Raw genomic sequence first — 115,343 nt, 5'->3', positions numbered from 1 at the left:
CAGAACTTCACGCCATCCCTCCGGTTGACCGTAACACATTCGGTGTTGCGCCTTCCAATGTCTGGAATCGCTTTCATTCTTACGCTTATCAGTCCCCCTGTGTAGATTGGTTATAGTTTCTAAAGCATAGCCCGCTGTCCCACTGTTGCATATGTCTGTATTTTAATATTTTTGTGTTTTTAAATGGTGCTATAGGACTTACCCACTAGCAGGAATCATTATGCAAGATCCGAAGAGTCTATCATAGCATTCGCTGGATCGGGGAACGATATGAGGCTGCCCGTCGGCAGCCTCTTGTCTCGCTTCATTAATCTTCTTTGTATAGGTGAGCATCGATACTTCCAATTCAATCCATGATCTTCTCATGGAAGCTTACTCCCTTGGCAAAGCCGTTGATATCGAAATTCCCCTGTTCCGGATGCAAGATGAGCTCCCCATTAATCCGAAGGTTCTCGAATCGGATATTCTCTACAACCTTCTCCGCATCGTGGCCGTAGATACGGTTAGGATTCTTATTGGCGCCATCGTAACGGATGTTCCGAAACACGATATTCTCGATTCGTCTTCCGGGAGCCGGATTATACTTCTCGTTAAAGACGACACGAATGTCTACCAGTTGGCCCATCTCGAAATCCTCCACCCGGATATCCTCATAGACGACATTACGAACCGTATTCAGGTCCCCGGCATTAATGTTCATCGCTCCCCAGTAAAATTCCTGAGGTTCATGATGCTCCAATATGTCGATGTTCTCGAAATGAATATGCTCGAGCGTATCGCCGCCCTTATGGTGATTTCCATGCCCCCCGATGTTCATCGCATGGGCTACATCGGCCCAGAGCACGGCATTTCGCACTGTAATATGTCTTGAATCGCCCTGAAATTCCCATCGGGAACCGTATATGGCAATGCAATCATCGGAATTTCGCATGAATATATCGTCGATCTCGATATGCGAGCAAGCCATCATGTCAATGCCGTCCGACCATCCGCGAGTGCTGAAGGCTTTGAAGTTACGAATCTGCACATGTTCCGAGCTTCCTAAGTAAATGCTGTAATGCGGAGGATCCACTACGATAATGCCTTCCACCGCAATCCGCTTGGAAAATACGATACGCAGTCCGCGTAAAGCAGTGAATCGATTGAAGTCCGCCAAATAAATGATGCCTCTACCGCGGATCGTCACATCCTCCGCGTGTTCGCACACGAGCGAACCGACGACGACGGCTCCCCCCGCGATATACACGGTGGTTCCCGAAGGGATGCGGAGCACTGTCTCTACTATATAATGCATACCCGGTGCAAAATACACAACGCGAGGCGGCTTGCCTCCAGGTTCAAGCGGTGTCGTAAGCGCGCGTCCAATGTATTCGGAACCATGAGCCCCCGGCGGCAGCACCAAGGTCTCCTCGTCTTCAGGATCCACAGGATCCGACTCCAGCGGATTTGCAAACAAATGCAGAGCGGTGAACCGTTGCCCGTTGATCTCCACCACGATCTTACAGGGCTTATCGAGTGTAAACGTAATGGCATCGTCGCTTTGTTGAACCGGCAGCTTAAGCGAAAGCGGCCGAATGACAGCCTCCCGGATCGGCAGGTTGCGAGGTTCGACACGCACCTCGACCGAGCCCTCCATATCGAAATAAACCATGGAAGCTCTCCGCACCTCGTGCATATCCACCTTCACTTCATAAACAAATAGTTCCCGCCACTGCTCCCCCGGAACCCTTATACTCACTCGATAATCGTCATTCCCGGCCGCACTGACGGGAGTAATCCCGATCGAACTGACAGGAGCATCATATACTACGCATTGATTCATCGTCTTCTTCTCCATTCGTATGGTAGTAGGAGTGATAATTCAGAATTACCACAAATACAAATCGTTCCCTTTCAACTTAAACACAGCCTCGATGAAGTAATAATCGCCGTAAATAATAGAAATATGGCGATCCGACTGATGGTAAGCGCCGGAACCGTTGATTACGATATGGTCTGCTTCCGTTGACCAATCGCAGCGCGAGGCATCCAACGTCTTTAACAGCTTCAACGCGGCGCTAAGGTATACATCCTTCTCTAGATCTCTTACGGCCTTAGCGATCTCGATCAGTCCGCAGGCTGCGATCGCCGCCGCCGTAGAATCTTCGTACGCCATCCCCGGTTCCTCCGTGGCCCAGTACAATAGCGGGATGTTAATCATACAATCGATGATCGCCCAACCTCGGGTATCCAATCCCTCCAAGTCGTTCCATGCACGTATAAAACCGCCGGCGAGGTTGAACCGCCCGGCAAGCAAGTTCGCCGCATGCAACGCCCGTTTCCGCGATTCGGGGTTCTTCGTCACTTTGTAGTTGGCGACGCTGGTCGGGAGCCACATAAATCCGACGTCGTGGTGTAAACCATAGAAGACCTGGAAGCATTCATCGAGCAAGTCCTCTGTGTAAACGCCGATCTCCTTGTACTTCTCTTTCCCCGTCTCGTGGTGCAGCAACCACATCATGCCGCCCCAGAATCCGTTCGTCCACCAGCAGATTCCCTCCGCCGGGTCGCTGTCCGGCTTCTTGTCGGGACGATGGTCATGCCTGCCATTCACCGTCAGGGAAGGAATTTTTACTGCGACCTAACGCTTACTACATCCATCTTCTTCGTGATTTTGTCAATGACACCGTCGACCCAAATTTTTTCATCGACTTCTAACATGTATGAACCCTCCGTTAGCTGCTTTTGTCCATTATATTGCTAATATCCTTGGAATTGTGGCAGATAACGGTACAAAAATGTTCATATCTTGCTATAGTTACGGTATACTCAAATCACTTCAATCCAATCGGGGTGCCTTCATGCATTACTTGTTCGATCCCGTTCCATTGCACAGCAAACCGATGATATGGGAACACAAAATCAAAACTGTGGAGAATTTCTCAGGATTCTATCATTGGCATCAGTGCTGCGAAGTGCTAATCGCACATGAAGGCGCCGGCAATGTGATTGTAAATCAAAAATCATACGAACTTCGACGCGGTATGGTGTTTTTCTTTCAGCCCTTCCAGTTGCATAAGGTATTCGCTAATGTCAGCCCTGAACAGCCCTATGTTCGGTCCAAAACCCATTTCGATCCCTATGAGTTTCAAGAGAAATTGCACCTCTTCCCCTTGCTCCTTGAACGATTCCTGCTTCTCTGGCAAGGAAACCATACGTTTCAAGCTTTTGATATGGGGGATTCCTTCGCGTATGTCGAGCACATGTTAGCCGTACACGAACAAAATGCACGCTCGGTCGGCGATCATCGGGCAGCGGAATTCGAGCTCTCGTTCTTGTTGATTGTGCAGTTGTTAAACGCCGTCTCCTTACACTTACATCCGCATCTAGGCACGTCGACGTCGAGTCCGCGAACGTTCTCTTATGCCGAGAAGGTGATGCAGTGGATCGAGGAGCATTACCGAGACGACATCCAACTGGAGGATATAGCGGAGGCGATGCATCTGTCGAAATACTACGTTTCTCGGTTGTTTCAGAACGAGACCGGCAGCACGATTCCTCAATATGTAACGGCGAGAAGGATCAAGATCGCGTGCAGGTTATTGCAGACGACCTCCTACTCCATCGAGCGCATCGGAATCGAAGTGGGCATCCCGAACCCCTCGTACTTCATTCGCACGTTCAAGAAGACCGTAGGGACAACACCGCTGAAATATCGAAAAATGTATTAACCAACGCAACGAGAAAGGGCCTCCTCTTGTGGACGGCCCTTCCCTCTTACTGTTCCTTTTCTGTTAGATCACAATTTGCGCCCACCCCGGCTTGGTCTCTCACTCGACGGAACTCGCAAAGATCGTGCTGCAACTTGGGATATATAAGAAACGAACGTCGTAATCGCTATCCTTCGACGGGAAGCCCCATGCCCGACTCCCCGATTCACAAGCGTACAGGATCTTGACGCCTTCTTCCTGCTCGATCCGCTGCATTCCATTTCAATTTGTTGTCTTACGTCGGACATCGTGGTCCCCTCCCTTGTCATGGTTCTAGACGGATCGCTTCCACTCGCTCCGCGAGCGTTGCGTACCCTTGCACCGATTGGGCGATATAAGAAAGCACCGTGTCGCTCCAACCGTAGATGTAGAACGCCCGCGGATCCTGCACCGGAACCATAGCGTGACGATACGGAGCGATGTCTACGATGAAGGCTTTCACCTCGCTGTTCACCTTCGAGCGGTACTGGTTCAGCTGCCCATAGAACGGACTGCCGCTGTTCTGCTGCTCATCCGTGATCATGATGATCTGGTCTACGTTCTCCCGTTTCTGCAACAGTTTACGCACAGGCGCTCCCGTATCCGTTCCCCCGCGTGCCTGGATACGCTCCGCCTGCGTTAAGATGCTGTCCCTACGCGATGGCTTTGCGTCCGCGACCTCGGTATCGAACAGCCAGAACAGCGAGTTCCCCTGCGTCTTCTTGTACAAAGCCAGAGCGAATACCGATCCGATCTCCAAATACTGACCGCTCATCGAGCCGGAAATATCCAGGAAGATCGCGGTGCGTCCCCCGAACTCCGGCAAATTACCGAACGTGAGCTCAACAGCCTCCCGAAGCGCGTCCTGAAGCGCGGGTTGCTCCACTTGTCGAAACGCGGTCGCGAACCGGAACGGCAGGATTTTCGCTTTCTGGAGCGCCTCCTTATCGGTCAACCGGCTTACGACATAATCCAAATGCCGCCGATCTTCCAATACGCCAGCCCGCTGCAGCGCGTTCAGGTGCCGGAGCAGCGCGAATGTCGGCATCTGGTACAGCAATGCTTCCCACACCGCCTTCGACGGCTTGACCGCGCCGGTCACCGTTTCGTACGGAAGCTTACCGCGTTCGATCCACTCGATCTGCTCCACTTCCGTCGATGCACGCTTCAGGTTCTCCAGCGCCTCGACTTGCGGCAGCAACGCCAAGTTTGCCTCTTGTCCGCGCAGATAACGGAACAGTGCCTGCTGCTTCAGATCGGCCGGCTTCGGATGCGAGGTTGCGATCGCGTCCCCTAAGCTGTATCCCCGTCCGCGTCCGTTGTACTTGATCGCCCAATACTCGGACACGCCGGATAAGAAACGGTTCGCCTGCCGTTTGATCGCGCGTCCTCCCTCCCCGCGTCCGAGCCCCTTAACGATACTTAGGAAATCAGACAGGTCGGCAGGATACCGCACCACCTGTAGGAAAATCTTCGCGAACAAATCCGGACGGTAGAGCGATAAAATCGCGAGTCCGAACAACGGCTGCAGCCGCATGAAGCCTTCGTTTCGGGCGAACACGATCGCTTTGGCCATGAAGCTCGGATTGCTCTCTGCCATCTCGCGGTGAAGCTGCGCCGCGTCGCTTAACAGTTCATGTTGATCCGCATAGAAGGTATTCCCCATCGTATTGGTCATCAGCGTCTGGATATACTGCTCCTCCGCAGGGCGCGTGAACGCCGGATAGCTCTCTTTATTCCATGTATTCGGTCGAATCGAGCCGAACAGCTTCTTTGCCATACTCATAAGTACGTCACTCCTTCTTCATCATCACGGTGAGGAAAAGGCGGGATAGGTGTGCTGCAGGAGTCGAACCTGCCGTATTGCCCAGTCGAAGGAACCCATCCCAGCGCCTCACCGTATGTTCTATTTACATATCGAAGCGAGGAAAAAGTCGAAAAGGCCTCAGCGTCACCCGACGCTTTTCAATACGAACCCATTTAGTCGAAGGAACCCTTTCAAGCGCCTCGCTTCGCCATGCATAAGATTGAAATCATCGAGGAAGATGGGTCGGAAAGGTACAGTGCTGCTCTACCAACTGAGCTATTCCTCCTTCCGGAGGAAGTTGGACTCGAACCAACGACAAGCCGATTAAAAGTCGAAGTAACCCTTCCAAGCGCCTCGATGATCGTCCGCCGGCCGCGCGTCTCCACGCGTCGTCCGTCTTGTGTCTATATTCGCTTATTTTCGGAGCAACGAACATGGCGAAAGTATTACGACGGGTCATAAACTTTTCCATTTCCCCCATTTCCCTCCCCTGCTACAATATAAGGACCAAGCTTCACGAGAACGGGGGGATTCTTTTTTGGCTAAGGAAAGCTTCGATAAAGAGATCCAATTCCTGCGCATGCTCGTGCTCACCAGCGGGGCGTTTAGCAGGCAGCAGTTCGCGGAGCGTCTGGGGATTTCCGTACATACCTTTGACAAAACGATCCGCCGGCTCAAAGAAATCGTGAGCTCCGTACATCAGCAGGCAACCGAGGAACAGAGCAAACAACTGGCCGACACGCTGCGCTTCAGCTACTACGACTCCTCCGATCCGATGCTGCTGTTCTTGTTCCGTGCGAAATCCGTGAAGGAAACCGAAAGCCAGCGGATCTCGCTGCTGCTGGGAGCAATGAACGAGCAAGCGCTGACCGCGATGGAACTGCTGGATCTATGCTGCATCGGAATGTCCTCCGACCTTCCGATGGTGGACGAGAAGACCATTCGCTCGGATCTCAAGTATTTGGAAGAGGTTGGCGTCATCCAGCGGGAACCGGGACCGCGCCCCTACCGCTATCGCATTCGGAACGATCTCGTTCGGGACCTGACGGATGGGGAACTGATCGACCTGTATGATTTCGTGGACGTGATGGCCAACACGCAGATCCCTTCCGTTCAAGGGTATCTGCTGCGCGATGGCTTGAAGAAGCACTTGCTGCGCAATCAGGCCGAGACCCTAGTTATCGAGCCATTTCTATATAAATATCACTATTACTCACGGATTCTGGACGAAGCGCATCTGTTCACACTGCTGCACGCGATCCGGGGGCGGCGGAGAGTGAAGTTCGTCTACTTCTCGCCCAAATCCGAAACAAGCTACGCATCCAAGAATACGAATCCCCTTTTCGAAAAGGAGAAACAAGGTAAACCGCATAAGACCCTCCCGCTAAAGATCGTCTACGATCATCAATACGGGCGGTGGTATATGCTCGCCCACGGGCGGGAAGGCATTCGGAAATATCGGATGGAAGGCATCACGCAGATCGAAGAGGCTGAGTCCGTGGATGAGGAGTTGTTCGTGGAGAAGTCCCATGAGCTGCTCGAGAGCATTCGGTACAGTTGGCTCATCGATACGAGTCCGCCGGTGGCGGTGCGTGCACGCTTCTTTAAACCGGAAGGCCCCGAACCGGATTTCATCAAGGAGCGGGTATTGCTGCAAGGACAATGGGGGCAAATCGTGGAGGAAGGCGAGCATTCCTTTATCTATGAAATCACCGTCAATGGAACGACGGAAATCAAGCCGTGGCTGCGGAGCTTTGGGTCCAGCTGCGAGATCCTCGAGCCGCTCCGATTCCGACGTGAAATGATCGCTGAATGGAAGGAGATCCGGTCCTACTATGAATTTGTTTGAGAAAATCTTTAACCATCAGATCCTCTCCCGACTGGAGGACTCCGGTACGTTCATGGTCACCTCGCACGAGAGAGCCTGGCTTAAGATAATGCTTGAGCATCCCGCGGCGGCCGAAGCTTTCTCTGCGGACACCTTAGGGAAGCTGCGGTCGAGCCTCGCGTCCGATGAGGCGATGGATGTCTCCAACGATCTGATCGAGAAAGCCCGCAGCATGGAGAAGCAGGTGTACCACCCGCTCCTCCGCACCTTGCGTAGGCTCATCATAAATAAGAGCGGAATCCGATTGACCTATGAGGTGAAAGGCGGTCGAATCAACGCAGATCACTCCGGACTTCCATACAAGCTCGAATACTCCATGGTTAAACGGGAGTGGTATCTGCTCTGGTACCACCTCCGTCATCGCGCCTTCATGAGCACGAGACTGAAGAAGATCCATGCGATCGAGCCGGAGCCGATCGAGGCCTCTTTAGCGGACAGCGTCATCAAGAACGTCGACCGGCTCCTCGAATCGCGCAAAAGCGAAGCTGCGATCGAAGTCGTCCGTCAGTACAACGGAGAGTTGTCCCGCATTCTATACGCCTTCTCCAGCTTCGAGAAAGACGTCATATATGATACGGATAGCGATACATACAAAGTGAAGGTAATTCTGCCCGGAGACGAATTCGAGTATCTGCTTTCGAAGATTCGTTTTCTCGGGAAGCGGGTACGTGTGGTCGAAGGGGATTACTTGAAGCGGCGCATGCTGGAATCGTCGACTAAAGCGCTGGAGCGCTACGGGGTTGTTGGGGTGGATGAGGAGTTGAGTTCGTAGTCGGACTCCATGAAAGTGAACCAAACCACCCTATCTGTCATCAAAGGGGATATTGCTAAAAAGCATTCTTGGTTATATTCAGGGAGATATGGGCTTGACCGTACGATTCTCGGGGAATCCGATCGTGAGGATTAGAAGCAAGAGACCCGCCTCCCATCGCTTATCCTTGTAACAAACACGGGCTACCCGTTATCCTGTGATTCCCATACAGAAAAACTCGTCGGTGGTACACGTTCCGCTAACCAGACTTCATTTCCCGCATAATAGAATGTGACGCCCGCTTTTATTGCATGTACCGTGTCCACTCGGAGTATGACGAGTTCCCCTCTGCGACTTCCTGCCAATGTTGCAAAATGTGTCCCTTCCGATAAATGAACGTACTGCCGGCCCATCGGTTTTAAACCCTCGTCCAGAATCAATGGGAGAGCTTGTTTATTTGTCCCATGGTACAATACACCTGGCGGTTCGCCCGGAGCATATTGTACTTTATCGTGGCTGTGGCCATACCTCGCCCTTATGCGGTCATTATTGATTTCGAAGCGCTGCTTTTCGGAGTTTCGGACGACCTGCTCCAGGTCTTCCATTCCAATCCATGACCACTTCGACTGGGCCTTTATGGCTTCCAATAGAGTTTCAACCGAACATGACCCCTCCTTAGGGTCCAATACCACGCCGAATTCCTCCGGTGTATGTCGAAGGATCTTGGTCATTAATTTACTTAAACTTTTCTCCGTTGCTTGGGTTAACATTTTTCTCACTTCACTTTCTGAGCTTTAATTCCTTGCTTGCAATTATAACCATTTGACGCCGACATTGTTGGACATTTTTTAATATAGCCGAATGTTCCAGCATACCAAAAAAAGTGCCTAAATCCGCATCATGAAGGAGTTAGGCACTTTCTAAAACTATAATCTCGGATCGATCTCTCTCATCGAAAGGCACCTTCAGCAGTTGCATGCCAAGTTGGTACTCACTAAGCGAAGTGCGGAGTTTTTGGTTAATGTTCTTTTGCTTGAGCAGCTTTCGATACTTGTGCGGGAATTTGTAGTCATACCCGTAGACTAAAACCCCCTTTAAGCCCTTTTATATTTTTCCGTCCTAAATCAACATCAATGAGGCCGGACTCGCGATAAGGCATTGATTCAATCGTTTTGAATGGATTGAAGGTTCACTTCCATCTTTTCGCCAAAATGTACAATTTGATATAGATTGCCTTTCCGCTTCACTTTCATGCGATCGCCCTGAATGGATAAATCCAGGGGGGAATACAATTTTATCTCTTGCATCCCCTTAGCGGTGAGCAGCAAAGTCATTTGATCGCCGTTTTTACGGATTTCTACGGGGCTGTTCGTAGCAACGACTCGAATGTAATTGCTTTCCGCAGATTGTTCGGTGAACTCCACGGCCGTGATCTCGTCGAACAACCCGATGTAGCAGCCTTTCTGATCCTCGTAATGGAACGGACTGCTCGAATTCACCGCGAGGTGCCGATACTTGTCACCCAGTTCGATTTTTACTCCCAGCGTGTTCGCATATTCCTTCACGTTTGCCGGCACATGATCCATATTCGTACGAATCGCCAGCTTGCCATGCTCGAAACGGACTTCAACCTTACCGTAGAACGTATTTAGCAACGAACGGGCCATCTGGTCCTCGGTCATAAAGCTGTAATTATGGTCGGCTCTAAATACATCCATAAACTCGATCTCATCGATAAGCTTATCGTATACGGATGTGAAGGGCCTCAAGCCATGCTCGACATGCTCGAACATGGTCAGCGGAATATCGTACTCCGCTAGACCGTTCCAAGCCATTGGGTAGTTGAGCGGGTGCGGCGCAGGTGCGAACAGCAGAAACGGCTTGTATGGCTCTTCGCTCTCATGATTGTTGCTATTCGCCAGCATGAAAGGCGCTACCATTAAAAATTCTTTGCCGTCTCGGGGTGCGCTCGAAATATTGGGCGGATTGAAACCGAAATTCCACCAAATGCCGACGTTCATCTGATTGGTAAAGGTTTGCAAGGGATTGTTGTTGATCCGCCACGTGTGATGATTGACGCCCATATCGTTGTCCCAAGGCAACCCAAGATTTCGAAACGCCAGCTTGTGAAGCTTCATCTCCTGCAGCTCCTGCTCGCCGCTCATATATTCATGCAAGTACATATGAGGAATGAGCGGCAAGTAATGATCCCGAGCGTAAGACAGGCTGTCCCTCAAGTCTTGTTGATAAGGAAAATAAGGGCTGTCCACCGAGTACGTATTTCCGTACTCCAGATGGCCCGTGAGGAGGTCGTCGATACCGTCTTGATTCCAGTCCATAACGATCGGCACCGAATAGTGACCGGTTTTGATCGTGTTCGTTCCGAAGAAGTTCGATGTTTTTCCTTCTGCCTCTCCGACTTTCGTGAGCTGACCGTCACGAGTCTGCAAATATATCCGAACATCGCCTTCATAACTTCCTACGAGAAGATCGCTGAACCCATCCCGATTCCAATCGTAAACAAACGGGGCTGCATGTCGAACCACCGGCTTTTGATCCTTGAGAATCTCAAGATTGGTTTTTTGGTGAAATTGATATCCGGTTTCATCTCTAGCGATCCCCTTGTACCAATACACGTCGCCATTCGCATCGCCGACAAGCAGGTCCGTTAGACCGTCCCGATCCCAATCGGCTGCATGCGGAGATGACGGCCCCGAAACCGAGAGCACTTCGCCCTCGGACTCAACGAGGCCTGCATGTTTGAATGTTCCGGATGCCTCCTGTATATAGATGGACACGGTACCTTCCCCGCTGCCCACTAGCAGGTCGAATACGCCGTCTTGATTCCAATCGATGACGGTGGGTGATGCATAAGAAGCTACAAACTTTGTGTCTCCATGGGTATTCCTCAAGGGTTGCCGCTTAACGTTCTCCGGCTGCTTCGTTGTCGCCGCCCGTTCGAGACCATGCAGCGTACCGTCCGCAGATCCCACGATAAGATCGTATACCGTTTTCATTTTTTCGTTTACGATAGCCGGGTACGCTCGAAACGGTTCGGAAATCGGCGCCAGGAAGGAATGGTAGCCCGGATAGACGTCGAACCATACATAATTATTTCCCTGCGTTACTATTTTTCCTGCCGAGAAGAAAGAATCCGGATATACGTTCTGAAAAGCCGGATGCTCATTCGTCCCAAGATTTTCATGAATTCTTATCGCTTCATTCCACTGTCCGCCGTTATAAGCACCTCTAACTATGGAATAGGTAGGAATTTGATTGTACGTTTGCAGCAATTCATTCCATTTGATCAGGTCTCGAAGAACGTACGAATAAAGCGCTTCATAATGCGCTTGCCAAGCAAGCGACGGCCGTCCGTACGCCCCGTATGTCTTTTTTACGGAAAAACCATACTTTTCTTTCGATATATAGTTGACAATTTCACTGCGGAACAATAGATTTGCTGTGGTCCATCCCATATGGAAATATTTTTGCCCTTCTTCTAAAACCAAATCCAGTCTCGACCCAAATCGTTCCGAAGGCAAAAATTGATTAGACCACATGACTTGACCTTTGCCCCAATCGTTGATGGTGAGATAGGCTAGGCCATCCTTCTGAACGAGTGGTCTGGCCGTAGTTACGCGCGCCGCATGCTCGAACGTAATGTGATGATTTTCATTAAGTCCCCTATATGTCTTGTAAATCTCCGCGAACGTTTTCCAAGCTTTTTGCAAGCCGCTCACATTCGTTCCCAGTTCCGGATACTCAAAGTCCAAATTGGAATCACGTACCTCTACCATCTCTTGGATACCAAGAAATTCGTGAGGAAATGCATGGTTGTAATGGTGTTGCAGGAATAGGGATGATCCTTGTTCTACATAGCTCATGATCATGGGTTGAACGTATTCCCACATTGGGTTTTTATCAAGTCCTACGTCAAGATAAATCAAATCATAGTCTTGATCAAGCGCGGAAACTTCCTTGATGGACAGCGTGTCTATCGTTGTATTGGCGTATAGTGTTTGTTGCAGATGCTGTAAGGCGGCATCGGATTGGACCGCATGTTCGCCATGCACAAAAAGAACTTTCAGTTCATAGGCCTCAGCATATGAAGTCTGTACTGCGGGTTCTTTCCAATAGAGATGAATATTACCCCCGCTGGCGTTGCAGCCGGTTAAAGCGACGAGCAGGCTTAGCATCGCAAGCGCACTGGTGGTTTTAGAGCGTATAAAGAAATTAAATTTCGTTGAATACCCCAACTTGATAAAAAAAGCGAATGTGCACAAGAAATAAGGGATTAGAGACAGAATGAAGACGGAAGGGACGGATATGTCATTGAAGAACAAGGCAACAAAATCGAGAGGATAATGAAAGATGAGATAAAAATAAATTGCGTGAAGGACGTTCTTATTTATTGCATAAATCGGCAGCAAAAGGATCGGGGTAATCAAAAGGGATGCCGTCGAGAGCACGTTGCGGCTCATTCTGTCCTGGATCTTCAACACGAATCCGCAAGCAAAGGATAGGGCCGAACCAAGCAACGATAAGCCGGTAAGCCATACCGTTATCCGGCCTTCGTAATTCAAGACGGTATAAATCGAACCCAAAGCCAAAACGAGTATAAAATGGATGATCAAGGTGACAAGGTTGTTTTTAAGCACTGGTGGATTCCTCCGTAAATATCTGTAATTAAAATGATTTTAAGTCGGTTTATCTATTTAATTCTATTAAAAGATAAATTTTCCTTCTACCCCCAACGTCGCGGTATGGTTTTGCAGTCCTTCGAATGCTGGATCCAGGGGGCACGCTGAGGCGAAATTTTGGAGGCAGCAGCGAACAGCGAGCCGGTGAAAACCATTCCGACCGCAGCCGTCACAAAAAAAAGCGATCTTCAGGATGGCAGCAAAATGCCTTCACCTGAAGATCGCTTTTCGTTTAAAGTATGACGCAATAAATATAGAGGGCCAGCTAACCATGCCGGTCTACCGCTCTCGTAGATTGATAGTAAGCGTCAAACTTCCCCCCGGGCCAAACCGCTATGGGATAATTTTCCTTAGGGCGAGTGTGTCAGGCTCGCGGCAGCACCAGCCTCCGTAAATCGATCGACGGCTCAATTTCAATACTTTCTCGCAAGCAACAGACAGTCCACATGCCCCGTATGCGGGAACATGTGGGGGTTGGATCGGGTCATGTGGCTGAACCAAGTGGCACCCGTTCCAAAACCTATCGTGTTCATACCGTCGAAAAATCATGAATTTATTCTTGCTACCTTGCGTAACGGGAAAAGTAGTTGAAACTATTTTGGGGGTGAAACACCTGAATGAGGACGACGAGAATTAAACTATGAAGACGCCATGGAAAACTCTCCTTGGCGTCTTTTCATTTGTTACAGAGCAATTAAGTTCTTTGTTTCAGCCTACAGCCACCATCATCACACACTACACATACCAAATATGTGGGCCAAGCCCCCGTATATGCACCGCTCAGACGCCGACCAAAGCCGCCTTGATCGCCGCGTTGACCGACGCCCTAAGCTGCAGCAGCCAGGTTGCATCCCTTGGGTAACGGTAAAAGGTAAGCGGCTCCTCGAGCCCCTCCTCGATCAACTCCAGCACCCGCTCGCGCCCGACGAGGCCCTCGAGCAGCTGCAGCGCCCGAAGATCCTGCAACGCCTCGTTCAGCACCTCGAGCCGGATCGACTCGACCGGTCCCTCCTCGCCGGGGTACACCAGAAACGCGTCCCCGGACGGGAAGCTGCTGCCCGCATCCGTCACGCGATACGGGTCGATCGCCCGAAGCGAATATTGCGTATTCCAGAAGTTATAGCCCCAGTGCAAAAATCCGGCCATTCGAAACTTGTAGAGCTGAACGCCGAGGATGCGGTTGCGGGCGGAAGGCATATTGAAGAATCGGTTCGATTCTCCAAGGCGATACTGCGCGCAGGCATAATACGTCCACAGCTCCGGAATGCCCCGCTCCAAGAACGGCTCGATGTGATTGTTGGCCGGGATCGGGCGCCTTACCAGTCCTTGCTCGTAATATTCGAGATTCGAGAGCGCGTCGATGATCGGGAATTCCCCCAAGTGCGACTGCATCAACTCGCTAGCGCTGCGGTACCACGGTAGATGCTCAAGGAACGGTTCATCCGAAACATGAAAGTAGCTTCGGTTCTCGAGGCCATGCTCCCGAATGTAGGCCGTAAGCGCGGAAAGGAACTGACCAAGGAACGACTTGTAAGCCTCTCCGGTCGCATCGGTTTCCCACCCGAAAATCCGTCGGACTTCCCCGTTCTCCTCCGCCATGATTTTCGGCGCGTGCTTCGCCCCCCATTGGGTGAACAGGTGGGAGAATTCGAAGTAGCGCACCCCGACCCGGTCGCAGAGCTCGATCCAGCGCCCCAGCCGCTCGAAGCCGAACGAATACGCGTCGCCTTCCTTCTTCACGTCCACGAGCTGAACGGTAGGTCGCTCCCCGCCTTCCTGGGTATCCAGCGGAGGCGTGAACAACGGCGTAAGCACCATGTTGATCCCATGCCGAACCGCCGTCTTCAAATAGCGCTCGATGAGCCCCCAATGGGCCTCGCTGAACACTTCCACCCCGTAGTAATTCGCCAAGCAGTCGCTATGGAACCACTCAGTGTGGATCAGCGTTTGCGGAGGAAGGGCGGCTTCCAACACTTCCAGCTCGAAGCGCTCTTCCGCATGCCGCTCCCCGGCGGCGTCCGTGAACCGGACGACGATGGGGTGCACGCCCGCCGGCGCGTCGTCGCCCAGCTCCACCATCACCCAGACGGAACGCCATTGGTAATGAATCCCCGTCACCGTGCCCGGGATCGCGCCGATGCTTGCGTCCGGACCATCGATCGGGAACAGCGGGTCGGGATACAGACCCGCTGTCGTCCGAAGCACGTACTCGTCATGGGCGCGTTGACACGGCAGCTCCGACGGCACCAAGCCGACGGTTCGCAAGAGAATCGAGCCGCTTAGCGGCGATTCTACGCTCACCGTAATCAATCTGGTCTGCGCAGCCGCGCGGTAGGCGACCTGGAAAGCGTAGGTTTCCCCCCGCAGCGCGGAGCCCCGGTGATAGGGCTCAGCGCTTAATTCCTCGTCTGCAAACACCTTTTCCAAGGAACTGAGGCATCTTGTGATCAACCAGTCGTCTTGCTTCTCCATGCGAAATGCTCCTTCCCCTTGCGCTTACGTCCACGCCTCGATCAAGTACTCGGCGTCGGCCTGAAGCGCCGCCTTGGCCGCTGCGCCGATGTGAGCTTCAAGCGCAGGGTTCGACATATGCTTGATGAAGTCTTCCAAATGTTTGGCCGCCTGCTCCGCTCTCCCCTGATCCAGGTGATGCCGGGCCTGATCGAGACGGTTCGCCAGTTGAGCGGACAACGGGCCGGTCAGCTCGCCGCCTTGCTCGAAGCGAACGATCAACTCGCTCATGGAATCCAAGCTGGTCGTAACGGTAAAGGCAAACCAGATCTCCAGCGCATTGCCGGCGGCATCCTCAAGGGTAATCGTCGCCGTATGGCTGCCCGGCTTGCCGACCATATCGATCTCCGCGGCAGGTGCAACCGGGTCGATCGCGACTTGGGTTCCGTAGACCGCCAGCGTGACGGAGTCGAGACCGGACAGATCGTCCCAAGCTACGAAGCTAAGCGGCAGCAACTCCTCGAAGCTATCTCCCTCCGACAGGGTACGGTCGCCTGCGCTCAAACGAAACGCCGGGGCCGTCTTGTCGATCCGTACGACGATCGACTTCGCCGACTCCACATTGCCGGCTTTATCGCTAGACCGGTACCACACCTCATGAACGCCTTCCTCGGTCAATGCGATCGGCTGGGTATACTCCGTCCAGGCGCCGTCCGCTCCAAGCCGAACCTGCGTCTCTTCAACGCCAGACTCCGCGTCGACCGCCGCAAGCGTGACCGTTGCGTCCGAGCGGTGCCAGCCGTTCGTCGGCTCCGCATCGATCGTCGCGGTCGTGGCGGGAGCCGTCTCGTCGATCGGCGCGCCCCACGCTTCCACCTCGACGTAATGATGCGAAGCATTCCGGCTGCTCCCGTTCGTCCAGAGCTTGATATACCTTGCGGTCGTTGGCTCGAAATCGATCGTCTTGCCGTCCGCGGACTCGGCGTACTCGGCGTCGACGCCCGCGCCTTGGCCGGACGAATTGTCCGCATCGTTATTGAATACCGTCGTATGCATAGCGAAGCTCGGATCGCTCGACAGCTGCACGACGACGTCGCGATACGTTCGGCCGTCCGCGTAATAGTGCCACAGCTTGACGGCGTCGAGGCTGTAGCTCTGGCCCAGGTCGATGCGAACCCACTGCGGTCCTTCCGCATCCATGCCCGTGTAGGCCCCAGCCGCTTTGTCCCCGTCGGTCAGTCGGACGGGATTGATCGGCTTGCTGCTAGCGATCTCCGTCTTCCCGAGTGCCTGATTCGCATATCCCGGCGGCTTCGGCGCGGCGAGCGGCGATCCGTATACTTCCACCTCGACATAATGATGCGCGACGTTTTTATTGCTCCCGTTCGTCCACAGCCTGACATAGCGGGCGTCTACGGGTTCGAACGCGATGATCTTGCCGTCCGCCGTCTCGACATACTCGTCGTTCGCGCCCATCCCTTGACCGGCCGAATTGTCCTTATCGTTATTGAATACGGTCGTCTTCGTCGCGAAGGTCGGGTCATCCGACACCTGCGCGATGACGTCGCGATACACGCGGTTGTCGGCATAATAGTGCCACAGCTTGATCGCGTCGAGCTTGTAGCTTGCGCCCAAGTCGATGACCACCCATTGCGGGCCCGCCGTATCGATATTCGCGAAGCTCTCGAAGTCGCCGTCCGTCAATCGCACCGTATTGAGCGGCAAGGAGCTCGTAATCGACGTCCGGCCCTTCGCTACGTTCTTATAGCCCGGCGGCTTCGTCGTCGGATCCGTCGGGTCGGTCGGATCGGTCGGATCCTTCGGCGGCAGCGTCGTAATCGGGCCCATCGTGACCGACAGGTCGGAGATGACGGCCTTCGCCGGCGGTTTATCCTTGCCCGTATACATGCCGATGCCCGCCAAGAACGTGTTCCCGGTGAACTCTACAGTCGTCTTACCCATGTACATCCACGTCTGATTCTTGAAATAATACCCGGCGACGGTATTGCCCTGCTTCACCAGCTTCAGCTTGAAGGGCGCAATCATGCTCTTGCCGGCATAATCCATAAGCAAGCCCGACTGCGAACCCCAATACTTCTGCTGGGCTGGCGGCTTCTGCGCATCCAGGATACTCTCTTGATTTCGGAAAACGTACCGCATCACCTGTCCGTTCCCGTCCAGGCGGAAGTGCACATGCTTGGAATCGGCCGTATCCCGATCCCGGATCATCAGTCCGATCGAGGCCGGGTCGGCGGCGCTGAACGAATCGATCGTTGCGGTCAGCGTCACTTCAGGATTGTCCGCGTCCACCTCGAAGCTCTTGCTCAAATATACGAAGTCGTCCGATGCGTTCCAGGCGTTCTCCCCCATGCCGACTAGCGTTAGCTCGGAACCTTCGACGGTAACGAATCCGCGGCTAGCCGGGCCGTATTGCCGAACCGACCAGTCCGTGCCCACCGGCGGCGGAACGTCCGGGAATACCGTAACGACGGCCGTCGTCGCTCGCGTAATGCCGTCCATGGTCACCTTCGCCGTGACGATGACCTGACCTTCGGAGAGTGCCGTGAACGCCGCCGAGGAGCCGGTCGCCCCATCGAACCGCAAGACGCTGTCGTCGCTGGACGCGAATTCCAAGCTCGCAGCCGAGAAATCGGCAGCGGCGCCGTTGCGCAGCTTACCGGTCAAGGTCAGCGTCGCCTGCTCGCCTTCCGTATAGATCAAGGTCGGCGACGTGAGCTGCACCGTATCCAGCAGCGTCTGGCTGACGCCCGGATCGAACGGCGTCGCCTCGTACACCCCGATGTCGTCCGCGTACGAGAACCCGGTCGCCGGGCTGCCTTGAACGACCTGCACCAATGCGGTTGTGTCCGTAGCTCCCGTCCGGAACGTAAGAGTCTTACGGACATAATCCGTCTCGTTCGCCGTGACGACCATTTCGGTTCCGCCGTAATCCTTGACGCTCAGGGAGACGGTTTGGTTAGGATCGTTATACATCCAACCCGTGAGGATGTAGTCGGTATTCGGCTTGAGGCCTTCGATCAGCTGCTCCACGCCGCCGCCGCCGGAAAGCTGCAGCTTAGACTGGAATCCTCGCTTGCTGGCGGCCGAGCCCGAATTCGACACCTGCAGGATCGATGCCGAGCCCGTCGGTCGCAGCGTCCAATATTGATCCACGCCCCAGCCGAAGCCGCTGTTCCGAACTTTGTTCATATACGGCGTCTCGATCGGAGTTAATGCCGCGACGGGAGGGTTCGCGAAATTATGCCCCGCCGTCCAGTCCGCCCCGCCGAATTCGTAAGCGCCGACGTCCGGCGCGTTGCCTACGTACCCGTCCGTAATGCCCGGGATGACCGCGCCCGAATTGATCGCCGTCGAGCCCTCCGTCAGTCGGTAATCGTTGGCGGCGGGATCTACGAAGCCCACACCCGCCTCCGTCAGCGTGTTGTACCCGCTGGCCGTATCAGCCGTCAAGGATACCCGATCGGTGAAGATGTTGTTAAACACCCTCGTTCCGTACAGCTCCTTGTCGTAAGGGGCCGAGCCCCAGTAGCCGATGCCTCCGAGGTTGTCAGCGACGGTGTTGTTGTAGATCAAATGGTAGTTGCCCGGCGTGTTCAGTTGAATGCCCACGTCATTTTCAAAGATAACATTGTGATGCACGACAGAGTTCTGCGTGAAGTTGTCGAAGTAGAGCCCGACGCTCATGTCGGTGCCTTGGCTGTCGTGAATCCAGTTATGGTGAATTTCGGTGTTGCCCATATCGGTACCCCAGCTGTAAATCTGGGCGCCGTCCCGCGACAGCCACATGCCGTTGTAGATGTCGTTGTACGCGATCTCCCCGTTGCCCATTCGCCAGTACAGAATGAATCGGCCCGAATCGTGGAGCGAGTTGTGGCTGATCAGGTTGTCGTCGCCGCTCGACAGCTTGACCAGCGGATCGTAAGCCGCCATATAGCTACCGTCATGGATGTCGTTGTTCACAAGGCGGTTATGGCTGCCGTCCAGATTGACCAGCGTACCTGTAGAATAAGCGATCGTGCTGTTCTTAATCTCGTTATACGTGCCGGCTACATTGATGCCGCCGGTGAGCTGGTGCGGAATGGAGGTGCCCTGCGAGTAATTGGAGAAGTACGGGTAAAGCACCTTCAAGCCGTCCAACACGTTGTAATGGGCGTTGTTCATCGGAATGTTGGCCGCGAACACCTGAAGTCCGGCAAGGCGGATGTACGACTTGTCGTTCAGGTTGAAGGCGGTATGCCGCTTCTTGACCTCGACGTTCGACGGCACCCCGCCGTCCGGCGCCCACAGATACACCTTCTTCGCCGCCGCGTCCACATACCATTCGTGCGGAGCGTCCAACTCGCCGAGAATGCCCATGAGGTAATACGTGCTGCCGGCCTTGGGCCACATGTAGTCGTAATTCCCCGCCTGGGCTTCATACGTCAGCGTATGGGTAGCGCTGTTAAAGCCCGTCACCTTGCTGGTCTTCCCGACATACGCGTCGCCGCCCCGCTCCCAGATCGTGGCGCCCTTCCAGTAATCGTTCGGCTGCGTCAGATCGGGATCCGTAAGCGTGATCGCCGAACCGGCCGACGCGACCCCTACCCCCTGCTGCAACGCCGGCAGGCTGTACTCGCTAATATTCGGCCAACGCGCCTCCCACAGCGGGGTGACGTCAGCGCCGTCGACGACGAACAATTGGTTCTCGTGCCCGAGGCTCCACGCCAGATCGGCGACATAGATGTTGCCGCTGTGCTGCTGCCAGCCGCCGATCGGCTCGGAACCGCTTACAATTACGGTTGCGCCAGGAGCCGCTTGGAACGTGATCGGCTTGTCTGCCGAGCCGCTGATCGCCGGCGTGACCGTCTCCCGGTATGTACCCGATGCGATCAAGCAGGTGTCCCCGGGCAACACCGCTTCCGCGCACTTCTGGATCGTGCGGAAAGGGGCTTCGGACGTACCCGGATTGGCGTCTGCCCCTTCCGGCGATACGTGGTAGACCGCGGCGGGTTGCTCCGTCTCCGCGCTCGCGGGCGTCACGGGCACCACCCCGGCCAGCAGCGCCAGAACGGTCGACAGCGCCAGACCGAAGCGCAAAGTCCGCTTCTTGAACATCATACATCCCTCCTCATTTCCCTCATTGGGTTCACTTCCCTTTCAAAATATACGGAGACCTAAAACAATAAAAGTGCAAGATCTGCACTTTTGTCGCCTCCGAGGCTGATCGATTCGTATTTTTATGAACCTCGACAGGCCCGGCAACACGAACGAAGACCCCATGCTTCTTCTCGCATGGGGTCTTCGTCCGATTATTTAAGCCAGCGCGCCGCCGGCGAAGCCCGAGTATTCGTCCAGGAACCACTCGGCCGCCTTCAGCATATGTACCGATATTTTATCTTCTATGAAGGAAAAGGTCATTTTCGCCGAGCCCAGGTAGTCATCGGTAATGTATACGAGCAGGTTCAGTTTATGCTCCTCTACCCAAGCTCCGGAAACGAGGCATGTATAGCCTTCGCCCTTCGCCGTTCCGATGCGTTCGCCGAAGTACTTCGTCTCCGGGAAGATCCCTTCCTTCTGTTTCCCGATGCCGAAGTCGAGCCGGTGCAAGCCCGATTCATTTTCATATTCCCAACGTCCTTCTTCGCCTTCGAACGTGAACCGCAGCCGCGAGATCTTCATGGGATTTTCGTGTAATCGGTACCACTTCCCGTCGATTTTCTCGGCATAGGAAGAGGTTAGACTCCCCTGCTGCGGAATGATATGTAAGCTGTCGATCTTGAGTTCAAGCGCCTTCCTTGCGGCATCGTCGGCAGGCAGCGGCCCGTCATGGAGGTTCGCCAAGAGCTCTTCCCGGAACGCATTTCGAATGAGAATCGGTGCGATGTGTCCCATCATCTGGGTGTCCGAGGTACAGGCAAACACCAGCTCCTGATCCGGATAGACGATGGCGAATTGAGAGCCCATGCCGCGGAAGGAAAAGCCGTTATCCTCCTCGCACCAGATTTGGTAGCCGTAGCCGACATCCCCGGACAGCGAGTTATCGATTTGCTTCGAAGTGGCCTCGCGGATATACGCCTCCGAAATGAGCTGCGTTCCGTCCCAGCGACCGTCATTCATGCACACATACGCCAATTTCGCCATATCCCTCAACGTGCATATCACCCCGGAGCCGCCCCATGACGTGCCTTCCGGCGTTCGAATGCACCAAGCATCCTTGGAAAACCCGACGGGATCCAGCAGCTTGTCGCGCATATACGTTAGGAACGGAACTCCGCTCAGCCGCTCGACGATCGTCGTCAGAATCACGGTACCGGCCGTATCATAGAAGAACACGGACCCTGGCGGGTGGGAAGGCTTCTTCTGGAAAAAGGTCGCCGCGAAGTCGCGATCCTGCCGCGAATAAGAAACGGCGGAATGCGGCCCTGCCATCGTCAGAAGGTCTCGTACCGTCGTTTGCGCTACATAAGGATGGAGATGATCAGGAACCTTATCTTCGAAGAACGCCGCAACCCGATCTTCCAACCTTAGCTTCCCTTCGTCGACCAGCAACCCGATCGCCAAGGAGACGAACGATTTGCTGATCGAGTACATCCGATGTTTGCGGTCGCGCGAAAACGGAGCCCAATACCCTTCCGCGGCGATTCGGCCTTTGCGCAATACCAAAAAGCCATGCATGTTGATGCCTTCTCTTTCGATTTTTTCGATAAAACGCAAAATAGCCGAAGACGAAATTCCTAGGCTTTCCGGCGCCGCCGGCGTAAACAACTCCGTTGCATTCATGTTCATGTTTCACTCCCCCTTAAATAACAATCTATGCCGGTTCATATTCCGCTTGAATCATCATATCACGAACCGTTCTTTGGTCGGTTACCGGCAGCGAAAAAAAGCCCACAGCGCGAGGGCGAATCGCGTTGTGGGCTTATTTCGCAGTTAGAACATCCTCAGTTCCACCAAGCCGCCATGGCTTAAAATCCCCGGTCACGACAGCAAACCACTAATTTGACTGACTTTGTAATAGTTCAGGGAATAAATAATGTATGATATGCATAGTTAAACGTCGAGACTTTCCTTGATATGGATAGATATGCATATACATGGATGGATTAAAGTTTGCTTCAATAATTCCGTAAGCATTTTTATTATCTGCAGGAACTTCTGTATTTTCAATTATCAAATCGATACCACAAATTTTAACTCCAAGGGCAGCTACTGCATCCACTGCTATTTTTTTATAATCATCAGGAATTTGATCTGTTACATCAATTGAGTCTCCACCTGTACTAATATTAGAGTTTTCACGCAGATAGATGATTTCATCCTTTTTAGGAATCGAATCAACTTGATATCCTTGACCTTTAAGCATAAGTTTCTCCAATTCACCTAACTGGATACTTTCTAAAGGTGTCCGGTGGCCTCTTCCTCTTAACGGGTCACGATTCTTTTGCATGACTAACTCTTCGATTGTATGTTTACCGTCGCCTTTAACATTCGCAGGAATTCGTAATAAAACAGCATAAACTTGATCATTCAACACAAAAAATCGATATTCTGTTCCTTTAATAAACTCTTCTATTAATATAGAATTGTCTTCTTTAAATGCTAAAGCGATGGCTTTATGATAATCCTCTTCATTAGCGCCTTCTTTGAATATCGAAATTCCTAATCCAAAGTTTGTTGTTTTCGGCTTCACAACAAAAGGTTTGGTGGAAAAGCGATTATAAAAACGTAAAGCCTGTTCAATCGTCTGAAATTCCTCACCTTTCGGCACACGAAATCCATGTTGCTGAAGAATTTTCTTTGTGACTGTTTTATTTTCCATAATTAAAGTGGATACATAATTATCTTTACTTGTCATATTCGCATTTTTCACATATTCAACATGATCTTTTAATTTCAGCTTCAAAAATTGATCTTGTCGATCCAAAATTTCTACTTGGATTCCTTGTTGAATCGCATCAAACATTAAAATCTGAGTGGACAACTCCATATCAGTAAATCCTGCTAATTGATAAGGCTTATCCCATGATTTATTATAATTTTCTTTAGCAATCGACGTAGCCACTTGAACTTGACAGCTTTTTTCACTTTCCCTATAAAGTCTTCCCGCTAAAGTCTTACTTGGGTCCATCAACATTTCTCTCAGATGAACAAATAACGTTTCTGTAATAGGCAAATCTAAGATTTGCACCAATTGTTCCATCTCATCAATCATATTCTCGGCATCTTTTTCGAATTTTGTATGTTCTAATGGATGCTCAAGAGCCACTACATCATTGTAGGAATCCCCCATTTTTACCCACTCATCGCAATTTTCCCCTTCATCTTTCCATAGTAAATAAAGTAAGAAAAGATGGAGGAATTCTGCTTGCTCATAACCGATTCCATACGGTTCAAATGGATTTAAATCGATATTGCGTAATTCAATATACTTAATACCACGATTCGCAAGTTCTGAAACTTGTTGCCCGCCTCTTAAACGGACAGGTGAATAAAATTCTTTTTCTTTTGATAGAAGCCCTTTTTGAACCATAGAAGAAAGATCTGATAGATAGTTCTGTATACTGCTGTATGAGACTTGAACATCATCCGAATTGGTGTAACCATATTTGCTACTTCGAATGCTTCTTACAGCATCATGCAAAGAATCTTCCTTAAAAAAATTCTTTTCACTACTAGGAGAAGCTCCATAAAAATAAGTGAATAACCATCGATAATGTAAATAGTTTCTTGTGGCTTTTAGATAGATCTCTGTTTTAAAATCTCGATAATCTTTAATATCCGATTGAGCGTTAAATAACGCTTGAATGAACTCATCGCCAAATTCAAAGTTAAAATGAACACCACAAAGCATTTGTTTACGGCGGCCATAAGACTCAGATAAATATTGACGATATTGAACATCTTCAACACTTTTCAATTTTGCAATCACGATATTTTCTTCTTTTTCTGGTAACCCTGGCGGCATACTTAAGGGCCAAAGCATCTCATTCTTACCCATTGAACGATAAGCAACATCATGGATCGCTGCTAAGTAATTAAACAGTTCCTCTAATGTTTCCGTAACAGGTGTGATGATTTCCATCTGTAATTCTGAAAAATCCCGCTGAATATACGGATGATCATCTCGCTCCGAAATACTTTTAGGATGATCCGTATTCGCTAAATCCCCGGATAAGTCAACTCGTTTACTTTCTTTTTCAATTCCATAACGGGCTTTGAATAAGTATGGTTTAACCCGGTCATTGACTAACATGTTTTTAAAATCTGTTTTAACGGTAACTCCCAATTAGCTCGCCCCTTCTTCAAACCGTTTCTTATTTTTAGATAAACTTTAAAATACAACAACACGCAGTTATCAAAAAATATCCACATTCAATTACAATGTGGATATTTTCCGTAAAAAGAATTATCTTAAGTACTCCATATGAAAAGCGAAATGTTCCTCTAAGAAAGTAGAAATAAAGAAATAGCTGTGATCATACCCTTCAACCTTGTTGTAGTTAACTACTCCGTTATTTTCCTGAGCATTCTTTAAAAAACAAGCTTCATCTAATTGTTTTGGATAAAACTCGTCTTGAGTTCCCTGCGTAATGAGAATAGGCGGCATACCATCTTCTTTGACCAGTTCTGAAGCATCCCATTCTTTCCAGGAAGCTTTATCTTCACCTAAATAAGTTGAGAAAGCTTTTATTCCCCATGGGACTTCACTTGGACTTGAAATAGGAGAAAAGGCAGAAATCGCTTTGAATCTGTCAGCATTTTTCATACCAATCACTAAAGCGCCATGTCCTCCCATGGAGTGACCCATTATACTTTCTTCTCCTGAAAAATGAGGTACCAAAGTTGACGCAATGGCAGTTAATTCATCTACTATATACGTATACATGTGATAATGCTTTGCCCATGGATCTTGCGCGGCATTTAAATAAAAACCTGCACCTTGTCCAAGGTCCCATGCTTCATCATCAGCAACATGTTCTCCACGTGGTGAAGTATCTGGAATCATGACTGCCACTTGGTATTTTTCAGCCAATCTTTGGAATCCGCTTTTTTGACTAAAATTATCATCTGTACAAGTTAAACCAGATAACCACCAAATAAGAGGGATTTTTTTCATTTCTTTATTTGATGGCAAGTAGATACTAAATGTCATATCACATTGTAAGACTTCTGAATAATGGCGGTACTTACATTGTTCTCCGCCAAAAGAGCGATGTTTTTCAATAAGTTTAAGACTCACTTTCTCACTCTCCATATGATAAAATCGTACGGATCGACTTACCCTTATGAAGCAAATCAAACGCTTCATTGATGTCTTTAAAGTCTAAGTGATGTGTGATAAATGAATCTAAATCGATTTCACCATTCATATAATCTTTAACCATTCCAGGCAGTTGGGTTCTTCCTTTAACCCCTCCAAAGGCTGATCCGCGCCATACCCGCCCCGTTACTAATTGGAATGGACGAGTATGAATCTCTTTACCTGCGCCTGCTACACCGATAATCGTGCTTTCGCCCCAACCTTTATGACAACATTCAAGAGCAGACTTCATTACTTCAACATTTCCAATACACTCGAAGCTATAATCTACTCCTCCATCCGTCATTTCAATGATGACTTCTTGAATTGGTTTATCAAATTGAGAGGGATTTACAAAATCAGTTGCGCCCATTTTTTTAGCTAATTCAAACTTATCCTCATTTAAGTCTACAGCAATAATTCGGCTTGCTTTAGCTTGAACCAATCCTTGAATAACAGCTAATCCAATAGCTCCCAGACCAAATACGGCTGTCACTGCTCCTTCTTCCACTTTTGCTGTATTGTGTACAGCGCCAATCCCTGTAGTAACACCGCATCCAAATAGACAAACTTTATCAAGTGGCGCTTCAGGGTCAACTTTTGCTAAAGAGATTTCGGGAACGACTGTATATTCACTAAATGTACTTGTTCCCATGTAATGATAAATAGGCTCCCCATTATAAGAGAAACGAGTTGTTCCATCAGGCATTAAACCTTTACCTTGAGTTTCTCGTACGGCACTACATAAGTTTGTCTTACCAGAACGACAGAATTTACATTCTCCACATTCAGCCGTGTATAGTGGAATCACATGGTCCCCCGGTTTTACTGAAGTCACTTCATCCCCTACAGCAATGACAACACCAGCGCCTTCATGACCTAGTACAGCAGGAAATACGCCTTCCGGATCATCACCCGATAATGTAAAAGCATCTGTATGACAGACTGAAGTATATAGAATTTTTACTAATACCTCTTTTGCCTTTGGTTCTTCTACATCTATCTCTACAATTTGAAGTGGCTCCCCTGATTTAAATGCAACAGCAGCTCTACTTTTCAAATGAATCCCTTCTTTCTTTTGTTTTCTAATTTACTTTTTCATAATTACACACTATACTTTATCGAACAATACTGACGTTTTTGTCACTATAAACAAGATGTCAATATAAATTGGAGGTAATATATGGTGATTCATTATAAAGAAAAAACTTTTTTCACTAGCAAAGATTTGGCTCTATCAGTTATTGGTGGACGTTGGAAAATAGCGATTATATGGTGTTTGCTCCAACAGTCTCCATTAAGGTTAAGTGAAATACAAATATACCTTACCGATGTCAACCAACGTATGTTAATTAGACAATTAAGGGAATTAGAAGAAGATGGAATAATTACTAGAGTTGTATACCCGGTTGTCCCTCCTAAAGTGGAGTATCAACTAAGTGAAATTGGTTTACTCCTTGAACCTGTTGTAACTTCCATTTGTGATTGGGGAGATAATTTTAGAGAATTTTTAGGAAAAGATTCTAATAAGTAAAAAACGGAACTCGATAAGTTAGACTTAAAGAAAAATGAGCTGGTTTCTGAATTCAAACACGAAAATGTTGCAGATAACATCGAATTGAAGTTCGAGAAGACGGGATTCCGCGTTCATTACCGCTTCTCCGCTCCAAACAACTGAAAAGAAGCAGGCTGTCCCTTATCGGGAGCCTGCTTCTTCTTTTAAGACTAACTGCGAGACGCACTCCACATGCCCCGTATGCGGGAACATGTCCACCGGCTGCACCTCGACGGTACGGAAGCCGCCGGCCTCGAGCGCGGCGAGGTCGCGGGCCAGCGTGGCGGGATTGCACGACACGTAAACGATTCGCTCGGGGCGCATCGCGACGAGCGTGTCCAGCAGGGCAGAGTCGCAGCCCTTGCGCGGAGGGTCGACGACGATGACGTCGGCGTCGATGCCCTGCTCGCGCCACGCGGGCAGAACGACCTCGGCGCGGCCGACGGCGAAGTCGGCGTTGTCGATGTCGTTCAGCCGCGCATTGGCGCGGGCGTCGAGGACGGCGTCGGAGATGAGCTCGACGCCGTACACCTGGCGGGCGGACCGCGCCAGGAACAGCGAGATCGTGCCGATGCCGCAATAAGCGTCGATCACGGTCTCCCCGCCTTCGAGCGCCGCGTACTCCAGCGCTTTGCCGTACAGCCGCTCCGTCTGCACCGGGTTGACCTGATAGAACGAGCGCGCCGAGATGGCGAACCGGATCCCACCGATGCGATCGAAAATGACATCCGCCCCCCATAACGTCGCCGTCTCCCGTCCGAAGACGGCGCTCGTCTCATCGGGGTTCACGTTGAGGCAAATGCTGACGACATGCGGTAGCTCGTCCCGCAGCCGGGCGACGAGGGCGTCCAGCCCGTCGACGGACCGCGTCGTGCCGACGAGCACGAGCATCATCTCGCCCGTCGCGAACGACACCTTCGCGACGACGTGGCGCAGCCAGCCCGAGCGCGACTTCTCGTCGTACGCCTCGATGCCGATCTCGCGCGCGATGCGCTTCGCCGCCAGCACCGCATCGTCGTTGCGCTCGTGCTGGATAAGACAAGCGTCCGTCGAGACGATCCGATGCGAGCCCTGCTCGTAGAAGCCGCCGACGAGGCCGCCCTCCTCGAGATCGAACCCGATCGGCACCTGCGCCTTGTTGCGATACCGCCACGGGTCGTCCATGCCGAGGACGGGATGCACGAGAATTCTGCCGTTCCCGGCGACCGAAGAAGCGGCCGGCGACGGCGCGACCCGCAGCTTCCCGATCCGCTCCAAGGCGTCGACGACGAGCTGCCGCTTCCACCGCAGCTGCGCGCCGTACGCGAAGTGCTGCAGTTGGCAGCCGCCGCACCGCGCATACACCGCGCAGGGCGCCGCCACCCGATCGGGGCTCGCCGCAAGCACCTCGAGCAGCTCCGCCCGGCCGAAGTTCTTCCGCAGCTCCGTCGCCCGCGCGCGCACCCGCTCCCCGGGCAGCGCGCCCGGCACGAACAGCGTGAAGCCCTCGTGCCGGCCGACGCCCTCCCCTTCGTGCGCCAAGCCGACGATGTCCAGCTCGATGACGTCATGAAGCGCGACGGGAAGCTCCCGTCGCGCCGCGTCGCCCGTAGGCTTCGATGATGCGGTTGTTGTGTTCCGGCGATTCCCCGCCGGATATCGTTTCGTTCTCACGCGTTATCCTTCCACTCCATTGCTTGATTGTCCCAACGCTCCCGGCGTGCCCGTCGGGTGTACCGTGACGGCGCTGCCGCCGGAGCCGGCCTGCCGATGATAGCTCGAGCGCCCCGTCGGATCGACGAAGACGCCGACGTGCTTCGGCAGCACGGAGATGTCGCACGGCAGCGTGCCGCCGAACTCCCCGTCGAGGTTCAGCTGCACGTAGTCCGGCGACTCGATCGCGATCCGCTTCGATCGGAATTGGACGAGCAGCGGATCCTGCACCCGCTCCCCGCGCACGACCATCGTGGCGAGGCGGATGAAATCCGCCAGCGTACAACGCTTCAGGAAGAACGCGTCCATGTAGCCGTCGTCGATCGCCGCGTCCGGCGCCAGCTTTTCGAAGCCGCCGACGGAGTTCGAGTTGGCGATGAGGAAGATCATATACTCGTCCTCGAACGTCGCCTCGTCCGTCGTCACCTTCATCCGAATCGGACGAAGGCGGGGCAGCTTTTCGAATCCCTTCATATAATAAGCGAGCTGCCCGAGCATCGTCTTCATCTTGCTCGGCACCTCGTACGTCAATTCCGTCAGCGAGCCGCCGCCCGCGATATTGACGAAATACCGCTGATTGACCTGTCCGATATCGATCGGCTTCACATACCCTTCGGCGATCAAGTCGATCGCCGCCTCCCAGGACCGCGGAATGCCGAGCGCCCGCGCGAGATCGTTCGTCGTCCCGAGCGGCAGCACGCCGAGCGGCGGGCGGCGCTCCAGCTCCGCGAGGCCGCTGACGACCTCGTTGAGCGTGCCGTCGCCGCCGGCCGCGACGACGATGTCGAAGCCGCGGCGCGCCGCTTCGGCGGCAGCCAGCCGCGCGTCGCCCTCGCCGATCGTCGCATGCGTCGACGTCTCGAACCCATAGCCCTCGAGCCGCTGAAGCACGTCCGGCAGACGCCGCCGCATCTCTTCGCGCCCGGATGTCGGATTATAGATGAGTCTCGCTCGCTTGACCATCTGTTTCCAGCTCCTTCGCCTTCGCCTCGACGCGCCGCGCCATCCATCGCGACAGCAGCGGATGGGGCAGCAACGAACGACCGTTATACCGAACATCATACCCGTGGAATCGGGTCGGTATGACTTTATCTGTAAAATAACCTTCGCTTACGAACATCGGCGCGACGATCGGCTTCAACTCCGGACGACGACGGCGCCACCGCCGAAGCTTCCACTCGACTTGATCCGGCAGCAGCATGACGGCGTCCGCCGCCGCGAAGCCGCCGCGGACGCGAAGCCGCTCCGCCGCGCGCTCCAGACAATCGCGCCAGACGCGATGAAACCCCTTGAGCACGCTGCCGTGACCGACGACCAAGACGAGCTCGTCCGAAGGATGACGTGAAAGGGGTAACATTTTCTCATACAAAATCTCAATAACGTCTTCGTCCGCGTCGATCGGCGCGCACAGAGAAACACGGGCCGACACCCGGAACGGGGTCAGATCCGTCTCGAATCGGCACGTCGCCTTCGCGCCGAGCGCCCAAGAGATTTCTTCGATATGCGTGCTGCCCGACGAGACGAACAGCGGCAGCACGATCAGGTCGCGCACGCCGAGCGCTTCGAGCGCATCGATGCCGTCCTGAATGAGCCGGCCTTCGACCAGCTCCAAATACGACGCGTACACCGGATACGGAACGCGCGCGCGCAGCGGTTCGATCGCTTCGTCCACGAGCCGCACCCAATCCGCGCTTCGCGAGCCGTGACTGATCACCAATACTCCGATCATCGCGAATCTACCGTCCCAGCCGCTCCAGCGTCATCTTATAGCCGTCGTTGCCGTAGTTGAGGCATCGCTTCACCCGGGAGATCGTCGCCGTGCTCGCGCCGGTTTCCGTCTCGATCTGGTTGTACGTACTGCCCTTGCGAAGCATCCGCGCCACTTCTAACCGCTGGGACAACGACTGGATTTCGTTGATCGTGCACAGGTCGTCGAAGAACGTATAGCATTCCTCGAGGTTCTTCAAGGTCAACACCGCTTCGAACAGCTGGTCGATCGATTTATCGTTCAGCTTCTTTAATTGCATCGGATTGAGTCCCCCTCGGTCGGACATTAACGCTTTAACATTGTACAGTTCTATAGTAACACGCCCATAACCTTTTTGGAAACCGGGCACCCGTCTATACCAAACCGTAGGCGACTACATAGTGTGTAGTATGAAAGCCCAAACCCATTATGCGGAAAAAGGAATGTGAGCGCAGTGAACCATAATCCACACGTTAGCAACACTACGTACGGCGGGCATCTTCCGGCGCCCACGCCTTATGCGGGCGGCTTCCAGCCGCCCTACGGCGTAACGCCGGACCCGACCGGCTATCCGGGCGTGCCCGGACCCGTGCCCGGCCCGCAAGCCGGCGGCGGAGGCGGCCTCGGCGGACTGCTCGGCGGCGGCGGAGGCGGCGGGGCCGGTCTCGGCGGTCTGCTCGGCAACCTCGGCAATCTCCCGCAGCTGATCGAACGCATGGGCGGCATCGACGGCGTCCTCAACAACGTGACCAAAATTCAGAAGATCATGAGCTCGGTGCAGCAGATGGCGCCGATGCTGAAGCTCGTCATGGGCAGCATGGGCAAGTCGAAGAGCGCGTCCTCGAACGACGACGACACCTACTACGAGCTGCCGAGACGCCGCCGCCGGAGACGTCGCCGCAGCGGCTCGTCGCGCCGCCCGAGCGGCCGGGGCCGCCGCCGGTAACGCCGGATCGGTCCCAACGAACGAAGAAGCGCTTATCGACTGGGAACTCCCCCGCCGACAAGCGCTTCTTCGCGTTCAACCTATGATTCAATTCTCTAGCAACTTCGCGCGCAGCCGGGCGATATCCGCGGCAGCCAAGCCGATCGCCCGCAAGTACCCTTCCGCCCCGCCATGTTCCGCATCCAGATGCCGCAGCATGCGCAGCATGTACTCCGGCTCGCTCTCCAGGAACCGCTCGTACGCCTCCCCCGACATCCCCGCGGGACGGCCTTCGCGCAGCTCCTCCAGGATCGGCGCGATGCAGGTCGCCGTCAGCGCGTAATCGTCCGCGATAACCTCATGCGGCACGCCGGCGAGGTCGAGCAGCAGACCGGCGACGACGCCCGTGCGATCCTTGCCGGCGGCGCAGTGGAACAGCGACGCGCTTCCCGGCGCAGCGGCGAGCGTCTCGAACACCAACCGCAACTCGCCCTGCGCGCCGTCGAGCAGATTGAGGTACAGATCGCCGAGGTCTCGCACCTCCCGCACGCCGGGAGTCGCGGGATTCAACAAGCTGATATGGACGTATTCGACCGTCTCCGAATCGGCGAACGCGTTCCGCTTGGCTTCCAGCTCGCGCGCATGCCGCAGGTCGACCACGGTGCGAACGCCCCGGTCTTCCAATAGCCGCTTGTCGTCCTCGGACAACCGATGCAGCCCGTCGGCGCGGAACATCGCGCCCCAGCGCGTCGTCCGTCCGTCCTTCGTCGCGTACCCGCCCAAATCCCGTATATTGTAAGCGCCCGCCGCCGGGACGATGCGCTCCATATCCGTGTGCATGGTCACTGCCTCTCCGCCTCTCTCGAATTAGATGTCGAACACGCTGAATTGGTCGTACACGAATTGGTTTAGATCCAGCACCGCTTGCCTCGCCTCGGCGAGGTCGCCCTTCTCCAGCGCGGCGTAGATTCGCGCGTTGGCGCCTCTAGCGTGCGTCGGCTTCGGGAGCGAGCGGGCGTTCATTTTCCGGAAAGAAAGCATCTTGAACACGTATTTGCCCCGGATCGTCTCGAGCAGCTGCAGCATGCTCTGGTTGCCGCAGCTCGCTACCAGCGTGCCGACGAAGGCGAGCGAGCTTTCATAGTAAGCCGCGTTATCCCTCGACTCGGCGGCGGCCGCCTGCCGCTCCAGCTGCGCCCGCAGCGCCGGCAGGTCGAACGCGAGTCCGCGCGCGGCCGCGACGTCCAGCACGAACAGCTGCAAGGAGACGAGCATCTCGAACATCTCGCGAAATTCGCGGAACGAAATTTCTTTCACGAACACGCCGCGGCCCCGGACGGATTCGAGGAAGCCTTCCGTCTCGAGCAGCGAGATCGCCGCTCGGATCGGCGTGCGGCTCATGCCGAGGGAGGCGGCGAGTTCATTTTCCGATAACAACATGCCCGGAAGCAGCTCCGCGGCTACGATCTTCGCGCGGATCGCTTGATAAGCCATCTTCTCGAGGGACGGTTTCTGCGCCGCCCCTCTTGCCGTCAGTTCCATTAACGTAAACCGCCTTTGACGAAGGAGTCGATAATTTGTCGTTGCAGCAATAGGTAGATTAAGAGAATCGGCAGGCTGGCGATCGTCGTCGCGGCCATGAGCGGCCCCCACTGGTTCGCTTCCGTGGACATGAACGACTGCAAGCCGATTTGAAGCGTCGAATATTCGGGCTTGTTCGTGACGAGCAGCGGCCAGAAATAATCGTTCCAACTCGAGATGAACAACAAGACGCCGATCGAGGCGATCGCAGCACGCAAATTCGGGAAGATCACGCGCCATAGAATCCCCCAGCTCGATGCGCCGTCCAGCTGGGCCGCTTCGACGAGCGCCTTCGGGAACGAACGGAACGTCTGGTACAGCTGAAGCACCGCGAACGCCGACGCCACATTCGGAATGATGAGGCCGAGCAGCGAGTTGCGGAGGCCCCAATCGCTGATGACGACGTAGTTCGGGATCATGATGACCTGGAACGGAACGAGCCACGTCAAGGAAATGAGCGCGTACAGCGCGTGCCGGCCCCGAAACTCCCAACGCGTGAACGCGTAAGCGGCCAGTACGCTCGTCAGCAGCTGCGTAACGGTCTGGCCGACGGCGACGGTCAGCGAGTTCGAGAGCATCCGCGCCATCGGGATCGCCTGCCACGCCTGCACATAGTTGTCGAACGTCCAATCGGCGGGGAACAGCGAAGGACTATAGATTTCGCCCGGCGACTTGAACGACGTGTTCAGCGCCCAATAAAACGGGAAGATCGCGAGAAAGCTGAGACCGATGAGCAGCGCATGCTTGCCTGCCGCGCCGACGCTCGACTCGCGCAATGAAGCGTCTCTCACAAGGAAGCCTCCTTAGTTGTCGTAAAACGACAGTTTGCTCGACAGCTTCAACAATCCGAGCGCGACGAGGCCCGAGCCGACGAAGACGAGCACGGCCGCCGCGGAGCTCCACCCGACGGCGAACGTCTTAAACCCGTACGTCCACAGCACGTAATACAGATTCGTCGTCGAGCCGAGCGGTCCGCCCTGCGTCAGCACGTTCACATAGGAGAAGCTCCACTCCGAGGCGAACAGGACGCTGAGCATCGTCATGAACAAGATCGTCGGCGACAGCAGCGGAAGCAGCACGTACCGAAGAATTTGCCAGGGCCCCGCCCGGTCCATCCGCGCCGCTTCGACGTATTCCTTATTGATGCCGGCGAGCGCCGCCGAAAAAATCAAAGTGCTGAACCCGATCAGCTTCCAGCCGGTGATGAACGTGATCGACCAGATCGCCCAATTCGCGTCCGTGAAGAAGCGGATCGGCTCCTCCATCCCGAATCCCGTTCGCAGCGTCCGATTGACGATGCCGCCCATCGGATTCAGAATCCAGCTCCAGACCGAAGACACCGCGACCGGGGCCATGATCATCGGGACGAAAATGAGTGCGCGATACAAGTTCCGCGCCCGACCGCCGATCCGATCCGTGAGCACCGCGACGACGAGCGGAAGAAGCAGGGAGAACGGGAGCACGCCGACCGTATAGATGAGCGTGTTCAGCAGCGCCTTCCCCATCTCGGGCAGCGCGAACAGCTTCGCGAAGTTGCTCCACCCGACGAACGTCTTCGGCGACGTCGGCAGCATATTCCACTCATAGAAGCTGAGTTGGAACGTGCTGACGAGCGGCCGATAAATCCAATACCCGATCGACAGCAGCGCGGGCAGCAGGTACAAATAAGGGATCGCCTTCCCGAGCGCGCGCTTCTTGCCCGAGCGGGGCAGGCGGTTGCTCCTGCCGCGCGCGGACAACTTCGATGCAATGGCGCCGCCGTTCATCATGGCATCAACGACTGCGCCCGGCGCTGCGCCTCCTGCATCATCGCCGCGACGTCGCCCGTCCCCTGGATCGACTGCTGGACCGCCTCCAGCAGCGTCGTCTCGATCTGAAGCCAGTTCGGTCCCGGGTAAGAAATCCACGGACGCAGCCGCGTCAGCTGCTCCAAATTCGGCTTCACCAGCGGATTCGCTTCGACCCAATCCTTCAAGTACTTCGGGTCGTCGACGATCGCGGGACGAAGCGGCAAATACCCGATCTTGGACGTAATAATCGTGTAGCCGCGTTCGCTCGTCACGAACTTCAGGAACTCCCAAGCCGCCTTCTGCTTCGCTTCGTCGCCGGACAGGATGAACAGCGCGCTTCCCGAATTGACCGGCGTCGTCGGCTTGTCGCCGAAGGACGGCATCGCGGCCGCTTTAAGCTCCCAGCCTCCGGCCTGCGACGCTTGGATGAAGGCGCTCTGCAGCGCGCTCGTGTAAAGCAGCATCCCGAGCTTGCCTTCGCTGAACGCTTGAATGACTTCGCCGTCGTTCAGCTTGTCGTGCGCTCCGCTCAGTACCATGTCCTGCCACATCCGGATCGCTTCGACCGCCTCCGGCTCGCCGAAGCGGATCGTCGCGCGATCGTCGGACAGCACCTCGCCGCCGTTGCTGCCGATGAGCGCCTGCACGATCCAGTCGTTGCCCGCCGAGCCGCCGATATGTACGCCCTCCGCCTCCGTCTTGCCGGCGATCTGCAGCGCGGCCTCCTTCACCTCCGCCCACGTCGTCGGCGGCGCGTTCGGGTCGAGTCCCGCGTCCGCGAACAGCTTCGCGTTGTAGAACAAGACCGGCGTGCTGAAGGTGAACGGAAGCCCGTACGTCTTGCCGTTCAGTCTGCCGAGCTCCAGCCCGTTGGGCGAGAACCCCTCGAACGTCTGCGACAGCTCCTCGGCCGGCACCAGATCCTCCAGCGCCTTGGCATTGTAGTTGTGGACCGCGTAATCGAGCCCGTCGAACACGAGCTGCGCCACATCCGGGCTGGCCCCCGCAGCGATGTCCGCTTGCACCTTCGTGTTGATTTCCGTGGAAGCGACGGCGATCGGATCGATATCGATCTGCGGATGCGCGGCCTCGAACTCGTCGATCAGCTGCTGCGTGCCTTCTTTCTGGCTGGCGATCGCAAGATTGTAGGAGTAGAACGTGATTTTGACTTTCTCTCCTGCGTCCGTTCCGCCCGCGGCGGCGGCCGCCGCGCTTCCGTCGACCGTTCCGTTCGCATTGCCGCACGCCGACGCGAACAGCATCGTCAGCGCTAGTACACCGCCAAGCTTCGTTTTCGTATGGAACATCCTATTTTCCCTCCATCGGTAAAGGTTCTGTGCGCTCACTGCGCTGCGAACGTTGCCGTGAAGACATGTTCGTAGAGCAGGCGCTGCTCGCCCGGCAAGGTCATGGGTTGGACGGACATGCCGGTGTCCTTCACCGTCGCCAGGTTATACCCCGATCGCTCGAGGAAACGCATCGCTTGTTCCGCGGAGGCGTCCAAGCCGAAGGCGACGCCGTCCGCCGTCGCGCACAACGCGCCGTTCAGCGTACCGACGTTGTGGTAGTGGATATGTCCGGACAGCAAGCCGATGACGTCGCTTCCTTCGATGGCCCGCGCGAGGTCCTGCACGTTTTCCAAGAGATGATCGTCCATAAGCGTCGTAGGCGTGCGCACCGCCGGATGATGATGCACGAGAACGGTTCCTAGCGGCGCCGGCTGCTCTAGCAGCTCGCGCAGCCAGACGAGCTGAGCCTCGTCGATCCGTCCGGCATGCGAGTCCGGCACCTGCGTGTTCAGCATGACGACCCGGAGCCCGCCCGAGAGGAAGCTGTAATAATAGGACTGCTCCGTAGGCGATTCTCCTAAGAATCCTTCGCGGAAGGCCGGCCGACGGTCATGATTGCCGAGCGCGACATGGATCGGAATGCCGAGCTCCCGCTCCGCGTCGCCGATGAGCGACCGAAGGAAGCGGTAATCCTCGACGTCGCCGTCATGCGTCAGGTCCCCGCTGACGACGAGGAACGCCGGCTTCGTCCGCAGCGCGGCGATGCTTGCGATCGTCTTTCGAAACTTCTCGGTCGTATCGAGTCCGAACAGCGGCGTCTTCCCCGGCACGCTGATATGAATGTCCGTCAGGTGGATGAAGTAGATGGCTTCCGTCCTGCTCATCGTCTACACTCCTTCGCTCACGGCGGTCGGCTTCGGCGGCGCGTAAGCGGCGATCTCGGCGATTCCGTTCAGCGGCAGCACGCGATACGAAGGCTTCCCGTCGCGCACCGTGACCCACAGCATCATGTTCGCGTTGCAAGGGGCCGCGCCGTCGCCGTGAGCCAATCCGCCCGTCCGTCCCATCTGAATTCGCTCGTTGCCGTTCCGTTCTTCGTATTCCAAAGCGTGAAGATGTCCGGCGAAGATCGTATGCTTTCGGCCTTCGAGCAGCTGCAGCAGCTTGGCGTACTCCTCGCTGTCCGTCTTCCACCCCGGCTTATGCATCGTGACGAACGTCCACTTCGCGTCCGAATGTTCCGCCAGCGCCCGCTCGACGAACGCCAGCTGTTCTTCGCCGAACGACAGGTTGATCTTAGAGAGGCTGAGAAGCTGCTCGGGAGGAACGGTGGCGACCAGATCCGCATAGAACGACTTGCCGACTTCCCCGGCCGGCGCCGCATGGCGCTTCATGCCGTCCGTCGCCCGCTTGATGGCGTCGACGACCGCATCCGGCAGCTCGTCCGGCGTCCGCTCGGTGTTAAGCATGACGAACAGCGCGTCTCCCGCGCGGAAGGCGTAATATGTCGGTCCTTTCCGCTCCCGCCAGACGTCCGCCATCAGCCGATTGCTGTAGTCGTGGTTGCCGACGGCCGGGAAGAACGGCAGTCCCGACGCTTCGATCTTGGCGTCGAACTCGTCCCACTCCGCGTGCGCGTCCGCTTCGTTCCGCCAGTAGCCCTCGATCATGTCGCCCACCGTGACGACGAACTCGGGCCTCAGGTCCTTCAAGACCTCCAACGCGCGTTCGAACACGCCTTCGGTCGCCATCCCGCAGCGGTCTCCCAGGACGGCGAACGAAAAGGTCTCGTACCGCCCTTCCGACAAACGTCCGAACCAGGGACGCTTCCCCGCTGCGTACTCCGCGTCCGCCATCATCTCGATGGCGCCGCCTTCCCGACTCAACTTCGCTCCCAGCATAACTTCCTCTCCCTCCTAGTCTCCCTTGTCCTACGAGTAGAAGTATGCAGGTTGTATGTAAGCTGAAGATTAACGGGGTTTGAAGATTATGCAAATCTGGGAGCCGTCTTAACAAAACAAAAAAACGCCTGTCGGCGTCCTTTCGATAATCTATGAACCTTGCAGGCGATACCGCTCGGGCAGCGATTGCGCATCCATCTCGCGCATCGAGAGCTTCGCTCCGATGGAACGGAAGCTGCCGATCACGTCCTCGTAGCCGCGTTCGATGTGCTCGACGCCCGTGATGCATGTGCTTCCCTCGGCCGCCAAGCCGGCCAATAACAAGCAAGTGCCGGCGCGCACGTCCGTAGCGTGCACCCATCCGCCTTGCAGCGGAAGTCCGCCCCGGATCATGGCGCTCTCTTTCCGAATTTCGATGTCCGCGCCGAGCCGCCGCAGCTGCGGCACGTGAGCGAACCGTTTCGGAAAGACGCGCTCCGTCACGATGCTCTTGCCCTTCGCCTGCAACAGAAGGGCGGTCATGGGCTGCTGCAAGTCGGTGGCGAAGCCCGGGTACATGCCGGTGCGAATCCGCGTCGCTTTCGGCGCGCCCGTACCGTAAGCCGTAATGCGACCCTCCCCGCATTCTACGGTCATCCCGATCTCCTCCATCTTGGCGAGGAGGGCGCCGAGATGCTCGGGGATCGCGTCCATGACGGTAACCTGACCTCCTTGAAGCCCGGCCGCCATCAAGAAGGCTCCGGCAATTAACCGGTCCGGGATGACCGCGTGCGTCCCCCCGTTCAAATAGGGAACGCCCTCGATGCGGATCCGATCGGTTCCCGCCCCGTAAATCCGCGCGCCGAGACGGTTCAGGAACGTCGCGGTGTCGACCACCTCCGGGTCCACCGCCGCGTTGTACAGCCGCGTTCGGCCCTTGGCCCGCACGGCCGCCAGCATCGCGTTCATCGTCGCGCCGGAGGTGACGGTGTCGAAGTAGATGTCCGCCCCATGCAGCTCCGCGGCCTCGACTACATAATGTTCTTTAAAAAAACGAACCTGCGCGCCCAGCGCTTGGAACGCCTTCATATGCTGATCGATCGGCCGGGAGACGAAATCGTCGCCTCCCGGAAATCCGATCGTAACCCTGCCGAATTTGGATAGCAGCGCGCCTGCGAAATAATAGGAAGCCCGATAGCTGGATGCCTTGCCCGGGTCGATGACGGCGCTGTGAATCCAGCGCGGATCGACGACGATCGTTCCGCCCTCCCGCTTCATTCCCATGCCGATATCTTGGCCGATCCCCGCTATCACGCGGATGTCGTCGATTCGCGGGATGCCCTCTAACGTTACGATATCGTCCGCCAGACAAGCGGCGGCAAGCAGCGCAAGGGAGCTGTTCTTCGCGCCCGGGATATGTACTTGCCCGTTCAGAGGGCCCGAATATTCCGCCTGGATGTACTTCATGAGGTTATTCCCACTCTCGTTATGACGTTTTCAATTCCGATTCGAGCACGTATCCGCTGCCGCGTACGGCGCTGATGAGAAAGTTGTCTTTTCCGTATTTTTTCCGGACCCGATAGATGAGCGCGTTCAATTCGTCGAGCGTCACATCCGGAACGCCCTCCGCTCCGGGCGATCGTTCCGGCCATACGCTGGACTTAATCTTTTCCAACGGAACGAGCCGGTTCGCATGTTCATGAAGCACGCGAATCAGCAAATATTCTTTCTCCGACATCGGGATCCGCTTGCCTTCCACGACGCATTCCCGCTTCTCCCAATGGATCGTCAGCGGCGGTTCCGGAGCTTCCAACCGCTTGGCGATGCTGAACGGCTCGATTTCAAGCGTTTGATCCGCGAACAAATAAGAGAAGTGGAGGACGATCATCCCTTTGGCAAGCTTGATGATGTCGAAATTGTCGAGAGGATGCGGGGTGTGAGGCGCGACCCGTACGCCGTTGATTTCCGTGCCGTGCCGGCTCCCCAAGTCGTAAAGGACCGCCTTCTCCCGCTCCTTCCGGATCACGAGGTGCTGCCTGGAAATGAACGGGTTGGTGAAGGCGACATCCGGCGTCATCTGGTTGGACAATCGGCCGACCAGCGTTTCCTCAGAGTATAGATTCATGCAGTTCCCCGATCGGTACGGTTCGCCGCGAATGACGTACAGACATGCGAAGTGTTCCAGTTTCGTCCCCTCCGTCGACGACGGCAGGCAGCCGCCGGTATTGGAAAATGACTCCATGGTTCATCGTAACCCAAACCCGGGACGAATGAAATCCCCGAAGCACTGACGATCCGCTCACATTTCAATAACTCCCCTCCGCGCGAAAGAGGCCGCCGGGGATTCCGGCGGCCTCGCGGCGGGTGTCGCGATGGTTATTCTCTTTTCCCTTTGGGCTCCAAGGAAGCGTTCCGCATCATGGGGTAAGTTTTCGCAATCGTTCTATATGGGTACGGCGCGGTGCAGTCTCGCCATCTCCGCTTCGGTCAGCGCCCGGTCGAAGACGGCCAGCCCCCCTAAGGTCCCCTCGAAAAAGTTGCCCATCTCGCCGTGCCGATGGACGGCGCCGACCGTAAAGTCGGCCCCGTCGGCGCCCCCGTCGTATAAGCCGTCCGGGTAAGGGTACGGATTGTACCCGTCGCGGCGATCCAGCGTTCCGTTCAAATACGATCGCGCGTACGCGCCGTCGTACGTGAAGGCGACGAAGCTCCAAGTCCCGTACGGCACCGCCGTCGAGCCGATCGAGGCGTCCATGCAATACTTGTGCCCGGGCGTCGGGCCGCCGGACGCGGAGACGTGCCCGCATACTTGATGACCGCTTCCCCAGATGCGCAAGTCCAGAAACAGGCCATACTGCCGCTTCTTCTCCGATTCGTTCCACATGCCGGCGATCGCTTGGCATTCCGGCCTCCGAACGTCCTTGCGCTTCACCCAAGCGGCGACGGTCACCGCCGCGCCTTCGCCGCCGAGGCGCAGCGCCGGGCATGCGGTCCGCGGCAGGCGCAGCCACTGTCCGCGCTCGAGCTCCATCGCATGCGGTCCGAAGAGGCCGTCCCCCGTTCGGCGGATGAACCCGCCCTTCGGCTCCAACGCGTACGCATGCGGACCGTCGGCGACCTTCGCGGCGCCTTCCGCGTCTTGGAAATTCCAGAAGGCGACCAGCCCCGCCGTGCCCAGCACGGCCGCTCTTCCGGCGTCGGATGCGTCCTTACCCTTTTCCCCATACATGTCGCATGCCCCCGTCCCGCTAAAACATATGGTATCGGCTCGCGTCTTTCCCGTGGAGGCTGTACCGTGCGTAATGCTGATAATGCGCTTTGTACAATCGGCCGTCCTTCGCGGGGTGGTACGTCAAAAACAGCTGCTTCCGACTTCGATCGGACAAGTTCGGTCCGCTCCGGTGCGGCGCAAGGGAGTGGAAGATGATGATGTCCCCGGGGTTCGTCTCGGCGATCTCCCCCCGCGCCTCGTCGATCTCCGCGATTTCCTCCGCGTTCATATTGCGCAGCTCGCCCGGCGTCGAACGCAATCGGTCGTGGTAGCCCGGGAAGAGCTCGAGACCTCCGTTCGCGACGCTCGCCCCGTCGATGGCGACCATGACCGAAACTAGCCCCTCGATCGGGAACCCTTGCCACCATGAGGCGTCTTGGTGCATCGGATAGCCGTTGGCCCCCGGCAGCTTGAAGATCAGCTTATCCTTGAACAACAGCGGCTCGTCGAGGTACAGATCGCGGAGCGGCGATAAGATTCTCTCGTTGCGGACAAGCTCCTCGAACACCGGCGAGATGTCGTGCACGGGGTCGAGCCGTTCGATTTTCACCGAGCCGTCCGCGTAACGCTTTGTCCCGCGCGAACGTTATAAGGATTCGTGTAGTCCGGCAGCGTCAAGAGCCGATCGCACTCGACCTGCATCACCTCGGCTTCCTTCTCCGCGAACACGTTCCGCAGCACCAGATAGCCCTGCTCGCGATACGTTCGCAGCTGCTCGAAGCTTAACGCTCGAACTTCTCTCTTCATAGGTTACGCCCCTGCCTTCATGTCGTATTTTTCCTGCTGCTCTTATTTCCGGACCGCAGAGACAAGGAAGAGGGCGAGCACCTGCTCCTCGACCTGCTGTATCTGACCGTTCGCGCCCGGAGGCAGGCCGAGCGGAGCGGGAATCGCTGCGGCGATCCCCTGATGGAGCGAGCGGCGGCGTACATAAGGCAGCATGCGCTCGAAGGCCGGCTGTCGCTGCAGCAGCTCGCGGAACGTCTGCGCATCGGACCGTCGCAGCTCACGCGCCGCTTCCAAGCGGCGTACGGCGTCTCCCCCGTTCGCTACGCCACCGAGGCGCGGCTTGCGAAAGCCCGGGCGCTGCTCTCCGACGCCGAGCTGACGTTGGACGAAATCGCGGAACAGTGCGGGTTTCAGAACGCGGTTTATTTCAGCCGCGTGTTTACGAAATATATGAAGTCGAGCCCGTCGGCATATCGGAAAACCCATTGGGTCTGAAACGAAAAGACGCCCCGGTCGTCGCTCGACCGTCAGGCGTCCTGCGTGTGGCTTCATGCCTTATTTTGTTCCTTATGGATGTCCCGGTACACGCCCGGCGTCACGCCTTCGTATTTCTTAAACAGCCGGATGAACGTGCTGATGCTGTAGATGCCGACCTCCTCGGACACCGCCTTGATCGCGGCGTCTTCCCCTTGCAGCAACAGCTTCGCCTTCGCCATGCGGCGCCGGTTGATGTAATCGGACACGGTATCGCCGGTCTGTTCCTTGAAAAACCGAGAGACGTACGACGGATGCAGCGCGAACGTATCGGACAGCGTCGCGGCGGACAGGTTCGGATCCCGGTACGACTCCTCGATGTAGGCGAGCATCTCATCCTTCAGCCGGACGTTGCGGCTCTTCTTCCGCGCTTCGACGTGCGTGCAGACGCTCTCGAGAAACTCCGTCATACGCGCGCGCATGCTGGCGACGGTCTGCTCCTGCAGCATCGCCTGCAACGCGCGCTGGTTTTCCTCTAGCAGCTCCCACTTCCCCGAAGCCGCCTCCGCGGACGCCTTCATCATCGAGCTGACCAAGTCGAACATGAAGCAGCGCGCCATGTCGATCGACATCGGGCTCTCCTGCAGATTGCGCTCGATCACCTCGTCCATGATCGCCTTCGCCATCTCGAAGCTGCCCGACTTCACGTGATTGATGAACTGCTGCTCCTTCTCCAGCGGATACGCGTAAGACGCGCCGGGCTCGCGAATTTGCTCGTAGTCGATCGTCGTGCCGGCGCCGAGCAGCATCCGGTACTCCATCGCCTCCATCGCCTCGCGGTACGCGGTCGGGATCGCTTCGGCCGAGCGGTGGACGCCGCCGAACGAGCTCGTGAATTCGATGCGGAACCGCTCGCCGAGGAAGCTGCGGGCTTCCTCGAGCAAGCGCTGCACGTCCTGCTTCGCCTGCGCCGCCGTCGTGCCGGGCGCGAAGTTGACGAGGCACGCGAGCATCTCGTCCGACTCGGCGACCCACCCCCGATGCTTGCGGCTCGCCAGCTCCTCCACGATGTTGGATAGGATGAGGTGCACGAACCGGAGGTTCTTCTCGACGTCTCGCTCCTCCGCGCGGAATAAGCCGCTGAAGTCTTCGATATAGAAGAGCAGCACGGCGAAGTCGTCGGATAAAAATCGGATGCGGTATTCCTCGAGCGCGGATTCGAGCGGGAAGTTCCGCTCGAGCCGCCCCTTCAGCAGACGAACGATCAGATTCGAACGCAAGACGACGTTCTGCTTGTCGAGCTCGCGCCGCATCGTCTCGTTCCGCTCGAGCGCCTCTTCGAGCGTCTCCCCGATATACTGAAGCTCGTTGCGGGCGCGATGCGGCTCCACCTTGGAGCGAAGCGACACGCTGTCCACGAGGCGGCGGATCGGGACGTAGTTTCGCCGCGCGGCGAAGACGGCCGTCAGCGCGCCGAGCACGACCGCGATGAGCAGCGTGAGCAGCGTCAGATTGCGAACGTACCCGGCCTTCTCGGCATAAAGGCGCATCGGCAGCGAATAGACGTACGTCCAGTCCAGCATGGACGACCGGATATACGAGACGACGACCTCCTCGCCGCTGCCGGTATGACGGACGACGCCGGTATGCTCCGTCGGCTCCCACCCGGTCGGAAGCGCCGGTCCGCCCTCCGCCGCGCCGACGGAGGCGGCCAACACCCGCCGGTTGCCGTCCAAGACGTAGGCGTCGCCGCCGTTGTACGTGCGAATATTTTCTAAAGCGGCCTGCAGCCGCTCTTTATTCATATGGATGACGAGCGTCGCGAGGCGGTCGTTCGGGTTTTCGATCGGGAGCGACTGGGTGAACCAGATGTCCCCTTCGCCGGGAGACACCCCGACGTCCTGCCCGTTCACGAATTCGCCCCGATGCGGCGCGTCGAGAAACTTCCGCCAGACGTCGTACGTGAGGCCCGTATCGGCCAAATACAGCTGGAAAAATACGTCCGGCGCATAATTCGCCTTGTCGGTCACGATGAAGTCGCCGGTGCGGTAATAGATGTAGAAAGTGTCGATGTACCGATTCGTCGAGCTGTAGGTTCGAAAGTCGGCGAATGCCTGTACCATCGTCAGACGATGCTCGGCCGTCAGCCGCTCCGGCGCGTACAGCAGGCCGCGCACCCGCGCATTGAAGGCGACGACCTCTCGCATCCGCTGCACATGCTCGAGCTGCGAGTCGATCTCCTCCCGCAGCTGGCCGAGCAAGGAGGAGTTCGCGCGGTTGATCTCGTCCTCGATGACCCGCTGCGTCTGCGCGTAGATGACGCCCATCATCGCGAGCGGAATGAGGAGCACCAGCGCGTAGGAGCGCAGCCAGGCGAACAAAATGCTGTTCGAGCGCCACTTCCTCATCCGCCTCACCCCTTAATGGACCCTATCATAACACCTTTCACGAAATATTTCTGCAAGAACGGGTAGACGACGAGGATCGGCAGCGTCGCGACGACGATCGTCGCGTATTTGATGCTCTCCCCGACCGCCTGCACGTCGCCGGCCGCGGCGTCGGACGCCATGAATTGCGTGCTGTTCTGGATGAGAATTTCCCGCAGGATGAGCTGGACCGGGAACAGCTCCCGATCGCGCAAGTAAATCATCGCTTGGAACCAAGCGTTCCAATGGCCGACGCTGTAGAACAAGATCATGACGGCGATGACCGGCATCGATAGCGGCACGACGACGCGGAACAAAATCGTGAAATCCTGCGCTCCGTCGATGCGGGCCGATTCGATCAAGCTTTCCGGAATCGAAGCGAACGACGTGCGCAGTATGATCAAGTTCCAAGTCGAGATCGCGCCGGGAATGATCAACGCGGCGAGCGTATTGCCGAGGTGCAGCCAGTTGTTGACGAGCAGGTACGACGGGATGAGGCCGCCGGAGAAGAACATCGTAAAGACGATCAAGAGCATGACGGGACGCGTCCAGGGCACCCCGCGGCGCGAAAGCACATAGGCGCCGAAGCTCGTGAGCGTCAGGTTGACGATCGTGCCGACCGTCGTCAGGAACAGCGTGTTGCGGAAGCCCGTCGCGATGTTCGGGTTGCGGAACACGAGCGCGTAGGCGTCCGTCGTAAACTCGAGCGGCTTCAGCAGCAAGCCCGTATGCGAGAGGAGCAGCATCGAATTGCTGAGGGACGACATGAGCACGTAGACGAACGGGTATAACGTAATGACGATCATGACCAGCATGAGCGCGACGTTGAGCGTATCGAACGCGAGGGACGCGGCGCCTTTTCGCAGTTTCATCGGATGTCCTCCCTCCTTACCATAGACTGGTCTCGCTGACCTTGCGGCTGAACCAGTTCGCGAACACGAGCATCAGGAAGTTCACCGTCGATTGGAACAAGCCGACCGCCGTCGCGTAGCTGAACTCCAGCGTCGAGGTGAGACCGCGCCGGTAGACGAAGGTGTTGATGACGTCCGCCGTGGCATACGTATTCGGGTTGTACAGCAGGATGATTTTCTCGAAGCCGATATCCAGCATGCTCCCGATCTTCAGAATGAGCAAAATGACGATGATCGGGGCGATGCCGGGCAGAGTGACGTAGAGCATCTGCTTCCCGCGGCCCGCGCCGTCCATGCGCGCAGCCTCGTACAGCTCCGGATTGACCCCGCTGATCGCGGCCAGATAGATGATCGAGCTCCAGCCGATCGTCTGCCAGATGTCCGAGACGATATAGATCGTCCGGAAGTTCTCGGGTTGGCCGAGCAGCGCCGTCCGCTCCATGCCGAGCCAGACGAGCAGGTCGGTAATGACGCCGTCGCGCGAGACGAACTGCGTGATCATGCCGCAGATGACGATGAGCGAGATGAAGTGCGGCAGGTATGTTACGGTTTGGACGAGACGCTTGAACTGCTTGCCGACCAGTTCGTTCAACAGCAGCGCGAACAAGATCGGGGCGGGGAACACGAACAACAGCTGATACAGATTGAGCATGAACGTGTTCGTGAGCAATCTCCAGAAGTAATAGCTGTCGAAGAAATCTACGAAGTGCTTCCATCCGACCCAAGGACTGTCGAACAGCCCCTTGGCCACATGATAATCCTTGAACGCGATGATCGCGCCGTACATGGGGACGTACTGGAAGAGCAGGTAATGAAGCGCCACCGGAAAAATCATGATGTACAAATACTTGTGCAAGCGGAAGTCTTTGCGAATGGCGTTCGACCAAACTTTCATCATGATGCGTTCGTCACCACACATTCTAAGTTAGTTAGGTTGGCGGTACCGGAACCCGACGCGGCGTCGTCGGGTTCCGGGCCGCGCGGCGATTACCGCTGGGCGTACCGCTCGACCGCGGCGGCCTTCAGCTCGATCGCCCGTTCGATGTTCATCTTCTTCAGCTGCTCGACGTACGCATCGAAATTGTCAATCGACTCGGAACCCATGACGAACTTCAGGAACATCTCCTCGCGGAATGTGTTCACCTCGGCCATGATCGTCGCGAGCTCGTTCGCTTCCTCCGGCGTGTGGCTGACGAGCGGCAGCCGCGTCTCGAGCGCGTTCGCTTGGTGCTCGCTGAAGATGGCCGAAGCCGCCTTCTGCTGATCGAACGCATAATATTGCTCCGAGTAGCGGTCGTCGCCGACGAAGCCGACGGCCGGCGAGGCCACGCGCAAATATTTGTTCATCGCGTCGCCGACGGACAAGCCGTCCGGGTTTTTCGTAATCAGATCGGAGTATCGCGGATAGCCGTTCTCGTCGTTGAACGTGACGCCCTCGACGCCGAACGACTTCAGGATGTGGCCTTCCTCCGAGAAGTAATAGTCGAGCCACTTCGCCGAGGCTTCGACGTTCTTATTCGAAGGCGTTATGCCGACGCTGCCGGTGCCGCGGTATTCGTACGGCGTCGTGATGAAGCGCGGCTCGTCGCCTTCGTTTTGCACCGGGTACGGCGCGGCGACGAGGTCGTTGCCCGCATCCTTCTCCATGAGCGCCGGCAAATACTTGCCCATGCCGCCGCCGATGTACGCGTAGAACGCCCCGGCGTTGCCGTTGATGATTTTCGCGTCGAAGCCCGCGCCGTCCTGCGTCGCGAAGTCCGGGTCGAGCAGCCCTTCCTCGTACCATGCGTTCAGCATCTGCAGGTATTGCTTGTAGCCCGGCTCGATCGGGCCGAATTTGACGGCGCCGCCGTCCAGATAGAACTCCGTGCCGACGTTGAACGCGCCGTTGAACTGTTGAAGGTTCAAGTTGCCGAGCGTAATCGTGAACGGCGCCGTCGCACCCTTCTCCGCCTTGAAGCGCCGGAGCGTCTCCGTCCACTGATCGACCGTGCGCGGCACGTCGAGCCCGAGGTCGTCGAGCCAGTCCTTGCGAAGCATGAGACCGCTCTGGACGCCGTGGTTGCCGATGCCGATGCTCGGGAACACGTACATCTTGCCGGAGTCGGTTACGACCTGCTTCTTCATGTCCGGATGTTCGTCCAAGTACTTCTTCAGGTTCGGAGCGTGCTGCTCGATCACGTCGTTCAGCTCGATGAGCACGTTGTCCGCGATCGCCTTCTCGGGGCCGCCCGGGTAGGACGTCCAGTTGTACTCGATCATGTCAGGCAGGTCGCCCGAGGCGATCATCAGGTTGAACTGCTCCTTCTCGCTGCCGACGGCGGGATGCTGGAATTCGATATGAACGCCGGTGCGCTTCTCCAGCTCTTGGTACATGAGCGCGTCGTTGAACGTCTGCAGCGATTGCGATTGGCTCGGGCTGATGCCCGCCCAATACGACAGCGTGACCTTCTGGCCGTTCCCCGCCGGCGGCGTCGTCTCGCCCCCGCCCGATTCCGTCTTCGCCGAAGGCTGCTGCGCGGACGGCGTCTCTGCTGCGCCTTCGCCCCCGCCTCCGCCGCCGCTGCATGCCGCCAGCGCCCCGGCGAACAGCGCGAACGTCATGATCCATCCGAATGACTTGTGCATTTTCATTGGCTTGTGACCTCCTGTATAGGTAGAAATCCGGCTCGCTCTCGCGGCTCGTCGCCACTATACCCCGGACGCGGCGCAGCTGTAGATAAGCAACCTGTTATTCCTTGCGCATTCGATGAGAATCGCCGATGCGCAATTCATGCAGCGATCGTTATTCGGTGACGTCGGAGCCGTCCGGCCTCGCCGCAACGCGGTTTTCGCGCTGCCGCTGCGTCGTTGACCAAGCCTCCGCCTGCCGCCGTACGACGCCTCGGATCGTGTCCGCCATGTCGAAATTCACGTCCTTCGACGGCTTCATCGTCACATGGAGCGCGAAGCTCGGCTCGTCGACGATGTCCCTCGCGGCGGCTAACACCCGCTCGCGCTCCGCCGGCCGGCGATCGGCGATCTGGAATAAGGCCCTCAAGGCGAAGGTGAAATATTGGAAAAAGTACTCGTCGTCATGATTGATAAATTCGGCGTCCGTCGATACGTTCTTGAATGCCTCGCGGCTCCGCAACATGTCGATCAGCTCCGGCACGACCGTCTCGTCGTCCAGCTTGCCGAGCAAGTAGATCGCGGCGTAGCCTCGCGCCTGATTGTACTTCCGGCTCGTCTTCGGGAAGAAGCCGTCGCGCTCGCGCATCGTCTCGCGCAGCGCCGGCAGCGCCGCCTCGTCGCCGAGCAGCGCCAGCGCGAAGGCGCTGTGCCGGCGCAGGTGGGCGCGCTCGGTCTGCGCCGCCCACGCCCGCAGCGACGGGAGCATCGCGCCGCCGAGACGCTTCGCGGACCAGATCGCGAGGCCCGGCTTCTCGCCGTTGAGGCCGCTTTGGATGTCCGCTTCGTCCCGCAGCCACCGGATCGACGGCATCGCCTCGTCCACCGACGGCTGGCCGTCGCGCATGCCTTTATGGTTCGCGGCCTGCAGGCAGCCCTTCTCGAGCAGGAGCGGCTTCAGCGACGCATACGGCAGCCGAGTCAGAGGGACGCCTCTTTCGATCGCGAGCGCCGCCGCGAGCCCCGCCGCTTCGCCGCACTTCTGCATATCCCGCTTCATGCGGACGCAAGGCGCCAGATCGTGGTCGACCGCAAGCGCGCGGCCGGCGACGAGAAGGCGGCCGACTCCCTTCGGCAGCAGCGCGCCGAGCGGGACGGGCACCGAAAAGTTCAGTCCCCAGAGGCTGGCCGCCACGATCCAGTCGCGTTGGTTTTCGCTTTCGAACGCCATATCTTTGCCGTGGTTGTCGACGTTCGAGTACGCGTAGAAGATCGGCTCCTCCGTCTCCTTGTCGTCCAGGAAGTCCGCGAACGTTACCTGCCGCTCCCCCTCGATGAATCGGCCTTCCCGGACGCCGAGCAGCGGCGCCAGCTTCACGAACTTCCGCCGCTCCTCGAACCGCTCGGGCTGGTGCGTGTGCACGCAAGCCGACTCGAGGATCGCGCGCGTGTACTCCTCCGCGTCTTCGACGTCGACGTACCCGGAATCCGTGTAGAACGTGTGCACGGCGCCGTCGTTGATCCAGACGAGCGCGTTCGAGAACGGCTGCGCCTTCCCGTCGAGCTCCCGCCCTTTCCGGTACGACGCGCCCGCCATCGCCGCGATCTCCGCGTCGCCCGTACAGTCGATCGCGATGCGGCAGCCGGCTTCGCCCGGCCCGTTCGGGCCGATCCACCGCAGGCCCCGAACCTCGCCCGCCTCGAGGTATACGCCGACCGCCGTGCATTCATAGCGGAGTTCGACGCCCACGGCGAGCGCGCGGCGCTCGAGCGCCAGCTTCTTCAGATCGGCGTTGACGCCGCCGGCCTTCGTATACGCCGCGGCGCCCGACAGCCGCTGCACCTCTTGATCGATCTCCTCGAACAATCCGCCCTTGTTGCCGAAGTAATACCCGACGACGGCGCCGAGCGTGCCCGTGCCGCCCATCGCGTTCAGCCGCTCCACGCCTAGAACGCGGAGGCCGCGTTCCGCCGCGGCGATCGCCGCGAGCGCGCCGGCGGTGCCGAGACCGACGACGATGACGTCGTACGTCTCGGCCGGCGCGAACGCCGCGGGGCGGCGGACTTGGACCCCGTTCCTGCGTTCCCCTATGGTAATCGTCATACCGCATTCCCCCATTCCGAGAAACTCGCTTCCGCGCCGAGCGCCGCGAGCGGCTGCGGGAACGCCGCCGACGGCAGCCACGTCCAATCGCGGCCGATCGCGATCGGCCCTGCCGGCGGCGTCGCGTCGAATTGGTCCGCCACGGCGGCCAACGTCCATCCTTGCAGCGCCTCGGGCTTAGCGGCCCAGAACGCGTGCAGCTTCGCCCGCGCCGCCGCCCAATCGTCCTGCGGCGACACCGGCAGGCTGAAGTACGCTTCCGAGTCGTACCGCCCCCGTTCGACGCGGCAGCCGTCCGCCTCGACCGGAAGGCGCGCGGCTTCCGCCGCGGAGGCGTGCAGCAGCGCGTTCACGCGCTTCGGCACGCCTGCGGCCGGCGCGAAGCCCGGCTTCGACAGACACGTCGACGTCGTGTCGACGATGCGGCGGACGCGAAGGTCGCGGAAGCCCGACGGGTCGAACAACGCGACCGCGTACCCGCCCGCTTCGCCCTCCAGCGGCTCGACGCTCGCGAGCTCCGTCAGAAACCGCACCGGCAGCTTCGCGTCCCGCGTCAGGCGGTACAGCGCCGGAATGACGCCGCCCAGATGCGCCCGGCCTTCGGCCGTCAGCAGCCCGCGTTCGACCAGCTCCCCATGGAACGCCGCCGCGAACCGCCCGCAGTCGTCGGCGCGCCAATCTTCCCCGTGTTTATACGCGTATAGAAATTCATGTCCTACCGTAATCTCCCGATCTACGATCAGAGCGCCGGCTTTCGTCCCCAACGCCAAGCCGATGCCCGCGAACGTCGCGCCGACGATCAGCGTCTCGATATCCCAATGCGTTCGTGCCTGTGCCACACCACAACCTCCTCGGAAACTTTGCTAGATTCGACTGTACCCATTATGGAAAGCCGGGCGGCCCGGTGTAAATGCGCAACCTGTGCAGCGATGCGCAAATGATGACGCGCCTCAGTCGCCGCGCCCCGTCTCGGCGCGATAATGGGTCAGCAGCCGGTCTACGTCGGCCCGGTCGATCCGGCCGTCGCGGTTCAAGTCCAGCAGCGGATTGAAGTCGACGGAGCTGCTCCGGTTCCCGTACGCCGCGGCAATCAAACGGAGGTCCAATACATCGATGCGGTCGTCGCCGTTGAGATCCCCAAGCTTCAGCTCCCCCTGCGCCCCGACGTCGACATCCGCCTGTGCCACCGCCACGTCCGACGAAATCCTCTTCAGATAGGCGGCCTTCGTAAACACAAGGTCGTACGTGCCGGGCGGGACGGCATACAGCGCGAAGTTCCCGGCTCCGTCCGTGACCGCTCGTTTCCCCTCGCGGCCGTCGTTCGACAGTCGTACGACGATGCCGCTGTGCTCGGCGGCCCCCTCCAGCGCGACGCGGCCGAAGACGGCGGTCGCGTACCGCTCCGTCCGCATCGCGACGGCTTCCGACATGGGGGATTCGTAACGCCCCCGCTTCGCCTTCAAACGGTAATAGTACATGACGTCCAACGCTAGGCCCGCGTCTTCGAACGCGGTCTCGGCGACCTCGGCGACAAGCGCATAACCGTCCTCAGGCTGAAGCGATCTGTACAGCTCATAAGACGTTGCGTGAGGCACCGCCTCCCAAGCCAACGCCAACGCATTCCCTTTGTTCAACGTCTCGGTCAACCCCGTCGGAGCCGCCAGCTCCAGAGGCGGGGTCGACGCTCGCACCGGTTCTCCGGACAACGCGTCGCCTCCGGGACCGATGGCGTCGACGCGGTATTCGTAGCTCGTCCCGAATTCCACGCTCGCATCGTTCGCGTACACCGTCCCGTTTTCGACATAGGTCCCTGCATTCAGCGGGGCGAACTGCGCTTCCCCCTCCGCCTTCCGGTACACTCGGTATTTCGCCGCGCCTAGAACTACGGGCCAGCCGAGCGTTACGTTCGTCCCGGTCGCCTCGAGCACCGTAGGCGCCGGCGGCTCGAGCGGCGGCACGCTTTCCGGAATGACGTAATCGATCGTCAGTCCAGGCCCGCTCGGGCTTTCCTTCGTGCCGAAGTACGCGTAGCCCTGCGACCGCTGCGCATCCAAGCCGCCCAGCAGCATGATCGTCAGCTCCCGCTCGTGGTTGGCGAAGCGCTGCCGGATATAAGGCGTGACGTCGACCTCGCGCCAAGCGTTCGTCGGGACGCCCGCGAGCGCGTTCACGCTGCCGATCAGCTCCTTCCCTTCCTCGCTCGGCACGTCGAACGCGGTAATGTCCGCTTCGCTCCATGCGTTGTCTCGGATCGCGTACAGCCCGACCATCGAGCCCCCGCTCTGGACATCCCTCAAGTACAGCTTGAGCGTCGCTTTCCGAACGTCCGTCACCCCGACCAGCGATCCCAGGTCGAATTTCACGTAGCCGACCCGCTTCCAGAACGCGGCATTGTGACGTACGATCATCTCTTGTCGGTTCCCGAAATTTAAGTACGCGTTCTCGTTCGCCTGATTGATGTATGCATCGTCCGTCGGCGCGAACGACGCCGACGTCTCGTCGCCCGGTCCGAGGAACGGCGGCACGGTCACGATCAAGACGTCGCTCTCCGCGGAGGAGCCGTCCTCGGCATAGGCCGTTACCTTGTAGCCGTAAACCCGGTTCGGCTGCACCGTCGCATCGTCGAAGTACACCCCGTCCTCCATCGAGCGCAAGGCGCCGTCGAGGGCGGCGAACGCGCCTTCCTCATAGACGGCTCGACTGACTGTGTAATGCGCCGCACGGGCGGCGGCCGGCCACTTGAGCGTAACCGTCGGAGGCGACGGTTCGATCCCCGCCAATACGACCGTCGGCTTCGCCGGGGGCCCGCCGGCCGTCCCGCCCTCCGAATAGACGGCCTCGATCGTCGGCCGATTCGCCGATTTGGACGATCCGTAATAGGCGAATCCCTGACCCGCCGTAGCCGACGACTCGGCGTAGGAGAAGTTCTTCAGCATCACCGTCGCGGCCGTCGCTCCGTCTTGAAGCCGCTCGTTCAAGTACGCCGCAATATCGTATTCGATCCAGGCGCCCACGGCGTTCGTGCCGGACGTATTGAACGGGTATCGCCCAAGCAGCGTCCGCCCCTCCTCGCTCGGCCTGCGGAACGTGCCGTCCTCGTTCGTCAGATGCACCGTGTCGTCCGACCAATCGTTATCTGTCAAGCCGAACACGCCCACGTCGCCCATGCCCTCGGTGCGGATCAAGTACACCTTGAAGGTTGCTTGTTCTACCTCCATCCCCGCCAGATCGGCCAGATCGAATTTCAAATAAGAAACCCGTTCGTACCCGCCGCCGTTATATCGGGACACCAAGGTCGGACTTGCGGATTGATTGCTGTCGCGATAAGCGAACGTATCCTCGGTCGGGGCGAACGCCGCCGTCAGACGTTCCGCGGCTTCCGTCCGGGCAGGAGCATTAGACAATAAACTTCCTAGTAGGAAAAGGATCGCGAGCCCGCTGTGCAGCCAACGGGATCTCGATCGCATCGTCGCGCTTCGGTTCAATGCGGCTCCCCCCTTTCGTTCGCGGCCGGCGGCGTTCGCCGGAACTCCGGCGCGAACAGCCGATTCCCGGCGTCGACGAACCGAAGTTCCTCGAGGACGATGCCGAGATCCTTCTTCTCCTGCAGCAGCTCGAACTCGACCTGATACAGCCTCGTCTTCGTATCGCTGAACGTCGTCGTATATCCTGTCGAGACGCCGGAGAAGCGGATCGTTCCGCTCGCCTCGTCCGCCTCGTCGATCGCGACGATATCGAGGCCGGGCATGAGATTCCTTACGCTGCTTTCGCCGTTCTCGGCGACGAGCTTCAGGACCGCCGGATCGTAACGCAGCGTCAGCTCCATACCCGCCGCCTGCCGCACTTCGTCCGCTTCGACGACGGCGGCGAATCGCTCGCCGACCTTCAGCGAGGCGGGATGGCCGACGGGCACCTTCGCGTCGGAGCCGCGATACAATCGGACGTCCGCGTTATACGCGTGGCCGGGTTCATTTTCGAACATAGCCTTGTATAGTCCTATCAGATAGTCGTAGCCGATCCGCGGCGCGTTGTAGGCGCGAATGACCGGAAACTCCCGCTCGGCGATCGCTTTATCGTCTTCGGTGGCCACGCGGTCGTACTCGACGTCGTAATATCTCCATTCGCCGGCTGTCGTATCGGTCACTAGCTTCCTGTAGTCGTAGGAAAAGTACCCGTGCGTCCCCTTGTAGACGATATCCGTCATCCCGACGCGAATTCTTCGCTCCACTTCTTCCACTTCCTCCGGCTTCGACTGCAACGGCCACAAATCCGGATCGTTCCGGCTGAGCGCCTTCAGTACGAAGGACGTCGGCAGCATCGGCAGCAAGCCTTCGAGCACGTAATTGTGGTTGCTTCGCTCGCCGTTGCTTCCCGCATCGTACTCGAACGCCATGCCGATCTCGCCCCGGTTCGGCAGCCGCTCCCGCGCGTCCGGATCGACGACTCGGCCGATCAGCTTCCGCTCCAAGCGATTCGGATCGCCCCAGGTCGCCCCGCCGGCGTACGGAATCGGTTCCCCGGCGTCCATCTCTACCTCCCCGACCGGATGCTGGAAGAAAAACTTCGCCGTCTCCCGAAACATCGGCCAGGATTCGTAAGGCGTAATAATTCTCTGATCCAAGGGAATGGTTCCCCGATCCTTAACCTGCTGCCAATCCTGGATCGGATGGCTCGCGCCGTACACGTAGCCGGGCTCGGTATGGAAGCGCTCGTCGAACGTCGTCGTGTCGATGCCGAGATAGAAGTCCTTCACTTGCCCATAGCTCCATTGATCGTAGATGTTCCATAACCCGTTCGCATGCAGCTCCGTCAAGAACGCCTCGTACGCCGCTTCGTCGGGAATCGTGGTCGTCAGCACCTCGTTCACCGACTCAAGGGAGCCGTGATAAAGCAGCGCGAGCTGATACACCGCGTTGTAGCTCTCCCAATGGTTCGGGTTGGAATAGATGCCCCCCGCCTGCCCGGTCGCGTGCGTCTTGGCGTCGTTCGCCGGATTCATAATAAAGTTGGACGAAATGAGCTGCGCCTTCATCATCAGCTCGATCCGCCGTTTGGCGTCGTCGGGAATCGCGTCCCACACCTCGGGCATATGCTTCGCGAGCACGATCGTTTGATAGGCGGCCGCATAATGCCAATTCGCCGTGATGCCGCCCGCGCTAGGCGGTTCGTTCCTCGCCCCTGGCTTTACCAAAAACTCGATCCGCTTGCGGACCTCGTCCGTAACGTTGTACTCGAGAATCGTCTCGTTCGGATAATAGTAGGCATAGAACAACAGGTACAACAGCGCCGCGTTCGCGTCGTACGTTTCGACGTAGCCGCCGTCGAATGGATAGTTCGGCTCCGTCGGCGGCGTCATGAATTTATATTTTAAGTAAGGCTCTTGAAGCGCCGACAGCAACAGGTGCTGATCGAATACGGGAAGCGCTTGTTTCTGCTCCGCGGCGGGAGGCGCCGGGTTGGCCTCGGCGGCCGGGTTTTGCGGCGCCGGGAGGATCGCCGCAGCCAGCAAGGCGAGCGCCGCGGCTCCTTTCACTGTTTTCGTCCATGCACTCATCCGGCCTCCTCCTTCCCCGCTTGCGAGACGCTCGCGTGAACGGCCGCCCTTAGCGTCTCCATCATGACCCGCTGCCGCTCCCGTACGTAGACGAGCGCTTCCGCCGCCCGCGCCTTCGCGCGTTCCGGATGCCGGGCCATCTCGAGCACCGTAGGCACGATCCGCCGCACCTCGTCTTCGTTGTCCAGATCGAAGAGCCAGTCGCGGAGGCCGATGTCGCTCCACATCCAGCCCTTCACGGTTTGCTCGGCCCACCGGCATACGATCGCCGGCACTCCATGCGCGACGCATAAAATCGGGGAATGCATCTCGTTCCCGAACAGCCCGGCGGAACGGACGTATACGCTGATCGCCTCGTCGGTCAACCAGAAGTTCGGCCGCCAGACGACCTGCGAGCGCACATCCTCGGGGAGCTTGTCGTACAGCATCTCTTTCCCGACCGCGACCTCTGTCATGTCCTCCGGGCAGATCAGCACCTTGCGCCCCGTCTCCCGGACGACGGCTAGAATCGCTTCGCGCAGCTGCGCGTGATCATGCTCCTTCATCGCTTCGTTACGCGCGTGCTTCGAGGTGTCGAAGGGGGAATTCCGGATCGTCCAATACGGCGTATACCGCAGCTTCGGAATGCAGCAGAGGAATTCGCCCGGGACAAGGCCGTTCGCCTGCAAGAATCGGTCCGCCCTCTCGTCGTCCCGCACGTCGCACGAGAACGCCGCGTCGGGACCGAATGCCATGGTCGGACAAGCCACCCCCGCGGCCTTCGCCCGCTCGAGCGATACCGTGTCGCGGAAGTAGACGAACTCCGCCTCGCTCAGCAGCTCCGTCACGGCCGGGTCGTCGTTGTACGAAATGCCGAACACGCCGTATGGCTTCCCCGTCCGCTTGCGGAACGCGGCGACATCGTCGCTCGCCACAAGCCAAGGGCCGGAACCGTGCAGCAAGAAGTCGCAGCCGTCGATCGCTTCCTCGAGCTCCGGTCCTTCGACTCGCCCGTCTTCGCCGATCCTCCCCTTGACGATCCGAAGCTGCGGAAACCGCCGATGCTCCATCGCGGCCACCTCGTCGGTCAGGTCGTCCGACGCCCAGAGGATGACCTCCGCCTCGGGAAAGTGCCGTTCGATCAAAGCCAACGCGCCCGGCGTATGCGCGATGTCCCCGATGTTCACGACTTGCCACGAAGATCGCAGCAGGATGATCGGAGCGCGCTCCAGTCGGCTGTTCATTGCTTCATTCCCCCGTTCTAATGAAATCATAGTCGCTCCATGCGTTTTCGCCCTTCACTATACCGCAGCGACGCCAGCCCGTAGATGTGCAATGACGACGCCGATTCGCAATGGATGACATTCCGCGATGCGCAATCGATGCAAGCATGCGCAAGAGAAGAGAATCGCGGAGGCGAAACTTGTTATTGCGGCATCTTCCGCCATTGCGTGCCCGAAATAGGGAACACCAACGTTCCCTATTTGCGCTCCCTCCCCCGCATTTTCCCGAATAGGGAACATAAAATTTCTCTATTCCGCTCGGAAGCGCCGTTTCGTACCGTTTCTACCGCGAATAAGGAACTTTCGTGTTCCCTATTCGGGTCTTTGTGCGGAGTTCGTTAAAAATAAGGAAATTTCGTGTTCCCTAATGGCTAACGAAAGCTATAACGAAGGCGAGGATCATCCCCCCGGATGACCCTCGCCGATTCGCTATCCCTGTTTACGCGCCTTGCAGCTGCGACGCCCAGAACGCCAACGTCTCCGCTTGAGACGCCGTCAGCTTGACGCCGCTCAGCGCGGCGAGTTGATCCTTATACGCCTGCAGTAAGGCGTCGGCTTCCTCGGCGTCGCCCCGCGCGATCGCCGCTCCGGCGTTCCCCAGCTTCTTCGTCAGCGCCTCGGCGATGCCGCCCGCGCCCGGCGCGCCCATCGCCGCGACGAATCGCTCGGTGAGCGCGACAAGTCCGTCCGTCGTCGCGGCGACGACGAACGCCGTCTCGACCGTCCGCGTATGGCCGGCCGCGTCCGTCGCTTCCGCCGCCGCCGTATGCTCGCCCGGCGAGAGCTCGTAAGCCTCGGCTTCGACGAGCGGGGACGCGCAGGACGATACCGCGACGCCGGACAGCTCGTCGGACGCTTCGCAGACGATCCGCACGAATGCGTCGATCGTCGCGACAGGCATGCCGCCGGCGTCCCCGGGGACGATCCCGTACGTCGACACCGTCACCGTCGGCGCCTCCGTATCGACCATCACCCGCACGGCGCCCGCCGCCTCCCCGCCGACGGCGCGGTACTCGACGTCGTACACGCCGTCCGCGAAGAGGATCGGATCGGTATACGGCGCGAAGCCGTCCGTCGGCGGCGTCGAGCCGTCCGTCGACTGCACCGCCTCGATCCGCGCTTCCGCCGCGTCCGGCGGCAGCAACGTCAACGTGACCGGACTTGCGTACCAGCCTTCCCGGCCGTCGGGCGCTTCCGGACTCCAGACGGCTTCGACCGTTGCGCTCGGCGTCAGCACGAGGTAGGGACCGTAGGTCGCGTGTTCGCGGCTCCGCACGCTTACCGCGTACCGGTTCCCGGCCGGGGCGACGTGCCGCAGCGCGACATCCAGTCGGCCGCCTTCAGCCGCTTCGACGGCTTCGACCGGCAGCTCGATCGCGCGCCATTGGAAGACGTCGTCGATGCCGACGGACGCCAGCTTCTCCAAGACCGTCGGCCGGGTGTTCCATGTGACGGTATGCTCCTGCCACTCGCCCGCCAAAGCGTGAACGTCGATCGCGTGACCCGACGCCCCCGCGCCGGTCCCTTGATCCGAGACCGAAGCGTAAATATATAGCGTCGCCGCTTCCAGCGGACCGTCGATCGCGCCGACGTCGATCGCGAGATACGCCTCCCGGTAAAAGTCGGCGTTCGCATCCTGCTTGAGCGTCATGCCGGACGACGTCCCGTATCGGTCGTCGCCGTACGACCCGCCGCGGACGAACGCATCCGCGACGGGCAGCCTCGTGTTCGGGTCGACGACCTGCACCGTCAGCCGGTCGTATTTCAAGCGACGGTCCGCGGATTCGACGACGACGTACAACGTCGCTTCGCCGGCGCCGACGAACGTAAGCTCGCCGTCAACGCCGACGGCCGCCACCGATGCGTCGCTGCTGCCGTAACGCACCTGCGCCTGCGCCAGATCGGCTTCGCCGCCGTCCGACAGGATGCCGCTTACCCCGAGCCGTCCGGTCTCGCCGACCGCAGAGCGTTCGTATTCGGCCGTCAACTCGACGCGTTCCAGCACGGGCGCCCTCGTCTCGAACGCCGGCCAGACGCCGGCCTCCGTATGAAGGCGCGCTTCCGTGATACTCATCCATTGGTTGGAGCTGTTGCCGTATCCGACGATGCGGACATAGCGGGCTTCGACGGCCGGAAACGCATGAGCCTCGAGCTCCAGCAACGTGCCGTTGCTCGACCCGGCGTACGCTTCCGTCCACGTCTCCCCGTCCTCCGACGCAAGTATGGTAAAGGCGAAGCTCCTGACGTCGCCCTGGTACCACGCAAGCGATACGCCGTCGATCGACGTCGATTCGCCAAGATCGTACTGCACCCATTGCCCGTAGCCCTGCGCGGAGAAGAACGTCGTCAAGTCGTCGTCGATCGTATGCTCCGGCGGGAACGTCCCCTGAATGCTGGCCGTAACGACCGGCCCCTCTTCCGAAGAAGCTTCCCTCTGAAAATGCACCTCGTACCTCGTCGTCGGCCCCCCGGCACGAGAGACGAGGATCGTCGCCGCGCCGTCCGGCGTAGACGCTTGCTCGACGTCGACCGTATCCGTCGGCGTCACGGCGGTCGCGGTCACCGTCGGCGCCGCCGTTGCCCCCGCGGCAAGCGGAACGTCGTACGTGAACGCCCCCGGCGCGAACGCGGCGAGCGGAACGCCGCCGAGCGCGATGTCGCTAAGCGTCGGCACGGCGTCATGCGCGACGTCCCAGGCGGAGAGCGGCGTCACGTCCGCCGCTTCCGCGGCGGGCCCCCCGTCGCGCAGCGGGGTGAACTGGACCGCCAACCGAAGGTCCGTCACGCCTTCCAGATGGATCGCCAGCTTCCGTACGCTGTTGTTCGGCGATTGCTGCGGATCGGGCGATGTCCACAGCGGTTCCGCATCCATAATCGTAAACGCCGCCCCGGCGGCAGGGGACACGATCCGAGCCAGCATCCGCTCTCCCCCGATCGTTAAGATCGCGCTCCGCCCGTCCGCCCCCGCCTCGATGGCGGCCGGCGTATGCATGAACCACCAGACGTCCGCCGGCTCGTCGGCTTGCAGCTCGTCTTGAACGAGCACCTGACGCCGATGGTCGAACAGCGAGATGCCCCGCTGCCAGGACGTCGCGCCGACATGCGCGTACGCCTCGGACAGCTCGGCGACCGCGAACGCCTCGGTCGGTCCGCTTTCGAACCGGACGATCTCCCCGGTCGCGCGCGGGTCTTGATCGTCGCCGGCCCCCGGATTGACGACCAGCGTGTTCTGCCCCTCCGCGCGCTTGCGGTAATACGTCCAGCGTTGCCCGTTCGGGCCTGCGCTCCAATACCCCGGCGAACCGTAGTCCTCCGAACCGAGCTCCGACGCCCAGCGCGCGCCCAGCGCGTCGAGCACGAACGTCCCGAGATCGAGATCCCCGTGGTTGAACGCATTGTCGCCGGCCTTCCATCCGACGTACAACGCATCGGATGCGTCCCACGCGCTGCGGAACGACGCCGCTTCGGACCGCCGGAATCGCTTATCCAAGGACAAGCCGGCTTCCCGCGGGTCGAGGGCCGCGCCGGGTTCGTACCAGAGCAGCTGCGTCGGCGAAGCGCTCGCGCTGCCTTCCCCCCACCAAGCGTACTCCGGCCGGCCGTACGTCTCTGCGAACCAGAACATCTCCGCCGGACGCTGAGCGCTCGCGGAAGCGTCGTAGTAGTTGAAGGTTAGTCCGGACGGACCCGTCATATAGATCGGGAACGAGCCCGTATCCGCCAGACCCGGCGTCTCCGCCAAGCCGAACGTCTCGCCGACGGCTGTCTGCAAGGAAGCCAAATACGGCACGAAATACCGGTTAGCGTACGCCCAGTACGTGACCCCTTCCGGATACGCGCCGTCCGGCGCGTATTCGCCGAGCGCCCGCGGGATCGAGGCGAGTCCGGCCTGCAAAATCGCCTCCGCCAGCTCCGGCTCTTCGTCGCCGATCGCCAGCGCGCCGATGGCGAGTCCGCTGTTGCACACCAGATTCCAGTTGTTCGTCGTCGACACCCACCACGCCCCGGATCGGTAGGCGTTCAGACCCGGCGTCAAGCCCAGCCGGACGATCGCGTCGCGAATCGCGTCCTTCCGCTCCGGCGACCAGTAGTCGTACGCCCAGTCGTAACCGATCGCGAACGCGTGCGTCATCTCGGCCGCGCTGAGGAAGCTTTCCGGGTTCCAGTCCGGGAAGGCGGCCGCCGCCTCCAGCTCCGTCCACAGCCGCTCCGCGTACTTCGCGTCGCCTTCGATCCGGTACGCGAGCGCCAACGCATAGCTCCGGCTTAACACTTGGCGGCTCACGTTCAGCAGCGTGCGGCCGTCCGGGAAGCCGTATTCCGACGGCGGCTCGGCGAGGAAGCGTTCCGCCTCCGCTCGAATCTTCCCGTACCATTCGGCGGAACGCGGGTCGGCGCCGATCCGCGCCGCGAGCGCGGCGAAGTCGTCCGCCGTCGCCATCAGACGCGGATGGGCGGGTGACAGCTTGCGGACGATCGCGCTCGCTTCCGCCTCCGTCATCGCGCCCGTAATGACGACGTTGTCCAAATACAGCCGCTCTCCCGGCTGCACGCTGGTCGTAAATCGAAGCATTATCGGCTTCGACAGATCGATGTCGGCGTGCAGCGGGACGTCGCTTTGGATCGCATAGCCGTTCAGGTAAGACGTGAACGTCCGCCCCGCCGCATCGATCTCGATCTTCGCGTCGACGTACGCATTCCTGTCAAAAACAGCCCCTTCCGGCGGGGTCGGCACCAAGCCGTTGCCGTCGAGCAGCAGCAGCCGGGTCACGGGCGGCGACTGCCCTTCGCCGCGCAGCTCCAGCATGAATCGATGACCCAGCGTCTTCATCTGGAATTCGACGGTCAACGTCTCCCGGCCCGCGACATCGATGCGCTTCTCGACCCGCGGTCCGCCGCCGCCCGTCGCCGTCTCGACCCGCGCGTATTCCAATGCCTTGCCGCCGTTGTCTTCGACGACCGTCAACGGCGACTCCGCGCTGCGGGCCGCAGCCGTCCACGCGTCGAATTGTTCCGCGTTCACGGTCGGCGGCGAGCCGACGGCGTCGTTTTCGAAATCGTACCGAAACAGTGCAGTAGACTCTTCCCCCGTTGCGTCCGCCGCTTCGGTCATAGACGCCCCGGTCGGCAGTAGGCCGAACGCCATGCAGACGGCCATCCAAACCGACGTCCCTCGAATGAGTGCTCTCTTCAAAGTTTTCCCTCCTTAATTAGTAACCAAGTAAATTGTAAGCACTTACAACAATGCGCGGTCGTTGACCTCTTCCGCCCCCTTTCCCGAATGGTCGTCGCAGCGTACGCGCGATATGGAGGATTATAGGGAACGCTTCTCCCCCATGTACATGTTCAAAACTCGATTCCGATGCGCAATCGATGATTTTGCCGCCGTTTTTCCCTAGTTCAGCCATCGGTGAAAAGACAAGAGCCCAGGCCTTGTTAGGCCTGGGCTCTTGCCCGCGATTCGCTTTCCGTTGAGGTTAGGCGAGCGTCGTTGCCGCCCGACTTCGGACTCCATTCCATGGAGAGATAAGGGAAGTGTTCCCGAAGCGGCTGGAAGCCAAGGCGTTGATAGAAACGCATGGCCGGGTTATACAATTCTACCTGCAGGCGGATCGGCTTTCCCGTCGGGGCAACGAGCTTCTGCAGCCCTCGAACCAGCATCGTTCCGATCCCCCTGCCCCGATAAGGCTTAATCAGGGATACATCGACGAGTTGAACCGCGTGCGCGCTCTCCGTAGTTAAGATCCTGCCGATCGGCACGTCTCCCTCCTTCACGATGTCATGCCGCGCGCCTGACTGCTTCGCATAGGTTGCTTGCTGTGTCCGAAATTCCACCCACATCAGCGTCTGCATCTCCGACTGGCTCCACCCCGAACCGGCGTATTCGGCGAGTCGGACGCTGACGAATAATTCGAAGAGGAACGCTTCGTCTTCGACTCCCGCCGGCGACAAAGATATCATGAGCTACCTTCACCTTCGCTTTCCGACCTTCGTTCGTAATCGTTCTTTGCGATAGTATATAAGAACGCACTGAACAATTTCTGAAACTATGGCGAAGATTGGAAAAAGCTCGTGCGTGGCTGGTAATAACCGCTCTTAATAAAAAATAGCCGAATATCTGCAATTCTGCAGAACATTCGGCTGAATTCGGCGCGAACTGTATTGTTGCAATTCGCGCCCCCTTCTTTTACCCTCTATGTACCCGTTCCGAACGTCACCTTCGACAAATCCGGTACGATCTGCACCCACGTCTTCCCCGGCAGCAACGGTATGTCCGTGATCGCCCCTTCCTTGTCGTACGCGCGGATGACGCCGTTCTTCAGCTCCCATACGATGTCGCGTTTCACGCCGGCTTGCAGCAGGACGCCCTTGCCCGGCCCCTGCACGTCCACTTCCCGCCGACCGACGTCGTCGACGATGCGGTGCTTCGCTTGAACGACGAGCACGTTCGTCGCGGACAACCGCGCATCCGTCTTCTTGTCGGTATGCGGTTCCCCCTTCATCAAGCGCAAGTACGTCTTCGTCGCCGCATCGTATTCGTAGCCGACCTCGTAACCTCCGATATACGGGATGTCGACGCGGTCCGCCGGCTCGCCCTTCGGCACCGCCGGCTCCCCTCCCGCTCCCGGCAGGACGAACGTCACAATCGGGTCGGTCCATTCCTCGCGGAACTTCTTTTTCTCCGCGCCCTTGCGGATAAGCTCGATGCTCGTGTATAAGTTGTGCGGCGCTTTGCGGGACTTGTCCCTCCAATAATAATCGTGATCGCCGTACACCTGGTCGAGATGGTTCAGCTTATGCTTCACCATCAAATTCATCGCCTCTTGGCTCCATCCCGCATGGACGAGGATGCCGTCGACCTCCATGCCCAGCTGGACGAAATACGGACGGATGCTGCGCACAGGCCCGATTTCCTCCGACTCCACGCTCTGATAGACGGCGATAAACCTCGTAATATCGCCTTCCGCCAACACTTCATATACGAGATCCGCTTCATGCAGACCGGTCTGAGGACGCGCGGCGGGCGAATTTTCCACCATCACGACGACGGGGCGATTCGACAGCAGTTCCTCTGCCGGGAGTCCGGTAAGCGGGTATGTATAAGGCAGGATCGGTTGTTCCGCAACGTCTTCGGAGCCCGTCGCCCCGGAGGCGTCGGAGACCGGAGTGTCTTCGATAGGGTCCTCGACAGGCGCGGCGCCGCCCGCGCAGCCCGCGAGCAACGACAAGAGCATCAGCAAGGGCAGGGGTTGTAGCTTGCGTCGTCGTACGTTCATCGTTGTTGGCTCACCTCTCAGGCAGTTGTATCCTATTATTGTAAACGAGGAGGAAGCCGTTGTAACGACTTTTATGCGAAACGGGATCGGTTCCTGTCGATTTCCGGGGAAATAACGTATCGTTGTCGGAAAATGATTCTGTATATTCCTTTACGGGAATATTCAATTTATGATACACTCGGTTCAAGAACAAAGAATTTGAACTGGAGGGAACTTGATGTCGGCATTCAACACGGAAGCCTACGTAGAACAGCAGGAAATCGTCGTGAAGCGAACGTTCCGCGCGCCTCGCGAGCTCGTGTTCGACGCGTTCACGGATCCGAACCATCTCGCGATGTGGTGGGGGCCGATCGGCTTCTCTACGACGACGAGCCGATTCGAAGCCCGGCCGAACGGTCAATGGGAATACGTGATGCACGGTCCCGACGGCACGGCGTATCCGAACCTGATCACCTATCGGGAGGTCGTTCGTCCCGAACGTCTCGTCTATTCGCATGGCGAGCCCGGGGACGAAGAACAGTTCCGCGTGACGGTGACGCTCGAGGACCGGAACGGCGACACGGCGTTATCGATGCATTCGCGGTTCCGCTCGGCCGAGCAGTTGAGGCAAGCCGTCGAAAACTACGGCGCGGTCGAAGGCGGCAAGCAGACGATCGCCCGCTTGGCGGAGCTGGTGGAGCGGCTCGCCTCTCCGAAAAACTAAAGAACGGGGCGGTCCCCAGGTCTCGAACGCCTGGACGGACCGCCCCGTTTTTCTTTGGTTCTCGGGCGGCTCGCATCGAGGGAAGTACCGCGGAGGGAAAGTCTCCCTCTTATTCCGCCAAAATCAAGGGATATCGTCATTTCCCGCTTATTATTAAGGAGTTTTTCCTGTTCAGTAAGCGAAGGACGCCTCGATCATGCCGATGAAAGGGAGAATTTCATGTCCAAGTGCAGGACGGATGTTCTCAACGCCCTGACGCTCCCGACTCAGGACGTTTCCCGCTCCCGCCGCCCCGCATAGTAGAAAGACGCGATCGAATCCAGCGGCTCGCCCCGCGTCGTAATCCCTTCGATCTTCCGGGCGAACTCCGGCTTCATCAAGTGCTTCAACGGCTGCTCTACCTCGTTGAACCGCGCGAAGGCGTCCGCCGCGAGCCGATCCCACGTTTCCGCGTATCGGAGCAGATCGTCGGGCATGACCCGGAGGCGCGAGCTCCCTTCCTCCGGCAAGCAGTCGAACGGCTCGTCGACGTTCAGCGTCCCGTAGTCGCTCGTCAGCTGCTCGCCCGCCTCGATATCCCGGGCCGCCAGCTCCAGCTCGTAAGCCGTGCCCACGCAATTGGCATCGAAGCTGTGGTTCATGTATTTTCCATAATCCCAGCACAAAATGTAGAGTCCGCGCTGGTCGCGGTACGAATATTTCAGAAAGTAGTTTCGCCGCAGATCGTCTAACGCCGATACTTCCTCCTCCGTGAAATGCCGATCCAGCTCGTCCAACGCCCACGTAATCGTCCCCTTCGGAATTCGCTTGCGCGCGAAGACGCCGAAACCGATCGTCTCGTCGACGTAGCGCAGCTCCGTATCCGGATGAAGCATCGCGATTCCTCCTCTATATGTCCGGCGGCGACGGCGCCTTCTCGGCCCGCAGCTCGCGAATGCGTACGGCGGGGTCGGGACTCGAGAACCGTCCGCGCCTGTCGTAATACGTGGCGATAACCGAGTCGATCGGCTCCCCGAGCCTTGCGATTCGATCGATCTTCTCGGCGAACCCCCGCGGAATGAGATGCCCTAGAGGCTGATTTACCTGACGAAAATAGCGGAACGCCTCCGTCGCCTGCGCATCCCATTCTTCGTAATAATGCAGCAGGTCGTCCGGCAATACGCGGGTTCGAGTCGAGCCTTCTTCCGGAAAGCAATCGAACGGCTCGTCCATGTTCAGCACCCCGTAATCGTCGCACAGCTGTTCCCCGGGCTCGATGTCCCGCGCCGCGAGCTGGATGTCGTACGCCGTGGCGACGCAGTTAGCGTTGAAGCTGTGATTAATGAATCGCCCGTGATCCCAGCACAGGATGTACAAGCCGTCCTGGTTGCGGAACGAATATTTGAGGACGATCGCCTTGCGGGCGTCGTCCAGCGCCGCCACTTCGTCTTCGCGGAACCGCTGATCCAAGCCGTCCAGCGCCCAGGTCACCGTCCCCTTCGGAATCCTCCTCGTGGCGAAGATGCCGACGCCGATCGAATCGTTAATATACCGAAGCTCCGTATCCGGATGCATCATGCTCCGATCACTCCCATTCCCCGTCTAAAGCACTATGATGTTCGATCGATTTCGACGCGTTTCTATTCTATCTTCCAAATAGTACTATCATACGATATTCTCTATTTATATCACACAGACGAGGGGCTTGCGAGTGGGAAAACACGAGTTGCTTCAGGAAGAAATCAAGCATATCGACATGAAGGCGCATAATGTCGTTGCTTATGTAGACGCCATGAAGGATATGGCGTTTCAGTCCAGGAATTTGTACGAAGCGGCGCAAATTTATGACACGATGCTTAGGGAAGAAGGCTGTTCCGTCATCCTCTGTATGGCCGGCAGCCTGTTCAGCGCCGGACTGAAGGATGTCGTCGTCGACATGATCGAGCACCGGATGGTGGATGCGATCGTATCGACGGGCGCGAACGTCGTCGATCAGGATTTTTTCGAAGCTTTAGGATTCCGGCACTATAAGGGCACGCCGTTCATAGACGACGAATACTTGCGAGCCAACAGCATCGACCGCATCTACGACACGTTCATCGACGAGAACGACTTGCGCGTGTGCGACGAGACGATTCGCCGCATCGCGGATCGGCTCGGTTCCGGCGTCCTATCCAGCCGCGAGTTCTTGCGGGAGATGGGCAAATACTTGGCGGAAGCGGAACAGGAGACGGGCGCGGCCGTACGTTCCGTCGTTAAAGCCGCATACGAGCACGACGTGCCGATCTTCGTCCCCGCCTTCTCGGATTGCTCCGCCGGCTTCGGACTCGTCGCCCATCAATTCGCGAATCCGGAGCGCCACGTCTCCATCGACAGCGTGAAGGACTTCCGCGAGCTGACGATGCTGAAGGTGAAGGCGGGAACGACCGGGCTGTTCATGATCGGCGGCGGCGTTCCGAAGAACTTCGCGCAGGATACGGTTGTCGCCGCGGAGCTGCTCGGCTACGAAGTCGAGATGCACAAGTACACCGTGCAAATTACGGTGGCGGACGAACGCGACGGCGGCTTGTCCGGGTCCACGCTGAAGGAAGCGCACAGCTGGGGGAAGGTGAACAAGGCGCGGGAACAGATGGTTTACGCCGAGGCGACGCTCGCCTTCCCGCTCGTCGCCGGGTACGCATATCATCGGGGGGCCGCCCTCGGGCGGCCGCGCAAAGCCTACGCCCGCATGTTCGAAGCGAAACACGAAGTCGGCAGCGTATAACCGCGGGGAGGTCGCTATGCTTTTCATTTTCAAGGCGTTGCCCGCCTATTTCCGTAACTACAAGAAGCCGTCCGCGATTCTTCTCTTGGCGCTGCTGGTAGAGCTCGCCTTCGAGACGCTGCTGCCGGTCAGCTTCAAAATCGTCGTCGACTCTGCAATCATACCGCAGGATTTCCAACGACTGCTTCTCATTCTCGGCGCCTTGGTCGTCGGCGCGGCGCTGGCCGCGGGGATGGGCGTCGTGCGGGACCGCACGTACGCGTTCGTCGGTCCGCGCGTTATGAAGGATATGCACGAGCGATTGTTCCGGCACATCCAAGGCATGTCGATGGAATTTTTCTCCCGGCGGGGCGCGGGGGACCTGCTCGCCCGCTTCAACTCCGACCTCGCGTCCGTGGACGCGTTCGTCATGATGCTGCCTTACGTGCTGCTCTCGTTCCTCGGCTTATTTCTGAACGTAATCGTTCTCTTCCTGCTCCAATGGCAGCTCGCGCTCGTCGCGCTCGCCGGGCTGCCGCTCTGTCTCGTCGGCCCGAAGCTGTTCGGCGCGCGCGCGTACGACGCCAATTACGAGCTGAAGGAGGAGCAGGCGGGAATCACGGGAACGATTCAGGAAAATCTCGGCGCGCAGACGGTCGTGAAGGCGTTCGGCTTGCAGGGTCGAATGAACGATCAGTTCGCCGACGCGATGGACCGATACGTACGCAAGGCGTCCCGCTCGCACTTCTTGTCCTTCTTGGTGGACCGCACGACGAACCTCGGCACGGTCGTCTTGAATTTGATCGCGATCTGCATCGGTTCGGCGCTCGCCTTCAACGGTCTGCTCTCGATCGGTTCGCTGCTCGCCTTCAGCACCATTCTGCTTACGTTAAGCAATTTGGTGGCGGCGGTCACTTGGATCGTGCCGCAGATGATGCAAGCGTCGGCCGGGATGGAACGGATTACCGAAATTTTGGACGAGCAGCCGGCCGTGACCGACGCGCCGGACGCGAAGACGCTGTCCCCGCTCTCCGACGGCATCGAGTTCCGCGGCGTCTCCTTCGGGTACGCGAAGGGACAGACGAACTTGTCGGACATCCGGTTGCAGATTCCTTACGGCTCCTACGCCGCCTTCGTCGGCTCCAGCGGCTCGGGGAAGAGCACCATCATTAATTTGCTGATGCGCTTCTACGACCCGAACGAAGGAAGCGTCCGATACGACGGCGTCGATATCGCCCGCGTTACCCAACAGTCGCTTCGAAGCCAGATCAGCATCGTGTTCCAGGACAACTTCCTGTTCAACATTTCGCTTCGCGAGAACATCCGGCTCGGCAATCCGGCGGCTTCCGACGAGGACGTCGAACGGGCGGCGCGAGCGGCGGAAATTCACGATTTCATTATGACGCTCCCTGAGCGCTATGACACGCTCGCGGGGGAACGCGGCGGCAGACTGTCCGGCGGGCAGCGCCAGCGGATCGGCATCGCGCGCGCCATGATCCGCAATCCGCGCCTCCTCATCTTGGACGAGGCGACCTCCGCGCTCGATCCGGCGACGGAAGAAGCGGTCAACAAGACGATTCTGAACCTCGCTCGAACGACGACCGTCGTCTCCATCACGCATCGCCTCGCCTCCGCGGAGCAGGCGGACCGCATCTTCGTGCTGGACAAAGGCCGGCTCGTCGAGCAAGGAACGCATGAAGCGCTGCTGGCGACACAGGGAAAATACGCCGAAGCTTGGGAGAAGCAGAGCGGCTTCTCCTTCAGCGACGACGGCATCCATGCCGTGATCCAGCCGGCGAAGCTGAAGAAGGTGCCGCTGTTCGAAGCGGCGGATCTCGCATTCTTGACGGAGATCTCACCGCTGTTCGTCACCGAGTCGTTCCCGACGGGCAAGGTCGTCATTCGGGAAGGAGATCCGGGCGATAAGTTCTACATCGTCGTCCGCGGCAAGGTCGAGGTGTCGAAGGAGATCGACGGCGCAACGAGCAAGCTGGCCGTGCTGAGCGACGGCGACTTCTTCGGCGAAGTGGCGCTTCTGCGCAACGTCGCGCGAACGGCGACGATTACGACGCTCGTCCCGACGATGTTCATTACGCTGAGCCGGGAATCGTTCCAGCATATCCTCGATAAGGAACCCGACCTGCAGCGCATCCTGCTGGAAGCGCGGGGTTAACCGCAGCGGGGCTGCCCTCCAAGTAGATTCCTACTCTACTTGAAGGGCAGCCCCGTTGACGTTCGTTTTATTCGATCAACAGCTCGCTTGCCGATACGGCCACCCCGACGGTCCGGCCCCCCGGCTCGACCGACAGCCGGCCGTCTCTCCCCGATGCGTACGCGGTCCCGGCTTGCAGGGTCGCGCCGGGCACCTCCGCGATCCCGCGGAGCGTCACTTCGATCGACTGCCCTTCGATTCCGTCCGAACCCGCGATGCCGCTAGGGGTTAGATACGGCCGGCCGAAGGCGAGGTGGGCGTCGTCTAGATAAGCGATCGTGTACAGCTGATTGTTTCGGCCGTCCGACATCGCGCAGAACGCTCGGCGGTCGTCGATCGGCAGGAAGACGGAAGGCGTATCCTGCGACGAAGGGAACGGATAAAACCGGTCCTGCGGAGGCGCGCCGTCCGCCGCGGAGCCCGTATCCAGCAGCGCTAGCCGCAGATCCGAAGCGGGCCGGCCCGGCTGAGACGTCATGCCCTTCGTCCATCTCGCCTTATAGACGAATGCCGTCTTCCCCCGCAGGTTCCGAAGCTCCGTGACGACCCCTTCCATCTTCTCCTTCCGCGCCGCCGCATCGCCCGCTTGGAGCAGCCTGCCGCCGAGCTTCGCGTACCGGACGGTTTCGATCGCCCCGCTCGCCGAATCGGTCAGGAGGAACGCGACGTGACCGTCTTCGTCGTCCAGCATGCCGTGCGTAACGCTGCCGTTCGTCTCTAAGGACAATCTGCCGCTGGAAATCAGCGTCCCGTCCTCTCTCGCTTCGACGAGGAAGCTCCCGGCCGAAGTCGCGGCGAACAGATTCGGCCCGAGCCGCGCCGACGTGAAGTTCGCTCGCTCGTAATCCAAGCGCAGCGCCTCGCCGAGCGGCTCGAAGCTCGGGGTCGCGCCCGATTCCCGATACCGAAAGACGCGGGCGAACAGGTCGATCTTATGGTTGAGCCCGAGGACGAGCAGCCGGTCGCCGGCGAGCGGGAACAACCGGGTTTCCTGATACGGCTCCGGTTCGAAGCTTGTCGTCGCCTTCTCCGTGATCCCTTCGCCAGTCACCTTGGCGACGAGCACCTTCACCTCCCGCTCGGAGCCGCCGCCGTCGTACGTCGGCTTGATGCGCTGCCTGTATTGCAGAGCGAACTTCCCCGGCACGATCTCCACGATCGCCAGGTTGTCGACATGGCTGTACGAGAACGTGTGCGACGCGATCGGCCGGTACCCGCCGGAACGAGGCTCGAAGACGGACAGCTTGCCGTGCCAGGTATCCCGCTCCCGGTAAGCCAAAACGACGAAGCCGTTCGACAGCGCGACGGCGTCGAACAAGCGGCCGCTGGAATAGTAATCGCCCGTCTCCAAGGAGAACTCTCCCACCCCCGCGTCGATGAACCGGAGCGGCGTCCATCCGCACCGGAACAGCTTCATTCGGCCGTTGCCGGACACGATGAATCGGCCGGTCGTTCCGAGCGCGCAGAAGTGGAAATATTCGGCCTCGCAGCCCCGGTCCCACACGTTCGTCAGCTGTTCCTTGACCAGGACGTCCTCGAACGCGGTCATGTCCGCCGTCATGCGAAGCAGGAGCGCCTGCGTGTAATCGGCATAGGAGCTGGCCGCGCTATTAAACGTAAGAACGTACAACGAATCCCCAAGCGGCAGGAAGCGAAGCCGATTCGCGTTCCCTCGAATCGTGCCGAATTGCCCCTTCGTAAACATCGGCAGCGCGGCAATACTGGACGAGGGCGCTTGGAACATGGTCGTCGTCAGGCTTCCTGCGTTTCGGTCGTTATAGGCAAGCACGAACCGTTGTTCCGACAGGCGGATCGCATCGAAGAAGAGATCGCTGATCGTAACTTGGAACGGGGCCGCCATCGTCGGCTTGTTGTCGCGCATACCGATGTTATAGATATCCAATCCTCTCTCCATCTTGTTGAGTAGGACGTAGTGATCCGGGGACATGACGAGCGCCCGCAGCTCTACGTTCTTCGAGGCATGCGGCCTCCAGACCGCTCTCTCCCCAAGGTTGATCAGCCCTTCCGCCACGGACAACGTTTGGGTCGCAACCGTAGGCTGAGGCTCGTCGATCACGATATTGACGACGTATCGTCCCTCTCCGAGCTTCGCGAAGGCGAACCGGTCGCTCAGCAAGGGCACCGCCTCGAACGCGTAAGCGTCCGCCGGCATCGCAATGGACAGATCGGCGCCGATGACGCCGACGCGGGCTTTCATCCGCGGAGGCTCCGCCAGCACGCAATGCCATACCATGACGAACGAATCCGGCGACGCGGACTCGATCTCCGGAAGACCGTTCGTGTTCAACTCCGTAACGAACGGGCTGCCCAGTTCCACTCCGTCGCCGTCCCCCCATCGCACCGCGAGGAACCGCCACAGCGCCGTGTTATGCTCCAGGTAACAGAGCAGGCCGGTCCCTTCGTCGAGCGGCTTGAATACCATCCTGTCGATCCCTTCGACCCCGAGCACCGGCAGCAGCTTGCCGGCTTTCTCGACGATGCCGTCGGGCCCGGCGTCGAACCGTGTAATTCGGATGCGATGGTCCGTCGAAGCGATCTGAATGAATTCGTCCTCCCCGATCGCATGGACCGCCCGGCTCTGTTCGTCGGGCTGCACGTAGAGGACGTCCGGGCTGAATTTCGGCAGCGCGTCGAGGGGCAGCTCGGCGTTCTTGTACGCCAGATTGTCGAACACCGTCACGACGTCGCCCTTGCGGATCGTCTCGCCCGGCGCGACGGGGAAGGAACGCCGCACGGTCGTCGTCCCGCCCCCGTTCGTCGTCCCCTTCAAAGAGCTATACAACCGAGATCACCTCGACTCCGGAGATATCGAGGGACAGCGCGCCCGCGGGCGTCTGCAAAGCCGCGATCTTCGTCCCCTTGGGCAGCACCGTCTCGAAGGAGAACTTCACGGTGTCCTCGCTCGCGATGCTCGTTCCGATCCGCTGCGTCTCGGGGCCGATCGTCTTGCCCGGACGGATGATGTACAGCCGCAGCTTCGAAGAGGAACTCGTCGTATTGTGAATGACGATGTTCTTCAGAATCGTCTTGTGCTTCAACGTCACCAGGTCGGTCAGCGCCGCCCCGGGCTGTCCGCCGTACAGATCGACCGCGGAATACGCTTCGTAAGCCATCGTCACACCTCCATCCATTGCAGGCATAGCGCGTTGCCGATCTTCACGTTCCATTCCTGCTCCAGCTTTTCCAGTCTCTCCAGCCGGGCCTCCGCCTCGTCCAGCGCCGCGTTCACCTTCTGCGCGCCGGCGTACAGGCTGTCGGGAGCGGCCGGGTCTAACGTAATGCGGTGGGTACTCGCCATCGCCTCTTCACCCGCTCTTTTCTAAATTCTAGGACAACGTCACCATCAACCGCCTGGCCTTCGGCGTCTCCGCTCGCGCGGACTCCGAATTCGACTGCCGGATCCGAATGCGCACCCGATTCGAGGCGGGGACCGTCGCTTCGTATTTGTACTGCGTGTATTGCCCGTACTGCCGGACCGCCGCGCCCTCGCCGAGCGCAACCCAGGCGTCGCCCCCGTTCACGCTGAAGTCCGCGGCCTGCGCGGTTCCGGAAGGCTTATATACATCGATGTACATCGTAATTTTCGTGAACGCATCGTTCGTGAACCATTCCTTGCTGACGTACGTGCCCGTCGTCTTATAGGACAGCGCGACGGCGCCGATCGCTTCGGTCTGGATGACCGGCGAGCTCTTCTTCGTGCCGGATAACGCGGCGCGAACTTGAATGTGCCGCGTCGGGGCGCCCAGCGCCGTCACGCCCGTATCGTTCAAGGCGTACCAATTCGCGCCGTCCGAGGACCACTGCCACTGCAGGTTGCTTCCTTGCGGCACTACCTGGCTCGTGGACAACAGCAGCTGGGAGGCCGCCTCGGACAGCGTCTTGCTTCCGAAATACAGCTTGCTCTCCGTCTTCTTGAATTCGGCCGCGTACAGGCGGAATTTCAAATCCGTATCCTGATGCGCCGTCCATGCCGTCGCGTTGGAGCTCGAGAAGAGCACGCCGACGTCGTAGGGCTGCCGGGATACGGCGTTGCCGGTCGCCAGATCCTTCGCGCTCATCTTGGCGACGTAAACCCGGTATTGACTGGAACCGGTTAGAATGACGAGCGCGTATTCGACGTTCGCCTGCAGCAGCACCGGATCGGCGAACGTGAATTTGGTGGCCGTCTCTCCCTTCGCCGACACCTTGACCGCGCTCGCCTCCAACACCTTGGACGCCAGCACCGTCGTTCCCGGGTACCCGTTCACGACGTTCCGCAGCTGCAGGGTCACGGGCTTCGCCGTATATCCTGCGGAATCGGCGTCCTTCGTCGCGAAGAACAGCTCGACGCTCGTCACGAGTCTTTCTTCCAGCAGCAAGAACGTTTGCGCGAGCGGGTCGATCTGATTCCACCAAGGCACCTGCCAGAACGTCTGCTCGATGAGCTGCCTGCGACCGACGCCGACGTATGAGGTTCTCGATTCGTTTTGGATTTCCGCCACCGTTATCCCCCTCTATACATAATTGAAAATTCGCACTTCCCGCGTACCGGTTCGGATGTTCTCCGGAATCGTAAAGCTCGCGACGAAGCGGCCGGCTCCGTTCGCCTTCACCGTCCCCGGCGACGTGCCCGCCCCGTAACCCGCGGCCGGCTGAAGCGCCACCGGGACGCCGTCGAACGTCGCCTGCAAATTGTCGGCGTTCGGCTCGAAGCCTTCGCCGTGCACGGCGACGACGCGCTGCCGGATGAACGGGATATGCTCGTCGAGAATGACCCTGGTTTCCGTCCGGCTGCCGCCCCACCACGCATCCCACCAGCCCCATACGACGTTGGAGACGACCGTCTGCTCGACCCAAGCGTCTTGAGACGGCGTAAGGCGAATCGTCGCCTGCGCGCCGAACACCTGGTAAGGGTTCACGTTCAGCGATTCGGTCGCGTAGCTCTGCTCGATGACGACCTGTTCGGTGTAATCCAGCGTGAGCAGCCGCTCGTGCCGCCGGACCGACTCCCCGCTCTCGAAGGTCAGCTGCTCGAACGTTTGCGTCGCGGGCAGCTGCAGCGTCTGATTCGCCGGATCGATCATGGCGTCGAACCCCTTGCCGAAATCGATGCGCTCGAAGTTCGTGAAGTTATCGGTGAGAATGCCCTTCTTCTGCGTCGTCGGATCCGCGATCTGGGCGGAACGCTCCAGCTCCAGCATCGCCTGATTGTATTCGGCGCGCTCCAGACGATCGAGCAGCGAACGCAGCTCCAGCATGGTCAGCCGCTTGGGCTTGTAGTTCACGACGGCGACCTCGGCGCTCGCCGGAGGGAAGTGAAGCTCCCCGAGCTCGAGGATGTCCGGCGGAACGGGCGGCAGCGGCGGATGTACGTCCGATTGTCCCGTCGCGATTCGAATTTGCCCGTCGGGGGTCAAGTAGAAGGCGTCCTTGCGGGCTAAATAGTAGTCATAGGTGACATTGAAGAGCGAGTCGGGCACCGGGCGCATCTTGTTCAGCCACGCGACCCCGTTCGCGGAGGCGTCCAGTCGATAATCCTCGTCTTGGACCATCTGCCGCATAAACTGATAGACGACCGAGTACGTGTCCCCGACGGCGGGCCGGTCGTTCCCGATCGACCAATCGACGCTGTTGTCGACGAGCTGGTAGTGCGTTCCTTTGACATAATTTTTGTCTTTGTACATCACCCGTACGATATCGACGACGGCCTCTTCGGGGAGCGGATCCGCCGCCCCGGTTTGGCGCGTGACGTCGGTCTGGAGCTGTACCCGAGCCGTAATTTCGCGGATCGCCTTCACGGGCTTGCTGTTCAGCGTATAGACCGGTTCGGCGCCCGAGCCCGCGTCCTTATACACCTTCACTTCGTCCGATACGCTTCTGGCGTCGAGCGATTTCCGAAGCCGTATGCGCGTCGGGACGAGCCGGTTGATCTCGTAGCCGAGGACGTACGCCTTCCCCGCTTCGATGACTAGATTCACATACTCTCCCTCGGCCGGCTCGATGAAGCCGTCCATGCCCGAGACGAGGAAGCTTCCGCTCGTATCGTGCGTGCGCCGAGCCAGTACGGGCGTAAAGCCCTCCAGCTCCGGCGGCACCTTGGCCGTGACCACTTCGCCGTTCGCGAGCCGGTACATCGGCGTCGCGGCGGGATCGTTCAACACCCACTCCGGCGACGCCTTCCGTCGATCCATCCCGGGCGAGCCGAAATTCGCGTAGCCGACCGCCGGATCGAGCAGCTTGGGCTCCGTCTCGTGCGTCACCGTCTCGTAGACGATCTTCAGTCCGATGATTTCTTCGCCTTGCCGGGTAATCGGGATACGCTTCTCCCCGATGTCGTGAATCATGCCGTCGAAATAGACGGAGGCGGGAAAGATGATGGCCTCGTTCCCGGGCGGAGGCGACACGAACACCTGACCGCCTTCGATAATATGGCCCGAACCGAAGATGACGTCGCCCATCCGCTTGTCGCGGTGCAGCGCGAGCGATTGGATTTCGTTCAGCTCGGCCGATTGGAGCCGCCGGCCGCTCCTCGCCTGCAGCGATACCCAGCGGTCGGCCGGGTCGAATCGATTGTACACACTCATAGCGAGACGCTCCTCCTCCTAGACAAACCCATCAGAACTCCACGATAAATTCGAGATACTCCCGTTGATCCGCCGCGCGATGAATCGGCGAGCGGTAGTTCACGACCAAGGGCAGCCCGTGATCGCCGACCTCCGCGGCCAGCACCGCCAGCTTCCCGGGCGGCGTCTCCGGCGCGAGCGTCAGCCCCGTCACGATCGCGCTTTGCCGATAGCTGACGGCGGGCAGCTCGTCGCCGGCGATCCACGCCGCGACGTACACCCAACGGGCGAGGCTCTGCCGTCCCTCTTCCTCGGTGACCAGCCTCCACCGCTGCTCGAATTGAACGATGTCGCCTTCCGCGTCGGGCACGACGAATCGGACCTTCTCCGCCTTCTTATATCCGATCGGCTCCGTCAAGGACGACGAACCGGATACCTCGGGCGCGCTGTCCGCCTCGTTCCACGGCGTCGACTTGCCGATGCCGATCCAGACGTCGGTCGTTCGCACGAGATGCAGCGCTTGGAACGTGCGCATCCCGGCCACCGACGCCGTATAGCTGACTCCCATGTGCTTTACCTCCTACTCCTACTCCTACTCCTGCTCCTGCTCCTGCTCCTGCTCCTGCTACTCCTTCCCCTTCTCCTACTACTCCTGCTTCTACATCGGTTGTCGTACGACGGTCGCGGCGGCTTGCTGCGTGCGGACCGTCTCGTCCGTGTAGCGAAGCGAGTCGGTGAAGAAGAGGTTCGGGGACCACCACGCCGCTCTCGCCGCGTCGGCCGCGTGGCTCCGAACCAAGGCGACGCTGCCTGCGGTGTCGACGCTGCGTCCGCTGAGCTCGTCATAGGACAGCTTCGTCTCGCGGTCGATCCCCGGATAGACGCTCCGCAGCATGCCCGCCTTCGGCGGTTGGGTCCGAACGGATGATTTCGCATGGACGGCCAACCAATAACGGAAGCCCGCGAATCCGCTGATCTGGATCAGCTTGCGGACGACCTCGACCTGCTCCGGCTCGACGTGAATCGCCGAGATCAGCGGACCGTAGAACGCTCCGTCCGGAAACACCGCATCGTCCCCGGACAACGTGTAGCCGTCTTCCGGGCTGAGCCGGTACGTTTCCGTCGCCGTTAGGCCGAGCGCCAGAATCGTATCTAAATTCAAAGTGCCCGAGGAACGCAGCTTGGCGAGCAGCGCGTCCCGGTCCGGCGCCTGCAGCTCCCGCTTCCACAGCTCGAGCCATTCCTCCGGCGCCTCGGACAAGAACAGCGCGTGCAGAAGGCGCCCTTCCACGTCGGGAATGTCCGGCGCCGCCGCGTCCAGGATCGCGTTCATCTGCCGGCTCTCCCGGTAATATTCCGGCAGGTAGCGGATCAAGGACGTCATAAGAGAATCACGACCTCCGCCTTCAAGCTGCTCGATTCGGGCAGCGGAAGGTTTTCCTCCGGCTCGAGCACGACGGCGTCCGAGGCGCCGGCGACGATGACGGCCGCCACGATCTTCGAGAGATAGATCGTGCCGCCGATCTCGATCGTGCGTAGATACTGGTGCACCGCCTGCTTCGCGGCGGCTTCGCCGAGTCCCGATACGCGAACGACGACCCGCTGCTCTCGCGGAACGACCGGCGCGACGATCACGTCGACGCCGAGCGGCTTCTTCCGGTCGATCAACTCCCGGACTTCCGCGAAGATCGCCTCCCGGGCCTCGTCGTCCCCCTCGCAGTCGATGACGACGTCGACCGTGCCGAGCCCCCGCTTGCAGTTGATCGCGTCCGCGTACGTCACCCCGGTGACGGACAGCGCCCAGCGCTTATAGTCCGATTCGGTCCCGCCGTGCTCGGGGTTGCGCTTCTGGTATAGAATCCGTTCCCGGAGCGCGACGTCCGCCTCTTGATCGAGGCCGCCGGCGGCGGGCCGCTTGTTGTTCACGGTCCAGATGTCCTTGACCGGGTCGAACAGCAGGCGGATCGTATCCGCGTTCACGTTGCCCGCCGGGCCCGGCTGCTTGCATCGGGCGGGCACCGCCGCTTTCCCGTCGGAGCCGATCGTCGCGTTCCCGATCGTCGCGAACGTCAGGTCCGAGTTCTCGATCCCGACCGTCGTGCCGTCCGGAATCGCGGCGCCCATGACGCCGGTAAACTCCAACTCGACTCTTGCCGCCGCGGCCGGCGTCCGCTCGAGCCCGTAATCCTTGGCGATCGAATCCAAAAATCGCCCCTCCGCCGTCACGGCGAACGCTTGCTCCAAGATGCTCCGGAACTTGCTCTCTTCGATCCACAGCTGCATCGCGATCGGGGCCAAGGCGTCGTAGATGACCGAGCCCTCGCTCTTGTCGAGTCCGTCGTCGACGCGGGCGAGCAGCTGCTGCAGCTTCGCCTCGAAGCCGAGCGCCGAAGTTTGTTCCATGCTACAACACCCCTTCGTAACGAATCGTCCCTTGCGTCGTGTCGGCGAAGAAGGCGATGTACACCTCGTCGTTTTCCGAAGCGATCGTGAAATCGTACACCCGGTGAATGCGTTCGTCGTATACGAGCGCTTCGGTAATCATCCGAACCATCTCGACTTGAATAAAGCCTTGGGAAAACGGTTTACCGAGCATATGTTGAATTTCGCAGCCGTAGTCGTCCGAATAGATCGGGTGGCTGAACCGTATCGTCCGGACGGCCTTATGAATCAGCTGTTGAATGGCTTCCGCCCCGTCGATCCGCCGGCCGATCTCGCCCGTCTCGAAGTCGAGCTTATAGGTGCGCAGCGCGGGCGCCTTCTTCTGGATGACGGTCGGAAATTCGATTTCGGGAGTAAGTCCCATGCCTCCTCGCCTGCCTCCGACGATTAATAATGCACGATGCGATCGTACACGAAATATTTCTGGCCGCCCTCGAAGGCGAACGCCATCACGCGGTCGCCCGTTCGCAGCGTATCGTCCTTGTCGTCCTCGCGTATGTAATGGATCTCGCCCTCGAGGAGCTCCAGCTTCCGGTCCTTCAAAGCGACGGACACGGTAAACTGATGATCGTGGGCCGGCGGAATCGGATCGTTCTTGCCCACCGGGGCCCCGATCGCGACGGTCGCTTCGAACGACTGGGACGAGATCGCCGCCTTCTCGGCGTTCGTAATGTTCGCCTTGCGCCTGACCCGGCACAGCCGTTCCGCGACGACGAGCAGCTCCTTCGGAATGATCAGCTTATCGTTGCCCTTCAGCTTGATCTTCAGGTCCGGCGCATCCGAGACGACCTCGGCTTCCATCGGCTCCAGCAGCCCCAGCGACTGCACGCTCGCGAGGCAGTGCCGCTTCACCAATTCCCCGAACGACATGCGCTCCCTCCTCCCGCGTTAATACGTCACGATGCGATCCAGAACGAAGAACTTCTGGCCGCCTTCGAACGAGAGCGCCATCACCTTGTCGCCCTTCTTCAGCAGATCGTCTTCGCTGTCCTCGTTCAGAAAATGAATCTCGCTCTGCTCCGCGGTAAAATCGCGCTCCTTCAACTCGACGTCCACGGATACGGAATGCTGATGCTGCATGACCAGGTCCGTGTCCGCCGTGAACGTCTGCTTCGAAATCGACGTCTTCCCGACGTTCGTAAGATTCGCCTTGCGATGCACCCGGCATAGATGCTCCGCGACGACGATCAGCTCTTTCGGGATGATCAGCTTATCGCTGCCCTTGAGCTTGATCTTCAAATCCGGCGCGCCGGATACGACCTCGGCCTCCATCAGCTCCGGCAGCCGCAGCGATTGCACGCTCTTAATGCTATGCCGCTTGATCAATTGCCCCAACGATTCCGCGATGCGCGACTCCCCCTTACGTCATCTCCGTCAACGTCAGCGACATCGAATGATATTTGCCCTTGAACCGGTGAGCGTCCTCTTCGACGGCGTACGTCCGCTCGATGCCGAGCTCCGGCACCTTCGCGACGATCGTCGTGCCCGAGACGACCTCGGCGATGCCGAGCGCTTCGTCCAGCCGCAGCGTCTTCGTCGCCTTTCCTTTCTCCGCCAGCATCCGGTTCGCCGCCTCCTGCAGCTGCGCCCGGTTTTGTTTATCCTTGATTTTCTCGTAGTGCTGCAGCACGCCGAACTGCTTCTGAAGCGACTTGTTCTCGGCGGTGGCGACCAAGGTTTGCTTCTCCTCCCCGCCCTGCAGCTTCACTTTCGTGACGGTATTCTCGATCGATTCGACGTACGAGTAATCGACCAAATTCAGCCCGGACTCGATGACCCATTTTCGGGTATTCTCCTTGTAAGGCACCAGCTGCACCTTCCCCTCCCGGGAAAAGAGCGAGTACCGCACCCCCTGGTGGCGATACGTAATCCCGAGCGCCTTCTTCGCCATATCGAAGAGCGTCTCTTCGTCGCACACCATATACGGGATGACGTACTCGGTATCCTTGATCGAACCGATCGGAATCGAGAAGTCCGCGCACAGCTTCGCGAGCACCGCCGACGCCTTCATGCTTTTGAATACATAGGAATCCTTGTTGTTCGTCAAATAAATCATCTGGTCGTAGCAGGTCAGGCCGAGCTTGCCGGGCTTGTAATCGGCGTTGAAGACGTTGCCCCGGAACAGCTCCTCCTCCCCGTACCGGAACAGCACGCCGGTTCCGTTCGGAACCGGAGGCGGGACGCTTCCGTTCTCCGAGAGATGCAGCAGGCCGACCGTCAGCTTGCGGACCGCCTTCTGCGCGTTCCCCGACCATTCGACGGTCTCCACCAATTCGGTCATGTCGACCGTTCCGTTCTCCAAGGCGAGCAGCAGTTGGATCATGGGATCACCAACACCTGGTTCGGCCGGATCGTATACGGCGGCTTGATCCCGTTGGCGGCGGCGATCTTCTCGTACGGCACGCCGACGCGGCGATCGATCGCCCACAACGTGTCGCCCGCCTTCACCGTATACGTCTTCGGCTTCACCGACGCCTTGGGACGCTGTCCCTTGTTGCTGATCTCGGCCACCGTCTCGCCGCTCTCCTGCTTCGTCTCCACGGTGCGCGGCTTCGTGTATTTGAACTCCCGCAGCGTCAGCTCGTAATAGATGCTGCCGACGTCTCCGGCGATCTCCCGGTACGAGAGCGATTCGATCGTGACCGGAACGGTGATTTCCTTATGCTGCTCCGACGTAATGACGACGAACTGCACCGGGAATCCGCTGTTCTTCCACTTCTCCAGCTGATCGATCCCTCTCCGGGGAGGCGGAATGTCTCGATAAGCGCAATAAGGCCCGTAATGTCGGGGGAAATGGGAGGACAATTCGTACGTCCGCAGGACGGGGTTCTGGATGACGGTCACCTGTCCCAGCTTCTGGACGGATACCGTCTCGTTCGCGGAGCCGGCGGACACCTTCCATTCGGAGGGATTCACGGGGAGCCGGAGCGTCTCTTCGCCGTTGTTGTAAGTGAACCAAAACTCAACCGGCATAGACGCCCTCCCCTTCCGTCAACAAGTCCTCTTCCAGCATCCGCTTCAGCTTCTCGATGAACCGGTTCTCGTCCGCTTCGTCGTGGACATGCATCTCGCCGATCAGATTCGAGATCGCCACCGACTTCGTCGCCGGAGTCGGCGCCGCGCCGGCCGCGCCGTACGGCTGCAGCATCGCGGAACGCTGCTCCGCGGACAGCTGACCGCCTCGGTACCGATCCGCCTGCTCGGAGGTCAACACCATTTCGCCGCGGTGCAGCTGCGCGATGTACCCGTCGAACGGCACGCGGGCGAGCCCCGTCCGGTGGCTGCCGTGCACCGTCTGAACCGACACGGTCATCTCCGCCGTCGTTCCGCCGAACAGGCTCGCGATCGAATCCCGGATGGCCATGACCTTCTGATACAGCGGGGCCCACATCTGCTGCAGCCCTTCGACCAAGCCGGTCATGAACCGCTCCCCGAACGACACGGCCGTATCGAGGAACCCGGTCAGGAGGTCGTAGACGATGCGCAGTCCCCACAGGAACGCGCCGATGGCGATGCCCATCATGAGGTAGCCGAATTCGCCGATCGCTTGGAGTGCCGGAGAGATCGCGGCCCAGAGTCGCTCCATGCCGGAGGTCGCCCAAGCGACGAACGACTGGAAGCCTTGGTCGATCGCCTCCCCGATACGGCGCAGGGTCGCCCAGAAGCCTTCTTCGATCTCCTTCAGCTTCTTGGACAAATAGTCGCCGGCGGCCGTCATCGCCCGATCGAATGCGAGCGCGAGCCGGATGCCGAAGAGGAGCACGTCGGTTTGGATTTGCGTCAGCGTCCGGTCGAACCACGCTAAGCCTTGACCGACCGCGTCGACGAAGGCGAAGAAGCCGGCTTCGATGCGCTTCCCCGCCGCGACGGCGAAGTCGGCGACGCTCCGCAGGACGGACATGAGCGCGTCCCTCATCGGCGTCACGGCTCGTTCCACGGTCTGACCGAAATTCATCAGCCCCGAAACATAACCGAGGACGAAGCTCGAGGCATGGTTCTTCGCCCGATCGGCGAAGCCCGACAGCAGCGCGCCGACCTTGCCGAACGCGCCGAGGACCGCCTGCGAGATCGTCTTCACGGCGCCCGCATGGTCGCCGGCCGCGCCCTGCCATACGCCGGCGAAGATGCCGCGCAGCAGCTCCATACCGGCCCGGCCGATGTCGAGGAGCGTACCGAAGGCGTCGGATACGATGCTTCGGATCGTCCCGAACGCGGAGCCGATCGTATCGATAAAGAACGAAGCTGCGCCGGCGACGATCCGCCACATCCCTCCCCACGCCATCGCGTGGAAGTTATATATCCAAGTCAGCGCGCCGACGACGGTCGCGCGAATCGACTGGAACGCCTTGCCCAATGCCTGGCCCATCCGCTCGAGAACGGCGCCGGCGTCCTGCCAGAGCTGCTTCGCCCAGGCGCCGAGGTCCTTGAACAGCTGCTTCGCCTCTTGGACGAAACGCTCGATGCCTGCCTTCAGCGACCGATACGACGAGACGATCCAGTCGATCGCGCTCGCCGTCTTATCCCGAATGCCCAGCCAGTTGCCGGTCCAAGCCGCGGTCAGCAGGCCGATGGCGGCGACGACCCAAAAAATAGGGTTCGCCAGCAGCGCGACGGCCGTGCCGATGCCGGAGATGACGGACATGACCGTCGAGATGACGGCGAACGCCGCGAACGCGGCGATCAGCCCGTTCAGGATCGGCCGCAGCGTCTCGAAGTTCGCGCCGATCCAATCCAGCGCCTGCTCGAGCCACCCGAACACCGGTCCAAGCACGTCCGCCATCCACAGGAACACCTTAACGAACACGTCCACCGTCTTCGCGGCGATCGACTCCAGCTTCTTGAAGCCGCCGCCGCTCAGCCAATTGACGAGCCGCAGCATGACGGGCTTCACCTGTTCGAGCGCGGCGACGCCAGCGTTGTGCAGTGACGCCTTCACCCCTTCGGTGACGATCTCCCACATGCCGTTCGCCGAAGCGTTCAACTTCTCTCCGCCGCCCTGGAACCACGCGTCGGCGGTCTTCAGGAACGAATTCCAGCTGCCCTTCTTGAACTCGAGCCCGAACTCCTTCATCTTGGAGTAATCGTGCGTCTTCGCCGCCGAGAGGGCGGCCATCGCTTCCTTGACCGACTTCCCGGGATTGAACGCCGCCATGTCCTCGGCCAGCTTCACGAGCTGCATCGCTTGCTTCGCGTCGCCCTTCGTCAGCTTGATCGCCTTCATCCCGCCGGCGAGCACGTCGTTCGCCGAGAAGGCCGTCATCTGCGCGTTCTCCCGCAGCGCCGTCCAGTAATCGGCGATCGACTGTTCGAGCTCCTTGGCGCTTGCCGGCCCTTTGCCCTTCCCTTTCCCGGCTCCGGCATTCAGCTTGCTCATCAGGAAGTCGAAGCCGATGCGGCTCGACTCCAAGTCCGCCGCCGCGCCGAGCGTCGCGTCGCCGAAGCTCTTCAGCTTCGCCCCGACGCCCAGCGCGCCGATGGCGTCCCCCATCTGCTTCGCATGCCCCTGCAGCTTCGTCCATTGCTCTTGCGTCTTCGTCCACTTGCCTTTGACCTTGCTCCACAATCCGGGAGCAGTCGCCGGCGCCGCGGCCGGCGATGCCGCCGTCGGGGCCGCGGTCTGCGCCGCTTGCGACGCGGCCGGAGCCAACGCCGATATGAGCGACGGGGACAGCGCCGCCGCGCCGGTGCCGGTCTTGTTCCGTACGTTGCGCAAGGAACCGAACCTCGACTTCGCGCCGCCGGCCATCGCCGCCGCCCCTTTTTGCCTTACTTGTTTCGCGGCGTACGCCCTTCCGGCCATGACTACCGCATTGGCCGCTGCCATAGGTGCCGCTTCGCCTCCTTCCGACGCGGCGGGCGCGTCCCGCTACCCGCGTCTCGCCGCGCGTTCCGCCTTCCGTTCGGACTCCATCTCGAGAAACTCGGAAGCGTAAATGAATGCGCGGTGGTAATCGTCCATGCTCCACAGCTCCTGCGGGAGAAGGTGGTGCTTCTGCCACACCCGGTGGGATACTAACGCATGGTAATCGCCACTGCGAATCAGTTTTTTGCTTCATCCACCAGCTCTTCGAAGTCCGTATCGAAGCCGTTGACCCGTTGGACCGCCTGAATAAGCTCGGCGTATTCGCCGCCTACGTTCAAGATCTCCTTCACGAGCTCGCATGGGTCGACGATGCCGTAGCTGTTCAGCAGCTCTGGGTCCCGGAAGTTCGGGTATACCGTCGTCTCGACGGCCAGTCGGCAGGCGAATCGCTTCCAGTCGATCTCCTCGCCGACCTTCTTCCCCTTCTTGAACTGGGGCACGGTGCATTCGTCCTGCAGCTCCTCGATCCGCTTCGTGTCGACCGCCTTCAGCGTGAACGGGATCGGATTGCCTTCTTCGTCCACGTACCGCTTCGAGACGACGACCTCTTCCAACACGACTTGCTTCGCCTTGCCCTTCATGAACAGATCCATCGATTTCGTTGCCGTGGCTGCCATCGCGCGTGCCTCCTTCAAGGGATTGAAATCGTTATTCGAACGTATCCTTCAGCGCTTCCGGAATTTCGGCGCCTTCGAACGTGAACGGAATTTCTTCCTCCAGCGCTTCCGCTTCGACGTTGAATTGACCGATCTTCACCGAGTCGATATTGCAGTGGATCAACGTAATCCGCTCCGTCCCGCGACCCGCTCCCGGGTCGTCGAGCACGCCCTGCAGCGTGAAGTAGACGTCCTTGCCCGTCGTCGCGTATTCCAGCAGCATCTTCGAAAATTTCGAAGTCACCTTGTACAGCGTCAACGTCCCCGTGCCGCTCAGGCTGGTCGTCTTCTTGCCGAGCCAGCGATTCCCGAGCACGGGAATGTCCACCTTGTTCTTCTCGATCGTCGCCTCGAACGACTTGGCGTAGCCGATCTCCTCGCTGTCGAGGAACAATCTCGCTTCCCGGCCGTTGATCGTATTGTCCGCGCGAAACTTCGCCATCGCTTATCGCACCTCCACGGTAAAGAAAAATTTCTCCATGCTGTCCACCGGCTGCACGGACAGGTTGACGTACACCTCGTCGCCGACCGAGCGAGTCTTGTCGATCGCGAAGTCGTTGTCGAAGTCGACGTTCTGAATCGCGCCGGCATCCTGCAGATCGCGCAAGTATTGATTCGCCGCCGCCTTGAGCAGGGCGTGACCGTCGGCGTTGTTGTCGATCTTGCCGATATAGCTGTCGTTCGCGACGCGGGCGAAGTCGTTCGCGATCGCGTCCAACACGCGAACGACCCGGTTCTTGGAGAACCGCCCGTTGCGCGTCTGCGAATAGGAGACGAGCGAGTTGATGTCCTGCTCGACCTTCACCTTGACCCCGTCGTGCACGAAGACGAACTGTCCCTTCTTCAGCGCGTCGATCACCTGGCTGTTCTTCAGGCGCGGATTCGCGTCCGCCGCGCCTTCGTAGGCGCTGTATGTGTTGGACTGAACGATCGATGCGCCCGCCGTCGCCCCGGCGACCCACGCGACGGCTTGCTCCTTGCTCAGGGCGGTCCCGTCAAGCAGCACGACGCCGTTGCCCACGCTGACGATGCCTTCGTAATCGGCGATGTTCTGGAATACGCCTTCGGACACTTTGCCGGCGACGACGCCCTGGATTTTCTTCCCTTCCTCTTCGCGCATCCGGCGAATGTACGAGATGAACGATACCTTCAGCTCGTCGTCTTCGTACGGGTACGCGATCACCTCGAAGTGCTGCGTCTCCGTCCGCTCCAAATATTCGGTATGGTCCGCGCCGATCGCGGCCGCGTTCGTGCCGCCCGTCAGCGCCGTGCCCGGCGTGCTGGACACCGTGCCCGCGCCCGAGAACGTCACCCACGCGTTGGCCTTCAAGTCGGCCGCCGCGCTCACGACCTGCTGGTCGACGACTCTGCCGTCGACGAGCGTCTTCACCAGCATGCCGCTCTCGCTCGAGGGGTCGTCCTCGGCGGTGATGAGCACGTCGTTGCCCCTCGTGCCCGCGTAGATCGCGGTCGCCGTCGTCACGTTCGGCGCCGTGCCGAACGACCCCGTCGCCTTGTTCCCGTCGTTCAACCGATAGACGAGCAGCGTCTTCGCCCGCTTCTTCGCTTCGCGAACGAGGAGCATCTCCTCGTCGTTGATGTCGTAGCCGAGCAGCTCCATCGCGTCGCTGTCCTTCTCGATGCGCAGGAACGTCTTCGGCTGTCCCCATTTCAAGACGAGCGGGATCGTGACCGTCCCTCGCTCGCCGGATTTGATCCGCTCGAGCGCCGCGATCTTGAAATTCATATACAACCCCGGCCGCACCTTCTCCACGCCTAACGTCCAAGTTCCTCCCGCCATCTCACTTGACCTCCCGTTTCAAAAATGCTTTGATTTTCGCCTGCGCTTCCTTCACGGTGAACTCCCCTGCGCTGCCGTGCAGCGCGCCGTCGACGGTTTCCGGATTTACCCCGAACAACTGCCTGGCATGGCTTCTTAGGCTGACGGCCGTGAACCGTTTCTCCGCCGACTCGGCCGGCTTCCGGTCCTCGTTCGCCGACGCCGCCGACTCCGACGCTTCCGCCGGATGCGCGTCGACGTCGTTATTCCGCTGCTTCCCCATCGTTCTTCAACCTCCCAGCGACATGCAATGTATTTATGCGTGCATAACTCTCTCTCGAATAGCTCGATTGGCGGGACCATTCCGCCGCCAACTCCGCTTCGCCGGTGCCGGCCATCCGCAGCTCCAATCGATCGATCCGCAAATAACCGCCGGTCGCGTTCCCTACTTCGTCCAGCTCGGGAATCCGGTACCGCGCATACCGAATGCCGTCCGCGATGCGCTCCGCCGCCAAGAACGCTTGGCTGTCGGTCGCTTGGATCACCCGGATCGCAAGCGTATACGTCTTGCGGAACGAAGACACCGAGCCGGGGCCGTCCGCGATGCGCGGCGGCGGGAAGCATAGCGACGGAATCGCCTTCGTCTCCGGGATATCCCCGATATACGTTTGCGCTTCGACGAGCTCCCCGCAGAAAGCCGCGATCGCATGCAAGTCGGCGAACATATGCCCCTCTCCTTTCACCTCCATTAGAAAAGCCACCCGCTCTCCCGGATGGCTGGATCGTTCGTTCCTATTTAGTGTAAGCGGACGTCCGCCTACAATCGGTATCGCGTTCATACGAATTCCATCCAAAATTCGCCCAAAAAAAGCCCAAAACAGGCGCAAAAAAAAGCTTCCTCGGCGGAAGCTCGGTTTCTTGCCTTATATGTCATACGATGTTTGCCGCTTTCAGGATGGAGGACAAGGTATGTATGGCTCTGGACTTGTATAAGTCATATGTGCTCTTAGGAATTTTCAACACGAATTCGTAGATGTACTTGTCCTTCTTCTGTTCCAAGAAACATTTCGTTATAATTTCCCTCCCTTCATAGGGCAAAGCCTCCAACGCGCGTTCGATCGCCTTGCACTTCCCGGCATACTCGGCCATCGCGGCTCCCTGATCCCATACGCTAATGTCCACTGCTGCCTTCATCGACGGGTAGGCCTTCAGCAGTCTCTTGACTTGCATTCTTTCATCCTCCGAGACGACTGCGGTTAACGGCATGTTTCTTTCACCTATCCTCCGTAATATTTCCTATGTCTATAATTGACCCCCATTCAAATATACCTTATTTTACCAAACAGCCTACGATTGTGAAGGGACGTTCGGAGCACTACCTATAGGGGAAAATGACACGGTTCGCCTTGATTATCATAGGTATAATCGGCTATAACCTCCCCGAAGCGAGACGGGAACCCTTTGCCGTTGCCGGGAAATTCGCGTCCCCCTCTGCGCAGGCGCGCGGTCGGCTCCGCCCGAAAGTCATGACAATATGACTCCAATTCATGACTTCCCGGCGAAAATCGTGACAACCTCGTTCGAGCGCGCCGCCCGCTTCGTCACGAGCGCGCTCCGGCTCTTCTCCCGGCCTCCGACCAGATCACGACCGGCAGCAGCAGCAAGGCAAGCAGGCCCCCGGCAAGAGATAGCGCGGCGAAGCCGGCATGCTCCACGACCAGACCGGACAAGGCGCCGCCCGACGCCCCGGCCAGAGCGATCGAGACGTCGATCGTTCCTTGCGTCTTCGCGCGGGTGGACGGATGGGTCGCGTCGACGATCAGCGTCGTGCCGCTGATCAGTCCGAAATTCCACCCGAGCCCAAGCAATACAAGCGCGGCGATCAGACTTCCGATCGAATGTCCCGGCGCGAGAGCGGCTACGATCCCGGCGGATAACAGAACGGCGCCGGCCGCGATCGACATCGTCGTCCGTCCGAGCTTATCGACGAGCGCGCCGGTCGCGAGGGAGGGAAGATACATCGCGCCGATGTGGAACCCGATGACGAGTCCCACATCGCTTAAGCCGAACCCATGATGCTCCATATGGATCGGCGTCATCGTCATGATGGCGACCATAACGATCTGCGTCAGGATCATCACGGACGCGCCGACGACGATCCCTCTGCGGTTCCCGATCGGGGAATGCGACGAATCCCCCGGGACGCCGCCGCTTCGATCCGCCTTCGCCCGAGCGTCCTCGATCGTCTTCGCGACGAGGAACGGGTCCGGGCGCAGGAACGCCAAGAAGACGAAGCCGGCCAGCGCATAGGCCGCTGCGGCAAGGAGGAACGGACCCGCGAGCGCCGGGATGCCGATCGACGTCGCGACGCCTCCCATCGGTCCGACCAGATTCGGTCCCGCGACGGCGCCGAACGTGGTAGACACTAATGAGACGCTGACCGCCTTCGCCCGTTGCCCGGGCTTCGCCAAGTCGGTCCCCGCATACCTCGCTTGCAGGTTCGTCGCGGAGCCTACGCCGTAAATCAGCAAGCAAGCGAATAACAACGGAATGCTATGCATGACGGCGGCGACGACGATCCCGATCGCGCCGACGCCCCCGGCCAAGAAGCCCGTCCCCAGCCCGATGCGGCGGCCGGATCGCTGCGAGAGCCGGCCGACGAGCAGCGCCGCCGCCGCGGAGCCGAGCGTAAGCAAGGCGGACGGGATGCCCGCCGCGCTGTCCGTGCCGAGCATATCCCGGGCCAGGAGCGCGCCGACCGTCACGCCCGCCGCCAGCCCCGCGCCTCCGAACAGCTGGGAGACGACGACGATCGCCAATGTCCGCTTGTATAACCGTTCCTGCATTTCCGGAGAAACTGTATCGTTCCGCATTCCGAGTCCTCCTTCATTGCAAGATGGCCTTAATCAATTGCCCGCGATTCTTGACTTGCGTCTTCGCATACACCGAGCTTAAGTGCTTCTTTACCGTAATTTCGGTGACGAACAGGCGCGCCGCGATGTCGGCGTTCGAGCTGCCGTCGATGACGAGCCGCGCCACCTCCCGTTCCCGCTCCGTCAGCCCGAGCGCGACGAGCCGACGCTCCTGCTCCTCCGGAGCGCGCGCGGGTTCCCCCGGGGCGGCGCCTTCGTTCCGCGTCGGTTCCAGTTCGACGCCGATGCGGCGCAGCATCGCGTTCAAGAACGCCTCCAGCTTCTCCCCCCGAGTGTCGAGCACGAACGCGGGCGCAGGCGTCTTCCCGTCATACGAGCAGTGCGTGACGTGCGGCAACAGCTGAAAGCCGAGACCCAGGTGCGACTCGCGAAACATCTCCAACGGGGGCGGAGCGGTGACGAACAATTTGCCGGCGCACATATAGTTGTACATTTGCGACCCGGCCTCCAGGAGCATTGAGGAATCGTGCCAATCCAGAATGTCGATGCTCCGGATGAACCACCCGGCCGGTTCCGGGCCCGGAACGGCGAGCGCCACGCGTTCCGCGGGCGTCAAGCTTCGGAAATACGGACCCGAGAACGGATCCCTCTCCAAATATTCGATCGTATGCGCCCCGATCGGAATCATCGCGGACAAGCCGCAGACGGCCCCGTCGGTTCGTTTCATCAGTTGAACGGTATGCGGCCCCAGCTCGGCCAATTCCGCCAAATCGAGTCCGGCGATCGGATACAGCATCTCCTCCTTGCTCAGCGTTAGCTCCAGCAGCTCTCCCGTGGCCGGATCGACGCCCCTGCGGATGACCGGCTTCGCATCGTCCCGGCGTCGCCGCAAGTACCGAACCCCCTCCTTCAGGTTGGCCGTCGACAGCGGCTCCCACATATATTCCTGCTCTTCCGCGGCATTCAAGAACGCCCGGATGTTCTGATCGCCGATATAATAAAACAGTTCCCCCACTTCGGCGGCGACGTCCCGCTTCCGGTAAGACTCCCGAATGAGCGTCGCGTAATAGAGGACGCAGCGTTCGACGAGCTTCCGATACTTTTCCGGCGCCCGTTCCCTGAGCTGCGCGCGCGTCGATTCCCTCATCAAGTCGTGCAATCGCCAACCGTTCCCGGTTTTCCGGACGAAGCTCAACGCCGCGATGTCGGAGAAGGCGGCCGCGCCGACGCGGCGCTCCGTAATATGTTCCAACAGCTCCTGATTGAAGTACCGCAGCATCGAAGCGGCCTCGATCAAATCGCGTCGCTCCTCGTCCGGCACCTCCTTCAACCATAGGGCGGCCAGCTCCGAAGACCAGCCCGAGGAGTCCAACAGCCCTCCGCCGCCGATTTGTTCCGCCGCGACGGCCAGCGCAAGCGAGAGACCGTGGCCTTGCGTCCGTTCCCACAGCCGCTCCCCCTGCCCAGGCCCGGTCAGACCGCACTTCCCCGCGTAATCCAACACCTCTTCTTTCGCCAGATGTTCGATCGAGAGCCAGCGCGTTCGTTCCCGCCATGCCGGAGACGTTAGCCACTGCCCTCGCAGCGGATACCGCCCCGACAGCAGGACTAACGCTTCCGGGGGCAGCCTGCGCAGGAAGTCGTCGCGAAGCCAGCTTTCCATGAAGCTTATCTCCTCGAAGGTGTCGATCGCGAGCACGACCTTGCCTTGCGACGCCAGTCGGTGCACTCGTTCCAGGACGCGGTCGAGCGCGGTGCCGTTCGTTTCGCCTTTTCCGTAGGAAGGGTCCATCCTGGCAAGCAACGCCGCGCAGAACGCTTCCCCGGTCCGGCCGACCTCCCGGCTGTCCAGCAGGAAGAACGCTGCCCCGCGCCTGCTCGCCTGTCTACGGAACGCATCCAGCAAGGTGCTCTTGCCGACGCCCCCGGTCCCGTACAGGCTCCACACCGGCTTGCATTCCCCATCTCCGTTCAGAAACCGCTCGAACAGCGCCCTCTCCCTCTCCCTCCCGACGAGGAAGGCGTCCTCCCTCTCATCGATCCCCATCGTCTTCCCCCGCCCGATTCCATCATTACCCCAAGTATACTCACAAATTATACCTGGGTATAGTACGCGAACGTTCGAATCCTTGCTAAGGTAATAGGGAAAGGAGGCGAAGTAACTTGAACCAGCATGCAATGCCGAGGACTATCGAGAATCCCCTCGTTCGAGACCGGGTCACCTTCCTGACGACGGCGGCGGAGTCCGGAGGCTCCTATGAATATGTGAAGGTGGAACTGGCCCCGGGGGGCGGCAACGGTCTTCATTATCATCAGACGTATTCGGAACATTTCGAGGCGGTCGAGGGCGAGCTCCACCTGGAGGTGGACGGCTTGCTGCGCAGCTTGCGTCCCGGGGAGACCGTCTCGGCGCCGCCGGGGACGAAACACCGATTTTTCAATCCGGGTCCGGACCCGATCGTATTTTATACGAAGATCGAGCCGGCTAGGCGATTCGAACCGATGCTGCGAATCGCTTACGGGCTGGCCCGGGACGGGAGAGTGCACCCGAAGAGCGGCATCCCCCGCAACGCGCTCGAGATGGCCGTCCTATTCGTACTCGGAGAGTCGTTTATAAGCGGCATCCCGATCTGGCTGCAGAAGGCGATATTCGGTTCGCTCTACGCGATCGCGAAACGGCTGGGCGTGGAAGAACGTCTGCTGCGGACCTATTGCAGGTAATTTATCGGCGAAAGGAAAGGATGATTTGTTTGAAATTGGGAGTTCGCATGCTGCAAATCGCATCGTTTTACTTTGTCGTCGGCGTCGTCATGGGCATGGGGATGTCGATGACCGATCATTATGAGCTAAGCCCGGTCCACGTGCATCTGAACTTGATCGGATGGGTGTCCATGGCGATCGGGGGGCTGGTCTATTGCCGGTTCCCTGAGGCGGCAGGGTTGCTTGGGAAGCTTCACTTCTGGATGCATAACATCGGCGTGCCGCTCATGATGGGCGGATTGACCGCGCTAATCTTCGGCGCGACCGGGCTCCTCTTGTTCGTTCCGATCGGAGGCGTACTGATCGTACTCGGCACGATCCTGTTCTTCGCGAACGTCGTCCGCAACATCCGTGCCGCTTAGACGCCTCCTATACCTTCAACCGACGAACCGTTTCGGCGATGCCCTCTTCGAAATCTGTCGCCGGGACCGGCCCGATGCGCCGCTCGTACTTTTCCCTGCTGAGGCGGAGCGGCTCCGTCGTAAGGTACAACATCTCCACCACTTCCTTCATGACCGGAGCGAACGCTCCCAAGATCGATAAGCCGATCTTTCCCAACGGGATGACGGATTTCGTCGATCCCGCCGCCTTCCTCGCGAGCCGGACGATCTCGTTCCCCGAGATGACGCCGGCCCCGGGGATGTTCCATTCTTCGCCGTAGGCGTCTTCGCGAAGGGCGATGTCCACCGTCATGCGAGCCGCATCCGGCAAATACACATATTCGCGCGGCACCCGCATGTTCCCGATGAAGAACCCGATCTTTCCCTTCGCGACCGCTTCGAGCGTGCCCCCCAGATACGAAGCTTGGTTCGCCGTAGGACCGTAATAGTCCGGCAATCGGACGATGAGAGGCCTGGCGCGCTGCCAGCGGCTGTCGAATATCATTCGGGCGAACTGCAGCCGGATTCGGCCTTTTCGCGTATGAGGCTCCTTCGGGTGATCTTCGTCGATCCACTCCGCCTGCCTTCTTCCGTACGGATAAATCCCATCTACGACGACCGCCTTCAACCCGAGCCGATCGGCGGCCAACATCACCGCTTCGCCGAGCGGCAGCAAGCGCGCCGCCATCTCATGGTACGGCACGTTCGCGCAATGAAACAGGACGTCCGCGCCAATCGAAGCCGCCTCGATGTCCTCCGCCCGGAACGCGTCCCCGACGGCCAGCGTCAGATGCTTCGGATGACCCAACCTAGCCGCGAACGACTCCAGCTTGGCGCGGGAACGCCCGAACGCTACGACGTTCACGCCCCGATTCACGAGCTCCTCCACGATGGCGGCGCCGGTTCCGCCGGTCGCGCCAAGTACGATTGCCTTTTTCATCCTTCGACCTCCACTTGATTTGTTATTGATCAATCACTAACTCCTCGAAATCAATATACAGCATTGTTAGTGATTGATCAATCACTATTTTTCGATAAAAGAGAGGCCTCCTTCTCACCCCTCCATCAGCTCCGGCAGATCCAAGGCCATCGATACGTTGCACAACATCCCCTTCGCCAAGAACAGCTTTGCGCGCTCCTCCGGATTCGGCAGCCCGCGGTCTTTGAACGCCTCCAGAACGATCCCCCGGATGTCTCTTAAGCCCGACTGCATCGCCGTACGGATCGGCTCGTCCCGCATCGTCTGCGCCTGCATCTGGAGCAGCGTCTCCGAGCGGCGCGCCGTCATGATTTCTTCGTAAGCGGCGATCAGCTCCCTCTCCAATCGATCGGGCGACGCGGTCGCGACGACTTGGCGGAAGGCGTCGGCGATTCGCTGCCAAGACGCTTCCAATGCGGCAAGCAGCAGCTCCTCCTTGGTCGCGAAAAACCGAAAAATATACGGCTGCGATATCCCCGCCCGCTTGGCCACCTGCATCGTCGTCGTGCGGTAATACCCTGACTCCGCAAATACCTCGATCGCGGCCGAAACAATGTCCGTCCTTCGGTTTACCGAAGCCGTGTCGCTCTTCGCCATAGCGTCCAGCCTCCCCCCTGTTAGTGATGAATCAATAATATATTATCGAAAGTGTATCAGAATCGAGGCGCCGCAAGCAACCGAAGTCGCGGTCGAAGCTTCGCAGTTGGGAAAGTTTCTCAATCTTTCGTCGAAAGAAACAGGATTGACGCGAATCTTGTCGAAAAGGTAGGTATCCTTATAGTTCGTATTTCTTCTAGAGGTGCAACATGCAAACGTTTCGAATTCCTATCGTTTTACTCCTGTTATGCGGCGCCGTACTTGCCGTTTGGTTCGGCCTGCCGAAGGCGGAGCGGCCGATCGTCTCCGAGACGACCGTTACGGAATGGGACGTCCGTTGGATCGACGCATCGGAGCCGCGCGGCGAACCGCCCGTTACGAACGGTTCTTGGCATTCCGCGACCGTGACCCGTCCCCTCACTACGATTCCGGACGGCGCCGTCGGAGCATGGATCCGGCTGACCGTGCCGGCGTCTTCCGAATGGCGAAGCCCGGGGCTGTATATTCAGCGATTATACGGACTCGACTACGCCGTATACGAGAACGGGGAAGCGATCTTTCGCGCTTCGCGCGGCTACGATTTCGAACGTAACATTGCGCTCGTTCCGCTTACGGCGAATTCCGAGGCGAGCGAGATCCTGATCCGAATCGAATCGAAGGAACGCGCCGGAATCGCCAGCCCCGTTCGCGTCGGGGCTTTCGAAGCCTTGTCGTCGGACAACGTACGCAGGGAGATGCCGAACCTATTGTTCGGAGCCGCGATCTCGTTCCTCGGCATCGTCATGCTTGCGGTTGCCGGACTTTCGCTGTGGAAGCATCGGAAACATGCGGCGGCGCTCAGCCTGTTCGTCCTATCCACGGGCACGCTGATCGCTTCTTATTCGTCCTTGCCCTTCTATTATTATCCGGAGCTCGGGCGGCTGCTGCTTTTCGTATTCGACGCATCCATGCTGATCTTGTTTCCGTCGCTCTTTTATTTCGCGACCCATCTTAACGAAAAATCGGCAGCCTTCTTTCAGAAGCCCGTCCGATGGCTCGCCGGCTACTACCTATTCTGCTTCCTGGTTTTGATCGCGCATCTTTGGGTCGGCGAATCGTTTTACTTTTTCTACAAGCTGTTTACGTTTTACATCCTGGCTCCGCTCATTGCGCTGCAACTGCTCGTTACGATCGGGCTCGCGTTTCGGAATGCGTTCCGGGGGAACCGGGATTCTCTTATTCTCTCGGGCGGCATTCTCGGATTCGCTTTGTCCGGCATTGCCGATCTGGTCTTGCTATCCGTCCTTCATCGGCCGCATGTGTTTTTCTTGTGGAAATTCGGCCTAATGTTTCTGATCCTTAGCCTCGTCCTCGCATTAGTTCGCAGAATCGCCGCCGATTATTCCACGCTGCTCGCCTACTCGAGGGAGCTGGAGCTGCACGGCCGCCAGCTGCAGAAGACGGAGCGAATGCGGATCATTAGCGATTTGGCCGCGTCGATCGCGCATGAAATCCGCAATCCGCTGCAGGTGACGAGGGGCTTCTTACAGCTGTTATTACGCAAGGCCGGCGAAGATACCAAAGGGCATTACACGTTGGCCATTAGCGAGTTGGATCGGGCGTCCGTCATCATTTCGGATTTCCTGACGTTCGCGAGGCCCGAGCAGGACACGGTCGCGCCGATGGACGTCAAGCAAGAATTGCGCAATATCGAGACGATTATGGTGCCGATGGTGACCCTGCACGGGGGAACGCTTCACGTCCATGCATCCGATCGTCTCCTCATGCTAGGCAACGTCTCCAAGTTTAAGCAAGCGATGATCAATATGATGAAGAACAGCATCGAGTCGTTCCAAGCGCAGGGGAAGATAGAGGTGCAGGCTTACGCGGAAGGGGCCGAGATCGTCATTCGGATCGCGGATAACGGGTCGGGCATGGATACGGAACAGATCGCTAAGCTCGGCGAGCCGTATTTTTCTACGAAAACCAAGGGGACCGGACTCGGGCTCATGGTCACATTCCGAATCATCGAAGTGATGAATGGCACCCTCGAGTTTCGCAGCGAGAAAGGCGAAGGAACCGAAGCGATCGTTCGGTTCCCTCGGATCGGGCAGGACTAGCTCCATACGTACTGCACTTCGTCCGACCCGCCGTCGCTCTTCAAATCGGCCGGGTTGGGCGGCAGGACTAAATAAAATTGCGTCGGCGTCTCCTCCACCGCTTTGAGCTCGATGCCCTCCGGGAGCTTGACGCCGAACGTAGCTTCCAGCGCGCTCTTCGGATCGGACAGCAGCTGCGTCTTAAATTGCGGGTCTTCCCAGGCTTTCTGGATAATTTTCACTTTCAATGAGTCCATAGACATAAGGCTGTTTCCCCTTTTCGGAAAATAAACTAGCCCTACTATCATACACCGAATTGGTAATATTGTCCTATTATTCTTCCATTTTCGACAAGAAGTAAGCGAATCCGCCCTCAAGGGCCAGCCGCCGTCTCGAGGCCGCCGCGTCTTCGGCCTCTCCCCGCAGGCTTCGGGCGATATCCTGAGCGAATCGGACGAGCCCGCCCGGCGCGTCGGCCATCCGTCCCAACCGTTCGACGTAGCCGTCTGCGATGTCCGCGAGGCGATCGAAGACGCCATGGTTGTACATCGCTTTCCGGACTTCGGACTCGTCGACCGGCCAAACGGGCAGACGCTCTCGAACGATCGTCAGGAAGGCGTTGCCGCTGCCGTTCGCGACGCGCAAGTCTTCCCGCCAATCCGCTCGATCGTCGGACAGCTGAAGCGCCGCTAACGCCAGCTCGACGGCTTCCTCCGTCGCGGGAAGGCGCTCCGCTTGCCCCGCGCGCAGCAGCATGCCGCAGACGCCGATCTTCGCGGGCGCCGCCTTCCTCGCCAACGCGCCGCCGTCGCGCGGATCCATCGGACCATTCCGTCCTTCCGTATAGACGGCCGACGCCCATTCCTCAAGGTAGACGCGGTACCTGCTCCACAGCATCGAATCTTCGGGGAAGTGTCTCCGGTACCGCTCCAGAAACCGATCGTCCAAGAGCGGAACGAGCGCCAGCGACTCTCGCAACGGCTCCAGGCTCGCCGCGGCGCCGTCCATCGCGTCGTCCAACAGGAAAAACCGGAGCATCGCATGGATATTTCCGATCGCCAGATCGCGGCACAGCTCCAGCGGACCGTTCGTTCGCTCCTGCGCCCAATACGGCAGCAAGTAGCTGATCGCGTTCGCGCGTCCGCCGCTCCGCAGCGGATCGCTCCGCTCCAGAAGCCGCAGCGCTCGGTTCCGCAGCCCGTCCGGGAAAGCGGCGATGTCCTTCTCCGCTTCGGCGAAGATCCGCGCGAGTTCTTCGCGATATCGCTCGATTTCGTTCATGGTCGTATGAGCCCCCTCGAAAATACGGAAAAAAGAGCTAAGCGGTTTTCAACCGGCTTAGCTCTTACCTTTCCACTCACGGATACGTTACGATTGGGTCGCCTTTGCCTGCTTGTTGCTAGGCGCGAACCAACCGAGGAGGGCGATCGCGACCAAGACGATGTAGAACACTGTCGTCCATCCCGTGCTATGCGGGAAATGATGATCCAACACGCCGATATCCTCGTGGGCGAGCGTGATGACGGCCAGCTTCACCCCGACCCAAGCCACGATCGCGTAAGCCGTCGTTTCCAGCGCCGGACGTTGTCCAAGCAGCTTCACGAACCAAGTGGCCGCATACTTGATCAAGACCAGACCGGCGATGCCCCCAAGCACGACGACGATAAACTGACCTCCGTCCATGCCGCCGAATTCGCCCAGCGGGGAATCCGGAAGTCCGAGGGCGAGCGCTACCGCGGCGAGAATGGAATCGATCGCGAACGCGAGATCGGCCAGAGCGATCTTGCCGACCGTAGGCCAAAACCCTTTCCCCGAGGATTCTTGCTTTAATTCCTTCTGATGAGCCTCGGGTTTCTTCCCGAACTTCGCTTGAACGATGTGCTTTATCCCAAGATATAGCAGATAGGCTGCGCCGATCGCCTGTACCTGCCAAACGTTCGCGATGAAGGAAATGGCGAACAGCGCGGCGAACCGGAAAACGAAGGCCATAATAATGCCGTAATTGATCGCCTTCTTCTTCTGATCGTCCGGAAGATGCTTCGCGATGACCGCCAACACGAGCGCATTGTCGGCGGACAGCAACCCCTCCAACCCGATCAGGATCAGTAATGCCCATGCGTACTCCAGCCAAAGTGACTCCAACTCGATTGCTCCTCTCTTCATCCCTGTAAGTGTCAGCAGTCAACAATTCTATATGTAATTAACGTTAACTTGCCCAACCATTAGTATACCTAATTCATCGCGGACAGGCACGTCGGGACCTAGTTTTTTTTACGTCCGGCAAGCCGAAGCGTTTCAAAAAAAGCATCGTTCCGTAAAGGAACGACGCTCTTTGCGCTACAACGCCTTCTTGCCTACGTCGCCCATCATGATGTACGTCTTGCCCCGCAAGCCTAACTTCGGGATGTCCTTCATTTCTTCCCGCCGTTTCGCGCGGGTATCCGCCCGCCTGCAGACGGTCGTTCCCGACGAGTCCCCCACAATCGGCGTCTATGGAAAAGGAAAACGCCGCCCTCAGGGGCGGCGCATGCCGGAAGGATGCAGTTACGCGTTAGCGACGCGCCGGCGCGACGACCATTGGTAGACGACCGCGGAGATCCACAGGACGAATACGACGATATAGATCGGAACCGTCCACTCGCTCGGCACGAAATCCGCCGACTGGAGCAGCGTGTTGAGGTTCGTCAGAATAATGAAGCCGCCAACGGTCACGCCCATATATTGCGTCGGAATGACCTTCACGAGGTAAGCCGCTAGCGGCGCCGCGAACACGCCGCCGAGGACGAACGCAAGCACCCAGAACAAATTGAACGCCTCCCAGCCAAGGAAGAGAACGAACCCGAGCGTCGCCGAGACCGCGACCGCGAACTCGCTCGTCGCGACCGTGCCGACGACCTTGCGCGGCGTCGCGCCGTTCTTCGCGAGCAGCGCGGGCGTCGTGATCGGGCCCCATCCGCCGCCGCCGACGGCGTCGAAGAAACCGCCGACGATCGCGAGCGGGATGACGAACGTTTTCGAATACGCGGGCTGCTGTTCCGGCTCGTCTTGACGCCGTCTCGCTTGAAGCAAGAATCGAATTAAAATATACACCCCGAGCGCCGTCAAGAACGCCGCAATGAACGGCTTCAGCAGATGCCCCGGTAAGGAGCTTAGGAACGCTGCGCCCAAGAACGCGGCAATCGCTCCGGGGATAAGCAGCCGCCAGGCGAGCCGCCGGTCTACGTTCTTAAAGTAGAGATGCGATGCCCCGGACGCCGCCGTCGTCCCGACCTCCGCCAGATGAATCGACGCCGATACGACCGCAGGAGCGACGCCGAACATCAGCAGCAGCGACCCCGACGTCGCCCCGAAACCCATCCCGAGCGAACCGTCGACCAGCTGCGCGAAAAACCCGACGAGACTGAATAAGACCAACCTTCTCATGTCGAAATCACCCTGCCCTTAATTCCCACTGTTCTTCTATGGTTTATTCATCGGGCAGGGTGCCGGTTCGCCTAGATCGGGCGTTTTCGACTTATTGCGATTTCGGGGGAAAGCAGGGGCATGCGCCTAGACTCTTCGCTCGACAGGGTTCGTCTCGCGCTTCATCGGTTGCTTGCTTCCTTCGGAAATAGCAAAATCGTTGTCGCTGTTACTCGGGCTTAGCGTTCAATCTCCTTATAATAAACCGCCCAGAGAATTCTCCGGGCGGAGTCAAGCAGGGATGTCATACCGTGGAATTCCCACTATAAACAACAAACCCCGACCGCTAGTTCGTAAGATTAGAACTCCATCCGACCGGATCGATCGCGCGCAGCATGACGTCCACATCCTGCTTATCGAAGGCGCCGTCGTCGTTCATATCGAGCTGCTCAGGCGTAGCTAGCCGCATCCACGACAGAAGCAGTCCGATATGGAATCGGCCCTCCGTCGGGATCGGAAGCCGCTGGACTTCGAGCGAGAGCTGCCGTTCAAGCTCGAGATTGCCCGCATGGTCCACGCTCCAATAGACGATCGTATGCGCTCCTTGCGAACGCAGTTGTACGCTATTCCCCGTCTGCTCGGCGCCGCCGTCGACCTTGTAGTACGTACCGGCGATGCCGGATCCGCCGTCCACCGGTTGGAAGGCTACGGTCACGTATTTCGACGTTGCCTCAACGGCGACCTCGCTCCCCGTCGTTGGCGCTTCCTTATCGATATTCCCGATATCGTAGCGCACTATATTGCTCCATCCGCCGTTCTCGTGCTCGTACCTCGCATAGACCGCCTGATTCGCCGTCGCGACGATCGGCGCCGTATACGGGGTCCACGCGAGCGCATCGGTGCTGACTTGCTTGGTCGCCGCATACGCCGGGAAGACGACGGTAAGCGTCACGTCTTGATTGGTGGGGTCCACGATATCCGGCTCGAACGCCGGGTTCGCCAGGTCGACATGAATCGTGATCGAGTACGTTTTCGTCGCGATGCCATCCTGCGCGGTAACCGCGACTGTGATCGTATTGCTGCCTACGTTCAGGTCGATCGCTTCGCTCGCCGAGCCGCTGGCTACTACCGCTCCGTTCACCGTAACGGTCGCATGGCTCTCCGACACCGTCGGCGTCACGGTTAAGCTAGCGACGGCATTCCCCACATCTGCCGTATAGCTTGTCGTTCCAGAGGCGAACATCGGATCCAACGTGCCATGGCTGAGCGTCAGCCCGCTCAAATCCGCGTTGTTGCTGACCGATACCGCTCTTGTGACCGTGATCGTGTACGTCTTCGTCGTGATGCCATCCTGCGCGGTAACCGCAACGGCGATCGTATTGCTGCCTTCGCTTAATTCGATCGGATCGCTCTCCGTGTAAGCTGCGACCGAAACGCCATTCACGGTAACGGTTGCCTGACCGTCCGACAACCATGGCGTAACCGCGAGACGGGTCACATCGTTGCTTACATCGACCGCATAGTTCGTGATAGCCTGGTCAAAAGTCGGGTTCAATATTCCTTCGCTCAACCATAAATCGAATAAATCGGCATCGACGCCCGCTGCCGATTTCGTTACGGTCACGGTATACGTCTTTGTCGTCCCGCCTAGCGACGGCGCTTCGATGGAGATCGTATTGTTGCCCGTGCTCAAAGGCAGCGCCGAAGATGCCGCACCGCTCGTTACACTGAACGGACCTCCTGCCAGCGTTCCATTCCCGTCGTATACGGCAACCGTTACAGTTCCGCCGGAGCCATATAACGTCGGCGTCATCGTGAGACTGTTCACGTTATTCCCTACAGTTGCTGTGTAGGCCGTTACTGCGGACGAGAAAGACGGACTCAAAGTTCCGCTGGACAACGTCAAACCGACCAGGTAAGGGTTAGCCCCTACCATCCGGATCACATGATTCGACATATCGGCGATATACACATTGCCCGCCAGGTCAACCGCTACCCCTGTAGGGGAGTTAAATGTGGCTGCGTCGGCTGCCCCGCCGTCTCCGGTATACCCTATGCCTCCGGTACCCGCCACCGTACTAACCGCTCCGCCCGCGGATACCTTCTTGATTCGATAGTTCGAGGTATCGGCGACGAACACATTCCCGCTGCCGTCCACCGCGACTCCTTTGGCACCGACTACCTGATCGGTTACCGTACTGATCGTACCGTCTGTCGCAATCTTCCGAATTCGATTGTTGCCGGTATCGGCGATATACACAATTCCGTCGCCGTCTACAGCCACGCCGACGGGAGCGCTCACCTCCGCCTGGTCGGCCTGGCCCCCGTCGCCCGAAAATCCTGCCGAGCCCGTCCCTGCGATCGCCTGGATCGTTCCATCTGCTCCCACCTTCCAGATTCGGTGGCCCTCGCTATCTGCGATATAAAGATTCCCGTTAGCGTCTACCGCTACGCCTTCAGGATTGGCCAGGTACGTGGAAGTGGCCGAACTTCCGTCTCCCGGAGTATCGCCGGAGCCTGCTACCGTACTGATCGTTCCATTCGGGACTACCTTCCTCACCCGGTAATTCCAGGCATCGGCGATATACAGATTTCCGCCGCTATCCACCGCTACGCCGGTAGGGTGATTAAGCTCAGCTTGGTTAGCCTGACCTCCGTCTCCCGTAAATCCTTGCGCCCCCGTTCCCGCTACCGTGCTGATGGTTCCATTCGGCGCCACCTTTCGAACCACATGGTTCGTTGTATCGGCTATGTATAGATTGCCTGCATCATCCACAGTCACGCCGGATGGGTAGTACAACCATGCGGCATCGGCTGCTCCGCCGTCTCCGTAATAGCCGTTGTTTCCCGTCCCCGCTATTGTTGTAATGGTATCCGAATCGCCCGGTGCGGCATGTACGCCCGGCTGATCCTGGGGAAACATCATAACGCACAATAGCATCACAAGGAACCTTTTCCATGAAACCGAAATATATTTCTTTCTTCCGCTCATTCTCTGTTCCTCTCTTATCTGTTAGATAGTTGTCTTGCATTCTTGTACAAACTCTACATGAATAATAGGTATATTGACATCTAACGAAAGTTATAGATTCGACATTTCTCTTGTTTGTTTGTCGTATTATGTCGATTAACGGGTAGCACAAAAAAGACTGACGCCGATGTCGGAATGAAATCGGCAACAGCCTATGCGAAGCGATTCGACGAAACCTAATGTATTAACTGAAGCTCCCTGGCTTTCTTGATGGCTTGCACCCGTTTGTTCACCTGTAGTTTTCCATAAATATTGTTCGCATGAATTTTTACCGTCCCTTCCGTAATCGCTAAACGAAGGGCGATTTGTTTATTGGACAGCCCGTCGGCCATGAGATGAACGATCTCCATCTCGCGGTTCGTCAAAGATTCGATAAGCGAGGGCTTCCGCTTCGTGCGATCCTCTGTCCGATTTGTGTCCATTCGATCTTCCGATTGCCAGAGCTTTAGATACATCATGCGAGAAAATATCATTTCTAGCAGATCCAGACGATCCATCTTGAACGCATCGGACATCTGATTGTTTTCCAAATACAGAACGCCGTCTCGCCGATCCGAATCGCGAATCGGCAAGCACAAGAGCGATCGCGGACTCCTATGAATCATGTACGCATCGTATGCGAAATGGCTCTGCAAGGCATCCCCCAGTACGACAGACTCCTTCGTCCGATGGACGAATTGAACGACCGCGGTTGAATACTGTCCCGCTTGAGCCGGAGAAACCGCGCCATTCCGATTGATCTCTTGTTCCGCCTCTATAATGAAGTCGCTCGACTCCCCGAACAGGACCAAACCTCTTTCGGCACCGGTGGCGCGAAGCGCCGACTGCAAGAAATTCTCCGCCAACGAGAGCTCCGACCGATGGTCCGTTTGGATGTTGGCGATTTGCTGAAACATCTCGTAATCCAGGCCCTTCCTCAGACCTATGTCCTGGAGTGGCGCTTCCGAGGAAGGCGCGTCCGTATTCGGCTTCGGGTCCGACTTGAGCTCATCTTCGATTTCCTCGAACGGTAGTTCGGGGAACTCAGGGATGCGCCCCCGCAAGCTCTTCGACTTCCGGGTCGCCCCCCATCTGTAATAAGCCTCGCAGGCTTTCCGGAGGTAGGCTTCCGACAGACGGCGATCGTTGCGTTGCATATAGAAGTTCGCGGCGGTTTCCGCCGCAATCGCTTCGTCCCGATATTCGCCTGCCTGCCGCGCCTCGTGAATCGCCTGATCGTACAGCCTCGCCGCCCGATCGTATTCACGATGCAATCGGGCGTATTCCGCCTGCACCGTCCGGTATTTGGACAATGTCGTCGCCGTTGCGATCTTCGCCCACTTCCGCATACGTTGCATCGCCTTCCGCAACGCTTTCCGATGCTTGCCTCGCCCAAGCTCGGAAGCCTCTGCATACAACCTCATGATAGCCAGGGCATGATAGAAACAATGCTTTTGTTTGACGGACAACAACATCTCTCTCTCAAACTGTTCGGACTGCTCGGCCAAGGCGATCGTTTCCGAATATCGGGAATAGACGAACGCGACCTCAAGCTTGCACGTATAGAAGTAATACCAGTTCCCTTCCTCCTCGTTCGTCAATCCTCCCTCTACCGGCATGATTTCCTCCGAGAGACCCGGGATGTTGAACGACAGCGTGTGGTCCTCGGTCTCCTGTCGCAACAACTCGACGTATCGTTTGGAAATATGCAGCACCCGCAGCGTGATCTCATCGAGCGTCGAAGCATTCTTCTCTTCATAGGCATTACAGACTTCTTCCAAGCGCTCCAAATCATTGTCGGCCGCGATCATGTGGCAAGCTATGGCGTTCCCGGCGCTGACCATATCTCCGCATTCCATGCTGAGCTGTCCCGCTTTCTCGAACATGGGGACGACTTCTTGCGGATGGAGATATTGTTTCACCAAAGCCAGTATGAGCTGGGCTTTCCCTTTGAGCAGAAGGCTGTCCGAATGCTCGGCGTACTGCCACGCCGTCTCGGCCAGTCGCTGAGCCGTTCGATATTTTCCGAATCCGAAAGCCATGGTGATGGCATAGGAGCCCAACGCGATGGAGAACGCGTTCCCGAGGCCTTGGCTCAACGACATTCGTACATACTTCGCAAATAGGACGACAGCCATCGCCGGATCGACAATAAATATAACCGATGAGGAGACCGTCACGATCTGAGCCAAGGCTTGATGTTCGGGATCCTGATTCGTAGACAGATGGGTTAGCCGCATTCGCGGTTTGGCAAGGGCCAGCTGCGTACGCGCTATCTCGGCGAGAATGACAGGACGCGACGATGAGGATGGTATCGAAAATCCGAACTCGGCCATGGCTTGAAGCGCAATCTTGACGGCATCGTCCATTCTCTTGTGAAACGAATACATCATGATCATGATCGAGTAAATTCGCGATCGATCATTGATTTGGTCGGCATGCTCAAGCAGCTGCCGCAGGTCCGCCTCGGCTTGACGAATATCGCCGCAGAAATAAAGGCATTCCGTACGTTCCAGCACAAGCTTGAAATATAGCGCATCGGGTCGGGACCAGCCATCGGACTCCACGAATCGAGCCCCCATCTTTAGGAGCTCCGATGCTTGCCCATAAGCGGCGGAAGCCTTCGCCTTCCTTCCGGCTCGAAGGTTCAGGCGGGCCAGACGCTCGGCTTCCGAGCGGTCCGTGATGTACGCACTGCCCGTATTGAGATGATGCACAACCTCGAACAATTGTTCCTCGGCGACTTCCGCACAGTTCTTCGAACGGAGCAGGGATCGCCCGACTTCCAGATGCACTCGGTCTTTCTCTTGTTCCGGAATGAGATCGTAAGCAACCTTCCGAACTTGATCATGAAGGAACGTCAGACGCCGTTCTTCGACCATGATCCACCCTTCGCTCACCGCCGGCGATACCGCATGGATCAGTTGCTCGATGTCTTTCCCGGTAACCAGCGAGAGCTTGTCAATGTCGAAGGAGGCGCCCAAGACACCGGCCCATCGCATCGCGATGCGGGTTCCTTCCGGGAGCGTCCCGATTCTGCTCCTGATTAAAGCCTCGACATGCTGAAAGCCCTCCAGCCCTTGGATGGCCTGCATGTCCCAATCCCACCGCATTCGCGCCCTATCGAAATAAAGCCATTTGCGATCATGGCACGTCTGCAGCAACTGCTTGAGATACAGCGGGTTGCCCGCCGTTTGTCGATAGAGGACATCCGCCAACGGCCGGATTCGCTCCGAATCGGCATCCAGCGCGTCCCCCATGTACCGTTTGACTTCCGGATAGCTGAGGGCATGTATGTTCATATAGCCGATCCCTCCAACATCGGAATCGGGCATGTCCGGAAACAGTTCCTCGAGACCCTGCTTCTCGTTCCCCTCATGATCCCGATACGTTCCGATGATCAAGACATGCTTGAGCGATGCGCGGTTCCATAGCTCGCGAAGCAGTTGAAGAGAGGCCGAATCCGCCCATTGCAGATCGTCAAGTCCCACGACCAAAGGGTGCTCCTCGTCTGCGAACGCCTGAATCAAGTTGCCGAATAGCGTTCGAAAACGATTCGTCGCTTCCACGGGGGACAACGCCTCGACCGCCGGCTGCTCCCCGATCAACCAGGTCAATTCGGGGACCACTTGCGCGAGCACGCTCCCGCTTCGCCCCAATGCTTTAGTCAGCCTGGCTTTCCATCGCGCCGACTGTTCTTCTCCGCCCGCCACGACCTGCCGGACCAACTCCGCGAAAGCCGCGATGAACGGGGCGTAAGGTGTAGATTCCTGACCCGCTTCCGATTTACCGAATATGAAGTACCCCTTGTCCTGTTGCACGCGGGGTTGAAGGGCTTTGACGAACGTGGATTTGCCGATGCCGGCATGCCCGCCGATGAATAGCATTTCTGCGGAACCCCGACGGCAACGTTCATACGACTTCAGCAATTGCTGCCATTCTCGGTCCCGGCCGTATAACCGACTCGGCAGACGCAGACGGCTTCTTGCATCGAGGGTGCCCAATGGAAACGGATCGATCGTCCCTGTCTCCCTCCATTGGTCCGAGCAGCGTTGCAGATCGTCCTGGAGCCCGTACGCGCGCTGATACCGGTCCTCCGGCGATTTAGAGAGAAGTTTCATGACGAGGTCGTTGAGCATAGGAGGAACTGACGGCTGCCGTTCCTTCACCGGAACCGGAAGCAACGCCATATGAGCATGGGTCCATTCGTTTCCCGTTAGCGCCTTGAACGGAGAAGCGCCTGTCAGCCATTCATAGAACAGGATGCCGATGCCGTACATATCGCTGCGAAGATCAGGCTGCCTCATCATACGACCCGCATGCTCCGGAGACAAGTAGGCATACGCTTGTCCGGGACACGCATGTTCCGCATCGAGCCATTGCAGCGTCAAATCCTCGCCTTCCGTCCGGAGCGCGATGGTTTCAGGATTGATTCCGCGAGGAATATCATGTTGTTGGTGCCATTCCTGTAGTAGCTCCACGATTTGCAGGGCCATAGGAAAAAAAAGCGGCAGATCGATGATGTTCGTATTCATGAATGTCCGTAAGGTCGTCTCGCTGCTTTCTTTCAAGGCTGCTCAAGCCCCCTATGCCGGTTTGTCTCGTTGATGTGTCACACCTCATTTTAGCACATAGGCATTCAATAAGGATCAACGATCCCTTCCATAACAACTATCGGAACCTTTTATTTTGAGTTAGTGCTCTAATAAGTATGATGAATGAAAGGAGGACCCGTTCTGGAGGACGAACAAAGGGTGCGTTTTCGGTCACGGTATGGGAGAAATCATCGTCCGAAACGCTAAGAAGAATAATCCCGCCGCAGCGAAGCAATTAGAAATCGAAATGAAAGATGAGCGTAATTTGGCAATCGCTAATCGGGCAAAAGCGAAAGCATATGACATGATGGTTTTTGTGCTTGGAGCCTTAATTACAGCATTTGCCTTGATGGCTATAGATTTAACAATGGTATTGCTATTGGTTTTTGCCTATCTGTTTATCGTTGGATATAACACTTATTACCATTTTAAGTACCGTAAAGAAATGTAAGTATATATCTTTTTTTGTGAATATTTCTGATTCAATAATGTATGAAAAGAGGAATGACGACGATGACGAAGTTAACTTATAGCGGTTTGAAGTATGGAGACAATGATGTGGAAGTAAATTTATTGGTGGATATACAGAATGATTGGTTTGAGATCATGCACACAAATGAAGTCTCACAAGTCATGAATAAATCGACAGGCGAATATATCGTAGTAAATCGGAACACCTTGAAAGTTGAGGTTGCTTCATAATACATTGAACTGGAATACGACACTGTCCGGTCGTCGCAGCCCCCTCCACCGGCAAGGTGGACGGGGCTTTTTCTCAGTAAACCAACACGTATACGCCCGCGTTAGTCGACGCTCTTCAACGATTCAATCATGTTTATACGGGTTACCTTCCTCCAGAGCAGCAAGCTGGATATAATCGTGAGCAGGAATATAAGGATGACGGACGCCGCCGTCATGATTGCATTCAATTGTTCCGGGATCTGTTGATGGGAGCTGGATAACGCCGCTACGATGATCGAAAACAAATACCCGCCGATCGGTATCGCGACAATCGCCGCGAATGCGGTAAGGATGATGTTTTCGAAAAAGATAAGTTTCATGATGTTCCGCTTCCGATAGCCTAACACCTTCAGCGTCGCAAGCTCGCGATTCCGCTCGTAAATGTTAATGGAGGAGATCGTATAGATCGCGCCGAAGGAGAGGATGACCGCGCATACGATAAACATGATAAAGACGAAGCTGTTTTGTTTGACGATATACTGCGCTGTCTTTTTCAGATCCTCTTTGTCCGAAATCGAATCTACCTGCGGATCTCGTTCGTAAAAGTCGCGAATGTCGGCAATATCGCTAGCGCGATTCGCTTCGACGAACAGCGAGGTCGGCGCAGCGTCGATGCCAAGGCTCTCTAGATAATCCGGCGTGCCGTATAACGACGGATTCGAATACTGCGTGGAGATGGCGACCACCTTCATCGCCGCCGTCTTACGATTCAACTCCGGCGCGGCGAACGTAATTTCGACGGTATCCCCTGCTTGAATGCGGTACTTGTCGGCGTACGACTTGGGTACCAGCACGCCATTGTCCTCCAGCGATATCCTTTCCTCGTTTTCGTCGAAGAATTGAATGAGACGGTTATCCTTTTCCGTAACGACCAACGCGGCTTTCTCATTTCGACCTTCCTTCGACAATTCAATCGGATAGGTCGAGACGACATAGCTGCTTTTCGCGCCGGGGGGGATTTGTACGTGATCCGCGGTCGTTCCGACCTTGTAATCGATTCTCAAGTCGTATCGATACACCTCTTCGATTTGTTCCGCTACTTTTAACAAAGCCGTCTGCGTGCTGAAAGCCGTGATCAATAACACCGTACTTCCCATTACGCCGATCGAGCTGGCCAGCGCTTTTCGTTTATTTAAAAATAGATTTCTCAAAATGAGCTTATACGTGTAGGGAATCCGACGCCACAAGCTTGGAACGTTTTCGATCCATATCTTCCTTATCGCCTTTGGCGATTTGGGACGCATCGCCTGCGCCACTGGTTCCTTACTAACGCCTCTGCAACTGAAGTAACTGGAGACCGCGCCGAATGCGCCGGAGAACAGGATGGGAAGAAGGATCGAAGAGATCGATAGGGTGAAGTCGATGCCGGGCAGCGAATACGCTCTGGCGCTCGACGCCGTTACGAAGGGGACGAAGACAAGACCGGCCATGACGAAACCGAGGACCGAGCCCGCGACGCTTGCCAGCACGGGGTATCCCATGTAATGAAGGATGATGGCCCCTCTTCTCACGCCCAGAGCTTTCATAATCCCGACTTGCTTTCTTTGGGAATCGACCATCCTCGACATCGCCAGAAAAAGAATCATCGCTTCGATCGCGAAAAATACGAGCGGAATGACCTTACTCATTAAAGCGTTGTTATAAATCGTTTCCTGGATCTTCGAATAGCTGAACGTCCGTTCCTTACTCGTTTGGCTGACGTAAGACAGCCCGCGTTGCTTGGACCGTTCTTCGATGGACGCCCCCACGCGGTCGATATCGTACCCTTCCTTCGCGGCAACCATGATTTCATTATAGGAAAGGCCGCCGCGAATTTCCGGAATCGCGCCTTCGGCCACATAAGCAAACCCGTAGGCTTTATGGTCTTGGATGTCGTTCTTTTTCGCATACTCTACATTTTCGCACAAGCCGGTTACCGTAAACGTGAATTCCTTCCCCTCGGCAGCGATGCCGATTCGGTCTCCGATATGAATGTCATGTTCTTTCGCATAATGGGAATCCAGTATGATTTCATCCTTACCCGACGGGAGGCTGCCCTCGATCATGGCCGGCGTATTGATTTCGTTGCGCGCCGGGATCGAATGAACGGTCAACGAAGCCTTCCCCTCTTCGAAGGCTTGCGTCGCGGCGAACGTATACCGCCCTTCTATTTTCGCTATCCCTTCCGTTTCGCTTAACCCGGCTATATCGGATGTAGAAATCCGATCGTAATATACATATAAATCGCTTAGGCGATGCTCTTTGAAATACTTCGCGGTATAAGCGCTAAGATGGTCGCTGTACGTGACCAGTCCCGCGTGGAAGAAGGCCCCTACCGCGATCACCAACACGAAAGCGATAAATTGACCGTAGGATTGCGATATGTCTCTGACTAGCTTTATGGATAGCTTCATCTCACCATTCAATCCCTTCGATGCTTTGCTTTTCGTCGTTCCTCGTCACGCTTTCGATCCTTCCGCTTTTCACCTTAATCACTTGATCCGCCATAGGAGCGATCGCGGAATTATGGGTAACCAAGACGACGCACTTGTTCGTATCTCGGTTCAACTCCTGAAGAAGCTTCAAGACGGACTTGCCCGTGACATAATCCAAAGCTCCTGTCGGTTCGTCGCATAATAAGAGTAAAGGATTTTTCGCGACCGCTCTGGCGATGGCCACTCGCTGCTGCTCTCCTCCGGAGAGCTGGGAAGGGAAATTTCGGGCCCGGTCCGTTAATCCGACGCGATGCAAAATCCGCTTGGCGTTCAGATGGTTTTTGCATGCTTCCGTGGCGAACTCCACGTTTTCTAGAGCGTTCAAGTTCGGTATGAGGTTGTAGAACTGAAAGACAAAGCCGACCTTCTCGCCGCGATATTTCGTTAATTGCTTCTCCGTCATCGCCGTGATCTCTTGGCCGCCTACCACCACTTGACCGGACGTCGCCGAATCCATACCGCCGAGGATATTCAAAATCGTACTCTTCCCGGCGCCGCTCGCGCCCAAGATGACGACGAACTCCCCTTCCGCTATGGAAAAGTCGACGCCGTCAAGCGCCTTGATCGGCACTTCCCCTATTTTGTATTCTTTCCTTACATTTTTGAATTCGATTATGGTCCTCACGCTTCCATTCCCTCGTTTCGCATAATTTCCAGAATATTCCCCAACTGGTTCGATTTGATTATACGAGGGCCGGGGAAGAACAACTACCTCCTGCGGACCAATCCCCGACTGGACCGAAGTCGGACTTCATCGCGACGCGGGGCGAGAAAAAAGCTTGCAGGTGACGTAACGTCACCCGATATACTAGGGTTGAAACATTTTCTATCACGTTTCGAAAGGAAGATCGCTTCTGGTCCAAGGAGACTATCTCACCACGGGCGAGCTCGCCAAACGTACGGGCCTCACGCTTAGAACGTTGCGATATTACGATCATATCGGACTCCTGTCGCCGAATGAGCATCGCCCCGGCTCCGCGCGGAAATACTCGATTCGCGACGTAGAACGCCTGCAACGGATTCAGACCTTGAAATACGTGGGACTTTCGCTGGAAGAGATTCAAGATATTTTAGAGGCGGAGCCTCTTTCGGAAGTGGGCGTACGGCGTTCTTTGGAAGCGCAGTTGGACGTATTGCAGCGGAAGATCGAGCATACGGAACATATCGTGCACGCGATTCGGAAGACGTTGGGAACGCTGGGGGACGGGCCGAGCTGGGACCGTTTCGAAGCGCTGATTCGCGCCGTGCAGCAACAAGAAAATTGGGCGGAGCAATACCGGACGTCGACCCGCCTGCAAACCCGCATTCATCTGTACGACAAGTTCGGCGCGAATCCGCAAGGCTGGCATCGTTGGTTATTCGAGCAGCTCGAGCTGACGCCGGATGCCCGCATCCTCGAGGTCGGCTGCGGCGACGGAACGTTCTGGCAGCGGAACGCCGACCGTATTCCCGAGGGCTGGCGCGTGACGCTTACCGACCTTTCGGGCGGAATGGTGGAGGAAGCTCGCTCCCGATTATGCCGCGCTCCTTCGCCTTTCGTATGCTTACAAGCCGACGTCCATCGGCTCCCCTTCCACGAGGAGCAATTCGACCTCGTCCTTGCGAACAACATGCTCTATCATGTCGCGGATCTCCCCCTCGCCGTTGCGGAGATGCACCGCGTCTTGAAACCCGAAGGGACGATATGCGCCTCGACGATGAGTACGCGTCATCTCCAAGAAGCAGAGGAATTGGCGATTTCCTTCGACCCCGAGCTTCGCGTGTTGGACGACGTGATTCATCGATTCCATTTCGATAACGGAACGGAACAGCTCTCCACTCACTTCGCCGATCTTCGGCTGCTCCGGTACGACGATCAGCTGCTGGTGACCGAGGCGGAGCCGCTCGTCGACTATATGACGTCGACGCCGATGAACGCTAGAGAGCGATTAGTCGGCCCGGTCTTGGAACGGTTTATCGTCCATGTCAGAAATCTATTGAAGCAAGCCGGAGTGCTTCGGATGACCAAAGAAAACGGAATTTTCATAGGGAGGAAACATTCATGAACGCTACGAAGCGACAGCCTGCTGTTCGAATCGTCAATGAGGAACTCTTGTCCGACAACTGGTATGTCTTAAAGAAGGTTACGTTCGAATACGAAAAGAGCGGCGGACAATGGGAAACCCAATCGCGCGAAGTGTACGACCGCGGCAACGGGGCGACGATCCTGCTCTATAACCGGGTGAAACAGACCGTCGTATTAACGAACCAATTCCGCATGCCGACCTACAAGAACGGCAACCCGTCGGGGATGTTAATCGAAGGCTGCGCCGGACTGCTCGACAAGGAGACGCCGGAAGCCAGCATTCTTCGGGAGACGGAAGAAGAAACCGGATATCGAATTTCCAGCGTGCAAAAGATCGGGGAAGCGTATATGTCGCCGGGTTCCGTGACGGAAATCCTGCATTTCTTCGTCGCCGAGTATAACGACGATATGGCGATCGGCGCGGGCGGCGGACTCGAGGAGGAGCAAGAGAATATCGAGGTGTTGGAACTCCCCTATCGCGAGGCCTTGCAGATGGTCGAAAACGGGGACATTCGCGACGCCAAGACGATCCTGCTGCTGCAATACGCCCAACTCCATAACCTGCTGCAAGCGCCGCCGAAGTCGCTGCATGTGCTGGTCGCAGGCCCCTACCGTTCCGGGACGAACGACGACCCCGCGTTGATTCGTAAGAACATGGAACACATGAATGACATCGCCTTGCAGGTTTACGAAGCCGGACACCTGCCGGTCTTGGGGGAGTGGTACGCCTTGCCTCTGATCGCTACCGCCGGTTCTACCGCGCTCGGCGACGACATGTTCACGCGGATTTTTCATCCCTCATCCATTCGATTGCTGGACCACTGCGACGCCGTGCTCCGAGTCGGAGGGGCTTCGGCTGGCGCGGATGAAATGGTGCGCGTCGCTAAGGAGAAAGGGTTGCTCGTATTCGAGCGGTTGGAGGACCTTCCGGCAGTCGGAGGGAATGCGGGGAACGCTTAGGAGTAGCCGCAGGCGCCGCTCCCGTGCAGGGAACGTCGCCTATTCGATCTACCCTTTGCCTAAGACGAAATGTTTGGACTCGATCGCGATCGGGAGCCAATCCGACTGCCGCTCCGGTCCGACGATCACCCATTCGCGCATCGTGCGGCGTCCCATCTCGCATGGTTGACCTCGTCCCTCGGCAACTAATGACGCTACCTTCGACTGAGGCAGCTTCACGATCAGATTTCCTTTGGAGCAGAACGCGAACATTTTGCCGGCGGCCCTGAGCTCTCCCGAAGCTCCGAACCGCTTCATCCCGCCGTCGACCGTAACCTGAACCTCCTGATCTTCGCACAAGATCCGTACAATTTCATCGTAATGGGATGACTCCTTCATCGCTTGTATCCCCCTAGACTTTCTTTCCATTCAGCGAATTCCCGCTTTACATGTTCCACCATGGTGAACAAGGGACGGAAACTCCTCCGACCAATGGGACCGTCTCGCCGATTTTCGGAGTCAATAACGTAACTCTCGCTTCGTGCGCCTCTCGTAAGGCTCTCTCCACCGGTTCCGCCCAACCATGAAACGCAAGAGTAAACGCGCCCCAATGAATTAACATCATATTTTTCCCGTTTACGTCTACATGAGCCTGAACCGCTTCTTCGGGCGTCATATGTACCCCGGGCCATCGCGGATCATATTGGCCCCCTTCGATGCAGGTGATGTCGAAGGGGCCGTATTTTTTTCCTATTTCTTCGAAATGCGAATCGTAGCCGCCATCTCCGCTGGTATAGAAACGTGTCG

At 58.3% G+C, this 115,343-nt stretch carries 92 protein-coding genes and 1 pseudogene; 16 read left to right on the top strand and 77 right to left on the bottom strand.

The window, feature by feature from the left end; all coding sequences use genetic code 11:
- Positions 1-346 precede the first annotated feature (346 nt).
- Both RIN49_RS18330 and RIN49_RS18325 read right to left on the bottom strand, forming a co-directional pair.
- Positions 347-1,822 (bottom strand): glycosyl hydrolase family 28 protein, encoded by a 1,476-nt coding sequence (locus RIN49_RS18330; protein WP_309121603.1) that lies wholly within the window; start codon positions 1,820-1,822, stop codon positions 347-349.
- A 45-nt stretch (positions 1,823-1,867) separates the two neighbouring features.
- Entirely contained in the window at positions 1,868-2,593 is a 726-nt protein-coding gene (locus tag RIN49_RS18325; RefSeq protein WP_309121602.1) for a hypothetical protein, read from the bottom strand.
- 247 nt (positions 2,594-2,840) lie between these two features.
- Here RIN49_RS18325 and RIN49_RS18320 point away from each other — a divergent pair, with 247 nt between their 5' ends.
- The gene (locus RIN49_RS18320) at positions 2,841-3,710 is read left to right on the top strand and encodes an AraC family transcriptional regulator (protein ID WP_309121601.1); all 870 of its coding nucleotides are present in this window, start codon (positions 2,841-2,843) and stop codon (positions 3,708-3,710) included.
- Positions 3,711-3,848: 138 nt separating this feature from the next.
- On the opposite strand, the pseudogene RIN49_RS18315 reads toward RIN49_RS18320, so the two are convergent.
- Positions 3,849-3,965: pseudogene (locus RIN49_RS18315) on the bottom strand (DNA polymerase beta superfamily protein); the annotation flags it as partial.
- Between the two features lie 49 nt (positions 3,966-4,014).
- Positions 4,015-5,514, bottom strand: a complete 1,500-nt coding sequence (locus RIN49_RS18310) for a TROVE domain-containing protein (protein WP_309121600.1) — start codon at positions 5,512-5,514, stop codon at positions 4,015-4,017.
- A gap of 559 nt (positions 5,515-6,073) precedes the next feature.
- On the opposite strand from RIN49_RS18310, the gene RIN49_RS18305 reads away from it, so the two are divergent.
- Both RIN49_RS18305 and RIN49_RS18300 read left to right on the top strand, forming a co-directional pair.
- A complete protein-coding gene (locus tag RIN49_RS18305) occupies positions 6,074-7,384 on the top strand; it encodes a helix-turn-helix transcriptional regulator (protein ID WP_309121599.1) in 1,311 nt (436 codons plus the stop codon).
- The gene (locus RIN49_RS18300; protein ID WP_309121598.1) at positions 7,371-8,195 is read left to right on the top strand and encodes a WYL domain-containing protein; all 825 of its coding nucleotides are present in this window, start codon (positions 7,371-7,373) and stop codon (positions 8,193-8,195) included. The genes RIN49_RS18305 and RIN49_RS18300 overlap by 14 nt, the downstream gene beginning before the upstream one ends.
- Before the next feature lie 182 nt (positions 8,196-8,377).
- Here the strand turns inward: RIN49_RS18300 and RIN49_RS18295 are convergent, their stop codons facing one another.
- The 8 genes from RIN49_RS18295 to RIN49_RS18260 all read right to left on the bottom strand — a co-directional run bounded on the left by RIN49_RS18295 (position 8,378) and on the right by RIN49_RS18260 (position 26,685).
- Complete coding sequence (locus RIN49_RS18295) at positions 8,378-8,944, bottom strand: RNA 2'-phosphotransferase (RefSeq protein ID WP_309121597.1); 567 nt, start codon at positions 8,942-8,944, stop codon at positions 8,378-8,380.
- Between the two features lie 393 nt (positions 8,945-9,337).
- Entirely contained in the window at positions 9,338-12,832 is a 3,495-nt protein-coding gene (locus RIN49_RS18290) for an FG-GAP repeat domain-containing protein (RefSeq protein WP_309121596.1), read from the bottom strand.
- Positions 12,833-13,654: 822 nt separating this feature from the next.
- On the bottom strand, positions 13,655-15,346 hold the full coding sequence (locus tag RIN49_RS18285; protein WP_309121595.1) for a DUF4091 domain-containing protein: 1,692 nt from the start codon (positions 15,344-15,346) through the stop codon (positions 13,655-13,657).
- A 24-nt stretch (positions 15,347-15,370) separates the two neighbouring features.
- Positions 15,371-20,440 (bottom strand): FIMAH domain-containing protein, encoded by a 5,070-nt coding sequence (locus RIN49_RS18280; protein WP_309121594.1) that lies wholly within the window; start codon positions 20,438-20,440, stop codon positions 15,371-15,373.
- A gap of 198 nt (positions 20,441-20,638) precedes the next feature.
- On the bottom strand, positions 20,639-22,111 hold the full coding sequence (locus tag RIN49_RS18275; RefSeq protein WP_309121593.1) for a serine hydrolase domain-containing protein: 1,473 nt from the start codon (positions 22,109-22,111) through the stop codon (positions 20,639-20,641).
- Positions 22,112-22,319: 208 nt separating this feature from the next.
- Positions 22,320-24,578 carry a bifunctional glutamate--cysteine ligase GshA/glutathione synthetase GshB gene (gene gshAB, locus RIN49_RS18270; RefSeq protein ID WP_309121617.1) on the bottom strand — a complete coding sequence of 753 codons (2,259 nt, stop codon included), beginning with the start codon at positions 24,576-24,578 and terminating at the stop codon, positions 22,320-22,322.
- A gap of 153 nt (positions 24,579-24,731) precedes the next feature.
- Positions 24,732-25,565, bottom strand: coding sequence for an S-formylglutathione hydrolase (fghA, locus tag RIN49_RS18265; RefSeq protein WP_309121592.1), 834 nt, complete (start codon positions 25,563-25,565; stop codon positions 24,732-24,734).
- 4 nt (positions 25,566-25,569) lie between these two features.
- Entirely contained in the window at positions 25,570-26,685 is a 1,116-nt protein-coding gene (locus RIN49_RS18260) for an S-(hydroxymethyl)glutathione dehydrogenase/class III alcohol dehydrogenase (RefSeq protein WP_309121591.1), read from the bottom strand.
- A 123-nt stretch (positions 26,686-26,808) separates the two neighbouring features.
- On the opposite strand from RIN49_RS18260, the gene RIN49_RS18255 reads away from it, so the two are divergent.
- Complete coding sequence (locus tag RIN49_RS18255) at positions 26,809-27,159, top strand: winged helix-turn-helix transcriptional regulator (RefSeq protein ID WP_309121590.1); 351 nt, start codon at positions 26,809-26,811, stop codon at positions 27,157-27,159.
- A 162-nt stretch (positions 27,160-27,321) separates the two neighbouring features.
- On the opposite strand, the gene rlmD is transcribed toward RIN49_RS18255, so the two are convergent.
- The 4 genes from rlmD to RIN49_RS18235 are packed head-to-tail and all read right to left on the bottom strand — an operon-like array spanning position 27,322 to position 30,899.
- Positions 27,322-28,833 (bottom strand): 23S rRNA (uracil(1939)-C(5))-methyltransferase RlmD, encoded by a 1,512-nt coding sequence (gene rlmD, locus RIN49_RS18250; RefSeq protein ID WP_309121589.1) that lies wholly within the window; start codon positions 28,831-28,833, stop codon positions 27,322-27,324.
- Between the two features lie 3 nt (positions 28,834-28,836).
- Positions 28,837-29,835: a diacylglycerol kinase gene (locus RIN49_RS18245; RefSeq protein WP_309121588.1), complete on the bottom strand. Its 999-nt coding sequence runs from the start codon at positions 29,833-29,835 to the stop codon at positions 28,837-28,839.
- Entirely contained in the window at positions 29,807-30,601 is a 795-nt protein-coding gene (locus RIN49_RS18240) for a sirohydrochlorin chelatase (RefSeq protein ID WP_309121587.1), read from the bottom strand. The genes RIN49_RS18245 and RIN49_RS18240 overlap by 29 nt, the downstream gene beginning before the upstream one ends.
- Before the next feature lie 7 nt (positions 30,602-30,608).
- Entirely contained in the window at positions 30,609-30,899 is a 291-nt protein-coding gene (locus RIN49_RS18235) for a YerC/YecD family TrpR-related protein (protein ID WP_138194497.1), read from the bottom strand.
- Positions 30,900-31,073: 174 nt separating this feature from the next.
- Between RIN49_RS18235 and RIN49_RS18230 the strand changes: the two genes are divergently transcribed.
- The gene (locus tag RIN49_RS18230; protein WP_309121586.1) at positions 31,074-31,565 is read left to right on the top strand and encodes a hypothetical protein; all 492 of its coding nucleotides are present in this window, start codon (positions 31,074-31,076) and stop codon (positions 31,563-31,565) included.
- An 87-nt stretch (positions 31,566-31,652) separates the two neighbouring features.
- Here the strand turns inward: RIN49_RS18230 and RIN49_RS18225 are convergent, their stop codons facing one another.
- From RIN49_RS18225 to RIN49_RS18170, 12 genes are all read right to left on the bottom strand, one after another.
- Positions 31,653-32,384, bottom strand: coding sequence for a tyrosine-protein phosphatase (locus tag RIN49_RS18225; protein ID WP_309121616.1), 732 nt, complete (start codon positions 32,382-32,384; stop codon positions 31,653-31,655).
- Positions 32,385-32,411: 27 nt separating this feature from the next.
- Complete coding sequence (locus RIN49_RS18220) at positions 32,412-33,086, bottom strand: GntR family transcriptional regulator (protein ID WP_309121585.1); 675 nt, start codon at positions 33,084-33,086, stop codon at positions 32,412-32,414.
- Positions 33,086-33,916: a carbohydrate ABC transporter permease gene (locus RIN49_RS18215; RefSeq protein ID WP_309121584.1), complete on the bottom strand. Its 831-nt coding sequence runs from the start codon at positions 33,914-33,916 to the stop codon at positions 33,086-33,088. Before RIN49_RS18215 ends, RIN49_RS18220 begins: the two co-directional genes overlap by 1 nt.
- A 12-nt stretch (positions 33,917-33,928) precedes the next feature.
- Entirely contained in the window at positions 33,929-34,894 is a 966-nt protein-coding gene (locus RIN49_RS18210; protein WP_309121583.1) for a carbohydrate ABC transporter permease, read from the bottom strand.
- Positions 34,891-36,222, bottom strand: a complete 1,332-nt coding sequence (locus RIN49_RS18205) for an ABC transporter substrate-binding protein (protein WP_309121582.1) — start codon at positions 36,220-36,222, stop codon at positions 34,891-34,893. The genes RIN49_RS18210 and RIN49_RS18205 overlap by 4 nt, the downstream gene beginning before the upstream one ends.
- A 35-nt stretch (positions 36,223-36,257) precedes the next feature.
- On the bottom strand, positions 36,258-37,088 hold the full coding sequence (locus RIN49_RS18200; RefSeq protein WP_309121581.1) for a metallophosphoesterase family protein: 831 nt from the start codon (positions 37,086-37,088) through the stop codon (positions 36,258-36,260).
- Positions 37,089-37,091: 3 nt separating this feature from the next.
- Positions 37,092-38,105: a metallophosphoesterase family protein gene (locus RIN49_RS18195; RefSeq protein ID WP_309121580.1), complete on the bottom strand. Its 1,014-nt coding sequence runs from the start codon at positions 38,103-38,105 to the stop codon at positions 37,092-37,094.
- Positions 38,106-38,255: 150 nt separating this feature from the next.
- A complete protein-coding gene (murA, locus tag RIN49_RS18190; RefSeq protein WP_309121579.1) occupies positions 38,256-39,551 on the bottom strand; it encodes a UDP-N-acetylglucosamine 1-carboxyvinyltransferase in 1,296 nt (431 codons plus the stop codon).
- Between the two features lie 19 nt (positions 39,552-39,570).
- Complete coding sequence (locus RIN49_RS18185) at positions 39,571-40,326, bottom strand: FHA domain-containing protein (protein WP_309121578.1); 756 nt, start codon at positions 40,324-40,326, stop codon at positions 39,571-39,573.
- 201 nt (positions 40,327-40,527) lie between these two features.
- The gene (locus RIN49_RS18180; protein ID WP_309121577.1) at positions 40,528-41,313 is read right to left on the bottom strand and encodes a LamG domain-containing protein; all 786 of its coding nucleotides are present in this window, start codon (positions 41,311-41,313) and stop codon (positions 40,528-40,530) included.
- Positions 41,314-41,332: 19 nt separating this feature from the next.
- Positions 41,333-41,905: a phytanoyl-CoA dioxygenase family protein gene (locus tag RIN49_RS18175; protein ID WP_309121576.1), complete on the bottom strand. Its 573-nt coding sequence runs from the start codon at positions 41,903-41,905 to the stop codon at positions 41,333-41,335.
- Positions 41,902-42,102, bottom strand: coding sequence for a hypothetical protein (locus RIN49_RS18170; protein WP_309121575.1), 201 nt, complete (start codon positions 42,100-42,102; stop codon positions 41,902-41,904). The genes RIN49_RS18175 and RIN49_RS18170 overlap by 4 nt, the downstream gene beginning before the upstream one ends.
- 162 nt (positions 42,103-42,264) lie before the next feature.
- Here RIN49_RS18170 and RIN49_RS18165 point away from each other — a divergent pair, with 162 nt between their 5' ends.
- Complete coding sequence (locus RIN49_RS18165; protein WP_309121574.1) at positions 42,265-42,579, top strand: helix-turn-helix domain-containing protein; 315 nt, start codon at positions 42,265-42,267, stop codon at positions 42,577-42,579.
- A 53-nt stretch (positions 42,580-42,632) separates the two neighbouring features.
- Here RIN49_RS18165 and RIN49_RS18160 read toward each other — a convergent pair whose 3' ends face one another.
- From RIN49_RS18160 to RIN49_RS18105, 12 genes are all read right to left on the bottom strand, one after another.
- Positions 42,633-44,966 carry a helix-turn-helix domain-containing protein gene (locus tag RIN49_RS18160; protein WP_309121573.1) on the bottom strand — a complete coding sequence of 778 codons (2,334 nt, stop codon included), beginning with the start codon at positions 44,964-44,966 and terminating at the stop codon, positions 42,633-42,635.
- Positions 44,967-44,971: 5 nt separating this feature from the next.
- Positions 44,972-45,856, bottom strand: a complete 885-nt coding sequence (locus RIN49_RS18155; RefSeq protein WP_309121572.1) for a carbohydrate ABC transporter permease — start codon at positions 45,854-45,856, stop codon at positions 44,972-44,974.
- A 16-nt stretch (positions 45,857-45,872) separates the two neighbouring features.
- Positions 45,873-46,793 carry an ABC transporter permease gene (locus tag RIN49_RS18150; protein ID WP_309121571.1) on the bottom strand — a complete coding sequence of 307 codons (921 nt, stop codon included), beginning with the start codon at positions 46,791-46,793 and terminating at the stop codon, positions 45,873-45,875.
- Between the two features lie 89 nt (positions 46,794-46,882).
- On the bottom strand, positions 46,883-48,529 hold the full coding sequence (locus RIN49_RS18145; protein WP_309121570.1) for an extracellular solute-binding protein: 1,647 nt from the start codon (positions 48,527-48,529) through the stop codon (positions 46,883-46,885).
- Between the two features lie 151 nt (positions 48,530-48,680).
- Positions 48,681-50,609 carry an FAD-dependent oxidoreductase gene (locus RIN49_RS18140; protein ID WP_309121569.1) on the bottom strand — a complete coding sequence of 643 codons (1,929 nt, stop codon included), beginning with the start codon at positions 50,607-50,609 and terminating at the stop codon, positions 48,681-48,683.
- Positions 50,606-51,448, bottom strand: coding sequence for a hypothetical protein (locus tag RIN49_RS18135; protein ID WP_309121568.1), 843 nt, complete (start codon positions 51,446-51,448; stop codon positions 50,606-50,608). The genes RIN49_RS18140 and RIN49_RS18135 overlap by 4 nt, the downstream gene beginning before the upstream one ends.
- Before the next feature lie 111 nt (positions 51,449-51,559).
- Positions 51,560-54,094 carry a CBM96 family carbohydrate-binding protein gene (locus tag RIN49_RS18130; RefSeq protein WP_309121567.1) on the bottom strand — a complete coding sequence of 845 codons (2,535 nt, stop codon included), beginning with the start codon at positions 54,092-54,094 and terminating at the stop codon, positions 51,560-51,562.
- Positions 54,091-56,163: a cohesin domain-containing protein gene (locus RIN49_RS18125; protein ID WP_309121566.1), complete on the bottom strand. Its 2,073-nt coding sequence runs from the start codon at positions 56,161-56,163 to the stop codon at positions 54,091-54,093. Before RIN49_RS18125 ends, RIN49_RS18130 begins: the two co-directional genes overlap by 4 nt.
- Positions 56,160-57,386: a polysaccharide pyruvyl transferase family protein gene (locus RIN49_RS18120; protein WP_309121565.1), complete on the bottom strand. Its 1,227-nt coding sequence runs from the start codon at positions 57,384-57,386 to the stop codon at positions 56,160-56,162. Before RIN49_RS18120 ends, RIN49_RS18125 begins: the two co-directional genes overlap by 4 nt.
- Positions 57,387-57,864: 478 nt before the next feature.
- Positions 57,865-62,619, bottom strand: a complete 4,755-nt coding sequence (locus tag RIN49_RS18115) for a CBM96 family carbohydrate-binding protein (protein ID WP_309121564.1) — start codon at positions 62,617-62,619, stop codon at positions 57,865-57,867.
- 242 nt (positions 62,620-62,861) lie between these two features.
- Complete coding sequence (locus tag RIN49_RS18110) at positions 62,862-63,386, bottom strand: GNAT family N-acetyltransferase (RefSeq protein WP_309121563.1); 525 nt, start codon at positions 63,384-63,386, stop codon at positions 62,862-62,864.
- Between the two features lie 233 nt (positions 63,387-63,619).
- The gene (locus tag RIN49_RS18105; protein ID WP_309121562.1) at positions 63,620-64,702 is read right to left on the bottom strand and encodes a DUF3048 domain-containing protein; all 1,083 of its coding nucleotides are present in this window, start codon (positions 64,700-64,702) and stop codon (positions 63,620-63,622) included.
- 217 nt (positions 64,703-64,919) lie between these two features.
- Between RIN49_RS18105 and RIN49_RS18100 the strand changes: the two genes are divergently transcribed.
- A complete protein-coding gene (locus RIN49_RS18100; RefSeq protein ID WP_309121561.1) occupies positions 64,920-65,405 on the top strand; it encodes an SRPBCC family protein in 486 nt (161 codons plus the stop codon).
- A gap of 266 nt (positions 65,406-65,671) precedes the next feature.
- Here the strand turns inward: RIN49_RS18100 and RIN49_RS18095 are convergent, their stop codons facing one another.
- The gene (locus RIN49_RS18095; protein WP_309121560.1) at positions 65,672-66,280 is read right to left on the bottom strand and encodes an SET domain-containing protein; all 609 of its coding nucleotides are present in this window, start codon (positions 66,278-66,280) and stop codon (positions 65,672-65,674) included.
- Between the two features lie 13 nt (positions 66,281-66,293).
- Entirely contained in the window at positions 66,294-66,962 is a 669-nt protein-coding gene (locus RIN49_RS18090; protein ID WP_309121559.1) for an SET domain-containing protein, read from the bottom strand.
- 133 nt (positions 66,963-67,095) lie between these two features.
- Here RIN49_RS18090 and RIN49_RS18085 point away from each other — a divergent pair, with 133 nt between their 5' ends.
- Both RIN49_RS18085 and RIN49_RS18080 read left to right on the top strand, forming a co-directional pair.
- The gene (locus tag RIN49_RS18085) at positions 67,096-68,148 is read left to right on the top strand and encodes a 1,9-bis(guanidino)-5-aza-nonane synthase (RefSeq protein ID WP_309121558.1); all 1,053 of its coding nucleotides are present in this window, start codon (positions 67,096-67,098) and stop codon (positions 68,146-68,148) included.
- A 16-nt stretch (positions 68,149-68,164) separates the two neighbouring features.
- The gene (locus tag RIN49_RS18080; protein ID WP_309121557.1) at positions 68,165-70,300 is read left to right on the top strand and encodes an ABC transporter transmembrane domain-containing protein; all 2,136 of its coding nucleotides are present in this window, start codon (positions 68,165-68,167) and stop codon (positions 70,298-70,300) included.
- Between the two features lie 67 nt (positions 70,301-70,367).
- Here RIN49_RS18080 and RIN49_RS18075 read toward each other — a convergent pair whose 3' ends face one another.
- The 22 genes from RIN49_RS18075 to RIN49_RS17970 all read right to left on the bottom strand — a co-directional run bounded on the left by RIN49_RS18075 (position 70,368) and on the right by RIN49_RS17970 (position 92,563).
- A complete protein-coding gene (locus RIN49_RS18075; RefSeq protein WP_309121556.1) occupies positions 70,368-73,142 on the bottom strand; it encodes a hypothetical protein in 2,775 nt (924 codons plus the stop codon).
- A complete protein-coding gene (locus RIN49_RS18070) occupies positions 73,135-73,473 on the bottom strand; it encodes a hypothetical protein (protein ID WP_309121555.1) in 339 nt (112 codons plus the stop codon). Before RIN49_RS18070 ends, RIN49_RS18075 begins: the two co-directional genes overlap by 8 nt.
- A gap of 2 nt (positions 73,474-73,475) precedes the next feature.
- On the bottom strand, positions 73,476-73,658 hold the full coding sequence (locus tag RIN49_RS18065) for a hypothetical protein (protein ID WP_138194464.1): 183 nt from the start codon (positions 73,656-73,658) through the stop codon (positions 73,476-73,478).
- 28 nt (positions 73,659-73,686) lie between these two features.
- A complete protein-coding gene (locus RIN49_RS18060) occupies positions 73,687-74,841 on the bottom strand; it encodes a hypothetical protein (RefSeq protein WP_309121554.1) in 1,155 nt (384 codons plus the stop codon).
- Between the two features lie 12 nt (positions 74,842-74,853).
- Positions 74,854-76,923 carry a DUF4815 domain-containing protein gene (locus RIN49_RS18055; protein ID WP_309121553.1) on the bottom strand — a complete coding sequence of 690 codons (2,070 nt, stop codon included), beginning with the start codon at positions 76,921-76,923 and terminating at the stop codon, positions 74,854-74,856.
- Between the two features lie 31 nt (positions 76,924-76,954).
- The gene (locus tag RIN49_RS18050) at positions 76,955-77,470 is read right to left on the bottom strand and encodes a hypothetical protein (protein WP_309121552.1); all 516 of its coding nucleotides are present in this window, start codon (positions 77,468-77,470) and stop codon (positions 76,955-76,957) included.
- A 90-nt stretch (positions 77,471-77,560) separates the two neighbouring features.
- On the bottom strand, positions 77,561-78,286 hold the full coding sequence (locus RIN49_RS18045) for a hypothetical protein (RefSeq protein WP_309121551.1): 726 nt from the start codon (positions 78,284-78,286) through the stop codon (positions 77,561-77,563).
- Positions 78,283-79,305, bottom strand: a complete 1,023-nt coding sequence (locus RIN49_RS18040; RefSeq protein ID WP_309121550.1) for a baseplate J/gp47 family protein — start codon at positions 79,303-79,305, stop codon at positions 78,283-78,285. The genes RIN49_RS18045 and RIN49_RS18040 overlap by 4 nt, the downstream gene beginning before the upstream one ends.
- A 1-nt stretch (position 79,306) precedes the next feature.
- Positions 79,307-79,708: a DUF2634 domain-containing protein gene (locus RIN49_RS18035; RefSeq protein WP_309121549.1), complete on the bottom strand. Its 402-nt coding sequence runs from the start codon at positions 79,706-79,708 to the stop codon at positions 79,307-79,309.
- 23 nt (positions 79,709-79,731) lie between these two features.
- Positions 79,732-80,214 carry a DUF2577 family protein gene (locus tag RIN49_RS18030; RefSeq protein ID WP_309121548.1) on the bottom strand — a complete coding sequence of 161 codons (483 nt, stop codon included), beginning with the start codon at positions 80,212-80,214 and terminating at the stop codon, positions 79,732-79,734.
- A gap of 18 nt (positions 80,215-80,232) precedes the next feature.
- Positions 80,233-80,670 carry a DUF2577 family protein gene (locus RIN49_RS18025; RefSeq protein ID WP_309121547.1) on the bottom strand — a complete coding sequence of 146 codons (438 nt, stop codon included), beginning with the start codon at positions 80,668-80,670 and terminating at the stop codon, positions 80,233-80,235.
- A 34-nt stretch (positions 80,671-80,704) separates the two neighbouring features.
- Positions 80,705-81,667 carry an XkdQ/YqbQ family protein gene (locus tag RIN49_RS18020; RefSeq protein ID WP_309121546.1) on the bottom strand — a complete coding sequence of 321 codons (963 nt, stop codon included), beginning with the start codon at positions 81,665-81,667 and terminating at the stop codon, positions 80,705-80,707.
- Positions 81,664-82,317, bottom strand: a complete 654-nt coding sequence (locus RIN49_RS18015; protein ID WP_309121545.1) for a LysM peptidoglycan-binding domain-containing protein — start codon at positions 82,315-82,317, stop codon at positions 81,664-81,666. Before RIN49_RS18015 ends, RIN49_RS18020 begins: the two co-directional genes overlap by 4 nt.
- Positions 82,307-85,168: a phage tail protein gene (locus RIN49_RS18010; protein WP_309121544.1), complete on the bottom strand. Its 2,862-nt coding sequence runs from the start codon at positions 85,166-85,168 to the stop codon at positions 82,307-82,309. Before RIN49_RS18010 ends, RIN49_RS18015 begins: the two co-directional genes overlap by 11 nt.
- A 215-nt stretch (positions 85,169-85,383) precedes the next feature.
- Positions 85,384-85,824 (bottom strand): phage tail assembly chaperone, encoded by a 441-nt coding sequence (locus RIN49_RS18005; RefSeq protein ID WP_309121543.1) that lies wholly within the window; start codon positions 85,822-85,824, stop codon positions 85,384-85,386.
- Between the two features lie 31 nt (positions 85,825-85,855).
- Entirely contained in the window at positions 85,856-86,305 is a 450-nt protein-coding gene (locus RIN49_RS18000; RefSeq protein WP_309121542.1) for a phage tail tube protein, read from the bottom strand.
- A 3-nt stretch (positions 86,306-86,308) separates the two neighbouring features.
- Positions 86,309-87,664, bottom strand: a complete 1,356-nt coding sequence (locus RIN49_RS17995; RefSeq protein WP_309121541.1) for a phage tail sheath family protein — start codon at positions 87,662-87,664, stop codon at positions 86,309-86,311.
- A 1-nt stretch (position 87,665) separates the two neighbouring features.
- Complete coding sequence (locus tag RIN49_RS17990) at positions 87,666-87,926, bottom strand: YqzN/YkzM domain-containing protein (protein WP_309121540.1); 261 nt, start codon at positions 87,924-87,926, stop codon at positions 87,666-87,668.
- The gene (locus RIN49_RS17985) at positions 87,907-88,392 is read right to left on the bottom strand and encodes a hypothetical protein (protein ID WP_309121539.1); all 486 of its coding nucleotides are present in this window, start codon (positions 88,390-88,392) and stop codon (positions 87,907-87,909) included. Before RIN49_RS17985 ends, RIN49_RS17990 begins: the two co-directional genes overlap by 20 nt.
- 181 nt (positions 88,393-88,573) lie before the next feature.
- The gene (locus RIN49_RS17980) at positions 88,574-88,873 is read right to left on the bottom strand and encodes a hypothetical protein (RefSeq protein ID WP_309121538.1); all 300 of its coding nucleotides are present in this window, start codon (positions 88,871-88,873) and stop codon (positions 88,574-88,576) included.
- A gap of 371 nt (positions 88,874-89,244) precedes the next feature.
- Complete coding sequence (locus RIN49_RS17975; protein WP_309121537.1) at positions 89,245-90,516, bottom strand: MFS transporter; 1,272 nt, start codon at positions 90,514-90,516, stop codon at positions 89,245-89,247.
- 13 nt (positions 90,517-90,529) lie between these two features.
- Positions 90,530-92,563: a LuxR C-terminal-related transcriptional regulator gene (locus RIN49_RS17970; RefSeq protein ID WP_309121536.1), complete on the bottom strand. Its 2,034-nt coding sequence runs from the start codon at positions 92,561-92,563 to the stop codon at positions 90,530-90,532.
- A gap of 116 nt (positions 92,564-92,679) precedes the next feature.
- On the opposite strand from RIN49_RS17970, the gene RIN49_RS17965 reads away from it, so the two are divergent.
- A complete protein-coding gene (locus tag RIN49_RS17965; RefSeq protein ID WP_309121535.1) occupies positions 92,680-93,237 on the top strand; it encodes a cupin domain-containing protein in 558 nt (185 codons plus the stop codon).
- A gap of 29 nt (positions 93,238-93,266) precedes the next feature.
- Positions 93,267-93,638, top strand: a complete 372-nt coding sequence (locus RIN49_RS17960) for a cytochrome-c oxidase (RefSeq protein ID WP_309121534.1) — start codon at positions 93,267-93,269, stop codon at positions 93,636-93,638.
- A 7-nt stretch (positions 93,639-93,645) separates the two neighbouring features.
- Here RIN49_RS17960 and RIN49_RS17955 read toward each other — a convergent pair whose 3' ends face one another.
- Both RIN49_RS17955 and RIN49_RS17950 read right to left on the bottom strand, forming a co-directional pair.
- On the bottom strand, positions 93,646-94,596 hold the full coding sequence (locus tag RIN49_RS17955; RefSeq protein WP_309121533.1) for an SDR family NAD(P)-dependent oxidoreductase: 951 nt from the start codon (positions 94,594-94,596) through the stop codon (positions 93,646-93,648).
- Between the two features lie 114 nt (positions 94,597-94,710).
- Positions 94,711-95,232: a TetR/AcrR family transcriptional regulator gene (locus tag RIN49_RS17950; RefSeq protein ID WP_309121532.1), complete on the bottom strand. Its 522-nt coding sequence runs from the start codon at positions 95,230-95,232 to the stop codon at positions 94,711-94,713.
- A 209-nt stretch (positions 95,233-95,441) separates the two neighbouring features.
- Between RIN49_RS17950 and RIN49_RS17945 the strand changes: the two genes are divergently transcribed.
- Positions 95,442-97,331: an ATP-binding protein gene (locus RIN49_RS17945; protein WP_309121531.1), complete on the top strand. Its 1,890-nt coding sequence runs from the start codon at positions 95,442-95,444 to the stop codon at positions 97,329-97,331.
- Here RIN49_RS17945 and RIN49_RS17940 read toward each other — a convergent pair.
- From RIN49_RS17940 to RIN49_RS17910, 7 genes are all read right to left on the bottom strand, one after another.
- Positions 97,328-97,573 carry an NHLP leader peptide family RiPP precursor gene (locus RIN49_RS17940; protein WP_309121530.1) on the bottom strand — a complete coding sequence of 82 codons (246 nt, stop codon included), beginning with the start codon at positions 97,571-97,573 and terminating at the stop codon, positions 97,328-97,330. The genes RIN49_RS17945 and RIN49_RS17940 overlap by 4 nt on opposite strands.
- 70 nt (positions 97,574-97,643) lie before the next feature.
- Positions 97,644-98,591, bottom strand: coding sequence for a hypothetical protein (locus RIN49_RS17935; protein WP_309121529.1), 948 nt, complete (start codon positions 98,589-98,591; stop codon positions 97,644-97,646).
- Between the two features lie 87 nt (positions 98,592-98,678).
- Complete coding sequence (locus RIN49_RS17930; RefSeq protein WP_309121528.1) at positions 98,679-99,452, bottom strand: TerC family protein; 774 nt, start codon at positions 99,450-99,452, stop codon at positions 98,679-98,681.
- A 195-nt stretch (positions 99,453-99,647) separates the two neighbouring features.
- Positions 99,648-99,791, bottom strand: coding sequence for a hypothetical protein (locus RIN49_RS17925; RefSeq protein WP_309121527.1), 144 nt, complete (start codon positions 99,789-99,791; stop codon positions 99,648-99,650).
- Between the two features lie 63 nt (positions 99,792-99,854).
- Positions 99,855-100,733 (bottom strand): sulfite exporter TauE/SafE family protein, encoded by an 879-nt coding sequence (locus tag RIN49_RS17920; protein ID WP_309121526.1) that lies wholly within the window; start codon positions 100,731-100,733, stop codon positions 99,855-99,857.
- Between the two features lie 325 nt (positions 100,734-101,058).
- Positions 101,059-103,635, bottom strand: a complete 2,577-nt coding sequence (locus tag RIN49_RS17915; protein WP_483874280.1) for a cadherin-like beta sandwich domain-containing protein — start codon at positions 103,633-103,635, stop codon at positions 101,059-101,061.
- 284 nt (positions 103,636-103,919) lie between these two features.
- Positions 103,920-108,293, bottom strand: a complete 4,374-nt coding sequence (locus RIN49_RS17910; protein WP_309121524.1) for an AAA family ATPase — start codon at positions 108,291-108,293, stop codon at positions 103,920-103,922.
- A 202-nt stretch (positions 108,294-108,495) separates the two neighbouring features.
- On the opposite strand from RIN49_RS17910, the gene RIN49_RS17905 reads away from it, so the two are divergent.
- Together RIN49_RS17905 and RIN49_RS17900 are read left to right on the top strand one after the other, a co-directional pair.
- The gene (locus RIN49_RS17905; protein ID WP_309121523.1) at positions 108,496-108,768 is read left to right on the top strand and encodes a hypothetical protein; all 273 of its coding nucleotides are present in this window, start codon (positions 108,496-108,498) and stop codon (positions 108,766-108,768) included.
- A 62-nt stretch (positions 108,769-108,830) separates the two neighbouring features.
- Positions 108,831-109,019, top strand: coding sequence for a hypothetical protein (locus RIN49_RS17900; RefSeq protein WP_309121522.1), 189 nt, complete (start codon positions 108,831-108,833; stop codon positions 109,017-109,019).
- Between the two features lie 101 nt (positions 109,020-109,120).
- Here the strand turns inward: RIN49_RS17900 and RIN49_RS17895 are convergent, their stop codons facing one another.
- Both RIN49_RS17895 and RIN49_RS17890 read right to left on the bottom strand, forming a co-directional pair.
- On the bottom strand, positions 109,121-111,451 hold the full coding sequence (locus tag RIN49_RS17895) for an ABC transporter permease (RefSeq protein WP_309121521.1): 2,331 nt from the start codon (positions 111,449-111,451) through the stop codon (positions 109,121-109,123).
- 1 nt (position 111,452) lies between these two features.
- Positions 111,453-112,157 (bottom strand): ABC transporter ATP-binding protein, encoded by a 705-nt coding sequence (locus RIN49_RS17890; RefSeq protein ID WP_309121520.1) that lies wholly within the window; start codon positions 112,155-112,157, stop codon positions 111,453-111,455.
- Between the two features lie 196 nt (positions 112,158-112,353).
- Between RIN49_RS17890 and RIN49_RS17885 the strand changes: the two genes are divergently transcribed.
- Together RIN49_RS17885 and nudK are read left to right on the top strand one after the other, a co-directional pair.
- The gene (locus RIN49_RS17885; protein WP_309121615.1) at positions 112,354-113,577 is read left to right on the top strand and encodes a MerR family transcriptional regulator; all 1,224 of its coding nucleotides are present in this window, start codon (positions 112,354-112,356) and stop codon (positions 113,575-113,577) included.
- A complete protein-coding gene (gene nudK, locus RIN49_RS17880; protein ID WP_309121519.1) occupies positions 113,574-114,557 on the top strand; it encodes a GDP-mannose pyrophosphatase NudK in 984 nt (327 codons plus the stop codon). The genes RIN49_RS17885 and nudK overlap by 4 nt, the downstream gene beginning before the upstream one ends.
- Positions 114,558-114,605: 48 nt before the next feature.
- Here nudK and RIN49_RS17875 read toward each other — a convergent pair whose 3' ends face one another.
- Together RIN49_RS17875 and RIN49_RS17870 are read right to left on the bottom strand one after the other, a co-directional pair.
- Positions 114,606-114,935, bottom strand: a complete 330-nt coding sequence (locus tag RIN49_RS17875) for a hypothetical protein (RefSeq protein WP_309121518.1) — start codon at positions 114,933-114,935, stop codon at positions 114,606-114,608.
- A gap of 46 nt (positions 114,936-114,981) precedes the next feature.
- The coding region (locus RIN49_RS17870; RefSeq protein WP_309121517.1) for an MBL fold metallo-hydrolase at positions 114,982-115,343 on the bottom strand (362 nt) is incomplete at its 5' end.

The organism is Paenibacillus sp. (genome assembly GCF_031177825.1).
Lineage (GTDB): Bacteria > Bacillota > Bacilli > Paenibacillales > YIM-B00363 > Paenibacillus_AE.
This window is presented reverse-complemented; position numbering and strand designations above follow the sequence as displayed.

Bases quoted from the DNA above. Each gene is read 5' to 3' on its own strand.
- RIN49_RS17950 (WP_309121532.1), bottom strand. From the start codon at position 95,232: ATGGCGAAGAGCGACACGGCTTCGGTAAACCGAAGGACGGACATTGTT.
- RIN49_RS18080 (WP_309121557.1), top strand. From the start codon at position 68,165: ATGCTTTTCATTTTCAAGGCGTTGCCCGCCTATTTCCGTAACTACAAG.
- RIN49_RS18235 (WP_138194497.1), bottom strand. From the start codon at position 30,899: ATGCAATTAAAGAAGCTGAACGATAAATCGATCGACCAGCTGTTCGAA.
- RIN49_RS17980 (WP_309121538.1), bottom strand. From the start codon at position 88,873: ATGCAAGTCAAGAGACTGCTGAAGGCCTACCCGTCGATGAAGGCAGCA.
- RIN49_RS18255 (WP_309121590.1), top strand. From the start codon at position 26,809: ATGGTGATTCATTATAAAGAAAAAACTTTTTTCACTAGCAAAGATTTG.
- RIN49_RS17945 (WP_309121531.1), top strand. From the start codon at position 95,442: ATGCAAACGTTTCGAATTCCTATCGTTTTACTCCTGTTATGCGGCGCC.
- RIN49_RS17935 (WP_309121529.1), bottom strand. From the start codon at position 98,591: ATGAACGAAATCGAGCGATATCGCGAAGAACTCGCGCGGATCTTCGCC.
- RIN49_RS18100 (WP_309121561.1), top strand. From the start codon at position 64,920: ATGTCGGCATTCAACACGGAAGCCTACGTAGAACAGCAGGAAATCGTC.
- gshAB (WP_309121617.1), bottom strand. From the start codon at position 24,578: ATGTTAGTCAATGACCGGGTTAAACCATACTTATTCAAAGCCCGTTAT.
- RIN49_RS17990 (WP_309121540.1), bottom strand. From the start codon at position 87,926: ATGGGGAAGCAGCGGAATAACGACGTCGACGCGCATCCGGCGGAAGCG.
- RIN49_RS18245 (WP_309121588.1), bottom strand. From the start codon at position 29,835: ATGGTCAAGCGAGCGAGACTCATCTATAATCCGACATCCGGGCGCGAA.
- RIN49_RS18155 (WP_309121572.1), bottom strand. From the start codon at position 45,856: ATGAAACTGCGAAAAGGCGCCGCGTCCCTCGCGTTCGATACGCTCAAC.
- RIN49_RS18110 (WP_309121563.1), bottom strand. From the start codon at position 63,386: ATGATATCTTTGTCGCCGGCGGGAGTCGAAGACGAAGCGTTCCTCTTC.
- RIN49_RS18120 (WP_309121565.1), bottom strand. From the start codon at position 57,386: ATGAACAGCCGACTGGAGCGCGCTCCGATCATCCTGCTGCGATCTTCG.
- RIN49_RS18035 (WP_309121549.1), bottom strand. From the start codon at position 79,708: ATGGGACTTACTCCCGAAATCGAATTTCCGACCGTCATCCAGAAGAAG.
- RIN49_RS18140 (WP_309121569.1), bottom strand. From the start codon at position 50,609: ATGACGATTACCATAGGGGAACGCAGGAACGGGGTCCAAGTCCGCCGC.
- RIN49_RS17985 (WP_309121539.1), bottom strand. From the start codon at position 88,392: ATGGAGGTGAAAGGAGAGGGGCATATGTTCGCCGACTTGCATGCGATC.
- RIN49_RS18310 (WP_309121600.1), bottom strand. From the start codon at position 5,514: ATGAGTATGGCAAAGAAGCTGTTCGGCTCGATTCGACCGAATACATGG.
- RIN49_RS18275 (WP_309121593.1), bottom strand. From the start codon at position 22,111: ATGAACATGAATGCAACGGAGTTGTTTACGCCGGCGGCGCCGGAAAGC.
- RIN49_RS18040 (WP_309121550.1), bottom strand. From the start codon at position 79,305: ATGGAACAAACTTCGGCGCTCGGCTTCGAGGCGAAGCTGCAGCAGCTG.
- RIN49_RS17975 (WP_309121537.1), bottom strand. From the start codon at position 90,516: ATGCGGAACGATACAGTTTCTCCGGAAATGCAGGAACGGTTATACAAG.
- RIN49_RS17905 (WP_309121523.1), top strand. From the start codon at position 108,496: ATGGGAGAAATCATCGTCCGAAACGCTAAGAAGAATAATCCCGCCGCA.
- RIN49_RS18125 (WP_309121566.1), bottom strand. From the start codon at position 56,163: ATGAGTGCATGGACGAAAACAGTGAAAGGAGCCGCGGCGCTCGCCTTG.
- RIN49_RS18145 (WP_309121570.1), bottom strand. From the start codon at position 48,529: ATGAAAATGCACAAGTCATTCGGATGGATCATGACGTTCGCGCTGTTC.
- RIN49_RS18210 (WP_309121583.1), bottom strand. From the start codon at position 34,894: ATGATGAACGGCGGCGCCATTGCATCGAAGTTGTCCGCGCGCGGCAGG.
- RIN49_RS18050 (WP_309121552.1), bottom strand. From the start codon at position 77,470: ATGGGAGTCAGCTATACGGCGTCGGTGGCCGGGATGCGCACGTTCCAA.
- RIN49_RS18150 (WP_309121571.1), bottom strand. From the start codon at position 46,793: ATGATGAAAGTTTGGTCGAACGCCATTCGCAAAGACTTCCGCTTGCAC.
- RIN49_RS18280 (WP_309121594.1), bottom strand. From the start codon at position 20,440: ATGTTCAAGAAGCGGACTTTGCGCTTCGGTCTGGCGCTGTCGACCGTT.
- RIN49_RS18095 (WP_309121560.1), bottom strand. From the start codon at position 66,280: ATGCTTCATCCGGATACGGAGCTGCGCTACGTCGACGAGACGATCGGT.
- RIN49_RS18240 (WP_309121587.1), bottom strand. From the start codon at position 30,601: ATGATCGGAGTATTGGTGATCAGTCACGGCTCGCGAAGCGCGGATTGG.
- RIN49_RS18295 (WP_309121597.1), bottom strand. From the start codon at position 8,944: ATGTTAACCCAAGCAACGGAGAAAAGTTTAAGTAAATTAATGACCAAG.
- RIN49_RS18015 (WP_309121545.1), bottom strand. From the start codon at position 82,317: ATGCCGGTTGAGTTTTGGTTCACTTACAACAACGGCGAAGAGACGCTC.
- RIN49_RS17915 (WP_483874280.1), bottom strand. From the start codon at position 103,635: ATGTTTCCCCAGGATCAGCCGGGCGTACATGCCGCACCGGGCGATTCG.
- RIN49_RS17970 (WP_309121536.1), bottom strand. From the start codon at position 92,563: ATGGGGATCGATGAGAGGGAGGACGCCTTCCTCGTCGGGAGGGAGAGG.
- RIN49_RS17900 (WP_309121522.1), top strand. From the start codon at position 108,831: ATGACGAAGTTAACTTATAGCGGTTTGAAGTATGGAGACAATGATGTG.
- RIN49_RS18020 (WP_309121546.1), bottom strand. From the start codon at position 81,667: ATGATCCAACTGCTGCTCGCCTTGGAGAACGGAACGGTCGACATGACC.
- RIN49_RS18195 (WP_309121580.1), bottom strand. From the start codon at position 38,105: ATGCTGGGAGCGAAGTTGAGTCGGGAAGGCGGCGCCATCGAGATGATG.
- nudK (WP_309121519.1), top strand. From the start codon at position 113,574: ATGAACGCTACGAAGCGACAGCCTGCTGTTCGAATCGTCAATGAGGAA.
- RIN49_RS17920 (WP_309121526.1), bottom strand. From the start codon at position 100,733: ATGAGAAGGTTGGTCTTATTCAGTCTCGTCGGGTTTTTCGCGCAGCTG.
- RIN49_RS18070 (WP_309121555.1), bottom strand. From the start codon at position 73,473: ATGGCTTACGAAGCGTATTCCGCGGTCGATCTGTACGGCGGACAGCCC.
- RIN49_RS18220 (WP_309121585.1), bottom strand. From the start codon at position 33,086: ATGGAACTGACGGCAAGAGGGGCGGCGCAGAAACCGTCCCTCGAGAAG.
- RIN49_RS18000 (WP_309121542.1), bottom strand. From the start codon at position 86,305: ATGGCGAAGTTTCGCGCGGACAATACGATCAACGGCCGGGAAGCGAGA.
- RIN49_RS18045 (WP_309121551.1), bottom strand. From the start codon at position 78,286: ATGACGTCCTTGATCCGCTACCTGCCGGAATATTACCGGGAGAGCCGG.
- RIN49_RS18170 (WP_309121575.1), bottom strand. From the start codon at position 42,102: ATGAAGAGAGAAGTTCGAGCGTTAAGCTTCGAGCAGCTGCGAACGTAT.
- RIN49_RS18285 (WP_309121595.1), bottom strand. From the start codon at position 15,346: ATGGAGAAGCAAGACGACTGGTTGATCACAAGATGCCTCAGTTCCTTG.
- RIN49_RS18165 (WP_309121574.1), top strand. From the start codon at position 42,265: ATGGAGCGAGCGGCGGCGTACATAAGGCAGCATGCGCTCGAAGGCCGG.
- RIN49_RS18030 (WP_309121548.1), bottom strand. From the start codon at position 80,214: ATGTCGTTCGGGGAATTGGTGAAGCGGCACTGCCTCGCGAGCGTGCAG.
- RIN49_RS17940 (WP_309121530.1), bottom strand. From the start codon at position 97,573: ATGTCTATGGACTCATTGAAAGTGAAAATTATCCAGAAAGCCTGGGAA.
- RIN49_RS18065 (WP_138194464.1), bottom strand. From the start codon at position 73,658: ATGGCGAGTACCCACCGCATTACGTTAGACCCGGCCGCTCCCGACAGC.
- RIN49_RS17895 (WP_309121521.1), bottom strand. From the start codon at position 111,451: ATGAAGCTATCCATAAAGCTAGTCAGAGACATATCGCAATCCTACGGT.
- RIN49_RS18205 (WP_309121582.1), bottom strand. From the start codon at position 36,222: ATGTTCCATACGAAAACGAAGCTTGGCGGTGTACTAGCGCTGACGATG.
- RIN49_RS17955 (WP_309121533.1), bottom strand. From the start codon at position 94,596: ATGAAAAAGGCAATCGTACTTGGCGCGACCGGCGGAACCGGCGCCGCC.
- murA (WP_309121579.1), bottom strand. From the start codon at position 39,551: ATGAAGTACATCCAGGCGGAATATTCGGGCCCTCTGAACGGGCAAGTA.
- RIN49_RS18010 (WP_309121544.1), bottom strand. From the start codon at position 85,168: ATGGCAGCGGCCAATGCGGTAGTCATGGCCGGAAGGGCGTACGCCGCG.
- RIN49_RS18200 (WP_309121581.1), bottom strand. From the start codon at position 37,088: ATGAGCAGGACGGAAGCCATCTACTTCATCCACCTGACGGACATTCAT.
- RIN49_RS18330 (WP_309121603.1), bottom strand. From the start codon at position 1,822: ATGAATCAATGCGTAGTATATGATGCTCCTGTCAGTTCGATCGGGATT.
- RIN49_RS18105 (WP_309121562.1), bottom strand. From the start codon at position 64,702: ATGAACGTACGACGACGCAAGCTACAACCCCTGCCCTTGCTGATGCTC.
- RIN49_RS18005 (WP_309121543.1), bottom strand. From the start codon at position 85,824: ATGGCAGCCACGGCAACGAAATCGATGGATCTGTTCATGAAGGGCAAG.
- RIN49_RS18320 (WP_309121601.1), top strand. From the start codon at position 2,841: ATGCATTACTTGTTCGATCCCGTTCCATTGCACAGCAAACCGATGATA.
- RIN49_RS18160 (WP_309121573.1), bottom strand. From the start codon at position 44,966: ATGAGGAAGTGGCGCTCGAACAGCATTTTGTTCGCCTGGCTGCGCTCC.
- RIN49_RS17995 (WP_309121541.1), bottom strand. From the start codon at position 87,664: ATGGCGGGAGGAACTTGGACGTTAGGCGTGGAGAAGGTGCGGCCGGGG.
- RIN49_RS18225 (WP_309121616.1), bottom strand. From the start codon at position 32,384: ATGCACACGGATATGGAGCGCATCGTCCCGGCGGCGGGCGCTTACAAT.
- RIN49_RS18180 (WP_309121577.1), bottom strand. From the start codon at position 41,313: ATGTATGGGGAAAAGGGTAAGGACGCATCCGACGCCGGAAGAGCGGCC.
- RIN49_RS18185 (WP_309121578.1), bottom strand. From the start codon at position 40,326: ATGGAGTCATTTTCCAATACCGGCGGCTGCCTGCCGTCGTCGACGGAG.
- RIN49_RS17875 (WP_309121518.1), bottom strand. From the start codon at position 114,935: ATGAAGGAGTCATCCCATTACGATGAAATTGTACGGATCTTGTGCGAA.
- RIN49_RS18055 (WP_309121553.1), bottom strand. From the start codon at position 76,923: ATGAGTGTGTACAATCGATTCGACCCGGCCGACCGCTGGGTATCGCTG.
- RIN49_RS18090 (WP_309121559.1), bottom strand. From the start codon at position 66,962: ATGATGCATCCGGATACGGAGCTTCGGTATATTAACGATTCGATCGGC.
- RIN49_RS18300 (WP_309121598.1), top strand. From the start codon at position 7,371: ATGAATTTGTTTGAGAAAATCTTTAACCATCAGATCCTCTCCCGACTG.